The following is a 111993-nucleotide window of genomic DNA, read 5'->3' as shown; positions in this document are numbered from 1 at the left end:
CTGCGCGGTTACGCGCTGGTCTGCATCATGCTCAATCACATGCCGCATGGCGTGCTGAGGCAGGCAACGCTGACCAACTTCGCCATCTATGACTCGGCCGAACTGTTCGTGCTGCTGTCGGGCTTCCTTGTCGGCCTTGTCTGGATGAAGGTCGAGCGTGCAGAAGGCCGCCTGGCCGCGCAGTGGCGCTTTGCCCGGCGCGCGGGGCAGGTCTGGCTGGCGCTGGTCCTGGGCGGCATCATGCTGGCGCTGCTGTCGCGTGGGCTGCTGGAACTGGGCTTCGCCCACAGCGCGATCTGGAATGAATACGCGCGCTGGATCATCGACGTCCCCATGGGCTATGTCGCCACGCTGGCGCTGATGTGGATGCAGCCGAACCTGCTGGACGTGCTGGCGCTTTACGTCATCCTGCTGGCGCTCGCGCCCGTGCTGGTGCCCCTGATGCTGCGCTGGCCGGTGGCTTTCTTCGCGGGCTCGGTCGCGCTGTGGCTGGTGGCGGTTCCCCTGAACGCCGCCCTGCCGAACCAGCGGGTCGAGGGCGGGCTGCTGTTCAACCCCTTCGGCTGGCAGCTTCTGTTCCACAGCGGCGTGGCCATGGGAGCCTTCCGCCACCGCTTCATGCCGGTGCTGCGCCGGCACGGCGCCTGGATCACGCTGCTGGCCGTTGCGGTGACGCTTTATTCGCTGGGCATGGTGACCCTGTGGCGCATGGGCCCCGAGGGCAAGCGGCTGGCCGACATCATGTGGCACGCGGTCGACATCGTGGACAAATGGTCGCTTGACTGGGTGCGCTATGTGGCGATCTTGGCGGCAAGCTGGCTGGTCGCCGTGCCGCTGGCGGGCCTGTTCGCCTGGATGGCCGCGACAGGACCCGGGCGCGCGCTGGCGAGCATCGGCAAGGGGGGGCTGGTGGCCTTCGTGGCCTGCGTGCTTCTGTCGGTCCTGGGCGACGCGATGATGGTCAGCCTGCCCCAATCGACCCTCGCGCGGCTGGCGGTGGACCTGTGGACCGTCGGCGCCCTGTGGCTGACCGCCCATGCCTGGCTGACGATCAAGGCGCATCGCACGGCCAAGCACCGCACAGATAACTGAAGTTTCGGGAAACTGGTGGAGCCGAGGGGAATCGAACCCCTGGCCTCATCATTGCGAACGATGCGCTCTACCAACTGAGCTACGGCCCCACAGGCGCGGTATTTGGCGGGTCAGCGGGGGGTTGTCAAGCAGCCTTCTTCAGCTCGTCGCGATATGGCTGCGCGTCCAGTCGGCCAGTTGCCCCGCGGGGCGAGCCCCGGTCAGGCGCGCTCTCTCGCGGCCGTCCCGGAACAGGATAAAGGCGGGGATTCCCTGGATGTTGAAGCGCACGGTCGCGTCGGGATGGCTTTGCGTGTCGATCTTGGCCAGTCGGGCCGTGCCCTGCAGCATCGCAGCGGCCTTCTCGAACTCGGGTGCCATCATCCGGCAGGGGCCGCACCAGGGCGCCCAGAAATCCACCAGCAGCGGCAGCTCGTCCGTCCGGGCCGCCTTTTCAAGCGTGGCGAAGTCCAGCGCCATGGGCTTTCCCGGCAGCAGAGCCGCCCCGCAGGTGCCGCATTTCGGCCCCGCCGACAATCGGTCCTGCGGGACGCGGTTGACCTGGCCGCAGTGCAGGCATGACAGCTTGAGAGCCATTGCCGCTCAGAAGATGCCGATGAGGTAGAACAGGATGATGACGATGACGGGAACACCGAGAAGCCAGGCGATGATGCCTTTCATGGGAAATTTCCTTTCGGTTCATGACTGTGGGCCAACGCCGCCACCGGGATAGGGTTCCTGCATCATGGCGGTGCGTCGGACGGGCACCCTGCCTTCAAAGCAGAAAGCCGCGCGAGGGGCGCGGCTTTCAGGACTGGATGGCAGGGACGGATCACTCCGCCGCTTCGGCGTAGGCTTCCAGCGGCGGACAGGTGCAGATCAGGTTGCGATCGCCATAGGCGTTGTCCACCCGCCCGACCGGGGGCCAGTACTTGTCCACCCGGAAGGCGCCGGGCGGGAAACAGCCCTGTTCGCGCGAATAGGGCCGATCCCATTCGGCGACAAGATCTTCGACCGTGTGGGGCGCGTGGCGCAGGGGGCTTGCCTCGGCGGAGATACGGCCCTCGGCAACCTCGGTGATCTCGTCCCGGATCGCCAGCATGGCGGTGACGAAGCGGTCGATCTCGGCCTTGGTCTCGGATTCGGTCGGCTCCACCATCAGCGTGCCCGCCACGGGCCAGCTCATCGTCGGCGCATGGAAGCCGTTGTCGATCAGGCGCTTGGCGATGTCGTCCACGGTCACGCCATGCTCGGCAAAGACGCGGGTGTCGATGATGCATTCATGCGCGACCCGGCCACGGTTGCCCATGAACAGGATCGGATAGGCCCCGGCCAGTCGGCTGGCGATGTAGTTTGCGTTCAGGATCGCCACGCGCGTGGCTTGCGTCAGCCCCTCGCCGCCCATCATGCGGATATAGGCCCAGGAGATCAGCAGGATCGAGGCCGATCCCCAAGGCGCGGCCGAGACCGCCCCTGCCCCCTCGCGCGGGTCGGCGGGCAGGTAGGGCGCGAGATGCGCCTTGACGCCGATCGGGCCCATGCCGGGACCACCGCCGCCATGGGGAATGGCGAAGGTCTTGTGCAGGTTCAGGTGGCTGACGTCGCCGCCGATCTCGCCCGGCTTCACCAGCCCCACCAGCGCGTTCATGTTGGCGCCGTCGATGTAGACCTGCCCGCCGTGATCATGGGTAATCCGGCAGACCTCGCGCACGGTGTCCTCGAATACGCCATGCGTGGACGGATAGGTGATCATCACCGCCGCCAGCTTGTCGCCGGCCTTGGCCGCCTTGTCGGCGAAATCTTCCAAGTCGATGTCGCCGTTCGGGGCGGACTTCACCACCACGACCTTCATTCCGCACATCTGGGCGCTGGCGGGGTTGGTACCATGCGCGCTGGTCGGGATCAGGCAGATGTCGCGATCCTCGCCGCGCGCCTTGTGATAGGCGGCGATGGTCAGGAGCCCGGCATATTCCCCCTGCGCGCCCGAGTTCGGCTGCAGCGAGAAGGCGTCATAGCCCGTGATGGTGCAGAGCTTGTCAGACAGGTCCTTGAAGACGCGGTGATAGCCCGCCGCCTGCGCCTGCGGCGCGAAGGGGTGCAGCATTGCGAACTCGGGCCAGGTCAGCGGCATCATCTCGGCGGCCGCGTTCAGCTTCATCGTGCAGGACCCCAGCGGGATCATCGCACGGTCCAGCGCCAGGTCGCGGTCCGACAGGCGGCGCATGTAACGCATCATCTCGGATTCGGCCCGGTTCATGTGGAAAACCGGGTGGGTCAGATAGTCGCTTTCGCGCAGCAACTGCTCGGGGATCGCGGGCTCGGTCGCGGGCTCGGCAGGGTCGGTGATCCCGAAGGCATCCAGCACCCGTGCGATCACGCCCTCGTCGGTCGTCTCGTCCACGCTGATGCCGACGCGGTCGCGGCCCACCTTGCGCAGGTTGATCCCCCGCTGCTCGGCCGCCGCGAGGATGCCCGCCTGCCCCACGCCCACGCGCACGGTGAAGGTGTCGAACAAGGCATCCGTCTCGACCTCGGCCCCGGCGGCGCGCAGGGCATTGGCCAGCGTGACCGCGTTCAGATGCACCCGCTGGGCGATGGCACGCAGACCCACAGGCCCGTGGAAGACGGCATAGAAGGACGCCATGACCGCCAGCAGCGCCTGCGCCGTGCAGACGTTACTGGTCGCCTTTTCGCGGCGGATATGCTGTTCGCGCGTCTGCAGCGCCAGGCGATAGGCCGGGCGGCCCGCTGCGTCGATGCTGACGCCCACGATGCGGCCGGGCATGGCACGCTTCATCTCGTCGCGGCAGGACATGAAGGCCGCGTGCGGGCCGCCGTAGCCAATCGGCACGCCGAAGCGCTGGGCCGAGCCCACGCAGATGTCGGCGCCCATCGCGCCCGGTTCCTTCAGCAGGCAGAGCGCCAGAAGGTCGGTGGCGACAATGGCGACGGCCCCCGCCTTGCGCAGCGCCTCGCAATCGGCGGTCAGGTCGCGGATGTGCCCGAATGTGCCGGGATACTGGAAGATCGCGCCGAAGACCTGAGCGGGGTCGCAGTCCTCGGGACGCCCACGGATGATCTCGATCCCCAGCGGCTCGGCCCGCGTCTCGATCACGCTGATCGTCTGCGGATGCAGGTTGTCGCTGACAAAGAACGCGCGGGCCTTCGACTTCGCCACCCGCTGCGCCATGGCCATGGCCTCGGCCGCCGCCGTCGCCTCGTCCAGCAGCGAGGCGTTGGCGACCGGCAGGCCGGTCAGGTCCGCGACCATGGTCTGGTAGTTCAGCAGCGCCTCGAGCCGCCCCTGCGCGATCTCGGGCTGATAAGGGGTGTAGGCCGTGTACCAAGCCGGGTTCTCGAAGATGTTGCGCTGGATCGCGGGCGGCGTGACGGTGCCGTAATAGCCCTGCCCGATCAGGCTGGTCATGACGCGGTTCTCGCCCGCGACCTCGCGCATCAGCGACAGCATCTCGCGCTCGGACAGCGCCGGCCAGTCCAGGCTGGTGTCCTGGCGGATGGACCCGGGCACGGTCTGCTCGATCAGCTGGTCGAGGCTGCCTGCGCCCACGACCTTCAGCATCTCCTCCATCTCGGAAGGGGAAGGACCGATATGGCGGCGATTGCCGAAGTCGTCGGGGTTGTAGGAGGTCGGGTTCCAGCGGGTCATGGGATCGCTCATGTGCAAATGGCCACACCGGGCCGGATTACCTGCATCGGTAGGGCGGCCGTTCGCCAGCCGCGCCTCCTTCTTCTTCGCTCAAATATCTCGGGCTTCGGAGCGCCCGGAAAACAGTCCGGGGAACTGTTTTCAGTGCAGAAGGGGCCGCCAGGCCAAGCGGGGCAGAGCCCCGGTCCGGCGGCACAATCTCAGCCGATCAGTTCCTGATAGGCGGACTCGTCCATGAAGCCGTCCAGCGACACGCCGTCGGCGGGCTTGATGCGGAAGAACCAGGCCGACATCGCGTCCGAGTTCACGTCGCCCGGCGCGTCAGCCAGCGCCTCGTTGACGGCGGTGATCGTGCCCGCGACCGGCGCCACGATGTCCGAGGCGGCCTTGACGGACTCGATCACCACGATCTCCTCGCCCGCCTCCACCTCGCGCCCGGTTTCGGGCAGTTCGATGAAGACCACATCGCCCAGCTGCTCGCTGGCATGGGGGGTGATGCCCACGACGATCTCGTCGCCTTCGGCGCGCAGCCATTCGTGGTCAGAGGTGTATTTCAGCATGGGGCGCCTCAGCGTTTGTAGGTGGGTTTGACGAATGGCATGGGCGCGACAACGGCCGGCAGGCGCTTGCCGCGCAGCTCGGCCCAGACGGTCGCGCCTTCGGGGATGTCGGTGGGCAGGCTGGCCATGGCGACCGGGGCGCCCACCGAGGGGCCGAAGCCGCCCGAGGTCACGCGGCCGACCGGCTTGCCGCCCTCCGCCTCGGCAAAGACCGGCGTCCCTTCGCGGATAGGGGCGCGGCCCTCGGGGCGCAGACCGCGGCGCACGCGCGAGGACTTGCCGAGTTCGGGCAGGACCGCCTTGGCGCCCGGAAAGCCGCCTTCGCGCTCGCCGCCCGCGCGGCGGACCTTGGGGATCGACCAGCCGAGACCGGCCTGCGCGGGGGTGACCCCGGTATCCATGTCATGGCCGTAAAGCGGCAGCCCGGCTTCCAGCCGCAGCGAGTCGCGGGCGCCAAGACCAATGGGAGCGACGCCGTCCTGCGCCAGCAGGGCGCGGGCGAAATCAAGGGCGCGGCTCTCGTGGATGCTGATCTCGAAGCCGTCCTCGCCGGTATAGCCCGAGCGGCTGACCCACAGCGTGCCGCCCTGCCAGGTCAGATCGACAGCATCCATGAAGCGCAGGTTGGCGGCATCCGGCACCAGGGCCGCCAGCGCCGCCTCGGCGCCCGGTCCCTGCAAGGCAAGCAGCGCACGGTCGGTCACGACCTCGGGCGCCAGCCCGGCCGCGGTCATGTGGGCGATGTCCTGCTCCGCGCAGGCGGCGTTCACGACCAGCAGCAGGTGGTCGCCCTTGTTGGCCACCATCAGGTCGTCCAGAATGCCGCCCTCGTCGCTGGTGAAAAGCCCGTAGCGCTGCCGTCCCCGGGCAAGCCCCACGATGTCGGCGGGCACCAGGCGTTCAAGCGCCTGCGCCGCATCCTCGCCGCGCAGGATCACCTGCCCCATGTGGCTGACGTCGAACAGGCCCGCGGCCTTGCGGGTGTGCAGATGCTCGCCCAGCACGCCCATGGGATACTGGACCGGCATCTCCCAGCCGGCAAAGGGCACCATCCGGGCGCCGAGTTCGATATGCAGGTCGTAAAGCGGCGTGCGGCGCAGTTCGGTCATGGCATCTCCCCTGGCGGCCAGCGGCCGCGTGTAGATGCCCCCTCTGTCCCTGCCCGCGAAGGGCGCCTGAGATCGTTATCCTTCGGCGGGCCGCCCCGAGGGGCAAGCCACTCTTCAGAGTTTTATGTGGACGCGGTCTTTCTGCCTGAGAGTTTACCGGGGCGGTTGCTCCTTCGGCCCTGGCCTGCGCCAGCGTCTCCCGTCATCCACGACTTTGGTAGCAGCGCAGGTGGCGCGCTGGCAAGGGCCTTTGAGCCGGGGCCGGATCACCGGCCCCTGCCCGTCAGGGATAGATCACGACCGGCACGCCGGGGCGCACCATGGCGAAGATTTCCTCGATCTCCTCGTCGTTGACGGCGATGCAGCCTGCGGTCCAGTCGCGGTTCTTCTGCTTGTTGCCGTAGGGGCCGCGGCCGTGGATCATGATGTCGCCGCCCGGCTGCTGGCCCAGCATCATCGCCCGCGCCTTGTCGGTCGGGTCGGGATAGGAGATCCCGAGCGACAGGTGATACTGGCTGTTCGGGTTCTGCCGGTCGATGAAATAGATGCCCTCGGGCGTGCGGCCGTCGCCTTCGTAAAGCTTGTGGCCGATCGGCTGGAAGCCCAGGCCGATGTCATAGGCCTTCAGCACCGTGCGGCCGCTCAGCAGGAACATCTGCCGGTCGCCCTTTTCCACCACGATCTGCGTGACGGGCGGGCCGTTGTAGGTGCGGAACTTGCTCTTGGGCTGGCTGCTGCCACAGGCTGCCAGCAAGACAAGCGCAGTCAGCGCAAGAAGATTGCGGATGGTCGAGATCATCACTGCCCCAGAATCGCTTATTTGCGTCTTATTGATCGAGCGTTACCACAACCGGCGGTTTTCCGCCAACTCTGTCTCTCGACAATCTTAGGCAGTTCCGGCGACCCTAGTGCGTGAAAGCCGCAGTCAATTCGACATGGGGCGACCAGCGGAACTGGTCCACGACCTCGATCCGGCCCAGCGCATAGCCTCCCTCCAGCATCACCCGCGCATCCCGCGCGAAGGTCACGGGATCGCAGCTCACCCATGCCACGACCGGCACGCGCGACTGCGCAAGTGCCGCCGCCTGCGCGGGCGCCCCGGTGCGCGGCGGGTCGATCACCACCGCATCGAAGCGCGCCAGTTCATCGGGCAGCAGCGGCCTGCGCGCCAGGTCGCGGACCTCGGTCGTGACCTTCCGCAGCCCCGGCGCCCCGCGCCAGCCCGCCTGCAGCGCGGCCAAGGGCGCGGCCAGCCCCTCGACCGCGTGGACCTCGGCCCTCTCTGCCAGGGGCAGCGTGAAGGTCCCGGCGCCGGCAAAGAGATCGGCGACCCGCCCTGCCCCGCCGACCGTGCGGCGGACGAAGTCCAGCAGCGCCGCCTCGCCTTCCACCGTCGCCTGCAGGAATCCGCCGGGCGGCGGCACGACCCGCGCGCGGCCGAAAGGCACTGCGGGGGGACGGATCACCAGCGGCTCGCCATCCCAATCGAGCCTCGCCCAGCCCGCCGCCCCGGCCAGCGCCGCGAGTTTGCCCAGAAGCGCGGGCGTCATCGGCTTGCCCCCGCGCACGGCGACATCCAGCCCGGCGGACGTCTCGGTGACAACCAGCGACAGCTCGGCCGCCCGCGAGCCGCCCAAGCTCACCAGCCGCCGCAGATCCGGCAGGGCCGCCAGGATCGCGGGCCGGACCACGAGGCATTCGGCCACGTCCACGATCACGTCCGAGGCCCGCTGGTGGAAGCCCACCAGCGCCCCGGCCTTGGTCCGCCGCCCCGACAGCACCGCCCGGCGTCGCGAACGCGACGGAGAGGTATGGACCGCCCCCACCTCGACCTCGATCCCCTGCGCCGCCAGCGCCGTCCGCACCACCTGCGCCTTCCATCCGGCAACGAAACCGTCGCTTGCGTGCATCAGCGAACAGCCGCCACATTGCTTGTAGTGAGGGCACGGCGCCCGCACCCGGTCCCCCGAGGGCGTCACGATCCGCGGCTTGGCGATCCGGCCATCCTCGGCTTCGCCTTCGATCTGCTCTCCGGGTAGCGTCAAGGGCGCGAGCGCGCGTTCCTCCCCGCGCACTGCGACTCCATCGCCACGCCGGCCTAGTCGCTCGACCGTCCAGGTCATTCGGCGGCCTGCGCGTCCTCAGGCTCGGTCCCCAGGAAGCCGCCCGACTGCCGGTTCCAGTAGCGGGCGTAAAGGCCGCCCTTGGCCAGCAGCTCGGCATGGCTGCCCTGCTCGACGATCCGGCCCGCGTCCATGACGACGATGCGGTCCATCTCGGCGATGGTGGACAGGCGGTGGGCAATGGCGAGCACCGTCTTGCCCTGCATGATCCGGTGCAGCGAGTCCTGCACCTGCGCCTCGACCTCGCTGTCCAGGGCGCTGGTCGCCTCGTCCAGCACGAGGATCGGCGCGTCCTTGACGAAGGCGCGGGCCAGCGCGATCCGCTGCCGCTGCCCGCCGGACAGCTTCACGCCGCGCTCCCCCAGATGCGCGTCATAGCCCTTGCGTCCGCTCGAATCCTGCAGCCCGAGGATGAAGTCATGCGCCTCGGCGGCGCGGGCGGCGGCGATCATTTCTTCTTCTGAGGCGCCGGGGCGGCCATAAAGGAGGTTGTCGCGGGCCGAGCGGTTGAACATCGCCGTTTCCTGCGTGACCATCCCGATGTTGCGGCGCAGGGATTCCTGCGTGACACCGCGCACGTCCTTGCCGTCCACGCGGACCGCGCCCTGTTCGACGTCATGCAGCCGCAGCAGCAGCGAGACCAGCGTGGACTTGCCCGCGCCCGAGGCGCCCACGATCCCGATCCGCTCGCCCGGCGCGATCCGCAGTGACAGCCCATCGATCCCGCCGTCGCCACGGCCATAGGAGAAGCTGACGCCGTCAAAGGCGACCTCGCCCCGCAGCCGGCCGAGTTCCACCGCATCAGGCGCATCGACCAGCGTGTGCGGCGGGGACAGGGTCTGCATCCCGTCCTCGACTTCGCCGATGGATCCCCAGATGCCCATGAGCGACATGCTGACCCAGCCGGTCATCTGCGCCAGACGCATGGCGATAGCGCCCGCGGCCGCCACGTCGCCCGGCGTCGCCGCGCCCCGCTGCCACATCAGCACGGCGCCGCCGACCAGCACCACCGGCAGGATGCCCGCGACCAGCGTCAGCGACAGCCGGAACCAAGTGTTCAGGCGCCCGAAGTCGATGGCGCGGTCGCGGAAGGTTTCCATCGCGCCCAGGGCCGCCTGATCCTCGTATTCGGCGCTGGCGAACAGCTTGACGGTCTTGATGTTGGTGATGGTGTCGACCACCTGGCCCGTGATCATGGCCCGCGCGCTGGCGCGGCCCTTGGACTGGGCCCGCACGCGGGGCAGGAAGAAGCGGATCAGCGCCAGATAGACGACCAGCCAGACGATCAGCGCACCGGCAGCCCAAGCGTCGATCGTCACCAGGAACAGCGCCGATCCCAGCACTGCCGACAGGGCAAAGGTGCCGGTGTTGACCATCTCGCTCGCGACCTCGGTCACGGCGCGGGCGGTCTGCATCTGCTTCTGCGCGATGCGCCCGGCGAAGTCGTTGTCGAAGAAGGTGACGGCATGCCCCATCGTCCAGCGGTGCAGGCGCGACAGCACCAGCGGCAGGATGTTCGGCCCGATGATGACGTTGGATGAGGCGGCCGACAGCCCCATGATGGCGGGCCGCAGGACCAAAAAGAAGCCCACGAAGGCCGCCATCAGCCAGCCGTGACCGGTCAATGTCCAACCGCCCGACTGCGCCACCGCATCGACGACCCAGCCCAGCAGCGTGGCCGAGGCGACCTCGGCCGCCCCCGACAGCGCCGAGGCGAAGGCCGCGACCCCGAGCCCCCCCCAAGCCCCCGACAGCGCCCAGCGGAAGAAGGCCAAAAGCGTGCGAGGCGGCGGCCCGTCCGCCGGGCGGAAAGCGTCGATCAGCCGCTCGAAAGTCTGGTGCAGCATCATGGGCCTTCTCCCGCCAACAGGGCGATGTCCACCAGCGCGGGGGCGGGCACCAGAAAGTCGCCCTCGATCCACGCCGCTTCGGCTGCCTTGAGGCCCCGCCCCAGCGCCGGTCCCGACAGCCGGTGCGACAGGTCGGCCGCGGAGATCGGCAACACCTGCCGCGCGGCGAAGTCGATCCGCTCGCGCCAGTCCGCCCGCAGCGCCTCGCCGCGCGAGGCCCGGAGCAGGGCCAGCTGCCCCGCTCGCCCGGCCCCCAGCCGATAGGCGGCCTCGCTCAGCGTGAGACCCGAGCGCAGTTCCTCCTGCACCCGCGCCTCGGCCCGGGACAGCCGCAATGCGCCTGCCGGGTCGTCCGCCCCAAGCGCCGCAAGCCGCAGTTCCCAGTCTTTCTTCTTCGTGAAAATATGCCGGGGTCCGGGGCAGCGCCCCGGTCCGGCATCTCCAACCGGCGCCACCGCGCAAAGCGCAGCCAGACCCTCAGCCCGAGCCCCCGGCAGCACCTGCGCCAGAACGCCCGCCTCTTCCATCAGCCGCACCGCTTCCACCGGATCATCCGCCGACAGCAGCTTGCGCATTTCGGCCCCGATCCGCTCGCGCGATATGCGGGAAAGTTCTCTGGCATGGCGGGCGCAGGCGGCCAGCGCCTGCCGATCGGCCATGCCGGGACGGCCATAGCGCGCATGAAAGCGGAAGAAGCGCAGGATGCGCAGGTAATCCTCGGTGATGCGCTGGTCGGGGTCGCCGACGAAGCGCACGCGGCGGGCGGAAAGGTCAGGCAAGCCCCCCACAGGGTCCAGCACCTCGCCCGAGGGCTCGGCGTAAAGCGCGTTCATGGTGAAGTCGCGCCGCGCGGCGTCGTCCTCGATCCGGTTGGAGAAAGCCACGACGGCGCGGCGGCCATCCGTTTCCACGTCGCGGCGGAAGGTCGTGACCTCGAATCCGCGCCCGTCCGCGACCACGGTGATCGTGCCGTGCTCGATGCCGGTGGGCACCGGCTTCAGCCCTGCTGCCTGCGCCAGTTCCACAACCTCTTCGGGCGGCGCATCGGTCGCGATGTCGATGTCCTCGACCGGTTGGCCCAGCAGGGCGTTGCGGACTGCGCCGCCCACGACCAAGGCCCGGTGCGGCGCCAGCGCGGCCAGCACCCGGCGCAGTAAAGGGTCCCCCATGATCGCTTCGGGCATCCTCATTCCGACAGCCTTTTCGCAAGCGCCAGCAACACCCGCGCCGTCGCGCCCCAGATGTAATAGGGACCGAAGGGTGCCACGTGATAGGATCGCCAACCGCCGCGCCAGAGCCGCCGCTCAAGACGATAGTTCCCGGGATCGGCAATGTGAGCAAAGGGCACGGTGAAGGCCTCCTCGACCTCGCCCGCCTCGGGGACAGGGGTGAAGGGTCCGCGGATCATCGCCAGCACCGGCGTCATGGCAAAGCCGGTGACCGTACGGTGCGGCGGCAGAACGCCCAGCACCTCGACCTGCGCGGGGTCCAGCCCCACCTCCTCACGCGCTTCGCGCAGGGCGGCGGCAGTCTCGTCCGCATCGCCCGGATCGACCTTGCCGCCCGGCAGGGCGATCTGGCCCGGATGGTGGCGCAAGCCGCTCGCGCGCTTGGTCAGCAGCAGCCGCCCGTCCTCGCGGAAGGCGGCCAGCACGCCCGCCGGCCGCGCCGGAAGGTCTGCCGGAACGGGCCCGTTCTGGTCGAAGTCCGAAGTGGCCCCGGCGGGCACATCAAGCGCCCGCAAGAGCCTTTCCCGGACCTCGGCCGCCTGCAGCATCAGCCGCGCTCCTCCGCGCCGGACAGGGCGTTGCCTTCCGCGTCCACGGTCGCCTCGAAGCCCAACGAGGCCGGGTCGAACTCGTAATGGGCGCCGCAGAACTGGCAGTCGGCGGTGACGGTACCCTGGTCCGTCGTCATGTGGCGGATGTCCTTGGCCGAATAGATCGCCAGCGTCCCGCGCACCCGGTCGGCCGAGCAGGAGCAGCCGAATTCCACCCGCTGGGGGTCGAAGACGCGGGGCGTTTCCTCGTGGAACAGGCGCACCAGCAGGTCGGTCGGCGCGACCGAGGGACCGATCAGCTCCATCGGCTCGACGGTGGACAGCAGGTGGTTGGCGCGGTTCCAGTCCTCGGACTGGGCGCCCTGCAGGATGTCGGCGGCCTCGATCAGCCCGTTCTCGCCCGAGCCGCCCTTCCCCGCGTCCATCGGCTGCGCCGGCAGCGTCTGCAGCATGACGCCGCCCGCGCGCCAGCGCTCCGCATCCCCTGCCATCCGGCTTTGGCCGTAGGACAGGGTGAAGCTGGTCGGGATCTGCTCGGACTGGGCAAAGTAGGTGCCCGCGCAGGCCGACAGCGACCCGCTCGCAAGCGGCGTGATCCCCTGGTAGGGCAGGTTCCCCGCGCCCTGGTCGATCAGGATGGCGAAATAACCCTCGCCGATCTGCTCGAAGGGCGGGCGGTCGTCCAGCCGGTCGGCGTCGAAGCTGGCCCAGGCGCGGATGCGCGCGGGTCCGCCGTCCGCCGAGGGCGCATAATAGTCGGCCGCGATGGTGCGGACGGCGCCGTTGCCGCGCACCTGGATCGACAGCTTCCAGCGCAGCTTGATGGTGGGCCCGATCAGCGCTGTCAGCAGCGCGACCTCGGCCACCAGCGCCGCCACGGGGGCCGGGTAGTCGTGGCGCGACAGGATATGTTCAAGGACGCCGTCCAGCCGGGCCACGCGGCCGCGCACCCCCGAACGGTCAAGCTGGAAGGGCAGAACGGTATCGTCCCAGGCGATCTGGTTGATTGTGGTCATGGGGGCCTTTCGGAAATCTGCGCGCCCAAGGGTCGCGGCGCGGCGTCGCCTGCCAATATAGGCAGGCGCGCGCGCCAACCCAAGGTCAGGCCCAGCCAGCCAGATTCTCGGCGATCACGGCAGTCAGGACGGCGATATGCGCGTCGTCGTCGTTCAGGCAGGGGACATAGGTGAACTGCTGCCCGCCCGCGTGCTCGAAGGCTTCGCGGATCTCGCCGTTGATCTCCTCCAGCGTCTCGATGCAGTCCGCGCTGAAGGCCGGAGAGATCACCGCGATGTCGGTGATGCCGCGCTTGGCGAGGTCCGCCACATGCTCGACCGTGTAGGGCCGCAGCCATTCCTCGGAGCCGAAGACCGACTGGAAGGTCGTGTCGATCGAGTCCTCGGGCCAGCCCAGCCGCTCGCGCAGCAGGCGCGTCGTCTTCTGGCACTGGCAATGGTAGGGGTCACCTTCCATCAGGTAGCGCCTGGGCATCCCGTGATACGAGGCCACCAGCTTCTGCGGGCGGCGGCCCCCCAGCGTGCGTTCGACCGACTGCGCCAACGCCTCGATATAGTCGGGGCGGTCGAAATAGGGCGGGCAGACCCGGGCCGAGGGCTGCCATTTCTGCGTCATCAGCGCGCGGAAGAACTGGTCGTTCGCCGTGGCCCAGGTCGCGCCCGCATATTGCGGATACATCGGCAGGAAGACGATCCGGTCGCAGCCCGCCTTCACCATCCGGTCCACGACGGCCTGCGTGGAGGGATTGCCGTAGCGCATGCAGAAATCGACGATCACGCCCTCGCCCCAGCGTTCCGCGCAGGTCTGGCGCAGCTTGGCGACCTTGGCCTTGGTGATCGTCATCAGCGGGCTTTCGTTCGCCTCGTTGTTCCAGATGGAACGGTAGTTCCTGCCCGAGGTGAAGGGCCGCTTGGAAAGGATGATCCCCTGCAGCAGCGGCTGCCATTTCCATGCCGGATAGTCGATCACCCGCTTGTCCGACAGGAACTCGCTGAGATAGCGGCGCATCGACCAGTAGTCGTGCCCGTCCGGCGTGCCGAGGTTGGCGACAAGGATGCCGATCCGGCGCTGCGGCAGCGCGGGGTGGTCCGGGGCGGCGTGGCGCGGTTGGCTCAGGTCCTGCGGGCGGGCATGCTGGTTCATTGGGTCCTCTGGCTCAGCGCCGCGGCGAGGCTCGTCCTAGCCGAGCCGGGGCGCAATGGTTTCGGCTGGTTGTCGGCGGGCGCCCATCCGGTCAGGAACATCAGCTCCAGCTCGAGCCGGATGCGGTCAGGGTCCTGGGGATCGGGGGCGGTGTCGGAAAGGATCTGCGCCGCACGCAGCAGCACGTCTCGGCGCGTCGGGTGCCGCAGGCGGCGGTCGAGCGCGTTGCCCTCGCCCATCGCGCGCAGGTCGCGGGCCAGGTGGAAGAAGTCGCGATAGCTGACCTTCTGGCTGATCTGGTCGGCCACTGGCAGTGCCAGCCCCGCGCGGGCCAGCAGCGCACCGAGGTCGCGGATCTCGCCCAGGGGCACGACGCGCGGCGACAGGCCCCCCGTGACCTCGACCTCGGCCTGCGCCAGTGCGGCGCGCAGGGGGGCGAGCGTCTCGCCGCCCGGCAGGACGGCCATGAACAGTCCGTCCGGCACCAGCGCGCGTGCTCCCTGGATGATCTGTCCCACCGGGTCGTCGGCCCAGTGCAGCGCCAGCACGTGGATCACGAGGTCGTGCGCACCTCGCTCAAGGTCCAGCACGGCCTCGTCCGGCACCACCCGTGCGCCGGGCATCGCGGCGGACCAGAACGCGGGATGGCCGGTCACGACGGCGGGCGCGGTAAACCTTCTGTTAATCTCGGAAAGCCTATCCTGGATCTCGTCCAGCACCAGCGCGTGCAGCCAGTCCTCGCGCCCCGTCCGGGCGGCGCGGGCGCGGTTGCGTTGCAGCGCAGGGCGGTCGGTTAGGCGCGGCGGGGCGCTGGAGGAGGAAGCGGGCGCGGACATGGGATTGCAACTTAGGGCCTTCGGTGCGGTGATGAAAGCGGGGCGCACGATTCTGTTCCCGCCGCAATGCCTCGACTGCGGGGCGGGCGTGGCCGAGGACGGGGCGCTCTGCCCCGCCTGCTGGCGCGAGGCCGAGTTCATCGGGGCCTGCCTGTGCGACACCTGCGGCATCCCCCTTCCCGGCGACAGCGGAACCGAGGCGGGGCTTTCCTGCGACGACTGCCTCGCCCGCCCGCGCCCCTGGGCGCGCGGCCGCGCGGCGGTGGTCTATGCGGGCAGCGGGCGGCGGCTGGTGCTGGCGCTGAAGCACGGCGACCGGCCGGACCTTGCGCCCGCGCTGGGCCTTTGGCTCGCGGCGGCGGCGGCACCACTGGTCGCACCGGGCATGATGGTGGTGCCGGTGCCGCTGCATCCCCGCCGGATGCTGGCGCGGAAATACAACCAGGCCGCGCTGCTGGGCGCGGCGGTGGCGCGCGCCCACGGGTTGGGGCTCGAGGCGGCGGGGCTGCGCCGCCTGCGGCACACGCCCATGCAGGACCACGGGTCGGTGGGTGACCGCTTCGCCAATGTCGAGGGCGCGATCAGGGTCGCGGACCGCGCGCGGTCGCGGCTCGAAGGGCGACCGGTGCTGCTGGTCGATGACGTGATGGCCTCGGGGGCGACGCTGGCGGCGGCGGCACGGGCTCTGGCCGAAGAGGGCGCGGGTCCCGTCTCGGTCGCGGTGCTGGCGCGGGCCGTCAAGGAAGGCAAGCCAGGCGCCGCGGCCACCGAACCGCCGGAATGAGGCGCCGCAGCAAGGCACATCCTTGGGACCTTATTCGCCGCAGGGTCATCCAGTGCCCCCTTGCATGGCCACGGCACGCGGCGCCCTGCCGAATCGACCGCCATCCTGCCCTGCTGCCGCAGGATTTCCGGGCAGGAACGCAAGCACTCAAGATAAGTTATCCTTCGGCCTCTTTCCTTCCGTCACAGGGATTTGCATCTTTTCTCCATGCTGCGGATCAACGACACCATTGCCCTTGCGGACTGGGAACTGTCCGAGCAGTTCACGCGTGCCCAGGGGCCGGGGGGACAGAACGTCAACAAGGTCTCGACCGCCGTCGAGCTGCGCTTCGAGGCCGAGCGCTCGCCCCACCTGCCCGCGCCCGTCAAGGCGCGGCTGCGGCGGCTCGCGGGCCGGCGCTGGACCTCGGACGGCGCCATCGTGATCCAGGTCCAGGACACCCGCAGCCAGGCCCGCAACCGCGAGATCGCGCGCGAGCGGCTGGCGGACCTGATCCGCTCGGCCCTTGTCGCCCCTCGGCCCCGCATCGCCACCCGCCCTACGCTGGGCAGCCAGCGCCGCAGGCTGGCCGCCAAGGCGCAGCGCGGCACGGTCAAGGCCCTGCGCGGTTCGGTGAACACGGCGGACGAGGGATGACCGGGCTGCGCCAGCGCCTGGCCCGGCTTCTCGGCGCGCGCCGCCCCCGCCTGCAGGTGGGGGCGGTCTGCCGCGATGCCGCGACGGGCGAGGTGCTGATGATCACCAGCCGCGGCACGGGGCGCTGGATCATCCCCAAGGGCTGGCCCATGCCCGGCCGAACCCTGGCCCAGGCCGCCCTGCAGGAGGCGTGGGAAGAAGCGGGGGTGCGCGCTGCAGCGGCCCAGGAGTTGGGCGGTTACCTGTACGACAAGGCCCAGAACGAAGGCTTCGCCATCCCGGTCGAGGTGCGGGTCTTCGTGGTGCCGGTCGAAACACTGGCCGAGCAGTGGCCCGAACAGGCCCAGCGCAGCCGCCGCTGGTTTCCCCCCGCCCAGGCCGCCGCGCTGGTGGCCGAACCCGAGCTTGCCGCCCTGCTGAAGGGACTTGCGCGCGTCCCTCCGCCCGCATGCCGCCCGGCGCGCGCCTGACCGGGGAATGAGCAGCTTCCGAACCCTCGACAAGGACCTCGACCGCGTGGCCAATGCAGAAAGCGCCGGGGTCCATTCCCTGCGCGCGGTGTCGCGGCTGGGGCTCGCCCTGACCTTTGCTGCACTTGTCGCGCTTGTCGGCGCGGTCCTGACAGGCGGGACGGCCGCGCCCGGCATGATGATCGCGGGCATGCTGGTGGCGGCCTTCCTGGCGCTGACGATCGGCGCCAACGACGTGGCGAACGCCCTCGGACCCGCAGTGGGCGCGGGGGCGGTCTCGATGAAGACAGGCCTTCTCCTCGTCGCACTGGCCGAGGTCGCGGGCGCGATGCTGGCGGGCGGGCGCGTCACCGAGACGCTGACCACCGGCATCCTGCCGGCCGAACTGATGCTGCAGGGCACCGCCCCCGCCACGGTCATGCTGGCCGCGATGCTGGCCGCCGCCAGCTGGATCGCGCTGGCCACCTGGGCGGGGGCCCCCGTCAGCACGACCCATGCGGTCGTGGGCGGCATCGCGGGCGCGGGGCTTGCGGTCTTCGGACCCGGCGCACTCTACTGGAGCGGGCTCGCACGGATCGCGACGGTCTGGGTTGCCTCGCCCATCGCGGCGGCGCTGGTGGGGGCGGCGCTGCTGGCGGTGCTGCGTCACCTGATCCATCGCGCGCCCGACCGGACGGCGGCGGCCGCGCGCTGGCTGCCCTGGCTTGTGGGGATCATCGCGGCGGTGCTGGCGGTCAACGCGCTGACACTGGGCGGCGCGCGGCCTGCGCTGGTCATTGTGGCGACGCTGGCCATCAGCGCGGGCGCCGTCCTTGCCGCCCACATCCGCATGGCCGGAGAGCTTGCGGCGGGTCACCCGAGCCGACAGATGCTCGACCGCCTGCTGGGGCCGCCGCTGGTGCTGGGGGCGGTCCTGATGGGCTTCGGCCACGGCTCGAACGACGTGGCCAACATCGTGGCGCCGCTGGCGGTGCTGATGCGCGCGGCCGCGCTGTGGCCCGAGGCGGGACCCGCCTCGTTGCGGCTGCTGGCGCTGGGGGGCGCAGGGATCGCCGTGGGCGCGCTGCTGTTCGGGCGGCGGATCGTGCACATGGTCGGCAGCCGGATCACCCGGCTGAACACGGCCCGCGCGCTCTGCGTGCTGCTGGCGACCTCGCTGACGGTGCTGGTCGCGACGCGGCTGGGAATGCCGGTGTCCACCACCCATGTCGCCGTGGGCGGCGTCTTCGGCGTCGGCTTCTACCGCGAATGGGAAGAACGGCGCTTCCGCCGGGCCCGCCCCCGCAAGCCCCTGCCCCCCGAGGAACTGCACCGCCGCCGGCTGGTGCGCCGCTCGGCCGTGCTGCGGACGCTGGCCGCCTGGGTGGTGACGCTGCCCGCCGCAGGTGCGCTTGCCGCCGCCATTGCCCTGATGATCGCCTGACGCCCTCAGAAGGCGCGGAAGGTCATCGTGGTCAGCGTCCGGTTGATGCCGGGGATGTCGAACAGCCGTTCGGACAGGTAATGGCCCACGTCCTGGTCCTCGGGGACATAGACCTTGGCCAGCAGGTCGTATTCGCCCGAGGTCGAGTAAAGCTCGCTCACGACCTCGCGGTCGTAGATGGCGTCGGCGACCTCGTAGGTCTTGCCGGGGGTGCAGCGGAACTGGACAAAGACGGGACGCATGGGAACCTCGCAGGAAGGGCGCGGGCCAGTCTAACGGGCTTGCGGCGCGCGGGCCAGAGCGGCGCCCTGCGCGCCCGCCCAGCGCCAGAAGCGCGACATCAGCAGCCCGGCCGCCGCCGTCAGCCCCAGCAGCAGCCCCAGCCACAGGCCCTGCGGCCCCATGCCCAGCGGGAATGCCAGCAGCCAGCCCGCGGGCAGGCCGATCAGCCAGTAGCTGACCACCGCCAGCACCATCGGCACGCGGGTGTCCTGCACGCCCCGCAGCAGCCCCAGCGCGATGGCCTGCATCGCATCCGCCAACTGGAACAGCCCGGCGTAAAGCATCAGCGAGGCCGCCAGCGCGACGATCACCGGTGCCTTCGGATCGGCGGGGTTGAGATAAAGCCCGGTCAGCGTCTCGGGGATGGCCAGGAAGGCCGCCATCGGGATCAGGGCGAAGCCTGCCGACAGCAGGATTGCCGCAATGGCGGCCAGCCGCATCCCTTGCGCGTCGCCGGTTCCATGCGCCGTCCCCACGCGGATCGTCGCGGCGTTGGAGATGCCCAGGTGGACCATGAAGGTCAGCCCCGCGATCTGCAGGGCAATGCCATGGGCGGCCAGCGGCTCGGCCCCGAACCAGCCCATCAGGACATTGGCGCCGGTGAACATCCCCGTTTCCGCCACCAGCGTCAGCCCGATCGGCAGGCCCAGCGCGAAGACCGACCGGAAGGCCGCCCAGTCGGGTCGCCAGAGCCGCTGGAACAGGCGGTACTGCCGCCCCTCGGGCGCCCAGGCGGCGCAGGCGGCAAGCGCCGCAAGCTGCAGCCAGTTCACCGCGAGGCTGGCGATGCCAGAGCCGCGCACGCCCAGCTCCGGCAGGCCCCAGTGGCCGAAGATCAGCAGCCAGTTGAACAGCGCGTTGACCGGCAGCCCGACCACGTTGATGACAAGCGCCAGGTTCGGCCGCCCCAGCGCCGCGAGATAGCTGTTCAGCACCATCCCCGCCAGCACGGCGGGCATTGCCGGGATCATCACACGCAGCCATTCCTGCCCCAGTGCGGCGACCCGGGGTTCCTGCCCCAGGGCCGACAGGATCGGCCCCGACCACCACAGAAGCGGCACGATCAGCAGGGAATGCAGGACCGACAGCCACAGCGCCATGCGCGTCGCCCTCCGCAGTTTGGCCGCGTCGCCGCGCGCGCGGGCATTGGCGATCACCCCCATGACGCCCAGCGCATAGCCGGACCCGAGCATGGTCAGGATGAAGAAATACGAGGTCGCCAGCACCAGCGCCGCCAGCTCGTCGACGCCGTAGCGGCCGATCAGGATCGTGTCCGTCACCCCGATCAGCATCCGGCTGACATGGGTGCCGACCAGCGGCAGGCCGAGAAGGAATGTGGCGGTCAGGTGCGGGCGCAGGCTCATGCCCTGCCCGTTACTCTCAATCAGGCTGCGCGGGAAGGCCGCGTCTGGCTGCTTGTCGAGGCCCTCCCGGTCAGTCCAGCCTCGCGGGCAGTGCCATTCCCCGCAGCGCCTCGGCGGTGGGCATCGGGCGCTTGCCCTCGCGCTGCACTTCGGTGATCTCGACCGCGCCCTCGCCGCAGGCGACGACCAGCCCGCCCAGCACCTCGCCCGGCGCGCCCTGTCCCTTGGCCGGCCGCGAGCGCAGCAGCTTCAGACGCTCGCCCCCGGCCATGCACCAGGCGCCGGGAAAGGGCGACAGCCCCCTGATCAGACGGTCCACCTCGGCGGCGGGCCGGGTCCAGTCAATCCGCGCCTCGGCCTTGTCGATTTTGGCGGCATAGGTGACCCCCTCGGCCGCCTGCGGCACGGCAGGCAGCGGCAGCCGGTCCAGCACCTTCACGATCAGGTCGGCGCCCATCCCCGCCAGCCTGTCGTGCAGGTCGGCGGTGGTGTCCTCGTCTCCGATGGGGGTGCGCGCTTCGGCCAGCACCGGCCCGGTGTCCAGCCCCGCCTCCATCTGCATGATGGCGACGCCCGTCTCGGCATCCCCGGCCATCACCGCGCGATGGATCGGCGCCGCCCCCCGCCAGCGCGGCAGCAGCGAGGCATGGATGTTCAGGCACCCGAGCCTCGGCGCATCCAGCACCGGCTGCGGAAGGATCAGCCCATAGGCCACCACCACCGCGACATCCGCGCCGAGGGACGCGAACTCCGCCTGCTCCTCGGCCCCCTTCAGCCGCACCGGGGTCCGCACCGGAATCCCCAGGCTCTCGGCCGCCGCCTGCACCGGCGAGGGCCGGGGCTTCTGCCCCCGACCCGCCGCCCGCGGAGGCTGCGAGTAGACGCAGACGACCTCGTGCCGCGCCGCGATGGCCTGCAAGGCAGGAACGGAAAACTCGGGCGTTCCCATGAACACGACGCGCATCGCCTGCTCCCGTCTTTCTTCTTTGCACAAGTATCCCGGGATCGTCGTATACGACGATGGGGCAGCGCCCCGGTCCGGCGCGTCTCACCGGCGCGCCAGCTTCGCGGCCTTGGCCACCAGCATCCGCCGCTTCAGCGCCGACAGGTGGTCCACATAGACCCGGCCCTTCAGATGATCGACCTGGTGCTGCACGCTGGTCGCCCAAAGGCCCACGAAGTCCCGCTCCTCGATCTCGCCCGCCGCGTTGAGGAAGCGCACCGTCACCGCCCGCGGCCGCTCGATGACCGCCGAGACGCCGGGCAGGTTGGGCGAGGCTTCCTCGTGCGACCGCATCTTGACCGAGGCGTGCAGGACCTCGGGGTTCGCCATCCGCACCGCCTGCCCCCGCTCGGCCGAGGCATCCACGACCGCCAGCCGCAGCATCACCCCGATCTGCGGCGCGGCGAGACCCACACCGGGCATCGCCTCCATCGTGTCGATCATGTCGTCCCAGATCGCCCGGATCTCGTCCGTGACGGCCTCGACGGGCGCCGCAGGCGTGTGCAGCCGCCGGTCGGCATAGGGGATGAAGGGCCGGACCGCCATTCAGGCCCGCGCCATCTCGCGCTTCATCTTGGTCATGCGGCGCGAGATCATCTGCCGCTTCATCGGCCCGATATGGTCGATGAAGAGCTTGCCGTTCAGGTGGTCCAATTCATGCTGCGCGCAGGTGGCCCAGAGCCCGTCGAAGTCGCGCTCGTGCGTCCTGCCGTCAAGGCCGGTCCAGCGCATCCGCACCTCGGCCGGGCGCGTGACATCGGCATATTGCTCGGGGAAGGACAGGCAGCCCTCCTCATAGGTGTTCAGCGCCTCGGACGTGCCCACGATCTCGGGGTCCACCATGACCAGGGGCGCGCGGGGCGCGTCGGGGTCCTTGGTGCAGTCCATGACAAAGAGGCGTTGCAGCACGCCCACCTGCGGCGCGGCCAGGCCCACGCCCGGAGCGGCATACATGGTGGCCAGCATCTCGTCGGCCAGTGCCTCGATCTCGGGCGTGATCCGGCCCACGGGGTCGCAGACCTTCTTCAGCCGGGGATCGGGGAACAAGAGGATGGGGCGCGTCATGGCCCTCGCACATAGGACAAGCCTTCCCGCCGCGCAACAAGCCGCTATGGTCGGGGCGCGTGACAGGAGACCCCCGATGAACAGACCCGACCGCTTCGCCGCTCCCGACTTCAACCACGCCATCGAGCGCCGGGGCACGATGTGCAACAAGTGGGACGACATGGCCGGGGTCTTCGGGCTGGATGCCCCCGACGCCCTGCCGATGTGGGTCGCCGACATGGACTTCGCCGCGCCTGCCGGAGTCCGCCGCGCGCTGGAGGCGACGGTCGCTCATGGCATCTACGGCTATCCGGGCGTGAACGAGCCCTATCTCGACGCGATCCGCTGGTGGATGCAGACCCGCCACGGCTGGCAGGTCGAGCGTGATCACATCCTGTCCGTCCACGGCCTCGTCAACGGGACTGCTTTGGCGGTCGATGCCTTCACCGAAGCAGGCGATGCCGTGGTGCTGATGACGCCCGTCTATCACGCCTTCGCCCGCGTCATCAAAGCCTCTGGCCGAACGGTGACGGAATTGCCGCTGGCCGTCCGCGATGACCAGTATGCGCTGGACTGGGACAACTGGGCCGACCGCCTGACCGGCCGTGAGCGGATGCTGATCCTCTGCTCGCCCCACAACCCTGGCGGCCGGGTCTGGACGGCCGAGGAACTGCGCGAGATCGCCGCCTTCTGCCGCGCCCGCGACCTGATCCTCGTCTCGGACGAGATCCACCACGACCTCGTCCTGCCCGGAGGCCCCCGCCACACTGTCACGGCACTGGCCGCGCCCGAGATCGCGGACCGGCTGGTGACGCTGACCGCGGCGACCAAGACCTTCAACATCGCGGGCGCGCACCTCGGCAACGCGATCATTGCCGATGATACCCTGCGCGACCGGTACAAGGCGCGGATGATGGCGCTGGGCCTCTCGCCCGGTCTCTTCGGCCTGCCGATGGTCACGGCAGCCTATTCGCCCGAGGGCGCGGCCTGGGTGGATGCGCTTGTGGATTACATCGCCGGCAACGCCCGCATCTTCGACGAGGCCGTGAACGCCATCCCCGGCGCGCGGTCCATGCCCCTGCAGGCGACCTATCTCGCCTGGGTCGATTTCACCGGCACCGGGATGGAGCCCGCCGAGATCCACCACCGCGTCGAGCAGGGCGCCCGGATCGCGGCCAACCATGGCGAAAGCTTCGGCCTGGGCGGCGCGGGGCACATGCGCTTCAACCTCGCGACGCCCCGTGCGCGGGTGGCTGAGGCCGCAGCCCGCCTGCGCGAGGCCTTCGCCGACCTGCAATGAGGCCGCTGCGCATGGCCGCGCTGGGGACGGTGGCGCTGGCCGGATGGCTCGCCTGGACCGGCGGCATCCCCCTGCCGGTGCCGCTGCCGCCCACCCTGCCCCTGCCGGTGCCCCCGCCGGCGACAAACATCCCCGTCCCGCGCCCGCCGCGCCTGCCCGAGATCCGCATCCCGCAACCGGCGCCCGCGATCACCAGCCCCGTCGAGCGCATCCTGGTCGAGAAATCCGCCCGCCGCATGACCATCTTCCAGCGCGACGGCAACCCGCGCGTGATGTCCATCGCCCTGGGGTTCACGCCGGAAGGCGACAAGGTGAAACAAGGCGACGGCAAGACGCCCGAGGGCATCTTCAAGGTTGATCGCCTGAACGACCGCAGCAGCTTCACCCTGTCGCTGGGCCTCGACTACCCGCGCCCCGAGGACCGCGCCCGGGCCCGGGCGGAAGGCGTCGACCCGGGGGGCGACATCATGATCCACGGCCAGCCCAACCAGGTCGCCGAGGGCTTCCGGGTCAAGGGCGACTGGACCGCCGGCTGCATCGCCGTGACCAACCCCGAGATCCGCGAACTCTTCGCCCACACCCGGATCGGCACCGAGGTCGAGATCCGGCCCTGAGATCATCTCTTGTCCGCATATATCCCGGGGGAGCCCGAAGGGCGGGGGCAGCGCCCCCTCTTCTCACGTCCCGCGCGGCTTGGCCCGAACCGTCGGGTCGGCCGTTGTCGGGTCCTCGGGCCAGGGATGGCGCGGATAGCGCCCGCGCATGTCCTTGCGCACGTCGGCATAACCGCCCGCCCAGAAGCCGGGCAGGTCGGTCGTGACCGCAATGGGCTTGCCGCCCGGCGACAGCATCTGGATGCGCAGCGGACGACTGCCTGCCATCGGGTGCCGGGTGACCCCGAACAGCTCCTGCAGGCGCGCCTCAACCGTGGGCGTCTCGGCGTCGTAGTCGATGGGGATGCGGCGCCCCAGCGGCGAGACAAAGGCTGCCGGCGCCGCCTCGTCCAGCCGCCGCTGACTATCCCAGCCGATCAGGGCCTTCAGCGGCTCGGTCAGGTCCAGCGCCCGCAGGTCGGCGCTCGTGCGGGCCTTGCCCAGCCACGGCAGCAGCCAGCCGGGATCGGCCATCAGTGCCGCATCGCCAACATCCGGCATCCCTTCGACCAGCGCGATCCGCGCCCGCAGCCGCCGCGCCGCGGGAGTCCAGGGCAGACCGAGGTCGCGCAGCCCTTCCCAAGCCGCAAGCGCCACCGCCTGCTGGTCCGGATCGTCCAGTGCCCGGTCGGAGAGGACCAGCGCCCCCACCCGCTCCTGCCGCCGCGCCAGCACCCGGCCTTCGCGGCGGGACCACTCGACCAGTTCCACCGCCTCGATCCGGTCGGCGAAAAGCGCCCGCAGGTCCGCCTCGTCCAGCGCGGCGCCCATCCGCACCCGCGCCTCGCGGGCGTCTCCATCGAGGTCGGTCGCCACGATCAGCCTTTGCGCGCCGAGGGGGTCGCCCTCGGCCAGCACCGCGCCCTTGCCGCCCGACAGGACATAGCGCGGCGCGTCTCCCTTGCGGCGCAACCCGATGCGGTCGGGATAGGCCAGCGCGGCCATCTGGCCCGGGCTCAGGGGGGCGGCGTCGGACGCGAGGCGGCGCAGACGGCGTCCTTCCGCGCGGATGCGTTCCACCGTGCCCCGATCGGCGGGCCAGGGGTGGCGCTCGGCATAAGCGCGGGGATCGCGGATGGCCTGAAGCCGCAGCGACAGGTCGGCGGGCGCGCCGCGGATCGGGTCGCGTTCGGCCATCAGCGCGGCGAGGTCCGCCGCACCGCGCCCGGCGGTCAGCAGCATGTGCCCCAGCCGGGGGTGCAGCGGCAGCGCGGCCAGCGCCCGACCATGCGGGGTGATCCGGCTGTCCTTCAGCGCGCCCAGATCCTCCAGCAGCGCCCGCGCCTCGGCCAGCGCGGCGGCAGGCGGCCGGGTCAGGAAGGCCAGCCCCTCTTCCGATCCCCAAGCGGCCAGTTCCAGCGCAAGGCCAGCCAGATCGGCGGTGGCGATCTCGGGCGGGGCGAAGGCGGGGAGGCTTCCTTCCTCGGCCCGCGCCCACATGCGATAACAGATGCCCGGCGCGACCCGGCCCGCGCGGCCGCGCCGCTGCTCGGCCTCGGCCCGGCTCACCCGCTCGGTCACCAGCCGCGTCATGCCGGAACCCGGATCGAACCGCGCCCGCCGCGCGCGACCTGCATCCACCACCACCCGCACGCCGGGGATCGTCAGCGAGGTTTCCGCGATGGACGTCGCCAGCACGATCCGCCGCCTGTCGCCCGGGGGCGCCAGCGCCGCGCGCTGGGCCGAAAGCTCCATCGCGCCGAACAGCGGCATGACCTCGACGGGGCCGTCCAGCATAGCGGCCACGCGGCGGATCTCGCCCTCGCCCGGCAGGAAGGCCAGGATCGTGCCGCCGGTGCCGCGCGTCTCGGACTCGGCCTGCGTGATCAGCCGGGCGGCCTCGGGGACCAGCCGCGCGCCCGCAGGCAGCGGCCGATCGAGCCAGCGGGTTTCCACCGGAAAGGCCCGGCCCAGCGACCGCACCACGGGCGCGTCGTCCAGCAGCGCCGCGACGGGCTCGGCCTCCAGCGTGGCCGACATCACCAGCACCGCAAGGTCGGACCGCAGCGCCGCGCGGCTTTCCCAGACCAGCGCGAGCCCGAGGTCGGCGTTCAGGCTGCGCTCGTGGAACTCGTCGAAGATGACGCAGCCGATGCCCGGCAGGTCGGGGTCGGACTGGATCATGCGGGTCAGGATGCCCTCGGTCACGACCTCGATCCGCGCGCCCGGCACGGCCTCGCCCCGGATGCGGTAGCCGACAGTCGCGCCCAGGGGCTCGCCCAGGGTCGAGGCCATCCGCTCGGCGGCGGCGCGCGCGGCCAGCCGGCGCGGCTCCAGCATCACGATGCGGCCGGGGATCAGGTCCAAGAGCGCCAGCGGCACCCGCGTGGTCTTGCCCGCGCCGGGCGGGGCCACCAGCACCGCACGGCCATGCGCGGCCAGCGCCGCGCGCAGTTCGGGGATCGCGTCGTCGATGGGAAGGGTGTCGGGGGATCGGGCCTCGGTCATCGCCCTTGTCGTGGCCGAAAACGCGGGCGGCTGCAAACCTGCCGTCCGCCCCGGAACCGGCGCGCGCGAATGTCGTTGAAGCTGACGCAGGAAGGACCGGACACGGACCTGATTGCCCCCGGACCCGTTCCTTTGCCGAAAGCCATCATGCCCCCATCTCCCGAGAAGGCCCGGCCTGCCGGCCGCCTTGGAAATGCCGAAACCGCCGCGGCCCTCGCCGAGCAGCTGCCGCGGGGCGACATCCTCTTCGCCGCCGAGTCGGAAACCGAGGCCATGGCCGTCGCCCGCGCGCTGGCCGTCGCCGCGCCGGGGGCGCAGGTGGTCCTTCTGCCCGAAAGCGACGCGCTGCCGGGGGACAGCTCGCCCGCCTCGCCCGCCAACATCGGTCTGCGGAATGCGGGGCTCTCGCGCCTGCGTGGGCGCAAGGATGGGCCGGTCGCCCTGATCACCACGGCCGACGCCCTGGCGCTGGCCTGGCCCGCACCGTCCGAGGTTCCGGCCGAGATGCTGTCGGTGACCGTGGGCACCGAAATCGACCTGCCCGCCTTGCGCGATTCGGTCGTGGCCTTGGGCTATGCCGAGGACGACCGCGTGGACGAGCCGGGCGAGGTTGCCCTGCGCGGGCAGGTGCTGGACGTCTTTCCCGCGCAATCCGAAAACCCCGTGCGGATCGAGGTGGCGGAGGGCCGGATCGCCTGGATCAGCCTTTACGACATCCTCGACCAGCGCACCCTTTCCGAGGTCCAGTCCTGCGCCATCGCTCCCGTGACCGAGCCTGCGCTGGGCGAGACACGCTGCGCCCTGCCCGACCACCTGCCCGGCGCGCGGCTGGTCCTGTCTCCGGCGGCAGACAAGCGCCGCCGCAACGTCCTGAAGCTGGCCGTCGAGATCGGCAGCGCCGCAGCCCTTCGCCGCGTCCTGCCCGAGGAGGCCTGGGTGGCTTCCCTCAAGGGCCGCGAAACGCTGGAACTGGCGCAGGCGGGCGCCCCGCCGCCGCGCTTCGTCGAAAGCCGCGCGCCGGAACGCGCCTTCACCCGCACCGCCCGTGCCGCCTTTGACGCGGGCGAGCGGCTGGTCCTTCTGGGCAGCGAGCGCGACCTGCGCTTCCTGTCCCGCCGCGCGGCGAAGCTGCTGGAGCGCACGATCCCCGCCGCCGGCTCGTGGGAGGAGGTCGCGCAGGCCGAGCCCGGCAGCCTCCTGTCCCTACCCATGCCGGCTGAGCGCGGCTTCCAGCGCGACGGCGTCCTGGCCGTCGCCGCCGCCGATCTGCTGGGCAGCCGGGCCCTGCGCGAGGATGCTGTCGCCACGGGCCAGACGCTTCTGGACCGGGTCGGCATCCGCATCGGCGACGTGGTGGTCCACGAGGACCACGGCATCGGGGTCGTGGCGGGTGTCGAGCCCCTGCCCGACCTAGGGGAGGGCGATCCCGGCGAGGCGATCCGCCTGACCTATGCGGGCGACGGCGTGCGGCTGGTCCCGGTCCTTCAGGCCTTTCGCATCTGGCGCTATGGGGCGGAGCCCGAAGCGGTGACGCTGGACCGCCTGGACGGATCGAGCTGGCGCAAGCGCAAGGACGAGGTCGAAGCAGCCGTGGCGGAAACCGCGCAGGCGCTGGCCGAACTGGCCGAGGTGCGTAGGGGGCAGGAGGCCCCGGTGCTGGAGGGCGACCCGGCGGATTACGAACGCTTCGCCGCGGGCTTCGCCTTCACCGAAACACCCGACCAGGCCCGCGCCATCGAGGCGGTGCGCGACGACCTTGCCTCGGGGAAGCCGATGGACCGGCTGGTGATCGGCGACGTGGGCTATGGCAAGACCGAGGTCGCCCTGCGCGCCGCCGCCGTTGCCGTGCTGGAGGGCCGTCAGGTTGCCGTCGCCGCCCCAACGACCGTGCTGGCCCGCCAGCACGTCGAAACCTTCCAGCGCCGCTTCGCGCCCTTGGGCAAGACCGTCGGCGCGCTGCATCGCCTGTCCACCGCCGCCGAGAGGAAGGCGGTGAAGGAGGGGCTGGCCGACGGCACCATCGACATCGTGATCGGCACGGGCGCGGTCGCGGGCAAGGGCGTCAGCTACAAGGATCTCGGCCTTGTCATCATCGACGAGGAGCAGCGCTTCGGCACCGCCGACAAGGGGAAGCTGCGCGAGTTGTCCGCGGGCCACGTCCTGACGCTGACCGCGACCCCCATTCCGCGCACCCTGCAATCGGCGCTGGTGGGCCTGCAGCAATTGTCCGTCATCGCCACGCCCCCCGCGCGGCGCCAGCCCATCCGCACCTCGGTTGCGCCCTTTGATGCCGCCACCCTGCGCGCGGCCCTTCTGCGCGAGCGCGCGCGCCGAGGTCAAAGCTTCGTCGTCGTCCCCCGGATCGAGGACATGGAGCCGATGGCCGCCGAGTTGCGCGAACTCGTGCCCGATCTGGAAGTGCTTCAAGCCCATGGCAAGCTGCCCGCCGCCGAGATCGACGAGGCCATGATCCGCTTCGCCCGCGGCGAGGGCGACGTGCTGCTGGCCACCAACATCATCGAGGCGGGGCTGGACGTGCCGCAGGCCAACACCATGGTCGTCTGCAAGGCCGACCGCTTCGGCCTGTCGCAGCTGCACCAGCTGCGGGGCCGCGTGGGGCGCGGCAACCAGCGCGCGCACATGCTGATGTTCACGGAAGCCGGCAAGACGATCCCCGACCTGACGCTCAAGCGCCTGCAGACGCTGGAAACGCTGAACCGCCTGGGCGCGGGCTTCGAGATCAGCGCCCGCGACCTCGACCTGCGCGGGGCGGGCGACCTGCTGGGCGAGGAACAGGCCGGCCACATGAAGCTGATCGGGATCGAGCTTTACCAGCGACTGCTTGCCGATGCCCTGTCGGCGCGGGGAGGCACGGGCGAGCGCTGGATCCCCGACCTTCAGCTTGGCCTGCAGGGGAAGCTGCCCGAAAGCTGGATCGCCGATCCGGACACGCGGCTGGAAATCTACATGCGCCTTGCGCGCATGGACTCGGCCGAGGCCGTGGACCTGCTGGACGCGGAACTCGAGGACCGCTTCGGCGAGATCCCGGCCGAGGCGCGTGTGCTTTTGCAGATCGTCCGCCTGCGCGAGGCCGCCCATGCGGCAGGCATCGCCCGCGTCGTGGCTGGTCCCGCAGGCATCGTCCTTTACCCGCGCGAGGGCATCGCGCCCGACGCCAAGGCGCTGGGGCTCGAGCGCAAGGAGGACTGCCTCGTCCTGCGCGAGGCGATCGAGGACCCGCACGACAGGCTCGACCGCACCGCCGAACTGCTGGGGGCGGTGGCGGAGCGCGCCGAGGAGATGGAGCCCGCGCAGGCCGCCTGACGCAGGGGCCGCGGCGTCACGCCTGCGCCGGCCCCTGAACCCAAGGGCCCCGCTGGCCGTTGGGGCCGGGACCGCCTATGTGACAGGCCGTTCATTCATGCCGTTGATTTCACGGGGGACCGCATGGCCTTGTCCGACACTACTGGCAGTCTGATGCGCGGGCTGGGGCTGGCCGATCCGGTCATCCGGCTGGGCGTCACGGGTCTCAGCCGGGCGGGCAAGACGGTGTTCATCACCTCGCTGGTGGCGAACCTGCTGGACCGGGGCCGGATGCCGGGCCTGCGGGCGGCGGCCGACGGCACCATCCGCGCGGCCTGGCTGCAGCCCCAGCCAGACGACACCGTGCCCCGCTTCGAGTTCGAGCGTCATCTGGCCGCCCTGACCGGCCCCGATCCCCACTGGCCCGAGGGCACCCGCCATGTCAGCGAGCTGCGCCTGTCCTTGCGGGTCCAGCCGCGCGGGCTTCTGTCGGGACTGAGGGGCGTGCAGAACATCCACCTCGACATCGTGGACTATCCGGGCGAGTGGCTGCTGGACCTGCGCCTGATGGACCGCAGCTTCGCCCAATGGTCCGCCGAGACGCTGGAGCGGATGGAGGGCCGCCCCGGCGCGCAGGCCTATCTATCGGGCCTCGGCGGCATCGACGCGCAGGCGCGCCTTGCCGAGCCTCTGGCCCAGCGCATGACGGCCTCCTACACGGCGCATCTGGCCGCTGCCCGCGACGCGGGCTTTTCCGACACCACGCCGGGACGGTTCCTCTTGCCGGGGGAAATGGAGGGCTCGCCCGCGCTGACCTTCTCTCCGCTGCCCGAGACGATGGCAGGCTCGCCGCTTTACAAGGAGTTCCGGCGCCGCTTCGACGCCTACAAGTCGCGCGTGGTCCGGCCCTTCTTCCGCGACCACTTCGCCCGCATCGACCGGCAGGTGGTGCTGGTGGATGTCCTCGGCGCCATCCACGCCGGTCCCCGCGCGGTCGAGGACATGCGCCGCGCCATGGCCGACATCCTGTCGGCCTTCCGCCCCGGCCGGGTGGGCTGGCTTTCGCAGTTGCTAGGCACGCGCAGGGTGGAACGCATCCTGTTTGCCGCGACCAAGGCCGACCATCTGCACCACCTGCAGCACGCGCGGCTGACAAACATCCTGACCGCCATGCTGCGCGAGGCCCGCGACCGCGCCGACTTCCAGGGTGCGCGCACCGAGGCACTGGCCCTTGCCGCCCTGCGCACCACGACCGAGGAGATCATCCGCCAGGACGGGCTGGAACTTCCGGCGGTGCGCGGCACGCTGATGGACGGACGGCAGGCGGCCTTTTACCCGGGCGAGCTGCCCGACAACCCCGCCGACCTGCTGCGCCCGGCAGCGGAGGGCGCGACCCGCTGGCTGGATGCCGATTACGCCGTGATGAATTTCGCCCCCGCCCCGAACACCCTTCGGCCCGGCGATGGCCCACCCCATATCCGCTTGGACCGCGCCGCCGAGTTCCTGATCGGGGACCGGCTGTGAGACGCCGAGGGAACATGAAAATGGAAAACATTTCCATGCAAGACGGTCTTGCGTCGGTCCTGTTCAACGAGGGTCGTGATGCCTGACACTCCTCCGCCCCGCCGGGGGCCGGTCCTGATCGAATACGGACCCGCCGCGTCCGAGAGCGCGGCAGAGCCCGAGGCTGCTCGCCCGGCCTCGGGGCTTGGGGATGCCACGTCGCCGCCGCAGGAGACGCGTCCGGACCCGCAGGACCGTTCGGTGCCTGGTCCGGTCCCGCCCCGCGTCGAACGGACCGACACGCCCCCTCCGCGCCGGGACGCCCGCGCGCCGCGCCTGCTGGATGCGCCCGCCGGTCCCTCGCCTGCCGACGCGCCGCCCATCGACGACGGGCTGCCTTCGTCCCTGCCCCGCCCGCGCACGATGGAGATGGTGACGCGGATCGTGGGTCGCGGCCCCTCGAAGGTCACGCGATTCTTCCTGAACAGCCTCGCGGCGCTGCTGACCTTTCTGCTGTCCATGGCGGCGTTGCGGTTCTTCGACAGCCTCATGGCGCGCTCGCCGGTGCTGGGCTGGACCGGGATCGGTCTGTTTGCCGCCTTCACGCTGGCCACCCTGGCGCTGGCGGTGCGCGAATACGCCGCCTGGGCGCGATTGGGGCGCATCGACGCGATCCACCGCGAATCGGGGCTGGCCCTGTCCTCGGGCGACCTGAAGCGCGCGAACGCGGCGGTGGACCGGCTCGACGCGCTTTACGCCCGCCGCCCCGAGATGGCGCGCGCGCGCCAGAACCTTGCCCAGCGCCGGGGCGACAGCTTCGATGCCCGCGTTGTCCTGGCGATGGCCGAGGCCGAGTTGCTGGCCCCCCTCGACCAGCAGGCGCGGCGCGAGATCGAGGCTGCGGCCCGCACCGTCGCCGCCGCGACCGCCCTGATCCCGCTGGCGCTGGCCGACGTGCTGACCGCGCTGGCCGCGAACCTGCGGATGATCCGCCGCATGGCCGAGATCTACGGCGGCCGCGCGGGCGCCGTGGGCGGCTGGCGGCTGGCCCGCACCGTCGTCACCCACCTGATCGCCACGGGCGCGGTCGCGGCGGGTGACGACCTCATCCACACCGTCGCCGGCGGCGGCATCCTTGCCAAGGTCAGCCGCCGCTTCGGCGAGGGCGTGGTGAACGGGGCGCTCACTGCCCGCGTCGGCATCGCCGCGATGGAGGTCTGCCGCCCCCTGCCCTTCATCCAGGCGCCGCGCCCCAAGGTCGGCAACCTGCTGACGCGGGGCCTCAAGGGGCTGTTCGGCAACGACTGACGCCCGATCCGGGCGCCGGTCCGCCGCAGGGGGATGAAAGCTTCGTGCATCGCGCCTGCCGCCCCTTTCGCCCGCGCGCCCGAGACACTAGCCTGCGAGGCATGAGATGGAACCTGCCCAACCTGCTGACGCTTTTGCGCCTGGTCGCCGCCCCCGGTGTGCCGCTGATGTTTCTGTTCATCAGCCGCCCCTTTGCCGATTTCGCGGCGCTGGCGCTGTTCGTTCTGGCGGCAGTGACCGACTGGATCGACGGCCATCTGGCGCGCAGCTGGCAGCAGGAAAGCCGTTTCGGCGCGGCGATGGATCCGATCGCGGACAAGGCGATGGTGGTGATCGCGCTGGTCGTGATCACCGGCTATTCCGGCATGAACCCCTGGCTGATCCTGCCCGCGACCGTGATCCTCTTCCGCGAGGTCTTCGTCGCCGGGCTGCGCGAATTCCTGGGCTCGGACGCCGGGCGGCTGAAGGTCACCAGGCTTGCCAAGTGGAAGACCACCGCCCAGATGATCGCCATCGCCGTCATGTTCCTGGGCACGGGCATCGACTATTATGAAAAGGGCCTGCCGCCGCTGGTGGGCGAAGGCCGCGTCTGGCGCGGCGACTGGTCGGACCTCGCCACGCATCTGGGGCTGGTCCTGATGTGGATCGCGGCGATCCTGACCGCGATCACCGGCTGGGACTATTTCCAGAAGGCCCGGCCCTGGCTGAGGGATGTGCGATGACGCTGGATATCCTTTACTTCGCCTGGCTGCGCGAACGCATCGGCGCCCCGCGCGAGCGCGTGGACACCTCGGCCGCCACCGTGCGCGAGCTGGTGGCGGAGCTGGTCGCGCGAGGCGACCGCTATGCGGCGGCGCTGTCGGACTTGGGCGCCGTGCGGGTCGCGGTGGATCAGGCGCTGACCGACCTGGACGCCCCCTTGGGCAATGCGCGCGAGGTCGCCTTCTTTCCTCCGATGACGGGCGGCTGATGCGCGTCCTCGTCCAGCCCGAGCCCTTCGACGCTGCCGCCCTGACGCAGGGCTTCGGCGCGGGTGCGGGCGCGGTCGTGACCTTTACCGGCCTCGTACGCGCCGATGACGGCCTGACCGCGCTGGAGATCGAGCATTACCCCGGCATGACCGAACGCGCCTTGTCCGAACACGCGCAGGCGGCCGCCGAGCGCTTCGGCCTGATCGACGTGCTGGTCGTCCATCGCCACGGCCGCATCGCGGTCGGCGAGCCGATCATGATGGTCGCCACCGCCGCCCGCCACCGCCGCGCAGCCTTCGATGCCGCCGATTTCCTGATGGACTGGCTGAAGTCCCGTGCCCCGTTCTGGAAGCGCGAGATCGGCGCGCAAGGCCCGCGCGGCTGGGTCGCCGCCAAGGACGAGGACGAGGCGGCACTGAACCGTTGGTAGGTCACGACCCCGGCAGGATCAGCCCGCCCATCTGCACCGCCGTGTAGCGGAAGCCCAGGCCCGCGGTCAGCACCGGGTCGCCCTTGACCAGCCGCAGCGCGTCGGCCTCGCTGTCGGCCCAGACAAGCGCGAGGCCCCAGACCCCCTCGGGGTCCAGCACGGGGCCGACCGCGATCGCATAGCCCTCGTCGGCCATCGCCTGCCACCAGGCCGCATGGTGCGTCATCGCCTGTTCTTCGGCGGCGGTCGCGCCATCGGGAAAGTCGGGGCGGGGCGGGTGAAGGCGTAGAAGGATGGCGGGCATGGCGACCTCGGGCCTTTCTGGCACGAGACTGCGCCCCCGGACGCCTCTTGGCAAGCGGCCCTGCGCGCGCCCCCGCCGCGCGGCCTTCGTTGCAATCCGCCGCCTTGCCCCGCATATAGGCGGCGATCAGCGAAAGGCGCCCGCCCATGACCTATCTCGAGTTCGAAAAGCCGCTGTCCGACCTGGAAGGCAAGGCCGAGGAGCTGCGCGCGCTCGCCCGCCGGGGCGAGGGCGTTGATCTCGAGAAAGAGGCTGCGGCGCTGGATCGCAAGGCGCAGGACATGCTGCGCGACCTTTACCGCAACCTCGATCCGTGGCGGAAGGCGCTGGTTGCGCGCCACCCCGACCGGCCGCATTGCAAGGATTATGTCGAGACGCTGTTCACCGAATGGACGCCGCTCGCGGGCGACCGCGCCTTCGGCGACGACCACGCGGTCATGGGGGGCCTTGCGCGCTTCCGCGACCAGGCGGTGGTGGTGATCGGGCACGAGAAGGGCAACGACACCCGCTCGCGCATCCACCGCAACTTCGGCATGGCCCGCCCCGAGGGCTATCGCAAGGCGATCCGGCTGATGGACATGGCCGACCGCTTCCGCCTGCCGGTGGTGACCCTGGTGGACACGCCCGGCGCCTATCCCGGCAAGGGCGCCGAAGAGCGCGGGCAGTCCGAGGCCATCGCGCGCTCGACCGAGAAATGCCTGCAGATCGGCGTGCCGCTGGTTTCGGTCATCATCGGCGAGGGCGGCTCGGGCGGCGCGGTGGCCTTCGCCACGGCCGATCGCGTGGCGATGCTGGAGCATTCGATCTATTCGGTGATCTCGCCCGAAGGCTGCGCCTCGATCCTGTGGAAGGATGCCGAGAAGATGCGCGAGGCGGCCGAGGCGCTGAAGCTGACCGCGCAGGACCTGAAAAAGCTGGGCGTGATCGACGCGATCATCCCCGAGCCCACCGGTGGCGCCCAGCGCGAACGCGACGAGACGATCCGCTCGGTCGGCGACGAGATCGCGCGTCTGCTGGGCGAGTTGCAGGGCCGCAAGCCCGCCGACCTGATCCGCGCCCGCCGGCAGAAGTTCCTCGACATGGGCGCGCGCGGCCTGGCGGCCTGAGCGGCAGGCACCTCGGAGCGCCCGGCCTCCGAGAAGTCCTGGTGCCTTCCTGCGCAATGCACTCCTGAACTTCCGGCCCCGCTGGCGCGCAGCGTGCCGGGTCTCGGCGTCCGCCTGGCGAGGTCGGGACTTCGGCCTTTCCGCTCCATTCAAATCCGAGGATCGTTGTCACCCTGACGGCCCGGCGCTGATGAAAATGGACTCGCCCATCATGGCAAGTGCATCAATCCGTCTTTGTGGCCCCATGGCAAAGGTCGGTCGAAACCTGCAGCATGACCTTGGCCGCAGCGCCGATGGCTCCTCGCAATGAGCACTATCCGATGGGCTCACCTTGTGCCTGTCGTTCGAGCCTGCAGCCGCGATCAGCGACACCGGTCATCGTCATGGATTGGCAGGCGGTTTGACGCGCCCGCTCCCCTTGTCCATTCCGGGCGTCAGCACTGCCGCGGACCGTGGAGGCGCAGCCATGCGTCTTCAGGATGCTGCGGGACCCGAAAGATCCCTATATGGCCATGGCCAAGCAAGGCGCATGATCTCAGCTGCATGATGAGCTTCCCCGAGGTCACATTTGCCCTGGACTGCGTCACGGCGGACATTGCCGCATCATTACCACCTCTGGGTTTACCAGCACTCGAGGCGGGGGCTCATCCACCACCCTGATAGCCCCGCACCAAGGCCGCTGCAATCAGCCCCCAGCCATCGACCGTCACGAAGAAGGCCAGCTTGAAAGGTAGCGCCACGACGGTGGGCGGCACCATCATCATCCCCATCGACATCAGGATCGCGGAAACCACCAGGTCGATGATCAGGAAGGGCAGCGAGACAAGAAAACCGATGGCGAAGGCGCGTTCGATCTCGGTCAGCATGAAGGCGGGCACCAAGAGCGACAAGGGCGCTGTCTCGGGGTCCGGCACGTCACCCTGAGCCGTCTCGGGCGCGACAGGGCCGGGCTGCGACATCTCGGGGCGCGGCGCCACCTCGGCCAGGGCGGCCATCGTGTCGAGGTCGGTACGCTCGGCCATGAAGCGGCGGAAGGGCTCGATCCCGCGATCAAAGGCGGTGTCCAGTGCGATCTCGCCCCGCGTCAGCGGCGCGCCCGCGACGTCCCAGGCGTCCCGCAGCACCGGGTCCATCACGTACCAGCTGAGAAAAAGGGCAAGGCTGACGATCAGCATGTTCGGTGGCGACTGCTGCAGCCCGATCGCCTGGCGCATGATCGACAGCACCGTCACGACAAAGGGAAAGCAGGTCACCATGACCGCGAGCCCGGGCGCGAGCGACAGCAGCGTCAGCCCCACTACGAGGATCACGGCATTCTGGCTGACCCCGCCTGCAGTCTGGGCAACAAGACCCGAAAGATCCTGCGCTGCCGCGCTGTCCGGCAAGGCTGCGAGAACAGCCAAGGCAGCCCAACCAAGCGGGAAGCATATCCTACAGGCCCTGCTCTGCCTTGACGCTGCCGGACCCATTGCCGTCGCTGCCCAAGCAGGGCCGCTTGGCACGATCATTGCAGAAATCGGTGCCCCCCTGCCGCACCCATTACCGCTGCTCTTCCCCGTCATGCGGCGGACGGGCCGAGGATGCGCACGGCCAGGCGGCTCTCGCCATGTTCGACAAGCTCGCCGCGGGCCACGACCTTGTCGCCGATGCAGATCTCGACCCCCCCCGCGGCATCCTGGTCCAGCGGCAGCACGTCCTCGGCCTGAAGGCGCGCGAGGTCCGCCACCGACATCCGCGTGCGGCCAATGCGGATCGCGATCTCGACCTGGATCTGCTCGGTCGGGATCAGGCTCTGTTCCAGGTCCATGTCACTCCACCTCCATCATCTCGAGAACAAGGCCGCGCAGCTGCTCGGCCACGCGCGCAACCTCCCAGGCCGCGGTGCCGCCCAGCATCTCGGCCTCGATGCACCCCTCGGGTTCCGAGGGGTCTATCCCGATCGCCTCGATGCCGGTCATGGCGAGGCAAGCCGCCGTGAAAGCCGCCATGTCCGGCCCGCAGCGGATCTTTACGGTCAGCGGCGTGACCGAGGCCGCAAGCTGCCGCAATTCGGCCAGAAGCGCCGCTTCCAGCCGTGCCCGCGCCACAGCCGGCATGATCCCGTCCAGAAGCGCCCCGACCAAAGGCGCAAGGGCCCGGACCTGCCCCTCGCCCGCGGCAAGGCGGGCGGCGCTTTCGGCCTCGAGCCGCTCGGACAGTCCGCTCAGGGCGGCGCAAAGCTGGTCGAGCTGCAGGGCCTCCGTCTCTCTCCGACCCTGCGAAAGCCCTTCGGCAAAGGCGGCCTCCAGGTCGGACTGCGCGAAGACAGGCGGCGGCGGGGCCGTCTCGGCACCAAGGTCGAAGCGTTCCAGCTGAAGCAGAGCGCCCATCAGGCCTCCTCCTTCTGGCCGATCCAGCCCGACAGGATGCGCATGCTTTCCTCCTGCCGCTCGCGCATCAACTCGCGCAGGCGGGCCACGGGATCGGCCAGCGCGGCGGGCGGCGTCACCTCGAACTCAGGCGCGGCAGCCGACAGGCTCGGCAGTTCCGCCCCGGGGGCGGCTCCGGGCGGAGCCAAGGCAGGGGCCAGGGCAGGGGCCAGGATCCCGTCCGTGCCTGCGCCCGAGTTGTCCAGCAGCCCGGGCTCGGCCCTGGCCGAGCGTGCGCGCAGGATGGGACGCATCACGACCATCGCCACGGCGAGCGCGAAGAAGCCGATCAGCGCCAGCCGGGCGAGGTCGTTCAGCGGCAACTGCGCCAGCAGCCCGCCGGGTTCGGCCGAGCTGCCCTCGGTGCCAAGCGCCGAGAAGGGCAGCGACTTGACGGTGATGACATCGCCTCGCGCCTCGTCGAAGCCCACGGCCGAGGCCACCAACTCGCGCAATGCCTCAAGTTCGGGCTCGCTGCGAGGAACCAGCGCCTCGGTGCCGTCGGCAGCCTTTTCGACCGTGCCGTTCACCAGCACCGCCACCGTCAGCCGCCGCGTGGCACCGGGCTGGCGCAGGACCTCGCGCGTCAGGCGGCTCACCTCATAGTTCTGCCGCTGCCGCGTTTCCGAACTGGATGTCCGGCTCTGCTCGCCCTGCGCACCCGTCCCCTCGGGCAGGTTTGACGAGGCCGTGACCGCCGCCTGCTCGCCATTGGTGGACTGGTCGGTGGTTTCCTCGTTTTCCTGCGAAACCAGCGCGCGGCCGTTCGGGTCGAAGGTCTGCTCGGACAGCTGCTCGGTTTCGGTCACCAGGTCGAGGTTCAGTTCCACGATGGCGTTGCCGGGGCCGACGTGGGGTTCGAGGATGCGCTCGACGTTGCGCTTCATTTCACTCGCGCGGTCAGCGGCGACGGTTTCCTCGCCGGTCGAGACGATGCCGCGGGCGCTGTCGATCACCTTGACCCGCTCGGGGTCGAGTCCGGGCACCGCCGAGGAGACCAGAAACTGCAGCGACTGCGCTTGCCTGGCGTCCAGCGTGCCCCCGTTCATCGTGACCGTGACCGAGGCCGCCCCGCCTGCGTCACGCCGATAGCCCCGCGTAGAAGGAGGCGCGACATGCACGCGCGCCGCCTTGACACCCGGAACCGTCAGGATGGTGCGGGCAAGCTCGCCTTCCTTTGCCCGCCAATAGGCCGCGTCGAACATCTGCGAGGTCGTGCCGAAGCCCGACATCCCGTCCAGGATCTCGTAGCCTGCGCCGCCCTGCGAGGGCAGACCCATGCCCGCCAGCGTCATCCGCAGCCGGTCTCGTTCTGCCTCGGCGACCCAGATCGCGTCGCCACGGATTTCCGAAGGGATGCCGGTCTTGTCGAGCTCGGCCATCACCTCGCCCGCCCGAGCCGAATCGAGGCCGGAATAGAGCAGCGCCATGGGCGTGCGGCTGGCCAGCCAGGCAAAGCCCGCGACGGCCAGGAAGGTCAGCAGGAACGCCGCCCCGATCAGCCGCTTCTGGCTGGCACTGCGGTCGTTCCAGTACTCGGCAAGCTTCTGCATTCCGCCCTCTCGAATCGTTCTCGAATCGACAGGAACGGTGATGGCACGGGGCCGATTAAGAATTGGTTAGCCCCCTGCTGCTACTCCGGTCCCATCAGGACGGAGAATCAGATGACGGACATCAGCGAACCGCTTGACGCATCGCCCCCCCGGCCGCTGCTGAAACGGCTGCTTCCGGTGCTGCTGCCGGTCCTGACGCTGGTGGCGGGGGCAGGCTCGACAGCCACGGGGCTCTGGTCGCCGATGGCAATGCTGCGCCCCGCCGAACCTTCCCCGGCCGAGGCGCAAGCGCCCCCTGCCGCGACCTTCCTCGACGTGCCGCGCATCGTGCTGACCCTTCCCGGCGAGCGGACGCAGACGCTGGCGCTGGCCGTCACGCTTGAGGTCGCGCCCGAGGCGCTTGGTCAGGCGCGGCTGCTGATGCCGCGCATCACCGACAGCTTCAATGGCTTCCTGTCGCAGATCGACGCGGCCGCCTTCAGCCGCCGCGGCATCCTGGAAATCCTGCGGGCCGAACTGGCGACCCGCACCCGCTTCATCCTGGGTGACGCCGCCCTTCGCGACCTTCTCATCACCGAGTTCCGCATCCAATGACCCTTTCCCTCATCCTGCAAGGCGCGCTGGTGGTCGCGGGTCTGGCCGTGGCCGGTTTCTGCCACGTCCTCGCGCGGCGCCTGCGCAAGCTGAACGACCTGGAAACGGGCTTGGGGGGTGCGATCGCCGTCATGGCGGCCGAGATCGCGCGGCTGGAGGCGGCTCTGGCCGCCGCCCAGGCGGGCGCCACGACCGCAAGCGACGGCCTTGCGCGCGAGATCGAGAAGGCCAAGTCCGAACGCGCATATTGGGCGCTGCAGCAGCAGTTCCTGCCACAGGCGGCGCCCTACCGTCCACTGCGCCGCCGGCGGGTCAAGGAGGCCGGCCATGCCTGACCGCATCTTCTGGATGGGCGGCGCCATCGCCCTTGTCGCGGGGGCGGCCATCGCGCAGGGCGACCGGCTTGCGCGCTCACTGACGGCCGAGGCTGCCTCGACCGAGTTGCTCGACGGCTGCACCGACATTCCCGAGGCCGTGGCCCTGGCCGAAACGCTGCGGCTGCGGGGCATCGCCGTGGATCGCGCGCTGGCCGATCTCGAGCGCCGCAAGGGCGAGATTGCCGCCGCGGAAGCGCAGATCACAGCGCGGCTCCTGTCCCTGAAAAAGGCCAAGACCGCCCTGGGCGAAACCCGCGCGGGCCAGGAGGCGGGACGGACCGAGGGGATCGAGCGGCTGATCGCCGTCTATGACGCGATGAAGCCTGCCGAGGCCGCAACGATCATCGCGGCCCTGCCCCCCGATTTCGCGGCCGAGATCCTGACGCGCGTCCAGCCCGACGCGGGCGCGCGCATCATCGCCCAGATCGACCCGGGGCAGGCCGCGGTCCTGACCGCTCACATGGGCGCGCGCCGCCTGACCGGAGACTGAGCCATGTTCGGCATCATCGGCATCGTCCTGACCTTCGCCATGGTCTTTGGCGGCTATATCCTCGCCGGCGGCAAGATGGCGGTGATCACCCATTCGCTGCCCTTCGAGATGATGATGATCGGCGGTGCGGCGGTCGGGTCGTACCTGCTGTCGAACGACGGCGCGACCCTGAAGCACACGGTTCCGGGTATCATCCGCGCCTTCAAGGGCCCGCGCTGGCACGAGACCGACAACACGCAGATGCTGTGCCTGCTGTTCCAGTTGCTCAAGATCGCGCGCTCGAACCCCGTGGCGCTGGAAGAGCATGTCGAGAACCCGCAGGGGTCCGCGATCTTTCAGGCCTATCCCGCGATCCTCGCCGACGAGAACGCGGTGACGCTGATCACCGACACCATGCGCTCGGCCAGCCTCAACTACGACGACCCCTACCAGGTCGAGGACATGCTCGCGCGTCGCATCGCCCTGATGAAGGAAGAGGCGATGCATGTCCCGCACGCGCTGCAGAACATGGCCGACGCCCTGCCCGCGCTGGGAATCGTCGCGGCGGTCCTGGGCGTCATCAAGACCATGGGGGCGATCGACCAGCCGCCCGAGGTGCTGGGCGGCATGATCGGCGGCGCACTGGTCGGCACCTTTCTGGGCGTCTTTCTCGCCTACGGGTTGGTCGCGCCCCTGTCGCAGCGGCTGGCGGCGGTGATGAAACAGGACCTTGCCTTCTACGAGGTCATCAAGTCGGTGCTGATCGCGGGGTTGCACCAGCATGCGACGAACCTTTGCGTCGAGGTGGGCCGCCAGGCCGCACCCGAGCACCTGCGTCCGAGCTTCACCGAGGTCGAAAGCGCGCTGCGCGAGATGAAGAAGGCCGCATGATGCTGGCAGCCCTTGCTCTTGCCGCAGCCCAGGCCCTCAGCCCGGCCGCCTCTGCCTTCGTCGACGACGCGACCGCGCGGCTGCTGACCGGAGAGGAGCTTGCTCCCGACTTCCCTGTCCGGCTGCAGGCCCTGCCCCCCGACCAGCGGCTGCTGGTGATCGCCTATCTGCGCCGAGCGGGCTTTCTGGCGGACGTGGTGATGCCGGTGGACTGGGTGATCTCGCCTGCGGGCCCTGCCAGTCCAGGGGAAGATAAATGAGCGCGGTGACTCCGGCCGAGGGGCTGGGGGCCTCGGCCAAGCCGCTCGCCATCACGGGCGTGCTGGTGCTGGTGGTGATGTCGATGGTGGTCCCGATCCCGGCGGCGCTGCTGGATGCCGGGATCGCGCTGTCGATCGCCACGTCGGTGCTGATCCTGGTCATGGCAAGCGTCGTTCACAAGCCGACCGACTTCCAGGCCTTTCCAGTGATGCTGCTGCTGTCGCTGGTGATCCGGCTGTCGCTGAACGTCTCCTCGACGCGCCTGATCCTGACCGAGGGGCATACCGGCCCCGATGCAGCGGGCGAGGTCATCAACGGCTTTGCGCAGTTCGTCGCGGGCGGCTCGCTGATGGTCGGGGTCACGGTCTTCGCCGTCATCTCGATTGTGAATTTCATGGTCATCACCAAGGGCTCGGGGCGGATGGCCGAGGTTTCGGCGCGCTTTGCGCTCGATTCGCTGCCGGGCAAGCAGCTGGCCATCGACGGCGACCTGAACTCGGGCGCGATCACCCATGACGAGGCCAAGCGCCGCCGCACGCAGGACCAGCGGGAAATCAGCTTCTACGGCTCGCTCGACGGCGCGTCCAAGTTCGTCAAGGGCGACGCCATCGCCGGGCTGCTGATCACTGCCGTCAACTTCTTCGTGGGCTTGGGCGTCGGGCTGATCGCCCACGGGATGCCCGCGTCCGAGGCGCTGTCCACCTATTCGCAACTGACCATCGGCGACGGGCTGGTCACGCAGGTCCCCGCGCTCATCACATCGATGGCGGCGGCACTGCTGCTGTCACGCGGAGGCTCGACGGAATCGACGGCCGACCTGCTGTCCCAGCAACTGGCGCAGAACTGGCACGCCCCGGCGCTGGCCGCAGGCGCGATGGCCGTGCTGGGCTTCGTGCCGGGCATGCCCACGCTGATGTTCCTGGCCATCGCGGCGGTTGCGGGATGGTTCGCTTGGCGCGCCGCCACCCGGCCGGTGGCGGCGCCCGGAGATGACGAAGCGGCCGCCCTGCCCCCGCAGGAAGCCCGCCCCCGCATCGGCGACGTGCTGGACACCGACGAGATCTGCGTGGAAATCGGCGCGGACCTGATCGCCGCCGCGCTCGACCCGGCGCGGGGTCTGGGCGGGCGGATCAACAACCTGCGCATTCACATCGCCCGCAGCTACGGCATCATCCTGCCCGAGGTGCGGATCACCGACGCGATCGGCATGGGCAGCGGCGACTACGTCATCCGCATCCACGGTGTCGTGCGCGCGCGCGGGCGGCTGAACCGGCACCAGATTCTTGCGCTCGGCGCCGAGGACATCCTGGCCGATATCCCCGGCGAGCGGACGCGCGAGCCCGTCTACGACAGCCCCGCCCGCTGGATCGACCCCTCGCGCCAGGACGAGGCCGCCATCGCGGGTGCCAGCGTCGTGACGCCGATGGAGGTCCTGTCCACCCATCTCATGGAAACCGTCAAGTCGCAGATGCCCGCGCTGCTGACCCTTGGCTCGATGCAGCGGCTGATGCAGGAACTGCGCGCGCTGTCGGACGAAACGCGGGCGCAGGGGTACCAGCGCGTCTTCGACAGCCTGATCCCCGACAAGGTCGCGCCCGAGCAGCTTTTGTCCGTGCTGCGCCTGCTGCTTGAGGACCGCATCTCGATCCGGAACCTTGCGCTGATCGTGGAAGGCATCCATGAAAGCCGCTCGCCCGACCCCGAGATTGCCGCCGAGTTCGTCCGCCGGCGCCTGCGCGGCCAGATCACCGAGGCGCTGGCGGACCCCGACGGGCAACTGGACGTCCTGCAACTGCATCCGGGGTGGGAGGCCGAGTTCCTGCGCGCCGAATCCGAACCGGGCCGCGCCGCCGGCGCCGTGACCCCGCCGCTGATGCAACGCCTGACCGAAAAGCTTCGCCTGACCGCCGCCGGCCTGCCGCCCGGGTCCCAGCCCGCGCTGGTCGTCCCCGACCACCGTCGCCGGCTGGTCCGCGCGGTAGCGGCGGGCGCAGGTCTCTCCTGGCCGGTGCTCGGCCTCGAGGAGGTCGACCCGCAGGCCCGCGTCCGGCTGGTGGGCTCGGTCGAGCCATGACGCTGGGCCCGAACCTTCTTCCCTGGCTGATGCCGCTGCTGCTGGTCTACGCGCGCATCCAGGCCTGCCTGCTGGCGATGCCGGGCCTGGGCGAGCGGATGATCCCCGTTCGCATCCGCGTGGCCGCAGCCATGGCGCTGACGCCCCTTTACGCGGGCGCTGCCCGACCCGGGCCCCTGCCCGCGCCGCTGCAACTCGCGGCCTTGGTCGCGGCCGAGATCGTGGCGGGGCTGGCACTCGGCCTCATGGTGCGGGTGGTCGCCATGGCGCTCGACGTGGCCTCGACGGCGCTGGCGCAAAGCGCCTCGATGTCGGCGATGCTGGGGATATCCGAGGACATGCCGCCCCACCCTGTCGGCAACCTCATGCACATGGCAGGCATGGCGCTGCTGATGGCGCTGGGGCTGCCGATCCTGGTCTGCCAGTTGCTGACCGACAGCTTCGCGCTGAAGCCTGCGGGGCTCTGGCCCCAGATCGCGCAGCTGTGGCCCGCCTTTCTGGCGCTGGTCGTCCACGGCTTCACCCTGGCGCTGCTGATCGCCTCGCCCTTTGTCCTGGGCGGGCTTCTGTTTCAGATGCTCTCGGGCGTGGTTTCGCGGGTGATGCCCGCCATGCCCGTCGTCTTCGTGGCGGCACCCGCCGCGATCGGGCTCGCGCTGGTGGCGCTGGCCCTGCTGACGCCGGGGCTGCTGGCGATCTGGGCCGATGCCGTCCTGTCCGTCGACCTGTCGGGGCTGCGATGAGCGGCGGCGAGGACAAGGACGACCGCCAGCACGAGCCGAGCGAGCAGGGCGATATCCCGCGGTCAACCGAGGCCACGACGGCGCTGGCCTACCTGGGCATCTTTGGTGCCTTTATCATGGGCATGGCGACGATGGTGCCGGCTTGGCTGGGTATGGCCGAGCGGCTGATGGGCGCCGGGGCCCTGCCCGATGGCGCCGAGGCCGCCGCGCGGTCCTTGGGCCTTCTGTCGGGGGTCGCCGTGCTGGGCGCGGCACTGGTTTCGGCCGCAATGGTGGTGTCGGGGCTGCTGGCGCAGCGGGGGCTTGTCTTCACGCCGTCGCGCCTCGCCCCCGATCTCAAGCGGATCGACCCGTTCAGGAACGCGGGCCAGAAGTTCGGCAAGACCGGGCTGGTGAGCTTCGCCATTTCGCTGGCGAAGCTTTGCGGCGTCACGCTGGGGGGCGTGCTGCTGTTTTCCACCCTGGGCCGCAGCATCGCGCAGGCGGCGAACATGGGCGCCACGGCCTGGATCGAGGCGCTGCCCCTTTTGATCCGGCAGGTGCTGCTGCTGGCGCTGGCCGTGTCAGCGGTTTTCGCAGGCATCGATCTGCTCTGGAAGCATTTCGATCACCGCCGCCGCAACCGCATGACCCGCAAGGAGGTCGAGGACGAGCACAAGGACAGCGAGGGCGACCCCCATCTCAAGGCCGCGCGGCGGCAGAAGGCCGTCGATCTGGCCTTGGGCTCGATGCTGGCGGACGTGGAACGCGCCGACGTGGTGATCGTGAACCCGACCCATTACGCCGTTGCGCTGGAATGGAAGCGGGGCAGCGGCCGGGCGCCGGTCTGCCTCGCCAAGGGCGTGGACGAGGTCGCGGCCCGCATCCGCCAGCGCGCCCGCGACCACAGGGTGCCGATCTGGTCCGACCCGCCCTGCGCCCGTGCCCTGCACGCAACCGTCAGGATCGGCGACGAGATCCCGCGCACCGAGTTCGGTCCCGTCGCCGCCGCCATCCGCTTTGCGGAGGCGATGCGCGCCAAGGCGCGGCGAGGCTATGACGGCGCCCTCGAAGGGGCGGCGCGATGATGGGCAAGGGAAAGCCCTGCCCTGCTCCTGAACCCGGTTGGGAGAAGCAAGCCCGAAGGATGGGAAGTGGTTGCGGCGGGTGCGGCACTGCTTCCGGCGGTTGGCAGCGAGCGTGCCGGAAGATGTTCAGCCGGTGCGACCGTAGGGTTGGCCGGATGCGCTGGAACGGACCCCTGGCCTGCCTCTTGCCTTTGGGCGTGGATCGGAGGACGGGCGCAGTTGCGCGCGTCCGTTCGCCTGTCGCGGGAACCGGAAGATGAGCCGCAAGGCCGATCAGCTTGGCAAGCTGGCGCGGATCGCGCGGTTGAAGGCCGACGCGGACCTGCGGCGCTATTCGGCTTATCGCGCCCATGCCGACGCCATGCAGCGGCAGGTCGAGGGCATCCGGGCCGAACTGGCCGAGGCGATCGCCACGCCGGTTTCCGATGCATTGGACCAGTGGCGGCTCACCACTGCGCTGGTCGCCTATCGCGCCGGAGAGGCGCAGCGCGGCGAGGCGGCGTTGGTGCGGATGAAGCCGGGCCTCGACGCGGCCCATCGTGCCGCCCTTCTGGCCTTCGGGCGGGCCGAAGCGCTGCTGCAGGTGCAGCGGCAGGTCCTGGCGCAGGAGAAAACAGAGGCAGAGCGCAGGCGCTGGTGACGCGAGGGCCTGCGGACAGGCATGCGCAGGGACGGGGGCCTGTGCCAGATGATCGACCTTGCGGCCAGTGAGGTCCTGCAGGGGCACCAAGAGGATCGGAGGCAGGGCACCAGCGCCGCCTCGCCGCGCTGCACCTCGGATGGCTGATCAGGCGCGTTCCGCCCTCCAAGGCCGGAATGGACCGTCACGCGGCCGGGCCAAGCCCGTGCCGCATCACCACGGCATCGATGCCGGGGGCATAGTATCGCGGGCGGCGGCCGACTGCGGCCCATCCCGTCCGGCGGTAAAGCGCAAGTGCGGGGGCGTTGTCCGAGGCGACCTCCAGAAAGGCCGCCTCGGCGCCTTGGGCCTTGCATTGCTCGAGGAAGCTGCCGACCAGAGCCCGACCCAAGCCCGCGCAGCGCGCCTCGGGTGCAACGGCAAGGGTCAGAAGCTCGGCCTCGCCCCCCGCAACCCGGCCAAGGAGAAAGCTGCCAGCTGCCGTCAGCAGGACGCAGCCGGGCGCAGACAGCAGCCCATCGAACTCGGCGGCCGTCCAGGGCCTCGGCGTCACGAAGCACCGGTCGTGCAACGCCGCGAGTTGCACGGGCCCCATCGCGGGACCGCCGCTCATCGCAGGATCACGGGTGGGGGGTCGCGAGGCGGCGCGGCATCGGCCGGACGCAGGTAAAGGGGCGCAGGACGCGCGCCCGGAAGCGCGGCTTTGCGGGTTCCGCTGGCGGGGGCGCCCGTGTCCGCCGTCCCGGCAAGGCCCTCAGTCCTACGTTCACGGGCAACCCGCGCAATGGCGACCGCGACGGGATAGAGAGGGGCGCAGTCAGGCGGACCCGGTGGAAGATCGTCGATCATGCCCAGGCGGGGACCAGAGGCACGGGGCTGGCTCGCATCGTTCCCGTCCTGAGAAGCCGCAGCATGGGAGCGACCCATCTTGGCGTATTGGCTGGCCGGGATCCCGTCCTGCAGCCCTGCGGTATCCTGAGAACCGAAGTCCTCCCACACGACCTCGTTTCCGCGCAGCGGAACCACGGCCCGGCAGGGGCGGGGCACGCCGCAGGCGGCCGCCTCGGTCGCGCTGACACCGATCGCCGGAATGCCCAGCGACAGCGCCAGCCCCCGCGCGGCGGCGACCGAGATGCGCACGCCGGTGAAGTTGCCGGGGCCCGTGCCCACGCCGATCGCGTCGAGGTCGGACCACGCCAGGCCTGCCTCGGCCAGCAGTTCCTCCAGCAGGGGAAACAGCCGCTCGGCCTGCCCCTTGGTCATGGGCTCGGCGCGTTCGGCCAGCACGCGGTCGCCGCAAACGACAGCGGCCGCGCAATGCGCGGCCGACGTGTCGAAGCCAAGCACCCGAAGAGGGTCAGGCAACGGGGCGCACCTCGACCACCTCGGGGATGTAGTGGCGCAGCAGGTTCTCGATCCCCATCTTCAGCGTCAGGGTCGAGGACGGACAGCCCGCGCAGGCGCCCTGCATGTGCAGGTAGACCACGCCCCGGTCGAAGCCGTGGAAGGTGATGTCGCCGCCGTCCTGGGCCACGGCGGGCCGGACGCGGGTGTCCAGCAGTTCCTTGATCTGGCCCACGATCTCGGCGTCGGGGCCGTCATGGGCGGCATGCGCGCTGGCCTGGGTCGCGGCGGCCCCCGGCATCACGGGGTCGCCAGACTGGTAGTGGTCCATGATCGCGCCCAGGATCGACGGCTTGATCTGGTCCCAGATCGCCGCGTCGGACTTGGTCACGGTCACGAAGTCCGACCCCAGAAACACGGCCGCGACGCCGGGCACCGCGAAGATGCGGCGCGCAAGCGGACTGGCCGCCGCGCCCTCGGGCGTCGGGAAGTCTGCGGTGCCGCTGCCCAGCACGGTTTCGCCGGGCAGGAACTTCAGCGTGGCGGGGTTGGGGGTGGTCTCGGTCTGAATGAACATCGGGTGCTCCTCGGTCAGGTCCGATATGGTCGCGGCGGCCTCCAAGTCAAGGCTGGCGGTCCTTCGGCACCTGTCAGGTGATCTGCTCCAGCCGCTCGCGCGAGATGTCGCCGGGCACGATGGTCAGCGGACAGGGCAGCGTGGTCATCTCGCGCATCAGCCGCGTGACCAGGGGACCGGGGCCGCCGCTGTCCGAGGCGGCGGCCAGGACAACGATGGCGATCTCGGGGTCGCCGCTGATCTGGGCGATCAGCTCGCCCCCCGGGTCGCCCTCGCGCACGACCAGCTCGGGCTCGACGCCGGGGCGGTCGCGCATCCACTTGGCGAAGACCTCGAACTGCTGCTCGATCCGCTCGCGCGCCTCGGCGCGCATGACCTCGGCCACGCCGAACCCGTGCTGGATCTCGCTGGCCGGGATGACGGCCAGCACCTGCACCGCGCCGCCGGTATTGGCGGCCCTCAAGGCGGCATAGCGGATGGCGTTCAGGCACTCCTTGCTGTCGTCCAGCACGACCAGAAACTTGCGCATCGTCCCGCCCTTTCGGTGCCATCGGCCAATTCCTGCCGGTCAGAGTCGCAAAACTGCATCAGCTTCTCAACCCCCGAAGGAAAGGGGTTTGCTGCACTTGCATCGAACCCCCACTATGCTAACCGCAGGCGGTGTCCCCAGCATGACCAACCAGAGGTGGCAGGGCGAGTGACGGTCCAACACGACTGGAACAGCGAACAGATCGGTCTTGCCTCCTTCGCCGCCCCCCTGGCGCGCGACGCGGGGCTGATCGCGTCACGGCGTGCGGGCCGTGCGCCTGCCGTGGGGATGACCTTCGGCAAGCGGCTGTTCGACGTGACGCTGGCGCTTCTGCTGCTGGTGCCGCTGTCGCTTGTCATGCTGGTGGTGGCGGGACTGCTGCTGGTGGCCGAGGGGCGGCCGATCTTCTACGTTTCCGAACGGATGCGGGCGTCCGACAGGGCGTTCCGGCTGATCAAGTTCCGCACCATGACCGCCGTCGATGAAGACGCGGGCGCGACCGGCGCCCACAAGGCCTGGCGGATCACGCGGCTGGGCTGCATCCTGCGCCGCACGCGCATCGACGAGCTGCCGCAGCTGTTCAACATCCTCAAGGGCGACATGAGCTTTGTCGGCCCCCGCCCGCCCCTGCGCGAATATGTCGAGCGTTTCCCCCGCCGCTATGCCCAGGTGCTGCGGACGCGACCGGGCGTCACGGGCCTTGCCACGCTGATCTACCACGCGCATGAGGACCGGATCATGGCGCGCTGCCACTCGCCCGAGGCAACCGAGGCCGCCTACTACCGGCGCTGCCTGCCCACGAAGCTGCGGCTGGACCTGATCTACCAGCAGCGCCGGACGCTGGCGCTGGACCTGTGGATCATCTGGAACACCGTGATGACGGTGATCATCCCCGGCTGGAAGCGGCGGCGCTGAACGGGTCCGCCGGGTAGTCCGCCCCCACCAGATACAGTCCTTGCGGCGGGCAGACCGGCCCGCAGGCGGCTCGGTCGCGCGCCTCAAGCGCGTTTCGCACCCGGTCGGGCGCCCATGCCCCGGCGCCCACGCGTTCCAGCGTGCCCACGATGGACCGGACCTGGTTGTGCAGGAAGGACCGCGCGGACAGGTGGAAGCGGTATTCCGCGCCATGGGGCACCGCGATCTCCTCGATGGCGATGCGGTCCAGTGTCTTCACCGGGCTGGCCGCCTGGCACATGGTCGAGCGGAAGGTGGTGAAGTCATGCCGCCCCACCAGATGCGCCGCGCCTTCCCGCATCGCCTGAACATCCAGAGGATGAACGACCTGCCACACACGGCCGCGGTCATGGGTCGCAGGCGCCCGGCGGGACAGCAGGCGGAACAGGTAGCGCCGCCCCTGAGCCGAGAAGCGGGCATGGAAGTCATCGTCCACACGTGCGGCGGCAAGGATCGCAACGGGGGCAGGCTTGAGATGCCAGTTCAGCGCCTCGGACAGCCGGAAAGGGTCCCAGTCGCGCTCAAGGTCGGCATGGGCCACCTGCCCCGTCGCATGGACACCCGCATCGGTCCGCCCCGCCGCCGCAATCCGGGCGCCCGCGCGAAAGCCGGGGTCCAGCGCGGCCAGCGCGCGCTCGACCGCGCCTTGGACCGAGGGCAGCTCGGCCTGCGCCTGCCAGCCGGCGAAGGGGCCGCCGTCATATTCGATCTTCAGCGCAAAGCGCGGCATGGGACTAGCGGCGGCGAAGGTTCTCGGGGATGCGGAACAGCTCGTCCGCAGTCTGCTCGCTGCGATCCTCCAGCAGGGCGCCCTCGGGCGGGCGGACGCCCTCGCGGGCCAGTCGGTCGCGCAGAACCTGGATCTCGATGTCCATGTCGGTGCGCCCGCCCTGGTGCAGCCGCTGGGTCACCGCCTGGAAGCCGGCTTCCAGGTCGCCCAGCAGGGCCTCGTATTGCGCGCGCGCGCCTTCGTCGCGGGTGCGGGAGTAAAGATCGACGAACTTCACCGTCGCGTCGCGGGCGCCGATCAGGTAGACGCCCAGGTATCGGCGGGCCGCGGCCAGCGCGCCGGGGTTCTGTTCCACCCCGTCGAACAGGTGCCGCGCAGTCGCGGCGAACATCCCCACCCGCGCCTCAAGCCGCCGGTCGCCCACCCGCTTGATCGCGTCGGTGATGCCAGCCAGGTGCTTTTCCGCCTCTTCGACCATGCGGGCGGCGCGGTCCTGTTGGAAGCTGTCCACGCCCTCCATGCCCTTGTCGCTCATCGGGTCCGGGCCGAAGGTCAGCCAGTGCAGGATCGAGCCGGTGAAACCGATGGCCAGCGCGCCCCCCAGCGCCCCGGGCTCGGCCGAGCCCACGGCCAGCCCGAGGCCGGTCAACACGCCGCCGAACAGCTTGCGCGGGATCGCCGGGCGTCGGGCCACGCGGCGCGCGTCATAGGCGGCCTCGGCCTGCAGGCCTTCGCGCGTCATCCACATCGCGCCCGCAGTGATGCCGAAGCCTGCAAGGCTGGTCGCCATCACCACAGGATCGCCCTGGAAGAAGGCCGTCAGCAGGAAGGGCGAGGCCATGAAGGTGATCCACTTGGTCCGCCCTTCATGCGGGTGGCGCACCTCGCCCGGCGCGGGACGCGCGGGAGGGGCATTGTCCGCCCGGCCTGCGTTGGGGGAATACTTGCCGCCGAACCGTTTCGCCATGATCCCGCCCTCAGCCCGCGCCAAAGAGCGAGGCGTAAAGCGTCACCCCCATTAGAAGGAAGAAGGACAGGCGCTGCGCGGCGGGACGGGACATGGCATGATCTTTCGGCGGATCGGCGTTTCGGCGGTGACCGCCCTTGCGGTCGCACGGGGGCGGTCGCCCGGTCAACCCCGCAGCGGTCCGCCCGTTCCGGGGCGCGGCACGGGAAAGGTGCAGGCCTGCGTGGAAGGCAGGCCGGAATCAGGAACATCCGCCTTGCGCGTGCGCTTGTTCCGGGCGAGTTGCCTTTCGCTTCACGCAGACCGCGACCCAGAGGTGACCCGTGATCTGGCGCACAGCCGTTCTTGCCGCCATCGCCTGCCTGTTCCTGGCCGTGCCGGACGTGGATCTGATGCTTCTGTCGCTGCTGCATCACCGCTCGATCCTGACGCATTCGGCGCTGCCCGCGCTCATCCCCTTGCTTTTCCGCCGCAGGATCGGGCTGATGCCTGCGGCCGGGGCGCTGATCGGCCTGTACGTCCACCTGATCTGCGACGCGCTGTCGCCCGCAGTGGGCTTCGGGCAGGTCTGGCTGCCCGCGCCCTTCAAGATGCCGCTGGGCGGGCTCAGCCGCCTGTGGCTGGCGGGGAACGCCGCTCTCTGCTTCCTGCTGGCGCAGGGGATCTGCCGCCGCCTCTCGCCCGGCTTGGCGGGCCCGGCCGCGGTGGTGCTGGTCAGCGCCGGAGTCGGGATCTTCTATGGTCTGGTCAACGAAAGGTCGATTCTGTCCGCAGCGGTCTGCCTGATTTTCCCGGGCCTTCTCGGCCTGTCGATCCGGCGGCGCCTGCTGCGGAAGCTCCCTTCCGCCTAGAGGGTCTGCGCTTCATGGCGCCTGCCGACAAGAAAGAGGATTGGAGCGGGTGATGGGAATCGAACCCACGTATTCAGCTTGGAAGGCTGCTGCTCTACCATTGAGCTACACCCGCATGACGGGCAGCTTTACCCAAGCAGGACCCGCCGCGCAAGCGGGCCGCGCTTGACCGGCGCAAGGCGCGGGGGCAGTCAGGCGGGATGATCGACATCCGCCCCGTCGTCCAGGCGATCTCAAAGCTTTCCGTCGCCATGGGCGGGCTCATGCTGCTGCCGGCCGCCGTGGACTGGAGCGTGGGCGACCCGAACTGGCGCGCCTTCGTGGCCTCGGCCTGCGGGACGGTCGTCCTGGGCCTGATGACCATGCTGGCGACGCGGGGCGGCGGCGGGCGGCTGCAGATCGAGCAGGCCTTTCTTCTGACCACGGGTCTCTGGATGGTGCTGCCGGTGCTGGGGGCGATTCCCTTCGTGCTGGGCGCGCCGGGGGCAAGCTGGACCGACGCGATGTTCGAATCGATGTCGGGCATGACCACGACCGGGGCCACGGCCTTCCGGAAGCTTGATGGCCTGCCGCTGGGCACGCATCTGTGGCGCGGCATCCTGCAATGGGCGGGAGGCCTGGGCATCGTCGTGGTCGCCATGGTGTTCCTGCCCATCATGCGGGTCGGCGGCATGCAGTTCTTCAAGTCCGAGGGCTTCGACACCATGGGCAAGGTCATGCCGCGGGCGGGCCAGATCGCGGCCGAGATGGCGCAGCTCTACCTCGGCATCACCATTGCCTGCGCCCTGGCCTATGCCGCGCTGGGAATGGGCGGCTTCGACGCGGTGATGCACGCGCTGACGACCTGCTCGACCGGCGGCTTCGGGCGCTATGACGCGAGCTTCGTCCCTTTCATCGGCCCCATCGAATATGCGGCGTCCTTTTTCACCATTCTGGCCTCGCTTCCCTTTGTGCGGATGCTGCAACTGGCGCATGGCGACCCTGGCCCGATCTGGCGCGACAGCCAGATCCGCGCCTACCTGGGCATCATCACCGCCATCTGCGGGCTGATCATGGCCTATGAGGCGATCTGGCGCGAGGTCGCGCCCTCCTTCGACTTGCTGCGCGAGGTGATCTTCAACGTCGTCACCATCATCTCGGGCACGGGCTTCGCCTCGGCCGACGTGACCCAATGGGGTCACCTGCCCTTCGTGCTGCTGGTGCTGGCGGGGCTGATCGGGGGCTGCACGGGATCGACGGTGTGCTCGATCAAGGTCTTCCGCTATCAGGTGCTGTTCGAGGCCCTGCGCGGGCAGCTGGTGCAGATGCACTCGCCCCATCGCGTTCGGCCCTTGCGGCTGCAGGGGCGCAGGCTGGACGCCGAGGTGGTCAACTCGGTCATGGCCTTCTTCACGCTGTTCGTGCTGACCTTCGGGGTGCTGATCGTGGCGCTGGCGCTGAGCGGGCTGCATTCCCGCACCGCCCTGACCGCCGCCTGGACCGCCATCGCCAACGTGGGCCCGATCTGGGGCCCCGAGGTGACGGCGAACGGTGGCGTCGCGGCCTTCCCCGAAACCTCGAAATGGCTGATGATCCTGGGAATGTATCTCGGTCGGCTGGAACTGATCACCGTCCTGGTCGTGCTGCTGCCGCGCTTCTGGCGGCAGTAGTCAGGCGGGATCGGTTCCGGCGGGGCCTTCCGCCTGTGGCGCAGGTTCCGGCGCCGGGGTCGCCCGCAGGCTGTCGAGGATTTCCGCCGCGACATGGGGCTGGTCGGCGGCGTCCATCACCGGCCAGATCAGCACGACGCCCTGGACGCGGCCATCGACGACCCGCGCCTCGGCCTGGCCGATATGGGTGTCGTTGCGCCCGATCAGCGAGGCGCGGCCCTGTGTCACCTGCCTCTCGGGCGAGGGCACCCAGCCCAGCGCGGTGACAAGGCCGGTGAAGTCCAGCATCTCCTGCTGGCCGCCCGGCGCGCCGTACAGGATCAGCGCCGCGCCGGATTCGTCCTTCGGCCCGTAGATCGACAGCCCCTGTTCGTTGCGGTCGAACTGCAGCCGGTCCATCGGCGCCATCAGCGACAGGCCCGACTGCGGGTCGTCCAGTTGCGTCAGCTTCATGTCCGTCCGCCACGCTTCGCGCCGATCGATCAGCGCGCGCATGGTTTCGGCCGCATCGGGCGAGGCGCGCAGGGACAACACCTCGGCCGCGATGGCGGCACGGGTCTGCGGACCGTCCTTGCCGTCGATCTCGCCGCTGTAATGGCCTGCCCAGCGCAGGGCGCGCTGGACGTCCTCCAGCGGCGGCATCTCGGCGCCGGGACCCGCCTGGGGCAGTTCGATGGCGCCTGCGGGCTCCAGCGGCTCGCCCAGGTCGTCGGGCGGCAGGACGGCGGCGAAGCGGCCCACCCGCTCGGCCCGGCGGAAGGCGCCCAGCCAGGCCTCGGCCACCTCGGCGGGCATGGGGCCCAGCGCAATGGCCAGGCCCCCGTCGGGCTGCTGGAACAGCCCGGCCTCGGGGAAATCCTCGCGCCAGGTCGCCAGCGCCGCATCCGCCGCCTCGCGCGTGTCGAAGCGCTGCAGGCGCAGGTAGTCGCCGGTCGGGGGCGCAATGACAGCCTCGGCGGCGGCCGTGTCAGGCGCAGGGCCTGCGGTTGCGTCGGCCGTGCCTGCGCCTTGGGGCGCGAAGGTCGAGGCTCCTGCCGCCGGACCCGCTTCGTCGGGCCGAGCGCCGGCAGTTCCCGCCACGGCAGCCGCAACCGGCTGCGCACCCTCGGGCACCGGCACGATGAAGCTGTCACCGGGGATCTCGCCCGCCGCGCTGAGGCGGGCAAGCTCGGCCTCGGCCTCCTCGCGCTCCATCGGCCCAAGACCGATGCCGGTCCAGCCGCCGGGCAGCGGGAAGCGCATCACCTCGGGGTAGCGCCGGGCCCAGCGGGCGATCATCGCCTCGGCCGCCACCGCGCGCTGCGCCTCGACCCGCAGCACCACGGGCTCGGCCAGCACCGCCCCCGGCAGCATCGCGCAGATCAGAAAGGCCAAGCCCCGCATCGGTCACACCCCTTGCCCCTGGGCCGATTGACCCGGCCCGGACCGCACCCTATGAGCGGCCTGCATTCGCGTCAGTTATGCGAAAGGACGCCGGGATGACCAGCCCCGAACAGGCCGACCGGCCATGCTGTTTCCAGGACGTGATCCTGCGCCTGCAGAGCTATTGGGCGGCCACCGGCTGCGCCATCCTGCAGCCCTATGACATGGAGGTGGGCGCGGGCACCTTCCACCCGGCGACCACGCTGCGGTCCCTGGGCACCCGCCCCTGGGCCGCGGCCTATGTGCAGCCCTCGCGCCGCCCGACCGACGGGCGCTATGGCGAGAACCCGAACCGGCTGCAGCATTACTATCAGTATCAGGTCATCATCAAACCCTCGCCCCCGAACCTGCAGGATCTTTACCTGGGCTCGCTGAAGGCGATCGGGCTCGACCCTCTGGTCCACGACGTCCGCTTCGTCGAGGACGACTGGGAATCCCCCACCCTCGGCGCCTGGGGCCTGGGCTGGGAGGTCTGGTGCGACGGCATGGAGGTGAGCCAGTTCACCTATTTCCAGCAGGTCGGCGGGCATGACTGCCGCCCTGTCTCGGGCGAGCTGACCTATGGCCTGGAACGGCTGGCGATGTATGTGCTGGGGGTCGAGCATGTCATGGACATGCCCTTCAATGCGCCCGATGCGCCGATCCCCCTGACCTACGGCGACATCTTCCGCCAGACGGAACGCGAATATTCCCGCTGGAACTTCGAGGTCGCCGACACCGAGATGCTGTTCCAGCACTTCAAGGACGCCGAGGCCGAATGCGCCCGCATCCTCGACGCGGCGGCGGAAGACAGCGCCGGGCGGCATATCCCGATGGCGCACCCGGCCTATGACCAGGCGATCAAGGCCAGCCACATCTTCAACCTGCTCGACGCGCGCGGCGTGATCTCGGTCACGGAACGGCAGGCCTATATCGGCCGCGTCCGGGCGCTGGCCAAGGCCTGCGCCGACCTGTTCGCCACGACCGAGGCCGCGACGGGCGCCAACGCGGGGGATGCGGCGTGACCAGCGGCAAGATCATGGCCTCGATGCTGGTGCTGGTGGCGGTGCTTGCGGGCGTCGCCGTCTGGTACCTGCAGGTTTATGGCTTCTACGAGGATGTCGACGAGATCACCGGCGCCTCGGACATGAGGGTGACGCTGCCCGACGGCTCGACCCGGCCCGTCGCGGTGTCGGACTTCAAGGCCATCGACGCCCAGTCCTCGCCCATCCGCTGGCGGGCCTGCTTCACGCTGGACCCGGCCGAGGTCGCGGACGCTGCCCCCTTCCCGACGGCCACGCCCCTGAACGGGCCGAACTGGTTCCAGTGCTATTCGGCCAAGGCCCTGACCGCCGACCTTGAGGCCGGGAACGCCCGTGCCATCCTGGGCCAGTCCGAGGTCCACCCCGACGTGGACCGCATCATCGCCGTCTATCCCGACGGCCGCGCCTTCGGCTGGCACCAGTTGAACGACAAGACCCCGGAACGCGGAGTGATGGACTGATGGACCTGCTGATCGAGCTGTTTTCCGAGGAAATCCCCGCCCGGATGCAGCCCCGCGCACGCGAGGACCTGAAGCGCCTGATCACCGACGGGCTGGTGGACGCAGGCCTGACCTATGCCTCGGCCGGGGCGTTTTCCACGCCGCGCCGGCTGGCGCTGGCGGTCGAGGGGCTGACGGCGGAATCGAAACCCGTGCGCGAGGAGCGCAAGGGTCCGCGCACCGACGCGCCCGAGAAGGCCATCGAGGGCTTCCTGCGCTCGACCGGCCTGACGCTGGACCAGCTGGAACGCCGCCCCGAGAAGAAGGGCGAGGTCTTCTTCGCCGTCATCGAAAAACCCGGCCGCAAGGCCGCCGAGATCGTGGCCGCGGTTCTTGAGGCCACCATCCGCGACTTTCCCTGGCCCAAGTCGATGCGCTGGGGAAGCGGCTCGCTGCGCTGGGTCCGCCCGCTGCATTCGATCATTGCGATCCTGTCCGACGAGGCCAGCGCGCAGGTCGTGCCGCTGACCGTGGATGGGATCGAGGCCGGCGACACGACGCGCGGCCACCGCTTCATGGCCCCCGACGCCTTCCGCGTGACGGGCTTCGACGACTATGCGGCCAAGCTGCGCCGCGCCAAGGTCATGCTCGACCCCGCCGAGCGCGAATCCGCGATCCGGCAGGAGGCCGCGAACCTCGCCTTTGCCCGCGGGTGGGAGATCGTGCCCGACGAGGGCCTGATGACGGAACTGGCCGGGCTGGTCGAATGGCCAGTGCCGCTGATGGGCGTGATCGAGGAGCGGTTCCTCGACCTGCCGCCCGAGGTGCTGCAGACCTCGATGAAGGAGCACCAGAAGTTCCTGTCCGCCCGCAACCCCAGGACGGGCCGGATCGAGGGCTATGTCACCGTCGCCAACATCGAGACGCCCGACGGCGGCGCGACGATCCTGGCCGGCAACCAGCGCGTCCTGGCCGCCCGCCTGTCCGACGCGGCCTTCTTCTGGGAGAACGATCTGCGCGAGGCCCGCGCGGGGATGCAGGCCTGGGCCGAGGGGCTGAAGTCCGTGACCTTCCACGCCAAGCTGGGCAGCCAGGCCGACCGGGTGGACCGCATCGCCGCGCTGGCTCGCGAGATCGCCCCCGCCGTGGGCGCGGACCCCGATCAGGCCGAGCAGGCGGCGAAGGTCGCCAAGCTGGACCTGCGCTCGGCGATGGTCGGCGAGTTCCCCGAGTTGCAGGGCACGATGGGCCGCTATTACGCGCAGGCCGCCGGGCTGCCTCAGGCGGTCGCGGACGCCGCCCGCGACCACTATTCGCCGCTGGGGCCCTCGGACGAGGTGCCGTCGGCGCCCGTCTCGGTCGCTGTGGCGCTGGCTGACAAGCTGGACACGCTGACCGGCTTCTGGCTCTACGGAGAAAAGCCAACAGGGAGTAAAGATCCCTTTGCGCTAAGGCGGGCAGCACTGGGCGTCATTCGTTTGATCCTAGAGCATGAGTTCCGCGTTGCTCTTTTCGATACTCTCAAGAAGGGCACAACGCCGCACCTCAGAAGGCCTGTAGCTGCACATGATACCAACTCCCTATCATGGCAGGACATCGACAATCTTCTGAGCGCGTTGAATGAGCGCATAGCTGCAAACGAAAGACCGGTTGTTGAGAATCCAGAGCAGTTGAGGGCATTGCCCGACCTGATCCAACAAGCTAAAAACGCAGACATAATCAGTGTAAGCGATGCCCTCAAAGCAGCAAGAGATGCTTTGTCAGAGCTTCGAACCTCAGGTGAAAGTGAAAGCGACCTCCTCGCCTTCCTCCACGACCGCCTCAAGGTCCATCTCCGCGACCAGGGCATCCGCCATGACGTGATCGACGCGGTGCTGGCGATGCCGGGGTCGGACGACCTTACGCTGGTCGTGCGCCGCGCGACCGCTCTGAACGGGATGCTGGGGTCCGAAGACGGGCCGAACCTGCTGCAGGGGCTCAAGCGCGCGGCCAACATCCTCGCCCAGGCCGAGGAAAAGGACGGCGTCGAATACTCCTTCGGCGCGGACCCGAAATTCGCGGAAACCGACGAGGAACGCGCGCTGTTCGCCGCGCTGGACGCCGCCGAACCGAAGATCGCCGCCGCCATGCGGGCCGAGGACTTCCCCGCCGCCATGTCGGCCATCGCGGCCCTCCGCGCCCCCATCGACGCCTTCTTCGAGGCCGTGCAGGTCAACACCGACAACCCGGTCGTCCGCCGCAACCGCCTGAACCTGCTGTCCCGCATCCGCGAGGCCGGCCGCCTGATCGCCGACTTCGGCCGGATCGAGGGGTGAGGGACGTTCGCAAACGGTCCAGTGGACCGTTTGCAGTCCCGAACGCCTGGAACGCAAGTGAAGGGCTGAGCTGGGCCGGGGGAAAGGTCCAGTGGACCTTTCCCCCGGCGAACGCCCGACGCGCAAGCGGTGGCCCGCAGGACGGCTGCAAACAGTCCGGTGGACCGTTTAGTCCTGCCGCGCCTTCTTTCCGCTGGTCGACGGCTTCCGAGGTCGTGACGCAACCCTGCGGACCGGTGCTTGTGGCATCGGGCCGCAAGCCCATGCATTATCGCGAAAATGATAGCGATACCCCATCTTGCAGCCGCCGGTTGCGCTGATAGCCTCGCGCCGAGGGAGAGATCCATGACCGACTTCGCCGCCACGCGCGACGCCTTCCACCTGCCGGACGGACTCACCTATCTCGACGGCAACTCGCTGGGGCCGATGCCGCGCCATGCTGCCGACCGGGTGGCGGCGATGATGCGGGACGAATGGGCCGGGATGCTCATCAGCGGCTGGAACCGGGCGGGCTGGTATGTGCAGCCGCGCAAGGTCGGCGACCGGATCGCGCGGCTGATCGGCGCGGGCGAGGGGCAGGTCATCATGGGCGACACGCTGTCGATCAAGGTCTTCCAGGCGGTCTCGGCCGCGCTGCGCATGCGGCCGGACCGGCGGGTGATCCTGTCGGACAGCGGCAACTTCCCCTCGGACCTTTACGTCGCGCAGGGGCTGGCCGAGACGGTCGGGGCCGAGTTGCGCGTCGTCGCCCCCGAGGAGGTCGCGGCGCACATCACCCCCGACCTGGCCGTGCTGATGCTGACCGAGGTCGATTACCGCACCGGGCGGCGGCACGACATGGCCGCCCTGACGGCCGCCGCGCATGAGGCGGGGGCGCTGACCGTCTGGGATCTCGCCCATTCGGCAGGGGCGGTGGACGTGGACCTGCTGGGCGCGGGCGCGGACTTCGCAGTGGGCTGCACCTACAAGTATCTTAACGGCGGCCCCGGCGCGCCGGCCTTCATCTGGGTTCATCCCGACCATGCCGAGACCGTTCGCCCCTGCCTGCAGGGCTGGATGGGTCACGCCCAGCCCTTTGCCTTCGACCAGGGCTACGCCCCCGCGCCGGGCATCGAGCGGATGCGGGTCGGCACCCCTCCGGTCATCGCGCTGGCGGCGCTGGACGCCGCCCTGGACGTCTGGGAGGGCGTGGACATGGCCACGCTGCGCGCCCGGTCCATCGAACTCAGCGAAGCCTTCATCGCGGGTGTCGAGGCTGCCTGCCCCGAACTGGTGCTGCATTCTCCACGCGACCCGGCCCAGCGCGGCAGCCAGGTGGGTTTCCGCCACCCGCAGGCCTATGCGGTGATGCAGGCGCTGATCGCGCAAGGGGTGGTCGGCGACTTCCGTGCGCCCGACGTGCTGCGCTTCGGGTTCGCACCGCTTTACAACGACATGGAGGACGTGGCCCGCGCGGTCGAGGTGCTGGCCGGGGTCCTGCGCCAAGGCCTCTGGGACCGGCCCGAGCATCACCGCCGCGCGGCGGTAACCTGACATGGCGGCCGTGGCTTCCCGTGCGACCCGGCTGGACCCATAAGGCCTCCATGCCGCCCAAGAGTCGCCGCTTGACCCTTCCCTTGCTTCTGGCCCTTTGCACCATGATCCTGCGGGCCGAAGCCGCTTGGGCCGCCGACGCCATTGCCGTCGAGATCGTCCCTGTCGAGGAACGGCCGCTCACCTTCGACATCAAGCTGACCGGCACCATCGCCGCCCAGGACAGCATCGACCTCTCCTTTCCGGCCGGGGGCAGGATCACCAGCATCCTCGTGCAGGCGGGCGACATGGTCAGGGGAGGCTATGCGCTGGCGCGCAGCGACGATGTCCAGCAGCAGCAGGCGCTGGTGCAGGCGCTGGCCGGGGTCGAGGCCGCCCAGGCCGCCGAGCAGCAGGCTGCCCAGGCCGCGGCCCGCACGGCCGAGTTGCTGCAGCGCGGTGTGGGCACGCGCGCGGCTGCCGATGCCGCCGACCAGGCGCTGGCCGCGGCAAGGGGCCAGCTGGAAAGCGCCCGCACCAGCCTCCGGCAGGCGCGGCGCGCCGTGCTCGACGCCGTGATCCGCGCGCCGCAGGCGGCGGTGGTGACCGCGCGCTGGGCCGAGCCAGGCCAGGTCGTGGGCGCCGCCCAGCCGATCCTGAGGCTGGCGGCGCTGACGCGGCTCGAGGCTGTGTTCCAGGTGCCTGATACGCCGCAGCTTGATGGCGCGGCGGATGCGCGCATCTCGCTGGTGCCGCTGGACCGGCCGGGGACCGAACTGACCGCCCGCGTCACCGAGATCGCGCCCCTGGTCGATCCGGCCACCGGCTCGGTCACGGTGCGCGCGGCGGTCGAAGGACCCTTCGACGCCAGCCTGCTGGGGGCGGCGGTGCAGGGCACGCTGCACATGCCCGCTGGAACCGGGATCGAGGTGCCATGGTCGGCGCTGAGCGCGGCGGGCCAGTCCCCGGCGGTCTGGCGCGTGGCCCCCGACGGCACCGTCGCCCTTGCCCCCGTGGAGATCGAGCGCTTCGCCACCGGCCGCGTGGTGCTGCGGTCGGGCGTGTCGCCCGGCGATTCGGTTGTGGGCGAGGGCTCGCACCTGATGTTTCCCGGCCGCCGCGTCGTGGCCGGAAAGGGGAGCTGAGGATGCGGCTGGTGGCGACCCTGATCCTTTGCCTGCTGGCGGGTGCGCCGGCATGGTCCTTCACCCTGCCCTTCGGAGGTGGCGAGCCGCAGGCGCCACCTGCCCCGGCTCGCCCCGTGGTGTCCGAGATCCTGGAAGCCGGCACGACCATTGCCGCGGTGCGCAGCATTCCCGGCGTCATCGCGGCGGCAACCGAGGTGCAGATGGCTTTCCAGACGCTGGGGCGGATGATCGAGCGGCCGGTGGACATCGGCGACCGCGTGAAGGCTGGTGACCTGCTGGCGCGGCTCGACCCCGAGGATCTGGCCGCCTCGACCCGGGCAGCCAAGGCGGCGCTGGCCTCGGCCGAGGTGGATCTGACCACGGCCCGGAACGCCGCCGACCGGGCGCGGTCGCTGGCAGAGCGCAACGTGGCCTCGATCGCGCAGCTGGAACAGGCCGAACGGGCCTTGTCGGGGGCGCGCTCGGCGGTGGAACAGGCCCGCGCCCGGCTGAAAAGCGCACGCGATGCGGAGGGGTACGCGGTGATGAGGGCGCCTATTGGCGGCGTGGTCAGCGCCATCCGCGCCGCCCCCGGCGCGGTCGTGGCAGCGGGCGATCCGGTCCTGACGCTGTCTTCCGAGGACGAGCTTGAAGCGCGGGTGGACCTGACCGAGGCAGAGCTGTTCAGCGTCGTGCCGGGGACCGAGTTCCTCATCACGCGCGAGCAGGGGGACGCGCAGCCGATCCGCGGGCGCGTGGGCCGAATCTCTCCCGTGGCCGATCCGCAGACCCGGACGCGGCGCGTCCATATCGCCCTGCCGAAGGGCAGCGGCCTGAGGCTGGGCAGCCTGGTCCGGGCCAGCCGCCTGGCGGGGCCGGCCGTGGCCCTGACCATTCCCGCGACCGCCCTTCTGAACTCGCCCGAAGGCCCCGCCGTCTGGGTCGTCGAGCGCCAAGGGGAAACCGCCCATGTGGCGCTCAATCTCGTGGCGCCGGGCGTGCGCGTCGGCGACCGCATCGAGGTCATCAAGGGGTTGGCCCCCGGGGCCGAGATCGTCATCCGGGGCGTGCATTCCCTGACGGACGGCCAGCCCGTCGGCCGCAGGGTCGCGCCATGATCCGCCAGCGCCGCTTCAACCTGTCGGACTGGGCGCTGAAGCACCGCTCTCTGGTGTGGTTCCTGCTGATCGTGTCGATGGTCGCGGGGGTCATGGCCTACCGCAATCTCGGGCGCGAGGAAGACCCCAGTTTCACCGTCAAGGTCATGGTGGTCAGCGCCGCCATGCCCGGCGCCACCACCGACGAGATGCTGGAACAGGTCACCGACCGGATCGAGACCAAGCTGGAGGAACTCGACGAGCTGAAGATGACCCGCTCGGTCACGATGCCGGGGCAGGCGGTGGTCTACGTCGAGCTGCTGGACAGCGTGCGCGGGCAGGACGTGCGGCGCGCCTGGCAGCGCGTCCGCCACATGCTGACCGACCTGCGCCCCGAGTTCCCGCAGGAATTCGCGGGCCTTCAGTTTAACGACAGCTTCGGCGACGTTTACGGCAACATCTACGCCTTCACGGCCGACGGCTTCACCTCGCGCGAACTGCGCGACCGGATCGAGGACATCCGCAAGCAGGTCCAGGCGCTGCCGGCCTCGGGCAAGACCGGGCTGATGGGCGTGCGCGAGGAACAGATCTACATCGAGTTCTCCTCGGCCCGGCTGGCGGCCTTCGGGCTGAACGAAGCCCAGGTCCTGCAAAGCTTGGCCGCGCAGAACGCCATCGCCCAGTCGGGCATCGTGCAGGCCGGCGACGAACAGGTGCTGGTGCGCGTGGGGGGCCAGTTCGACACCGCCGAGGCCATTGCCGCCGTCAACCTGCGGATCGGCGACCGCTTCTTCAACCTGGGTGAGGTGGCCACGGTGCGCCGCGGCTATGCCGACCCGCCCGCCAGCATCTTCCGCTACAACGGAAAAGAGGCCGTCGCCCTGCGGATCGCCATGCGCCAGGGCGAGAACATCCAGACCTTCGGAGCCGAGCTTGATCTCCTGATGGAGAAGATCGCGCGGGACCTGCCCATCGGCATCGAGATGCACAAGTTCGCCGACCAGCCCCATGTCGTGGCCGAGGCTGTGGGCCATTTCGTGCAGGCGCTGGCCGAGGCCGTGGCGATCGTGCTTCTGGTCAGCTTCATCAGCCTCGGGCTGCGGGCGGGCTTCGTCGTGGCGCTGACGATCCCGCTGGTGCTGGCGATCACCTTCGTGATCCTCGACATCTGGGGGATCACGCTGCAGCGGATCTCGCTGGGGGCGCTGATCATCGCGCTGGGGCTCCTGGTCGATGACGCGATGATCGCCATCGAGACGATGATCTCGCGGCTGGAGCTTGGCGAAAGCCTGACCGAGGCTGCCAGCTACGCCTGGACCTCGATCGCCTTCCCGATGCTGACGGGGACGCTTGTCACGGTCGCGGGCTTCATCCCCATCGGGCTGAACAGCTCGGCGGCGGGCGAGTTCACCTTCTCGCTGTTTGTCGTGATCGCCGTGTCGCTGCTGGTCAGCTGGATCGTGGCGGTGCTGTTCGCGCCGCTTCTGGGCGTGACCTTCCTGCCCCGCACGCTCAGGCATCACGCCGGCCGCGCGGGTCCCCTGCGCCGGGCCTTCCATGGCATGCTGCGGACGGCCATGCGGTTCCGGTGGACAGCCGTGGCGCTGACCTTTGCGCTGTTTGCGGGCTCGGTTTGGGGAATGCGCTTCGTCGAACAGCAGTTCTTCCCGGCCTCGGACCGGCCCGAGGTGATGATCGACATCACCGAACGCCACAACGCCTCGATCGCGCGCACCGACGGCTCGGTGGCGCGACTGGACGCCTTTCTCGCGGACCAGCCCGAGGCGCTGTTCTGGACCAGCTACGTGGGCCGGGGCGCGCCGCGCTTCGTGCTGGCGATGGACGTGCCGACGCCGGGGCCCTTCATGGGGCAGATCGTGGTCCAGACACCCGACATCGAGGCCCGCGACGCGCTGAAGGAAAAGCTCGCCGCCTTCGCCGCGTCCGAGATGATCGGCACCGACATCTACCTGAAGAACCTCGAGATCGGCCCGCCCGTGGGCAAGCCCGTGCAATACCGCGTCAGCGCCGACGATCCGGCCGAGGCGCGGGACGCCGCACGCAGTCTCGCCGCCCTTCTGGCCGAAGAACCGCGCCTGCGCGACATCACCCTGGACTGGAACGAGCCCGCCCGCGTGGTCCGCGTCGAGGTGGACCAGGACCGCGCCCGCCAGCTTGGCCTGTCCAGCGCGGACATCTCGAACGCGCTGTCGGCGCTGTTCTCGGGCAAGATCGTCACGCAGCTGCGCGACGGGATCTTCCTGATCGACGTGGTGGCGCGTGGCGAGGAGGCCGACCGGCAGTCGCTGGAATCGATCCAGAACCTCGAGCTTTCCCGGCCCACGGGCACGCCCATCCCGCTCGCCGCGCTGGCACGGCTGAGCTACGACACCGAGCAGCCGGTCATCATGCAGCGCGACGGCCGACCCACGGTGACCGTCAAGGCGGCGGTTGCGACCGACGACCAGCCCGCGACGCTGGTGGCGGCGCTGGCGCCGCGCGTGGCGGATTATGCGGCCGGCCTGCCGCCCACGGTCGCCATCGCCATCGGCGGCACGGTGGAAAGCTCGGCCGAAAGCCAGCAGCCGATCGCGGCGGTGGTGCCGCTGATGCTGCTGATCATGGCGACGCTGGTGATGATCCAGACGCAGAGCTTCCGCCTGTCGCTGATCGTCTTCGCCGCCGCGCCCCTGGGCCTGATCGGCGTGGTGGCGACGCTGGTGCCTTTCCGCGTGCCGATGGGCTTTGTCGCCATCCTCGGCATCCTTGCGCTGATCGGCATCCTGATCCGCAACTCGATCATTCTGGTTCACGAAATCCAGGCGCTGCTGGCCCAGGGCCGCAGCCAATGGCAGGCGGTGTTCGAGGCCTCGGACAGCCGCGCCCGGCCGATCCTGCTGACAGCGGCGGCCGCGAGCCTCGCGCTGATCCCGATCTCAAGGCAGGTGTTCTGGGGACCGATGGCCTTCGCGATGATGGGCGGCATCATCGCGGGCACGCTGATCACGCTGCTGTTCGTGCCGGCGCTCTATTGCGTGGTGTTCCGGGTGAAGAAGCCCGAGGGAGGAGCGGACTGAGCCTCAGCCCTCGGCGATTTCCTGCGCGAAGGCCGCGCCGAAGCGGTCGAGCCGCGCGGGGTCCAGATAGCGCGACAGGTCGCGGGGCCGGTCCTCGGCGATGCGGCGCAACTGGCTGGCGGTCAGCGACAAGGGCTTTTCGGTACCGTCCTCGCCTCGGGAAAGCCGCTGCGCCGTCTCGGCCAGCCGGTCGTAAAGCGCGGCCGAGGCACGGCCCGCAAGCGCCCGGCGCGCCGGATGCATCTCTGGCACCTCGCCCCCGATGACGGACAGGAAGGCCGCGCCGTAGCTTTCCAGCTTCTTGGCGCCGACGCCGCCGATGCGGGCCATCTCGTCCAGGGTCGAGGGCCGCGCCTGCGCCATCTCGATCAGGGTGCGGTCGGGGAAGATGACATAGGCGGGCACCCGCTGCGCCTCGGCCAGCGCCCGGCGCTTGGCCTTCAGCGCCGAGAGGAGCGGCGCGTCCTCGTCGTCCACCTGCGTGCGGACCACGGTGGCGGGCTTGGCGCGCCGGATCAGGTCGTGGCGCAGGGTGACGAGGGTTTCGCCGCGCAGCACCGGATGGGCGGCGGCAGTGATGCGCAGGCCCCCGTGGCGTTCGGGGTCGGGGCGGATCAGGTCGTGGCCCAGCATCTGGCGCAGGATCGCCTGCCATTCGGCCTTGGACGTGGCCTTGCCGACACCGAAGGTCGGCAGCTTGTCATGGCCGCGCTGGGTGATCTTGTCGGTGACGTTGCCGGTCAGCACATCGATGATATGGCCCTGCCCGAACCATTCGCCCGTCCGCAGGATCGCGGACAACGCCATCCGCACCGGCTGGGTCGCGTCGAAGACCTCGGGCGGCGTATCGCAGAGGTCGCAGTTGCCGCAGGGCTCGGCGGCTTCGCCGAAGTAGGCGAGCAGGTGCTGGCGGCGGCAGCCCGTCGCCTCGGCCAGTCCCAGAAGGGCATTCAGGCGGCCGTGGTCGGCTTCCTTCCGCTCGGCCGGGGCAAGCCCTTCGTCGACCTGAGTCCGGCGCAGGCGGATGTCGTCGGGGCCGTAAAGCGTCAGGGTCTCGGCGGGCGCCCCGTCACGGCCGGCGCGGCCGATCTCCTGGTAATAGGACTCGATCGACTTCGGCAGGTCGGCGTGCGCCACCCAGCGGATGTCGGGCTTGTCGATGCCCATGCCGAAGGCGACGGTGGCGGTGACAACCAGCCCGTCCTCGCGCTGGAAGCGGGCCTCGACCTCGCGGCGGGTCTCGGCCTCCATCCCGCCGTGATAGGCGACGGCGGGGATGCCTTGGGCGTTCAGCGCGGCTTCCAGCGTTTCCGTCTTGGCGCGGGTGGCGCAGTAGATGATGCCGGACTGGCCGCGGCGGGCGGCGGCAAAGTCCATGATCTGCCGGCGCGGACTGTCCTTGGGCTGGAAGGCCAGGTGGATGTTCGGCCGGTCGAAGCCGCGCAGGAAGGTCAGGGGCGCACGGCCGTCGAACAGCCGCGCGACGATCTCGTCCCGAGTCTCGGCGTCGGCCGTGGCGGTGAAGGCGGCCAGCGGCACGCCCAACGCGCTCCTCAGGTCGCCCACGCGCAGGTAGTCGGGGCGGAAGTCGTGGCCCCACTGGCTGACGCAATGCGCCTCGTCCACGGCGATGGCCGTCACGCCCGCGCGCTTGAGCATCGGGACGGTCGCGCCCGAGGCCAGCCGTTCCGGCGCCATGTAGAGCAGCTTGAGGCTCCGCTCGGACAGCGCCCGGAAGACCTCGTCGCTTTCCTCCTCGGTATTGCCCGATGTCAGGGCGCCCGCGGCCACCCCGGCCTCGCGCAGGGACCGCACCTGGTCCCGCATCAGGGCGATCAGCGGCGAGATGACGACCGTCACGCCGTCCCGCATCAAGGCGGGCAGCTGGTAGCACAGCGACTTGCCGCCGCCTGTGGGCATGATCGCCAGCACGTCGCGGCCCTCGGCCACGGCCTCGACGATCTCCTGCTGGCCGGGGCGGAAGCCGTCGAAGCCCCAGACCTGCCGCAGCAAGTCGGTCGGCATCAGTAGCCCAGGAAGAACCCGGCGTTGTTCACCAGCGCCCGCTGCAGGATGATGATGCCGATGAAGACCACCAGCGGCGCGAGATCCAGGCCGCCGAGATCCGGCAGGATGTTGCGGATCGGGCGATACAGCGGCTCCAGCAGGCGCGACAGCCCGTCCCAGACCTGCCGCACCAGCGGCTGGCGCAGGTTCAGCACGTCGAAGTTGATCAGCCACGACATGATGATATGCGCGATCATGATGAACCACAGCACATCCAGGATCAGCATCAGCGCCTGAAACAACGTCGTCATCCGTGGTCCGTCCTTTTCCGCATCTCGGCCCGAGGTAGGCGAGCCCGCCCCCTCGCGCAAGCGCCCGCACGCAATGCCGCGCCGTCGTGATTGACGCGCGCCGCCCGCCCCCTTAGCGCAGGGGCGGAAAAGGAGCCGGCCCATGTATCCCATCCTGCGCTTCCTGGGCGAGGTCGCCTCGGCCCGCCGCGCCCCCCGGCTGGGGCCCCTGGAGCCCCACGTCTCGACACACCGCATCTCTCCGCTCGACCTCGACCCGTGGTGGGAACTGAACAACGGCCGGACGCTGACGATCTACGATCTGGGCCGGATCCCCATGGCGATCCGGCTGGGGATCACCGACACGCTGAAGGCGAACGGCTGGGGCTTCACGGTCGCCGGCAACACGGTGCGCTATCGCCGCCGGATCAAGGCCTTCCAGCGCGTCACCCAGGTCTCGCGCACGATCGGCTGGGACGACCGCTTCGTCTATATGGAGCAGTCGATGTGGGCCAGGGGCGACTGCCTGAACCACATGCTGCTGCGCGTGGCCATCGTCGGCGGCAGCGCCCGCAAGGGGCTGGTCTCGCCTGCCGAGTTCATGGCCGCCCTGGGTTATTCCGACCCCAGCCCGCCCCTGCCCGACTGGGTGACGGCCTGGATCGAGGCCGACGCCCGGCGCCCCTGGCCGCCCGTCCTGCCGGAAACGACCGAGCGCACGGACGACTTGCCAGCCTGAGCGACTTTGCGCCTTATGCGCCCGGATGAGCATGAGGGGCGCGATGGACCGCAAACGCATCTGGGGCTGGTGGTTCTTCGACTTCGCCAGCCAGCCCTATGCCACCCTTCTGCTGACCTTCATCTTCTCGATCTACTTCGCCGAGGTGGGAAGCGGGCGCTTCGTCCTGGACGGCCTGGACCCCGCGCTTGCCGGAGCGAAGGCGCAAGCTTTGTGGGGCTGGGGGCTGGCCGCCTCAGGCATGGTCATCGCGCTGCTGGCCCCGATCCTCGGCACCGTGGCCGACACCACGGGGCGACGGATGCCGTGGATCCGGCTCTTCTCTGCCTTCTATGTCGCGGGCGCGGCGGGGCTGTGGTTTCTTGCGCCCGACGGGAACGGTCTGGTGCTGGCGCTGGCCTGCTTTGGCCTCGGCCTGATCGGGATGGAATTCGCCACGATCTTCACCAACGCCCTGATGCCGACGCTGGGCAGGCGGGAGGAGATCGGCCGCATCTCGGGCTCGGGCTTCGCCTTCGGCTATGTCGGGGGCGTCCTGGCGCTGGCGCTGATGCTGGGGCTGTTCGCGGAAAGCGCCGTGACCGGGCTCACCCTGCTGGGGAACCCGCCCGCCTTGGGACTGGACGGTGCCGAGCGGGAGGGGACGCGCTTCGTCGGTCCCTTCACGGCCCTGTGGTATCTCGTCTTCATGATCCCCTTCTTCGTCTGGGTGCGTGAGCCGCGCGGCACCTCCCGGCCGCTGCAACTGGGCCGTGCGATGCGCGAGTTCGGCGCGTTGCTGCGCAGCCTGCGGCACCGGCGCTCGCTGGCGTCCTGGCTGCTGTCGTCGATGTTCTCGCGCGATGCGCTGAATGCGCTTTACGGCTTCGGGGGCGTCTATGCGGGCACGGTGCTGGGCTGGCCGGTGATCCTGTCGGGGATCTTCGGCGTCGTCAGCGCCGTGTCGGCTGCGGTCATCTGCTGGCTCGGGGGCCGCGCCGACCGGCGCTGGGGGCCGCGCCCCGTGATCGCCGCCTGCACGCTGGTGCTGATCGCCGTCTGCCTTCTGGTCGTGGGCATGGACCGGACCAGCATCTTCGGCGTCGCGCTTCCCCCCGGCTCGCGCCTGCCCGACGCGCTGTTCTTCGCCTGCGGCGTCGCCATCGGCGGCGCGGGCGGCGTGGTGCAGGCGGCCAGCCGGACCATGATGGTGCGTCACACCTCGGCCGAGCGCGCAACGGGCGCCTTCGGCCTTTATGCGCTGTCGGGCAAGGCCACGGCCTTCCTTGCGCCGACGCTGATCGCCGTTGTCACCACGGCCACAGGCAACCAGCGGCTGGGCATCTCGCCCCTGATCGTGATGTTCCTTCTGTCGCTCGCCCTGCTAAGCTGGGTCAAACCAGAGGGAGAACCCGAGCAGTGATCCGCAAGTTCAAGTCCATGCTGGCCGCGCTGGCCCTGTCGGCCCTTGCCCTGCCCGCGTCGGCGGACCCGCTGGCCAAGGACGTCTTCGGTTCGTTCCGCCAGTCGAACGGCGGCCCGGCGGGGGCCTTTGGCGGCTATTCGCGGGGCTGCGCCACCGGCAACATCCCGCTGCCCGAAACGGGCCCGACCTGGCAGGCGATGCGGCTGTCGCGCAACCGCAACTGGGGACATCCGCAACTGGTCGATTTCCTCGTTGGCCTGTCGCAGCAGGCGACCCGCTACGGCTGGGCCGGGCTTTACATCGGCGACATGAGCCAGCCGATGGGGGGGCCCATGACCTCGGGGCACGCGAGCCACCAGATCGGGCTGGATGCCGACATCTGGATGCTGCCGCCCTCGTCCCTGCGGCTGACGCCCTCGCAGCGGGAAAACCTGTCCTCGCAATCGGTGGTGGCGAAGAACGGCATCCGTCCCAGCCCGCTCTGGTCGGCCAGCCACCATGCCATCATCCGTGCCGCCGCGTCCGACCCGCGCGTGGCGCGCATCTTCGTCGATCCGGTCGCCAAGCTGGCGATGTGCCAGTCCGAGCGCGGCAACCGCGCCTATCTGCGCAAGATCCGCCCCATCAACGCGCATGACTATCACTTCCACGTCCGCCTCGCCTGCCCCAACCAGGGCTGCGAGAACCAGGCGCCCCCGCCTCCCGGAGACGGCTGCGAGGAAGCCGCGCAGTGGATCCGAAACCGCATCGACCCGCCGCCGCCCGCCCCCGCCGACCCGAACTACCGCCATCCCCGCACCTACCGGCTGAGCGAGCTTCCCCGGACATGCCAGGCCCTCGTCGCGCGCTGATCGCGGCGGCGCTGGCATGGGGGCTGTCGGCGCCCGCCCATGCCGCCGCCCTGATCGTAGATTACTTGGGCACCCATGTCTGGACAGGGAACGACGAGGATTTCGGCGGCTTCTCGGGGATCGAGATGTCGGCGGACGGGCGCAGCTACATGGCGCTGTCGGACCGGGGCACGGTCCGCTGGGGCAGCATCGAGCGCGACAACCAGGGCCGCATCCGCACGCTGTCCACCGCGGGCCGGGCACGCCTGCAGGACAGCACCGGCACCAAGCTGAAGCCGGGCTATCTGGGCGATGCCGAGGGGCTGGCGATCGACGCCGAGGGGCGGATGTATGTCAGCTTCGAGGGGCTGGACCGGATCGCCCGCTTCAACGACCCCGACGGCCCGGCCGAGCGGATCCCCCCCGCCTCCGCCTTCAAGGCGCTGGTCCGCAACGCAGGGCTCGAGGCGCTGGCGATTACGCCCGAGGGCGATCTTCTGACCATGCCGGAACGGTGGGAATCGTCGGAGCCCCTGACCCCCGTCTGGCGCTTCCGGGACGGGACCTGGTCCACCGCCTTCCATCTGCCCCGCGACGAGGTCTGGGCCCCGGTCGGCGCCGACGTCGGGCCGGACGGCAAGCTTTACGTCCTTGAACGCGACTTCCGGGGCCTGCGCGGCTTCGCCAGCCGCGTGCGCCGCTATGCGATGGAGGGCGACAAGATCGGCCCGCCCGAGCATATCCTGACCACCAGCCTGATGCAGTTCGACAACCTCGAAGGCATCGCCGTCTGGGCCGACGGCCAGGGCATCCGCATCACCATGGTCTCGGACGACAACTTCCTGTTCGTCCAGCGCACCGAACTGGTCGAATACCGGGTGCGGTGAAGCCTCCCCTTGCTCTTCTTCGCCCAAATATCCCGGGGAGCGCGTAGCGCGGGGCGAAGCCCCCTCTTTCTTGACTTCGCTCCCCTCGCGGCATAGGCGCCCCTTGTTCCGCCCTTGCGGGGCCGAGTTCTTCCGCCACCTTGTAAAACGGAAACCATCCATGCGCCCGATCCTTCCCGCCATCCTGGCGATGGCCGCGACCGTGCTCGCCTCGAACATCCTTGTGCAGTTCCGCCTGGGCGACTGGCTCACCTGGGGGGCGCTGACCTATCCGGTGGCTTTCCTCGTCACCGACATCACCAACCGCATCCACGGTCTTCAGGCCGCGCGCCGGGTGGTGGTGGCGGGCTTCGTGATCGGCGTCCTCTGCTCGCTGGCGGCGGCGGCAGGCGGCACGACGACGCTGCGCATCGCCGTGGCCTCGGGCGCCGCCTTCCTGCTGGCACAGTTGCTGGACGTGTGGATTTTCGATCGCCTGCGTCACCACACCTGGTGGCAGGCGCCGTTCCTGTCCTCGGTCGTGGGGTCGGTGCTGGACACGGTGCTGTTCTTCACCATCGCCTTTGCCGTCTTCCTGCCGGCCGACGCCAACACCGGCTGGTCGAACGAGGCCGTGCCGCTGCTGGGCACGGGCCCGCTTGCGCCGCTGTGGGTGTCTTTGGGAATTGCCGACTGGATGTGCAAGATGACCCTTGCCGTGCTGGCTCTTGTGCCCTTCCGGGTGCTGGTCCGCAAAATCTTGTCTGCGCCGGTCCGCAGCTATTGACTTGTTGCCCGCCTGTGCCAACCTCAACCCTACGAGCAACATTGAAAGGAGGTGGTCCAGTGTCGAGAGTGATGTTGGAGAGAGGTGCCGGGACAGTACGGGGGACCAGCGCCTGAGGGCAGCCCCAAGGGTGCAGAACCCGTGTCTGGGACGGATCATCCATCCCTAACCGGACCATCTTCCTGATCTCGCGGGCCGTTCCCAGGGGGCGGCCCGTTCGGTTTCCCGGGCGCTCGTCAGGCGCCCATGAAAAAACCCCGGCCGCGTATCCACGGCCGGGGTTCCTTTTTGTCGAAAGGCGTCAGACGCGCTCGATTGCCAGCGCGATGCCCTGGCCGCCGCCGATGCACATGGTGATCAGCCCGTACTTGCCGCCCGTGCGCTCAAGCTCATAGAGCGCCTTGACCGTCAGGATCGCGCCGGTGGCGCCGATCGGGTGGCCCAGCGCGATTGCGCCGCCGTTCGGGTTCACCTTGGATGCATCGAGCCCGAGCCCCTTGTTCACCGCCAGCGCCTGAGCCGCGAAAGCCTCGTTCGATTCGATCACGTCGAAGTCGTCCACGGTCAGGCCGATCTTTTCCATCAGCTTCTGGACGGCCGGGATCGGGCCGATGCCCATGACCTCGGGGCGCACGCCCGCATGGGCATAGCCCAGCAGCTTCGCGCGCGGCTTGAGGCCCGCGCGTTCGGCCGCTTCCGCGCGCGCCAGAACGATGGCGGCCGCGCCGTCGTTGATGCCGCTGGCGTTCCCGGCGGTGACGCTGCCGCCGTCCTTCTTGAAGGCAGGGCGCAGGCCCGCCAGCGCCTCGGCCGAGGTCTGCTTGGGATGCTCGTCGGTGTCGAAGCTGATCACGCCCTTGCGGGTCTTGATCTGGATCGGGACGATCTGGTCCTTGAAGCGGCCCTCGGCGATGGCCTCGGCGGCGCGCTTCTGGCTTTCCAGCGCAAAGGCATCCTGCTCGTCACGGCTGATCTGGTGCTCGGCGGCGACGTTTTCCGCCGTCACGCCCATGTGGCCCGTGCCCATCGGGTCGGTCAGCGCCCCCACCATCATGTCCAGCGCCTGCTGGTCGCCCATCTTGGCGCCGTGGCGCATGGACGGAATGATGAAGGGCCCGCGGCTCATGCTTTCGGCGCCGCCCGCCAGCGCGAAGTCCGCATCCCCCAGCATCAGCGACTGCGCGGCCGAGGCGATGGCCTGCGCGCCCGAGCCGCAAAGCCGGTTCACGTTCATCGCCGGGGTGGTTTCCGGGATGCCCGCGTTCAGCATCGCCACCCGGGACAGGTACATGTCGCGCGGCTCGGTGTTGATGACATGGCCATAGGCCACGTTGCCGATCTGGTCGGGCGTGACGCCCGCCCGGGCCATCGCCTCTTTCGCGACCGTGGTCGCAAGCTCGATCGGCGGAACGCTTGCCAGGCTGCCACCGAAACCGCCGATCGCGGTTCGCACGCCCGACAGGATCACGATGTCGCTGTCTGCCATTCTGAATCTCCCCCTCGGACAAGATTGTCGTCCGAGATTAGCGACTGCATCCCACGGGATACAAGGGAAACCCGGCAGGCTGCCGCCGCGCAGCGTTGCCCCTTCTGACGCAAAGGCGATTTTACAGGGCGACGCGAGGCCCTAAGATGCCCTCAAAAGAAAAGAACCCGAGGGCACAGGCAATGAACACCTATCTGAAGCTGGCCATCGTCATGCTGGTCGCGTCCTGCGGGGGCGGCGGCGGGAACTTCAAGGCGCCGCGCGACCTGGACAACGCCTGCTCGATCGTGGCCCAGCGCCCGGCCTACCTGCGCGCCATGAAGGCGGCGGAACGCCGCTGGGGCGTGCCGGTCGCGGTGCAGATGGCCTCGATCCACCAGGAATCGAAGTTCATCGGCGATGCCCGGACGCCGCACCAGTATGCGCTGGGGATCATCCCCATCGGCCGGCAAAGCTCGGCCTACGGCTATTCGCAGGCGCTGGACGGCACCTGGGAGGAATACCTGAAATCCACCGGCAAGCGCCGCGCGCGCCGCGACGACATCCGCGACGCCACCGATTTCATGGGATGGTACATGCACAACACCGCGCAGGCGCTGGGCGTGTCCAAGGCGGACGCGGCGAACCAGTATCTGGCCTATCACGAGGGGCGCTCGGGCTATGCGCGGGGCAGCCACTTGTCCAAGACCTGGCTGCTGGGCGTCGCGGGGCAGGTGCAGCAGCGCGCAGTCATGTACCAGGCGCAGCTTTCGGCCTGCGGCCGGGCCTGAGCCCGGCCACAGGAGCCCGGCGCCTCAGCGCCGGCGCTCGACCTCGGAGGTGATGGAAAAGCGCGAGGGCGGGATCTGCACGCCCTTCTGCATCTCGCCCAGGATCACCGTCGTCTTCTTGCCGGTGTCATCGGTCACGACCCACTGGCGCAGCTCGGTCGGATTGGCCGTGAAGACCATCTGGATGTTGCCGTATTCCGGGTGCTGGGGGTCCTGGGCGGTCACCACCGTGGTGTTCTTGCGCTCGCTGTGCCCGATGACCGAGCCGTTGCGGGCCAGGTTCACATTGTCGGCCAGGATGATGTTCAGCGGCGTGCGCGACAGCGGATACTGCTGGGCGCCGGTGTTCGACTTCCTGTCGAAGACCGCGACCTGTCCGCCCGAGGCCAGCACCAGCGTGCTGTCGCCCTTGTATTCGAAGCGCACCCGTCCGGGGCGGTGGATGAAGACGCGGCCCGGCGTGACCGAGCCATCGGCATTCACCTGGGTGAAGTCGGCCACCACCGTCTTGAGACCGTTGAGATAGCGCGAGATTTCATTGAGCGAGATCTTCTCGGCCGCCGCGGGCAGCGCGAAGACCAGGGCGAAGGCGGGCGCAAGAGCGAGAGAGCGAAGGTTCATGAGCGAAGTGATACCGCCTTTCCAAGGACTTGCACGTCACGAAACAGGGACGGCACCGCCCCGAACGCTCGCGCGCAAGTGAGGGTTCCGGTTACAGCGGGCGGCCCGTCAGCAGCCGGGGCATGGGCGCCACCGACAGCCCCGCCGCCTGCCGCATGAAGGCGCGGCGTAGGGGCGCAATGGCCGTGACAAGGCCCATCCCCAGGCCCCGCGCGCCCCGCAGGACAGGAAGGTCGTTGGAAAACAGCCGGTTTACCGTGTCCATCCCCAGCCCCAGAGCGGTCGCGTCGAATCGCCGCCAGCGCTGATAGCGGTCCAGCACGTCGGGGGCGCCGATGTCCTCGCCGCGCCGGGCGGCTTCCACCACGACCTCGGCCAGGGCGGCCACGTCCCGCAGCCCGAGGTTCAGCCCCTGCCCCGCGATCGGATGGACGCCATGCGCGGCATCGCCCACCAGCGCCACGCGCGGGGCGACGTAGGACTCAGCGAGGCTGAGGCTCAGCGGATAGGAGAATCGCGGTCCCGCCAGCCGGATCTCGCCCAGATAGTCGCCGAAGCGCGGGCGCAGGACCTCCAGGAACTCCTCGTCCGGCAGGGCGGCGATGGCACGGGCGTTCTCGTCTGTCTCGGACCAGACGATCGAGCTGCGGTTACCCGGCAGGGGCAGGATCGCCAGCGGCCCGGTCGGCATGAAATACTGCCAGGCGGTGCCGTCGTGGGGCCGTTCATGATCGACCGCGCAGACCAGCGCCGTCTGGCCGTAGCCATGCCCGCGCCGGGTGATCCCCGCCCGGCTCGCCACGCCCGAGCCGCGTCCGTCCGCGCCGACCAGCAGCCGCCCCGTCAGCTCGCGTCCGTCGTCCAGCGTGACGGCGACATGGCCGGGGCGCTCCTCCTGCCCCGTGACCTGCCGGCCGGGCAGATGGGTGACGCGCCCTTCCATCGCCTCGACCAGCGCCCCGTAAAGGAAGCGGTCCTCGAGCATGTGGCCGACCGGGCCTTCCTCGATCTCGGCCGAATCGAAGATCAGGTGGAACGGCCCCGCGCCCTCGCCCGGCTGCCCCTGTGCCGCCTCGACCCGCAGGATCGGCTGCGCCTTGTCGGCCAGCCCGCCCCACAGCCCCAGCGCCGTCAGCAGCCGCCGCGAGGCCAGGGCCAGCGCATAGGCGCGCCCGTCGAAGCCTTCCCCGGCCCGATCGCGGGCAGGACGCGCGTCGATGACGGCGACGGACAGCCCCGTCCGGGCCAGCGCAAGCGCCAGCGCGGGCCCGTTCAGCCCGCCTCCGGCAATGATGATGTCATGATCCACGGTCATGCCCGCACCCTATCCTGCGGCCCGGCCACGGTCCATGAGGCGCATGCCACCGCGCTCCATCTTCTTCGTACAGATCTCCCGTGCTTTCGATCGCCCGGATAGGAGGCGAAGAAGGAAACAGTCTTCGAGGCTGTTTCCCCGCCGAATGGGTCCGGTGGACCGTTTTCAGCAAGGAAGGCCATGGCAGTGGCGAGCGGGGCAGCGCCCAGGTCCGGCATTGCCGCCCCGGCCCGGCGCCGTTAGCGTATGGCCGACACTTTCAGGGAACACCGCATGGACTGGCTCAAGGCGTCGGCGACGGAACAGGGACGCGCGATCATGGCCGGGCTGGTCAGCCCCGTCGATCTGGCCGAGGGCTATCTGGACGCCATCGCGCGCGCGCCGCTGAGCCCTCGTATCTTCGCCCGCACCACGCCCGAACGGGCGCGGGCCGAGGCCATTGCCGCCCATGACCGCGCCAAGGCCGGCCTGCGGCGCAGCCTGCTGGACGGCGTGGCGCTGGCGTGGAAGGACAACATCGACAGCGCAGGCGTGGCGACCGAGGCCGGCTCCATGCTGCTGGAAGGCCGCGTTCCCGCCCAGGATGCAGCGGTCCTGGCGACGGCGACACTGCAGGGCGCGGTGTGCCTCGGCAAGACCCACATGACGGAACTGGCCTTTTCGGGCCTCGGGCTGAACCCCACGGTCGCCACGGTGCCCAATGCCTATGACGCGAGTCTTGTCGCGGGCGGCTCTTCGGGCGGCTCGGCGGTGGCGGTGGCGATGGGGCTGGCGGCGGCGGCCATCGGGTCGGATACCGGCGGCTCGATCCGCCTGCCTGCCGCCTGGAACGGGATCGTCGGCTTCAAGCCCAGCCCCGGCGCGGTGGACATGACCGGCACCCTGCCGCTCTGCCGGCGCTTCGACGTCGTGGGGCCCCTGGCCCGGACGGTCGAGGACTGCGCCGAGGTCTTCGCGCTGATCCAGGGCATCCCCGCCCCGGACCTGCGCGGGGCCGAGCCGCGCGGCCTGCGGCTGATGGTGCTGGACGGCCTGCCTTTCGAGGGCGCACGCGAGGAACCCGTCGCCGCCTTCGAGGAGGCGGTGGAGCGCCTTGCCGCCGCCGGTGTCTCGATCACCCGCGCCGCGCCCGCCTGTGTCACCGATGCAGCCGCGCTCTCGCCCACGCTGTTCGCCCCCGAAGCCTATGGCCTGTGGCGCGACCAGATCGAGGCCGCGCCCGAGGTGATGTATCTGCCGATTCTGGAACGCTTCCGCGGTGGCCGTGAGGTCAGCGCCGCCGATTACGTCGCGGGATGGGAACAGCTGATCCGCTTGCGCGAGGACTGGGCCGCCACCGTCGCCTCCTATGACGCGGTGATCCTGCCCACCGCGCCGATCCTGCCGCCCGAAATCGCCCGGCTGGAAGACGACGCCATCTTCTTTGCGGCCGAGAACCTGCTGGCACTTCGCAACACACGCATCGGCAATTCCATGGGTCTGCCTTCCATCAGCCTGCCCACGGCGCGGCCTGCCTGCGGGCTGATGCTGATGGGCGCGGCGGGGGGCGACCTTGCCCTGCTGCGTGTGGCGCAGTCCGTCGAGGCCGCGCTGCGGGATTGACCCCCTCCGGCCTTTGTCTGGACGCATTGGCCCTTTGCCGATAGTCTGGCGCCAAACGGGACGGCAGATCCCGTGAGAGCGAGGCAGCATGACATCCCCCCAGCGGTTTTCGAACCTGCCGGATTATGCGTTTCCGCGCCTGCGGAAGCTCTTGTCCGACCTGACCCCCGGCCCCGACCCGATCGTCATGACGATCGGCGAGCCGCGCCATGGAATCCCTGATTTCGTCGCCCCGATCCTGTCCCGGACCGTGGGCGAACTGGGAAAATACCCGCCGAACGAGGGCACGCCGGACCTGCTGGCGGCAATCTCGGGCTGGCTTCGCACGCGTCACGGGATCGAGGTTCCGCCCGAGGGCATCACGGGCGTCAACGGCACGCGCGAGGGGCTGTTCAACGCGGCCCTGGCCCTGTGTCCCGAACGCAAGAACGGCGGCACCCCGCGAATCCTCGTGCCGAATCCCTTCTATCAGGTTTACGCCGTGGCCGCCGCCGCAGTGGGCGCCGAGCCCGTCTTCGTCAACGCGACCGGGGCGACCGGCCACCTGCCCGATTTCGAATCGCTCGACCGTGCCATGCTGGACGCGGCCGCGATCTGCTATCTCTGCTCGCCCGCGAATCCCCAGGGCGCGGTCGCGGGCCGCGACTATCTGGAACGGCTGGTCGAGCTGGCCGAGCGGCATGATTTCCTGATCTTCGCCGACGAGTGCTATTCCGAGATCTGGCGCAGCGCGCCTCCGCCCGGCGCGCTGGCGGTTGCCATGGGAATGGGGCTGGGCCACCGGGTCGTGATGTTCAACTCGCTGTCGAAGCGGTCGAACCTGCCCGGCCTGCGCTCGGGCTTTGTCGCGGGCGCGGCGGAGCACATTGCGCGGCTGCGGACGCTGCGCAGCTATTCCGGCGCGCCGGTCCCCCTGCCCCACCAGCGCGTCAGCGAGGCCGCCTGGGCCGACGAGGATCACGTTGCGGCGAACCGCGCGCTGTATCAGGAAAAATACGCCATCGCCGACCGGGTCTTCGGCAATGTGCCGGGCTATGTGCCGCCCGAGGGAGGCTTCTTCCTGTGGCTGCCCGTGGAAGACGGCGAGGCCGCCGCCCGCAGGCTCTGGGCCGAGGCGGGGGTGCAGGTACTGCCCGGCGCCTACCTGTCGCGCGACACCGACGCGGGCAATCCGGGCAAGGGCTACGTCCGCGTGGCGCTGGTGGGCCCGGCCGGGGAAACCGGGGATGCGCTGACCCGCATCCGCGACACGCTGTATGGGAAAGGGTAAACGGGGCATGGCCAGCTGGCAGGCGAAACACCGCGATCCGCTGTTCGACCAGACCACGCAGGTGGCGCTGGAACGACGGGTCAAGGAACTGGTCGGCGCAGGCCTGATCGTCGCGGGCGTGCTGGTCGCCACCATGCTGTTTTCCTTCAACCCTGACGATCCGGGCGTGGGCACCGCGACCGACCAGCCGGCGCAGAACCTGCTGGGGCGGGTCGGGGCCTATATCGCCTCGGCGCTGTTCATGATCGTGGGGCACGGCAGCTGGATGCTGGCCGTCTCGGGGATCGTCTGGGGCCTGCGGCTGATGCTGCACCGGGGCGAGGACCGGCTCTTGCGCGGCGTCTTCACGCCCATCGCCATGGTCGTGGCCTCGCTGCATGCCTCGTCCATGGTGCCGCCACCCGGCTGGACGCAGAGCTTCGGGCTGGGCGGGCACCTGGGCGACATGCTGATGGGGGGGATGATCGGCATCCTGCCCTTCAGCGCCGCTGTGGGCCTGAAGATCCTGGCGCTGCTGACCGCCGCAGGGGCAGTGGCGATGGCGGCCTTCGTGCTGGGCTTCGACCGGCGCGAGCTGATGGGGATCGGCCGCTTCCTCGCCACGGGTCTGGCCACCGCTTATGACCTTGCCATGACGGCGGTGGGACACGGGGCCTCTGCTTCGGTCGCCGCCGCGCGCGAAGTCCGCCGCCGCGCCGAGGCACGCCGCCGCCGCATGGCTGGAGAGGAGGCCCCTTCCGAAGCCGAGCCCGAGGCGCAGGCCTCCGAGCAGGCCATGTTCTCGCGCCTGCGCCGCGCGGCCCCCCTGCCCCCGGCCGAGGACGCGGCTCTGCCCCCCGAGCTGGTCGAACCCGCCCCCCAGTATGACGAGGCGGCCCCCGCCCCCGACGCGCAGGTCGTGCGCGAGCGGATCACCGAGGCGATCCGCCACCATCACGAACCCGAAGCCACGCCCGAGCCTGATGGCCGCTCGGTCCTTTCCGCCGTCACCGCCCGGTTGACGGGGCGCGCGCAATCCGTCCCGCCGGTGCCTCCGGCGCCGCCCACGGACACCTCGCGCGTGGTGATGCCGCCCGCGCGGCCCCTTGCGCCCTCGCGCCAGGCGATGGCCGAGGCGCAGCCGGGCCTGTCCTATGACAGTGCCGCCGTCGCCTATGAACGTCCGCCTCTGTCGCTGCTGGCGGCCCCCGGCACGGTCGAGCGCCACACGGCAAGCCCCGAGGCCCTGGCCGAGAACGCCCGGATGCTGGAGGCCGTGCTGGACGACTACGGCGTCAAGGGTCAGATCACGGCCGTCCACCCCGGCCCGGTGGTCACGCTGTACGAACTGGAACCCGCGCCGGGGCTGAAGGCCAGCCGCGTGATCGGGCTTGCCGACGACATCGCCCGGTCGATGTCGGCGCTGTCGGCCCGCGTCTCGACCGTGCCCGGCCGCACCGTGATCGGGATCGAGCTTCCGAACCAGCGCCGCGAAAAGGTCGTGCTGCGCGAGATCCTGTCAGCCAGCGCCTTCGGCGACAGCTCGGTGCCGCTGCCGCTGGCGCTCGGCAAGGACATTGGCGGCGAGCCCGTCGTGGCGAACCTCGCCAAGATGCCGCACCTGCTGATCGCGGGGACCACCGGCTCGGGGAAGTCCGTCGCCATCAACACGATGATCCTGTCGCTTCTCTACAAGCTGACGCCCGAGGAATGCCGGCTGATCATGATCGACCCCAAGATGCTGGAACTGTCGGTCTATGACGGCATCCCGCATCTGCTGTCCCCCGTCGTGACCGACCCCAAGAAGGCCGTCGTGGCCCTCAAGTGGGTCGTCTCCGAGATGGAGGAACGCTATCGCAAGATGTCCAAGATGGGCGTCCGCAATATCGAGGGCTACAACAGCCGCGTGCGCGAGGCGCTGTCGCGAGGCGAACTGTTCCGCCGCACCATGCAGACCGGCTTCGACGAGGAAACCGGCGAGCCCGTCTTCGAGACCGAGGAGTTCCAGCCCGAAACCTTCCCCTATATCGTCGTCATCGTGGACGAGATGGCCGACCTGATGATGGTCGCGGGGAAAGAGATCGAGGCCTGCATCCAGCGCCTCGCCCAGATGGCACGGGCCTCGGGCATCCACATCGTCATGGCGACGCAGCGCCCCTCGGTCGATGTGATCACGGGCACGATCAAGGCGAACTTCCCGACCCGGATCTCCTTCCAGGTCACCTCCAAGATCGACTCGCGCACCATCCTGGGCGAGCAGGGGGCCGAGCAGCTTCTGGGCATGGGCGACATGCTCTACATGGCCGGAGGCTCGCGCATCACCCGCGTCCACGGGCCTTTCGTCTCGGATGAGGAGGTCGAGGAGGTCGTCAACCACCTCAAGTCCTTCGGACCGCCGCAATATGTGTCCAACGTGGTCGAAAGCCCCGAGGACGAGCGCGACGCCGAGATCGACGCGATCCTGGCCTCGGACGGCTCGGACGATGCGCTCTATGACCAGGCGGTGGCGATCGTGGCCAAGGACCGCAAGTGTTCCACCAGCTACATCCAGCGCAAGCTGGCGATCGGCTACAACAAGGCCGCACGGCTGGTCGAGCAGATGGAGGAGCAGGGCGTCGTGAGCCCGGCGAACCACGTCGGCAAGCGCGAGGTCCTGGTGCCCGAGGTCTGACCGCGGGAGCCGGCGCGCCATGCCCTACTGGCAGGTTCATTTCCTGAACGCCCGCCACGCGCTGACCGGCATCATGCCCGAGGTCCGCGCGGCCATCGCCGAGGCGGTGGCGCGGGTCGCGGACCACCTGGACCTGCCCGACTTCGACGTGGTGGTGCGGGCGGGCGACGGCGGCTCCGACTGGGGCGTGATGGGTGCCGCGCCTGCGCCCGGCGTCGTCGAGCTGACCCTGTCGCCCGCACGTTTTGCACATGAACTGACGGTGCGACGGATGCTGCGCGAACTGCACCACGTCGCCCGCTGGGACGGGCCAGGCTATGGCCGATCCCTGGGCGAGGTGCTGGTCAGCGAGGGGCTGGCCGGACATTTCGTCGTGCAGGTTCTGGGCGGCGTGCCCGACCCCTGGGACGCGGCCACGCCGCCCTCGGGGCTGGCGAAGCGGGCGATGACGGAATGGGCCTGGCGTGACCTCGACCGCGGGCTGTGGTTCGAGGGGAAGGGCAACATCCGGAAATGGGCGGGCTACGGGCTCGCGCACCGGCTGCTGGCCGAGCACCTGTCACGCGAGCCGGAACTTGAAGCTGCGGCCCTGGTCCACATTTCGGCCGAGGCTCTGCGCCCCGCGATGCGGCGTCTGAGCGGCGCGCCCGACAGCGAGCCGGAATCCGAGGCTTTACCGCAGGAGCCCTCGGGGGAAACGCGGGGCGAAGAGATCGTTCCGCAGCCCGGCGCCGAGGCACAAGCGCCCGCCGAGGAAACGCCGGGGACAGACGCCCTCCCGCAAGGGAAGGATTCGCCCGCAGCCTCCGGCGACGAACCTCCGCCGCAGGCCTGAATCAGCGCTGGTGGGGCCGGTAAAGCAGGCCCATGGCAAGCCCGGCCACGGCCCCGCCCAGATGGGCCTGCCAGGCGATGTTCGGCACGGCCAGCGTCAGCAGGACGTTCAGCAGGACGAACTGCAGGACCGGGCCCATGAGCGGGCGCAGGCTGCCGCCCTTGCCCAGCTGGATACGGGCGGCGATGGCGATCTCGGCCCCCGCCAGTCCGAAGATCGCGCCCGAGGCCCCCACCACCGGCAGGGGGCTGTCAGAGAGCCACAGTTGCACCGCCCCTGCCGCGACCTGTGCCACGACATACAGCGCCACCATGGCCGCCCCGGACATCGCCAGCGACAGCGAGCGGGCCAGCACGTAAAGCGCCAGCATGTTCATCCCCAGGTGCAGCAGCCCCCCGTGCAGGAAGCCGTAGGTCAGGAACATCGTCACCTGCTGGCCGGGGAACATCGGCCGGACATTCTGGAACAGCTGCGGCCACAGGGCGCCGTGCAGCATCCCCCATTCGTCCCAGGCGGGCACCAGCATCAGCAGCTGGACAGCCACACAGGCCAGGATGACGCCCATGAAGGCGCGCGGAACGGACGGACGTGGAAAGGTCTGGATCGGCTCTGTCATGGGGAGAGCATAAGCGCGGATCGGGCGGCGGAAAGCCTCATGCCGTCTGGGCGACGGCCCCGCGGTGGCCAAGGCGGCCGGACAGCGTTGCCGGCACGACCAGCCTGGTCCCCGGCGCGGCCTCGGCGGCCAGGCGGATCAGGTCGCGGCGGGCGAAGGCGATGCAGCCCGCCGTCGGATAGCGGGGCCTGCGCCATTGGTGCAGAAAGATGGCCGAGCCCTGTCCCGCCTTCGCCTCGGGCCAGTTCCAGTCGGTGACCAGCACCAGATCATACAGCGGATCGGCCCGCCGCAGGCGTTCATGGCTGGCGGCAAAGGGCGCCTGCACCCAGTGGTTATAGGCCGGATGGCCGCTTTCGTCGCACCAGAGGTGGCGTGGTCCGATCGCTTCCGCCCAAGGCGCGGGCCGCACGATGCGGTCGGGACGGTAGAGCAGCCCGACGATCCGGTGGATGCCGGCCGGGGTGGCACCGTCGCCCTCGCGCTTGGCAGCCGAGACGCCGCCCCGGCCGATACTGCAGGGAATCAGCCGGCCCGCAAAGCGCAGACCGGCAGGCGTCAGCAGCATGTCCCCGGGGCGGGGGATCACAGCAGGTGCCCCGACTTGTCGCGCTTGACGGTCAGGTAGGCGTCGTTCCAGCGGTTGCGGCCGACCTGCAGGGGCACGCGCTCGACCACGCGGATGCCGTGGCCTTCCATCATCGCCACCTTGCGCGGGTTGTTCGTCATCAGCCGCACTGACGAAAAGCCTAACCGCCGCAGCATCGCCGCGCCCAGGCGGAAGTCGCGTTCGTCATCCTCGAAGCCCAGCCGGTGATTGGCCTGCACCGTGTCGAAGCCTTGGGATTGCAGATCATAGGCGCGCATCTTGTTGGCCAGCCCGATGCCCCGCCCCTCCTGGTTCAGATACAGCAGCACGCCCGCGCCTGCCGTCCCCATGGCCGCCAAGGCCGCGTGCAACTGTGGCCCGCAGTCGCACTTGAGGCTGCCCAGCACGTCGCCGGTGAAGCAGGCCGAATGCAGCCGCGCCAGCACGGGGGCGTCACGGGACGGATCGCCGATCTCGACCGCGTAATGCTCGGACCCGCCGTCCTCGGCACGCAGGATGTGCAGGCGCGTGTGCTCGGCCGCCGCGATGGGCAGGCGCGCGGCGGCAACCGGAGCCAGCGCCGTTTCGGCCGCCAGCTGCGCCAGTACGGGACCGGCGGGCAGGATCGTCAGGCCGGGGGGCGGCGCGGTCACGGGCACCATCAGCACCGCGGGCAGAAGCTCGGCCGACTTGGCAAGTGCCAGCGCCGCACGATGGGCGCTCGCATCCCCTTCGCGCCGGGTGAACAGCGGCCCCTTCATCGGCACCCGCAGGTCGTCCGAGGGGTCGGCCACGGCCCGCAGCCAGGTGAGGTCAGCATCCCCCGGCACCTCGACGCGGGCGAGATCGCCGTCATAGGCGCGCGCCTTCAGCGTCTCGGCCCGGCGGTCGGTCAGCGCAAGCACGGGCTTGCCGAAGCCCCGCAGCGCCGCCAGCCGGGCGGGTGCCAGCGTTTCCACCGCCGCCGCCAGATGGCCGTCAATCACGACCGGCAGCCCCACCCGCAGGTCGGTGCGGGCGCGGCTGATCGTCTCGGTCAGGGTGGGCAGCAGGGTCATCGGGCCATAAATCCTGAAACATTCCGTAACATAAGGGCGCCGGGCCACAACTGCTTGTGAGAAACATTGCAACCCGCTGGACGTGGGTGCCCGCAGGGCCATCTTCGCGCAAACGTCAACCGAAGGAGGTTCCCATGGCCGGACTGAAGAAGATCCTGCTTGTCGACGATGAGGAAGACCTGCGCGAGGCGCTGGCCGAGCAGCTGGTCGCCACCGAGGATTTCGACGTCTTCGAGGCCGGCAGCGGGGCCGAGGCGATCGAGAAGACCAAGGGCGCCATCTTCGACCTGGTGGTGCTGGACGTGGGTCTGCCCGACACCGACGGGCGCGAACTCTGCAAGCGGATGCGCAAGCAGGGCGTGAAATGCCCCATCGTCATGCTGACCGGCCATGACACGGACGCCGACACGATCCTGGGGCTGGATTCCGGGGCCAACGACTACATCACCAAGCCCTTCAAGTTCCCCGTTCTTCTGGCCCGCCTGCGCGCCCAGCTTCGCACGCACGAGCAGTCCGAGGACGCGATCTTCCAACTTGGGCCCTACACCTTCAAGCCCTCGATGAAGATGCTGATCGACGGCAAGGACCGGAAGATCCGCCTGACCGAGAAGGAAACCAACATCCTCAAGTTCCTGTATCGCGCGCAGGACGGGGTGGTGCCGCGCGACGTGCTGCTGCACGAGGTCTGGGGCTACAACGCGGGCGTCACCACCCACACGCTGGAAACCCACATCTACCGCCTGCGCCAGAAGATCGAGCCCGATCCTTCCAACGCGCGGCTGCTGGTGACGGAAAGCGGCGGCTACCGGCTGGTGGCGTAATTATTTCAACCGGCGCCGGGAACCCGCCGCGCAGCCGCGGGTTGAACAGGACGAAGCCCAGTGGTCGGGGACGCGGCCACATTCCTCCCTCCCTGTCTCACTGGCCCCGGCGTTTTCGCCGGGGTTTTTTCTTGCCGGGTTTCAACCGCGGCCGTGCGGCTCGTCCCAGGCGATCACCGGGTTGATCGGGATCAGTCCGTGCGGGTTCAGGTCGGGATGGCTGCGATAGTAATGGTGGGTGATGTGGTCCTGCCGCACCGTGGGCGCGATGCCCGGCATCTGGTAAAGCTCGCGCGTCCAGGCCCAGAGATTCGGATAATCGCGCAGCCACTGACGGTTGCATTTGAAATGCGTGTGATAGACCGTGTCGAAGCGCACGGCGCTGGTGAACATCCGCCAGTCGGCCTCGGTCAGCTGGTCTCCGGTCAGGTAGCGGTTGCGGGACAGGAGGTCGTCGGCCCATTCCATTGTCTCGAAGACGGGGCCCACCGCCTCGTCATAGGCTTCCTGCCGGGCGGCGAAGCCCGCGCGATAGACCCCATTGTTGAAGTGGGGATAAACGCGCTCGTTCACCGCCTCGATGGCGTCGCGCAGGTCATCGGGCCAGAAATGGGTATCGCTGCCGGTCAGCGCGTCGAAGGCGCTGTCGAACATGCGGATGATCTCGCTCGATTCGTTCGAGGCGATGGTGTTCTGCTGCTTGTCCCACAGGACCGGCACCGTGACCTTGCCGGTCATCTTCGGATCGGCGCGCAGGTAGATTTCGCGCAGGTAGTCCGCTTCGAACAGCGTATCACCCGTGGCGCCGTCGAAACTGGTGGAAAAGGTCCAGCCCTCGTCCCCCATCACCGGATGGACCACCGAGACGTCGATATGCGGCGCCAGGCCCTTGAGTTCGCGGAAGATCAGTGTCCGGTGCGCCCAGGGGCAGGCGTAGGAGACGTAAAGGTGATAGCGCCCGCTTTCGGCGGCAAAGCCCCCCTGCCCCGAGGGTCCGGCCGCGCCGTCCGGCGTGATCCAGTTGCGGAAGCCCGCGTTCTGGCGCTTGTACGCGCCGTCCTTCTTCGACGCCCCGATGCTGCCCTTGGTCCAGACCCCGTCCACAAGCTGGTTCATCGGCTTTCCCTTTCCCGCGCTGCGCGTTAAGTCGCGCCCATGTTCACCATTGCCACCTGGAACATCAACTCGGTCCGCCTGCGGGCCGGTCTGGTCACCCGTCTGCTGGGCGAGGAAGCCCCGGACATCCTGTGCCTGCAGGAATGCAAGTCGCCGGTCGAGAAGATGCCCTTCGAGCTGTTCCACGATCTCGGCTACCGCTGGATCGTGGCGCGGGGCCAGCGCGGCTACAATGGCGTCGCCATCATGTCGCGCCTGCCGATCACCGATGCGGGCGACCGCGACCATGCGGGACTTGGCCACGCCCGCCATGTCGCGGCGCGGCTGGAAAACGGCGTCACCATCCACAACGTCTATGTGCCCGCAGGGGGCGACGTTCCGGACCGCGAGGTCAACGTCAAGTTCGGCCAGAAGCTCGACTACCTGACCGACATGCGCGACAGCTTCCACGCGGACCGGCCCGAGCGGTCCATCCTCGTGGGCGATCTCAACATCGCGCCGCTGGAGGATGATGTCTGGTCGCACAAGGCGATGCAGAAGATCGTCAGCCACACGCCCATCGAGATCGAGCATCTGGCGCAGGCCCAGGATGCGGGCGCCTGGGTGGACGTCACCCGCAAGGACATCCCCGAAGGCAAGCTTTATTCCTGGTGGAGCTATCGCGCCCGCGACTGGGACGCCGCCGACAAGGGCCGCAGGCTGGACCACATCTGGGCCACGTCCGACATCGCTCAGGCGGGTCACGCCAGCCGCATCCTGCGCCCCGTCCGCGGGTGGGAGCAGCCCAGCGACCACGTTCCCGTCTTCGCCTGCTTCGACCTGAGGGTGTAAGCAAGGCCCCTTCCGGTCCCCCGCCGCAGCGCCCATATTGCGGCCAAGCAAGGAAACAGCCGGGGATCAGGACGATGCTGCTGCAAGGCTCGGGCGAGACAGCGCCGAACACCGCCGATTTCATCAAGGACGTGACGGAGGCGGTCTTCATGGCCGAGGTCGTGGACGCATCCATGCAGGTGCCGGTGATCGTCGATTTCTGGGCGCCCTGGTGCGGCCCCTGCAAGACGCTGGGCCCGCAACTGGAAGCCGAGGTCGCCCGCCACAAGGGCCGCGTCCGCATGGCAAAGGTCAACGTGGACGAGAACCAGATGATCGCGGGCCAGTTGCGCGTGCAGTCGATCCCGACCGTTTATGCCTTCTTCCAGGGCCGCCCTGTCGATGCATTCCAGGGCGCGATCCCCCAAAGCCAGATCAAGCAGTTCGTGGAAAAGCTGGTGGCGCTGGGGGGCGATGACGGCGGCCTTGGCGCGGCGCTGGAAGCCGCCGAGGCGATGCTGGCCGAAGGCGCGGCGCTGGACGCGGCCGAAACCTTCGCCGCGATCCTGGGCGAAGAACCCGAGAACGCCGAAGCCTGGGGCGGGCTGGTCCGCGCGCATCTGGCCGCGGGCGATGTCGCATCCGCCGAGGAAGCGCTGGGGCAGGTGCCTCCTGCCGCCACCAATGCCGCCCCGGTCGAGTCTGCCCGCGCGCAGCTCGCGCTGGCGCGGCAGGCCGAGAAGGCTGGGCCACTGGCAGACCTGGAATCGCGGGTCAGCGCCGATCCCGCCGATCACCAGGCGCGCTTCGACTATGCCACCGCCCTGCACGCGGCCGGCCGAGTCGAGGAGGCGATCGACCAGCTGCTCGAATCCTTCCGCCGCGACCGCGACTGGAACGAGGGCGCGGCCAAGGCGCAGCTGCTGACGATCTTCGATTCGCTCAAGCCCACCGATCCGCTGGTGCAGAAGGGGCGCCGGCGGCTGTCGTCGCTGATCTTCGCGTGACCCCGCGCGGCGCCCTGCCCGACACGATCCCGCTGTTTCCCCTGCCGGGCGCGGTGCTGCTGCCGCGCACGCGCCTGCCGCTGCACATCTTCGAGCCGCGCTACCTGCAGATGCTGGAGGATGCGCTGAAATCCGGCCACCGGCTGATCGGCATGATCCAGCCTGTCGGCGACGGCTTGGCCGCCGTGGGCACGGCCGGCCGCGTCACGATGTTCTCGGAAATGGACGACGGGCGGCTGATGATCTCGCTTCGGGCGATCTCGCGCTTCCGGCTGGTCGAGGCGATCGAGGGCTTCACCCCCTATTTGCGCGGCCGGGTGGACTGGACGCCCTTCCGGGCCGACCGCGCCCCCTCGGTCCCGCCAGACCAGGAGTTCGACCGCCCGGCCTTTATCGAGCGGCTGCGCCGCTACATGGCCGAACGCGAGCTTTCGACCGACTGGAACGCCGCCGAGGAGGCCGACGACGAGTTGCTGGTCAACAGCCTGTCCATGCTGCTGCCCCTGGGCGTCGAGGAAAAGCAGGCCCTGCTAGAGGCCGTGGACCTGCCCGCCCGGCGCGAGATGCTGGACGGGCTGCTGGAATATGCCCTGCATGGCGGCGGCGACGACGAGGAGATGCTGCATTGACAACTCAAGCCCCCGCCCCCGCCTTCGACCGGCACATGCTGGAAGCGCTGGTCTGCCCGGTCACGCATGGTGCGCTGGATTATGACGCGGCCCGGCAGGAGTTGGTCTCGCGTCGGGCGGGGCTGGCCTTCCCGATCCGTGCCGGCATTCCGATCATGCTGGTCGGCGAAGCGCGCCAGATCAAGGCGGACTGAGCAGCCGTGCCCGTTCCGGGCCTGACGCTTCGTGACGAGACGCTCGAGGATGCAGAGGCGATCCGCAGGCTGATCACAGAGGCCTTCCGGGACGCGGCCCATTCCAGCGGGACCGAGGCGCAGATCGTGGACGATCTGCGCGCAGCGGGTGCCCTCACCCTGTCACTGCTGGCAGAGGGAGATGACGGCATCGCAGGCCATCTCGCCGCCTCGCCCGTCCGCATCGGAGAGGCGCCCGGCTGGTCCGGCATTGGCCCGGTCGCGGTCAGGCCCGACCGGCAGTCGCAGGGCGTCGCTTCGGCGCTGATGAAGGCGGCGTTGGCGCGCCTGCGGGCTGAGGGGGCGCAAGGCGCGGTGCTGGTCGGAGATCCGGCATATTACGGGCGCTTCGGCTTCGCTGCCGATCCGCGGATCGTGGTCCCCGGCATCCCGGCCGGCTATGTTCTGGCACTGCCCTTCGCCCAGCCTGCCTACGGCCGGGTTCGCTATCATCCCGCCTTCGGGCTCGAGAACTGACGGCTGGAACCGTCTTCACGGCCTCGCCCCCGGGCGCTGGCCAAAGGTCAGCCGCACACGATACCCTGGCCCGCACTCCGTACGACAGGCCGGCGCGTGGCCGAGCTTTCAAGGACGCAGTGTCCCGGCCCGCTCAGTCCCTCGGGGGCTAAGCAGCATCACGCCGGAGCCTTGACTGTCCTGCTCATGGCCAATCCCCTTTCCGTCTTCGGGATCGGGGACCGGCCGCGGCGGGACCTAGAGCCCCGCCGCCTCGTCCGCACCGATCATCAGGTTGAGGTTCTGCACCGCCGCGCCCGAGGCGCCCTTGCCGAGGTTGTCCAGCACGGCCACCAGCACCGCGCAGCCGTTCTCGTCGCTGCCATGGACCGACAGGTGCATCTCGTTGGTGTCGTTCAGCACGGTCGGGACCACGCGGGCGACGGGATCGACCACCTTGACGAAGCGCGAACCCTCATAGTGGCGGGCCAGCGCCTCGCGGAGGTCGGCCAGCTTGCGGCCCTGAAACTGCAAGGGGATCTGCACGACCATGCCCTGGGCGAACTGGCCCACGGAGGGCGCGAAGACCGGGCGGCGGGTCAGCTTCGAATGCTTGATGATCTCTGGCAGGTGCTTGTGGCCCTGGCCCAGCGCATAGACGAAATGTGCCGGGGCGCCGTCGGCCTCCATCTCGGCGATCAGTTCCTTGCCACCGCCGGTATAGCCGGACACCGCGTTGATCGAGGCGATCTCGTCGGGGGCAACCAGCCCCGCCGCAACGAGAGGCGCGGCGAGCGCGATGGCGCCGGTGGAATAGCAGCCGGGGTTCGATACCCGGGCGGAACCGGCGATGGCCTCGCGCGCGCCGGGGGCCAGTTCGGGAAAGCCGAAGGCCCAGCCATCCGCCACGCGATGCGCGGTCGAGGCGTCGATGAAGCGCACCTCCAGCCCCTCGGCCAGCGCGACCGCTTCCCTGGCGGCGGCATCGGGCAGGCAGAGGATAGCAATCTCGGCGCTTGCCAGCGCCTCGCGCCGGGCCTCGGGGTCCTTGCGGCGGGCGGGGTCGAGCTGGACCAGCTCGATGTCGGTGCGGGGCGCCAGGCGGTCGCGGATCTGCAGCCCCGTGGTCCCGGCCTCGCCGTCGATGAACACCTTGTGCGCCATGTCGCCCCCTTTCGCTTGCCCCGCGATGTGGCCCGTCCGCTCAGGCGGCGCAAGTGGGCGGGCGCAGGACGAAATGGCGGTCCATCGCGTTGTCGAGGCTGAATCCCGACCCGCGCCCCGGCACCGCGTCCACCAGCAGGTCGGTGTCGGCCCAGGCCTCGGCCTGAAGGCTGCCGGTCCAGAAGGGCGCGGTGCCCACGGTGCCAAGCTGCACGTCGTTGGATCCGATGCGGAAGTCGCCCTGCGCGTAGACCATGGGCGCGGTCCCGTCGCAGCAGCCCCCCGACAGGTGGAACATCACGGGGCCATGCGCGGCCTCGATCTCGGCCAGCAGGTCCAGCGCGGCGGGGGTCGCGGTGATGCGGTTCATGCGGCGAGCCTTTGCTTCAGGAACTCGAGCACCCGCCGCTCCTCAGGGCGCAGGGCGGGTCCGTCCAGTTCCTCGGCGATCTCCTCGCCGATTTCCAGCGCCAGATCATCGGACAGGTAGCTGTCGATCACCTGCGGGTGGACATAGCACTTGCGGCAGATCGTGGGGGTGTTGCCGAGGCGGGCCGAGACCTGCTCGATCGCCTCGCGGACGTTGCGCTTGGCGGCGGCCGCGCTGTCGGCCTTCTCGTATTCGGCCAATGCCAGCGCCGCCAGCACCGTGCCGGTCCAGGTGCGGAAGTCCTTGGCGGTGATGTCGGTGCCGGAAATCTCGCGCAAGTAAGCGTTCACGTCGCCCGAGGTGACTGTGCGCCGCTCGCCGGCGTCGTCGAGATACTGGAACAGCTGCTGGCCCGGCAGGTCCTGGCTGGCCTTGACGATCCGCGCCACCCGGCGGTCGCGGATGCCGAGGTTCCATTCCTTGCCGCTTTTCCCCTTGAAGCGGAAGCGCACCTGCGCGCCCTCGATCTTCACGTGCCGGTCGTTCAGGGTGGTCAACCCGTGCGACTTGTTCTGTTTCGCATAATCCGCGTTGCCGACCCGGATCATCGTCGTTTCCAGCAGGTGCACGACCGTCGCCAGCACCTTCTCGCGCGGCATCCCCCGGAGGCGCATGTCCTCGTCCACGCGGGCGCGCAAGGCGGGAAGGGCCGCGGCGAAGTCCAGCATCCGCTCGTATTTCGTGCTGTCGCGGACCTCGCGGAAGCGGGGGTGGTAGCGATACTGCTTGCGCCCCCGCGCGTCGCGGCCCGTGGCCTGGATATGTCCGTCGGGGTCGGCGCAGATCCAGACGTCGGTATAGGCCGGCGGGATCGCCAGCGCGCGGATGCGGGCCAGCACCTCCTTGTCCTTCACCGTCCTGCCCTGGACATCGCGGTAGCTGAAGCCCTTGCCGGCGCGGCGGCGGGTGATGCCCGGTTCGGTGTCGCTGACATAGACCAAGCCCGCGCTGACGGCGGCCTCCTGCGGATCGACGATATTTCCTGTCGCCATCATCCGCTCCCTGCGGCTGTGGCCCCGAACGCGGCAGGGGCGCGTTTGGTTCGCATGCAAGGGGCCGGAGGGCTCACTCCCACTCCAGCTCGGCATAGGCGGCGGCGGCATTGCGCGCGGTCGTCGCCTCGAAATCGGCCCAGCCGGTCGCGAGCGGCGCCATGGTCCGCCCCACGGCGGGAACAGCCTCGGACAGCCCCAAGCCCGCGTCCAGCGCCTGCCGCACGGCGTCGCGCAGCGCCGCCAGATAGCTGCCCTGCGCGGCACCGGCTTCCTTGAACGATCCCGCCACCGGTCCGTGCCCCGGGATCACCGGGACGCCGTCATGGGATCCCGCCAGCCAGTCGAGCCAGCCCTTCAGCGAGCCGTCCACCACCGGCGTCAGCCCTCGGAACACGAGGTCGCCCGTGAACAGCGCGCCGGTGGCGCTGTCGCGCACGGTCAGGTCAGTGTCGGTATGGGCAGGGGGCGCGGGCACGAGTTCCAGGCTGCGGCCGCCGAGATCCAGCGTTTCGGGGCCTTCGACGGTGCGGGTCGGCCCGATCATGACGGTGCCCGCCCATGCCGCGGCACCGATCTGGGCAGGAATGCTTTCGGCCCAGGTGTCGCGGCGCAGTTCCAGCGCCTCGGGCAGCCGGGCGTCGGCGATGATCTCGGCGCCGGCCTCGGCGAAAACCTCGGCGCCGGCGATGTGGTCGGGGTGCATGTGGGTCAGGACCACGGGGCCGATCGGCAGGTCGGTCAGGCGGCGGATGGCGGCATAAAGCGCCTCGCCCTGTTCGCGCGATCCGCCGGGGTCTATGACGGCCACGCGGTCCTGGCCCAGCACCACGCCGAGATTGGCGATCCAGCCGCGATTCCCGGGGGAAAGCGGCGCCTCGGCGCCGCGATGGACATGGACGCCGGGGGCGACCTCGGTCAGATCCAGGGCGGGGGCATCGGACAGCGGAGCGCAGCGCCAGTCCCGGCCCGACAGGTCCGTATGGGCGACCAGCCATGCGGCGGCTGCCTGCGCGGCCCGGGCTTCACAGGCGGCGGCATCCGGGGATTGCACCGCAGGCAGCAGCCGGTCCGCGCAGAGCGAGGGGTCGGCGGCAAGGCAGGCGGTCAGGATCAGGACATGCATGGACGGGCCTCCTGCGCGAAGGATGGCGTCCGACGGCGCGGCGTGCAGTAGGCAGGCAGGCTTCTACGACCTTCGTCGGGGTCGCCGCATCGGCCCCTGCCTTGTCACCATTGCCGCGCATCCGCGCCGATCCCATCGGCGCAAGGGAGATTCGCCATGTCCCCTGTCCTTGCCACCCCCATCCGGCTTGCCGTCCTTGCACTGTCGCTTGCGGCCGGACCCACGCTGGCGGCCGACAATCCCCTGCAACCCTCGCCTGCCTGGGAGGACATGCGTTCGGGCGTGATCGGCACGGATACCGAGCCTCCCATCGACCCGGCTGTCTTCGACCTCGACGCACCGATGCGGGCGGAAAACCCGGCGCTGGTCCCGATCCGCGTGACCCAGGCCCCCGGAGCCCCGCGCATCACCAAGCTGGCGCTGGTCATCGACCAGAACCCCGCCCCGGTCGCTGGAGAGTTCACCTTCGGCCCCGCCACCGCGCCCCTCGACTTCGAGGTCCGGGTGCGGGTGGACGCCTATTCCGACGTCCGCGCCATCGCCACGCTGGAGGACGGGCGGCAGGTCATGGCGGGGCGTTTCGTCAAGGCCTCGGGCGGCTGCGCGGCCCCGGCGGGCGGCGGCGCCAAGGCGCGCGAGGGGATGGGCGAGATGCGCTTCCGCAGCGAACCAGCCGACGCTCGCGCGATGGGGACGCTGATGATCCGCCATCCCAATTTCTCGGGTCTGCAGCGCGACCAGGTGACGCTGCTGAACATCCCGGCCGAGTTCGTCCAGACCATCGAACTGAAGCAGGGCGACGAGACGCTGATGACCATGGAGGGCGGCATCTCGATTTCCGAGAACCCCGTCTTCCGCTTGGGCTACAAGCCGAACGGCCAGCCGATCACGGCCCATGCCGAGGACACCGACGGCCGGGTCTTCGACGCAAGCTTCCCGGCCGCGGGCGGTTGACCGGGTTGCACGCGCCAGGCGCCGCTGTCAGGTTGCGTGCGCATCCGCGACAGGACCATCCATGATCGACACACGCAAGCTGGGCGGGCTGGCCGTCAGCGACATCTGCCTGGGCACCATGACCTTCGGCAAGGACACCCCGAAGGACGAGGCTCTGGCCCAGATGGACCGGGCGATCGGCGCCGGGATCACTTTCTGGGACACCGCCGAGATGTATCCGGTGAACCCCGCCGCGGCCGAGACCTATGGCCGGACCGAGGAGATCATCGGCGAATGGCTCGCCTCGCGCGGGGGACGCGACCGGCTGCAGATCGCCACCAAGGCCAGCGGCCCGAACGGCGGCCACACCCGTGGCGGCAAGGGGTTCGAGCCCGGCAACATCGCCCAGGCCGTGGACGATTCGCTGCGGCGGCTGCGGACCGACCACATCGACCTTTACCAGCTTCACTGGCCCAAGCGCGGCAGCTACGCCTTCCGGCAGAACTGGACCTATGACCCGAGCCGCGCCTCGAAGGCGCGCGCGCAGGACCACATGGAGGGCATCCTCGACGCCTTGCGCGACGTGGTCGCCGCCGGCAAGGTGCGCGAGTTCGGCCTGTCGAACGAGACCGCCTGGGGCACCATGTCCTGGCTGGCCGCGGCCGAGCGCACGGGCGGGCCGCGCGTGGTCTCCGTGCAGAACGAATACGGGCCGCTGCACCGGCTTTACGACACCGACATGGCCGAGGTCGGGCACAAGGAGAACGTGACGCTGCTGGCCTATTCGCCGCTGGCCGCCGGGCTGCTGACGGGCAAATACGCAGGCGGCATCCCCGAGGGCAGCCGCGCCGGGAACGAGCGGCTGCGCGGCGGCGAGGGCGACCTGCACGGCCGCGTGACCCCGCGCGGCCTGGCCGCCGCCCAAGCCTGGGGGCAGATGGCGCGCGGGCTGGGGCTGGATCCGGTCCACGCGGCCATCGCCTTCGTGCGGCAGCGGCCCTTCCCGTCGATCCCGATCGTCGGGGCCACGCGGATGACGCAGCTCGACCACCTGCTGGCCGGGCTGGACGTCCGGCTGAATGCCGAGGCCATGAAGGCCATCGACGCCTTCCACCGCGCGCACCCGCTTCCCTTCTGACGCAGCGGCGGGGGTTGCGGCCCCCGCCCTGCCCCGCATCATGACCCGCGTCCGGTCATGAGGGGGGAACCATGCTGCCGCCGATCCTGTCGAACCTGCGCGTGCCGGTGGTCGCCGCGCCCATGTTCATCGTCTCGGGTCCCGACTTGGTCATCGCCCAGTGCAAGGCAGGGATCGTGGGCTCGTTCCCGGCCCTGAACGCGCGCGAGAGGGACGGCGAGCCGCCGCTTCTGGATGCCTGGCTGACCCGCATCCAGGAAGAACTGGACCGCCACAACCAGGCCAATCCCGACAACCCTGCCGCGCCCTTCGCGGTGAACCAGATCGTCCACCGCTCGAACGCGCGTCTCGAACGCGACATCGAGATCTGCCACCGCCACCGCGTCCCGATCTGGATCACCAGCCTCGGCGCCCGCCCCGAGGTGAACGCCGCCGCCCATGACTGCGGCGGCATCGCGCTGCATGACGTCATCAACGCCACCTTCGCACGGAAGGCGCTGGAAAAGGGCGCAGACGGGCTGATCGCCGTCGCGGCAGGCGCGGGCGGTCATGCGGGACCGCAAAGCCCCTTTGCGCTGGTCCAGGAGATCCGTGGGTTCTTCGACGGCCCGCTGCTGCTGTCGGGCGCGATCGCCACGGGCCGGGCGGTACTGGCCGCGCAGGCGATGGGGGCGGACCTCGCCTATGTCGGCAGCCCCTTCATCGCCACCGAGGAAGCGAACGCCGTCACCGACTACAAGCGGATGATCGTGGAAAGTGGCGCCGAGGACATCGTCTACACGCCCGTCTTCACCGGCATCGCCGGCAACTACCTCAAGCCCTCGATCCGCAGCGCGGGCATGGACCCGGACGCGCTGGATGCCAGCCATGGCGAGGGAATGGACTTCGGCAAGTCTGCCGGGAAGGCCAAAGCCTGGAGCCAGATCTGGGGCTCGGGCCAAGGGATCGGCGCGGTGCGCGAGGTGGTGCCCGCCGCCGCGCTGGTGGAGCGGCTGGCGCGCGAATATGCCCAAGCGCGCCAAGCCCTGCTGGAACGGTAAAAGGGGGCCGAAGCCCCCCCGGTCAGTGCGCGTCGGCCTGGGCCGCGGCGCGGGACAACTCGGCCCGGTCAAGCTGGCGCGCGCCGTTGAAGAACCAGTTCAGCCCCACCGCCGAGACGGCCGCCAGCAGGATGCCCGAATGGGTCAGGACCTTGGTGGAGGCGGGCAGCCACTGGTCGAAGTTGCCCGCGATCATCGGGATCATCCCCATGCCCAGCGACACCGCCACCACGAACAGGTTGTGGCGGTTCGCCGCGAAATCGACCCGCGACAGCACACGGATACCCGTGGCCGCGACCATGCCGAACATCACCAGCCCCGCGCCGCCCAGCACGACCGTCGGCAGCGCCTCGACCAGCGCGCCCATCTTGGGGATCAGCCCCAGCACGATCATGATGATGCCGCCCGCCACGCAGACATGGCGCGACCGTACGCCCGTCACGCCCACGAGCCCGACGTTCTGGCTGAACGAGGTATAAGGGAAGGTGTTGAAGATCCCGCCCAGCAGCGTTCCCACGCCATCCGCCCGCAGGCCAGCGGCCAGTCTCGGCTGGTCGATGCGCTGGTCCACGATGTCGCTGAGCGCAAGGAACATCCCCGTTGATTCGATCATCACCACCAGCATGACCATGGTCATGGTCAGGATCATCACGGGATCGAAGGTCGGCGTGCCGAAGTGGAAGGGCTTGATCGGCGCGAACCAGGCGGCGGCCGCGACCTTCTCGAAATGCATCAGCCCCAGCGCGGCGGCGATGATGCCGCCGACCAGAATGCCGACCAGCACGGCGATATTGGCCACGAAGCCGCGGCCGAAGCGGGCGATCAGAAGGATCGTGGCCAGCACGAGAACGGCGATCAGGATGTTGCCGGGCGCGGCGTAAAGCGGGTTCGGCACGGTCGGCGCGAGCTTCAGCCCCTCGGGCACGCCCCCCGCCGCGACCTGCGCGTCCAGCCAGGCCTGCATCGCCGGATCGACCAGCGTGGGCGTGGTCGGCCCCGCCTGCAGGCCGAAGATCCAGTTGATGCCGATGGGCATCAGGCTGACCCCGATGGTCAGGATCACCGTGCCGGTCACGACCGGCGGGAAGAAGCGCAGCATCCGGCTGACAGCGGGCGCAAGAAAGATCGAGATCACCCCCGCCCCGATCACCGCGCCGAAGAGCGCGCGCGCCCCCTCCTGCCCCGGCATGGACTGGGCGATGGCGACCATCGGTCCGACGGCGGCAAAGGTCACGCCCATCATCACCGGCATCCGGACGCCCAGCCATGCCCCCATGCCCAGCGACTGGATGATCGAGGCGATGCCGCAGACGAAGAGGTCGGCCGAGATCAGGAAGGCCACCTCCTCGGGCGGCAGTTGCAGGGCGCGGCCCACGATCAGCGGCACGGCGATGGCGCCCGCATACATGACAAGGACGTGCTGCAGGCCCAGCGTGAACAGGCGCGGCGCGGGCAGCACCTCGTCCACTGGATGAACGCCTGCGCGTCGATGAGTGAGATCGGTCATGTGTCCTCCCCCCGGGCGACGTTCTCAGGCCCGGTTCTTTCCTTCAGACTGCAACAGCGTGCCGGTGCCGCAAAGCCTTTCCCCGTATTTTCCGCGATGCGGATTGCGGGCTGCCGCCAATTGCGTCAGCTTGGCGCGCGCCATGACCGACACCCGCCCGCAGAAAGGCCCTGCTCCCTCCTCTGGCCGCCCCGCGCGCGAGGGTCCGGCGGCGGGCTCCCCTGCCGTGGACCGGGCGCTGATGCTGCTGGAAACGCTGGCCGAAGGCGACGGGCTGTCGCTTTCCGAACTGGGGCGCAAGCTGGGGCTCGCCCCCTCGACGGTGCACCGGCTGCTGGGGGCGCTGGCCGCGCGGCGGCTGGCCGAGGTCGATCTCGCCACGCAGTTGTGGGGCGTCGGTCCCGGCGCCTTCCGCCTGGGCGCGGCCTTCCTGCGCCGCGGGGGCCTGGCCGAGCGCGCCCGCCCGGTGCTGGCGCAACTGGCCGAGGCCAGCGGCGAGACGGCGGTGCTGGCTGTCGCGGACGGCGATTCGGCGCTGGTCGTGGCAGAGGTGCCGGGCGCATCCAGCCTGCGCGCCGTGTTGCCCCCCGGCACCCGCCTGCCCTATCACGCGACCGCGCCCGGCAAGGCGCTGATCGCGCATCTGCCCTTGGCGCAGGTCCGGGCGCTTCTGGGGCGGGCGCCCCTGCCCGCGCTGACGGGGCGCACGCTGACGGACCAGGGCGAGCTGACCGCCGACCTCGCCACCCTGCGCCACGGCGGCTGGTTGACGGAACGGGGCGAATCCGCCTTGGGCCAGAACGGCATCGCCGCCCCTGTTTTCGGGGGTGCGGGCGACCCGGTGGCGGCGCTGGGGCTGGCGGGCCCCTCGACCCGGCTGGACGACGCGGCGCTGGCCGGGCTGGGGCCGCAACTGGCCGAGGCCGCCGCTGTTCTTGGCGCGGCGCTGGGCGGACCGGCCCGGCATCTTTCCCCGGCCGCGCAGGGGCGATAGTTTCGCGGGCATGACCACGCCCCTTCCCGCCCTCGCCGCCCTCGGCGACGCCGACGAAACGCTGACCGCGACCCTGGCGCGCGTGCTGGGGGCCGTCCTGCGCCCCGGCGACACGCTGCTGCTGGAAGGCGCCGTCGGTGCGGGCAAGACCCATTTCGCCCGCGCCCTGATCCGGTCGCGCCAGGGCGATGCGGCCGAGGACGTGCCCAGCCCCACCTTCACCCTAGTCCAGACCTATCGCGACGCGGCGGGAGTCGAGATCTGGCACGCCGACCTTTACCGCCTGACCGACCCCTCGGAACTGGTGGAACTGGGCCTGGACGAGGCGATGGAGCAGGCGGTCACCCTGATCGAATGGCCGGACCGACTGGGCGCGCCCCTGCCCGGCGCGCTGACGGTGGCGCTGACGCCAGCGGGCGAGGACCGCCGCCAGATCGTCCTGTCGGGCGATCCAGCCCGTTGGCGGGGTGTCGCGCGGCTGCTTCAGATCGCGCAATTCCTGCGCGGCACGCCCTGGGCCGAGGTGTGGGTCGAGCCGCTGGCCGGGGACGCCTCGGCCCGGCGCTATTTCCGGCTGCACGGTGACCAGGGCAGCGCCGTCCTGATGGACGACCCCACCGGCGCGATGGCCCCCTATCTCGCCATGACAGACTGGCTGCGCCAACGCGGCTTCCACGCCCCTGCCATCTTGGCCGAGGCCGAACCGCAGGGCCTGCTGATCGCCGAGGATCTGGGCGACGATCTCGTGGCCCGCGTGCTGGACCGCGCGCCCGAGACCGCGCCCGCGATCTACGACCGCATCACGGACCTGATCGTGGACCTGCACGCCCATCGCCCGCCGGAGTTCGTCCCTGCGCTCGACGGCCCCGCATTGGCGGAACAGGTGGCGCTGTTCGCAGACTATGCCGCCGCTGCAGGTGCCCCCGGTGCGGGCACAACGGTGCCGCAAGCCGTCGCCGCCCTTCATGCCGATCTTTGCGCCGACGCGCTGCCGGTCGTGTCCTTGCGCGACTTCCATGCCGAGAACCTCGTCTGGCAGGGCGAGGCGCCCCTTGGCCTTCTGGACTTCCAGGACGCCGTGGCCACGCATCCGGCTTATGAACTGGCCTCGGTCCTGCAGGACGCCCGCCGTGACGTGGCGCCCGAGATCGAGGAAGGCGCGATCGTCCGCTATCTGACCGCGACCGGCCTGAATCATGCCGCGTTCCGTGCCGCCTATGCGTTGCTGGGCGCGCAGCGGAACCTGCGGATCATGGGCATCTTCACGCGGCTCTGCCTGAGGGACGGCAAGCCGCGCTATCTGGACATGATGCCGCGCGTCTGGGCGGCGATCACCCGCAACCTGTGCCATCCGGCGCTGGCGCCGCTGGCCGCCGCGCTGGCCGACGTGCCCCCGCCCACGCCCGAGATCATCGCGGCGATCCGCGCCCGTTGCGGGACCGCGCCATGAGCGCCCCCGACAGCCTGATGCTGTTCGCCGCCGGCAAGGGGACGCGCATGGCCCCCCTGACGGATGTGACGCCGAAGCCGCTGATCCCCGTGGCCGGCCGCCCCCTGCTTGACCATGCGCTCGCGCTCGCCCGCGTGGGGGGGGCGCGGCGGATCGTGGTGAACACCCATCATCTCGGGCAGCAGATCGTCGATCACCTTGCGGGCAGCGACGTGGTCGTCTCGGACGAAAGCGGCGCGCTGCTGGAAACCGGCGGCGGGCTGAGGAAGGCCCTGCCGCTGCTGGGTCCGGGGCCGGTGCTGACGCTGAACCCCGACGTCGTCTGGACCGGGCCGAATCCCGTCGCCGCGCTGCGGGCCGCCTGGGACGACCGGATGGACGCGCTGCTGATGCTGGTCCCGGTGGACCGCGCCCAGGGCCGCATCGGCGGAGGCGATTTCGCGTTGGACGCAAGGGGTCGCATCGCGCGCGGCGGACCCTTCGTCTATACCGGTTGCCAGATCATCCGCACCGAGGGACTGGACGGGATCGACGCCGAGGTGTTCTCGCTGAACCTCCTCTGGGACCGCATGATCGCGCAGGGCCGCGCCTATGGTCTGGTCCATACGGGCGGCTGGTGCGACGTGGGCCGCCCCGACTGCATTCCGCTGGCCGAGACAATGCTGAGAGAGGCCGCATGACCGAGATGCAGGGTCTTTACGCGCTGCCCCCCGGTGTCGATTTCGCGGGCGAGGTCGTGCGCGGCCTTCTAAACCGCATGAGCCATCTTCCGCCCGAGGCGCTGGCGGGCGTCACGATCTACGGCAACTCCAGCCACACGCTGCGCGCGATCGAGGCCGCCTTCCACGAAGCAGGCCCGGTGCTGCTGCCGCGCCTGCGGCTGCTGGCCGAGATCGGCAGCGAATGCGGCTTCCCGCCCCCCGCACCCCCTCTGGCACGGCAACTGGAACTGGCGCATCTGGTCGCCCGCGCGATGGCTGGGGACGACACCGGCCAGTCGGTTGCCGCCATGACCCGCTCGCTGGCCGAACTCATGGCCGAGATGCAGGCCGAGGGCCTGGGCGCCGAGGCGCTGGACGGCATCGACGCCGAGGATCACGCCGCCCACTGGCAGCGCGCCCTGGCCTTCCTGCGTATCGCCGCGCGCTTTCACCTGGACGGCGGCCCCATCGACCGCGAGGCCCAGGCGCGCGCGGCGGCCGAACGGCTGGCCGCCGACTGGGCCGAGGGGCGCAACCTGCCGCAGGGGCCGGTGATCGTCGCGGGCTCCAGCGGCTCGCACGGGGCCACGCGGTTGTTCATGGAGGCCGTGGCGCGCCTGCCCCAAGGGGCGGTGATCCTGCCGGGCTACGACCCCGCCCTGCCCGAAGCTGTCGCCGCCATGCTGCGCGAGGGGAACGAGGATCACCCGCAAGCGCGGCTGGCGCCGCTGGCTGCCTCCTGCGGGGCACCGCGCCCCTGGACCGGTGCGGCACCTCCAGACCCGGCGCGGAACCGGCTTCTCAGCCTTGCCCTGCGCCCCGCGCCCGTGACCGACCAGTGGGTGGCCGAGGGGCCTTCGCTGGGCGATCTCGGGGTGGCCGCCGCCGGCATGACGCTGATCGAGGCCGACAGCCCCGCCGACGAGGCGGGCGCGCTGGCCGTCCTGATCCGCGACGCCATCCATCGGGGCGAAGAGGTCACGCTGATCTCGGCCGAGCGGGGCCTGACGCGCCGGGTCGCCGCCGCGCTGGACCGCTGGGGGATCATCCCCGACGACAGCGCGGGCGTGCCGCTGCCCCTGACCGCCGCCGGCCGCTTCGCCCGCCACATCGCGGAACTGCCCGGCCGCCCCTTGGGGATCGACACGGCGCTGATCCTGCTCAAGCACCCGCTGACGGCGACGGGCCGGGGCCGCTGGGCCCGCCGCGCCCACCTGCTGCGCACGCGCGAGCTGGAGCTGCACCTGCGCCGCAACGGTCCCGCCTTCCCCGACGGCGGGGCGCTGCGCAAATGGGGCGAACAGCCCCGGCGCGGCAAGCGCGACGAGGCCCGCGTCGCCTGGGCCGAGGGCATCGCCGCGCTGCTGGACGCGACCCTGCCCCTGATCGCCCACGCAGGCCCCCTGCCCTTGGCCGAACGCGCCGCGCGCCACCGGCAACTGGCCGAACTGTGGGCCGCCGGGCCCGACGGCTCGGTCGAAGCCTCGGCGCTTTACGCCGAACGGCCCGGAGAAAAGCTGCGGGCGGTCATGGACCATGTCGCGCTGCACGCCGCGCGGGGGCCCCTGATGTCGGCGCGCGACTTCGCCCGGCTGCTGTCGGACCAGCTGCAGGCCCAGGCCGTGCGCGCGGATGTCGAGGCACATCCGCTGGTCCGCATCCGCGGCCCGCGCGAGGCCCGGACCGAGGCGCGGGGCCTCGTGATCCTGGGCGGGCTGAACGAGGGCGGCTGGCCGCAGCCCTTGGACCCCGATCCTTGGCTCAGCCGTCCCATGCGGCGGCAGGCGGGGCTGTCCCTGCCCGAACGGCGCATCGGGCTGGCCGCCCACGACTTCCAGATCGCCGCCGCCGCGCCAAAGGTCGTCCTGTCTCGCGCCCATCGCAGCGACGAGGCCGAGACGATCCCCTCGCGCTGGCTGAACCGGCTGGTGAACCTGATGAACGGGCTGGGGTCGCAGAACGGGCCAGCCGCGCTGGCCGCGATGCGCGCGCGGGGCCGGCACTGGCTGGACTGCGCGGCGGCGCTGGCCGCACCCGGCCCCGCGGACATGGCGCCGCTGTCGCCCCGCCCTTCGCCGCGCCCGCCAGCGCCCGCGCTGCGCGAACTGTCGGTCACGGCCGTGTCACAGCTGATCCGCGACCCTTACGCGATCTATGCCCGCCACGTCCTGCGCCTGCGCCCGCTGGACCCGCTGCGCCCCGAACCGGACGCGGCCGAACGCGGCAACGTCCTGCACGCCATCATCCAGGCCTTCCTGTCGCCGCCGCCCGCGCCCGACCTGCCGCCTGAGGCGCTGATGGCGCGGCTGATGGAGGCGGCCGACCGCGTGCTGGCCCAGGTGCCCTGGCCCTCGGTCCGGCTGTTCTGGCGCGCCCGGATTGCTGGCATCGCCCAGCAGCTGGTGCGCGACGAGCACGAGCGGCTGCAACTGGGCACGCCCTTGGCGGTCGAAACGCGCTACCAGATCAAGGTCGCGGGGATGGAGTTCACCCTGACGGCCCGGCCCGACCGCATCGACCGTCTGGCCGACGGCACCGCCGTGATCTATGACTACAAGTCCGGCACGCCCCCCAGCCGCCCGCAGATCCTGAGCTTCGACAAGCAGCTTCCGCTGGAGGCCGCGATGGCCGAGCGCGGCGTCTTCGGTTCGCCGATGAAGGTCGCGGACCTGCGCTACATCCGCCTTGGCGGCGACGGCGAGACGACGCCGCGCGGCTGGGACGCCGAGATGCAGCAGACATGGGACCAGTTCGTGGCCCTGATCTCGGCCTATGTGCGGGGCGAGCACGGCTTCACCGCCCGCCGGGCGATGGAACGCACGGGCTTTGGCTCGGACTATGACCACCTCGCCCGCTATGGCGAATGGTCCGAGGCCGATCCGCCGCAAGCAATACGGGTGGGGCATGAATGATCTTTCGGTGAAGACGCTCGGACCGGACCCAGCGACACGCGCACAACACGTGGCGGCGGACCCCGAGCGGTCCACCTGGCTGACGGCCAACGCGGGCTCGGGCAAGACCAGCGTGCTGACCGACCGGGTGGCGCGGCTCTTGCTGGCAGGGACGCGACCCGAACGCATCCTCTGCCTGACCTACACCAAGGCCGCCGCGACCGAGATGCAGAACCGTCTGCTCAGGCGCCTGGGCGAATGGGCGATGCTGGACGACGCGGCGCTGACCCAGCGGCTGGCCCGCATGGGCGTGGGCGCGGGTGCCGACCTGAACGCGGCGCGGCGGCTGTTTGCGCAGGCCATTGAAACGCCGGGCGGGTTGAAGGTCCAGACGATCCACAGCTTCTGCGCGGGCGTCCTGCGGCGCTTTCCGCTGGAGGCCGGGGTGCCCCACGGCTTCGCGGAACTGGACGAGCGCAGCGCCGCCAACCTGCGCGCCGAGATCATCGAGGCCATGGCCCGCGACGGCGCGCCCGAGATGGCCGACCTGCTGGCGCTGCAATCCGACAGCGGGCTGGACGGCTTTCTCGGCAGCTTGCGCGACTATGACCAGCCGCCCTGCGCCCGGACGCTCTGGGGCGACTGCGGGCTGCCCGAGGGCTTCGACGACGCCGCTCTTCTGGCGCAATGCTTTGACGGGGACGAGGCGACGCTGATCCCCGCACTGATTCCGCTGCTGCGAGCGGGCGGCAAGACCGACGCCAGCGCCGCCGAGAAGCTGTGCAAGGGCGCTTGGGACCGCGCGGGCTTGGACGAGCTTGCGATCCTGGAACAGGTGCTGCTGACGGGCGAGGGCGCCAAGGCGCCCTTTGCCGCCAAGATCGGCGCCTTCCCGACCAAGGCGCTGCGAGAGGGCGCCTGTGCGGCGCTGATGGACCGGCTGGACGAGCTGATGTCCCGCGTCGAGGCTGCCCGGCCCATGCGGCTGCAACTGGCCCACGCCCAGCGCACGCTGGCCCTGCAGCGCTTCGGCCATGCCTTCTGCCGGCGCTATGCTGCGGCCAAGACGGGGGGCGGCTGGCTCGACTTCGACGACCTGATCCAGCGGACGGCAAAGCTGCTTGATCACCCGACCATGGCGCAATGGGTGCTGTTCCGTCTGGACGGGGGGATCGACCACATCCTCGTGGACGAGGCGCAGGACACCTCGCCGCTGCAATGGCAGGTGATCCAGCGCCTGACGGACGAGTTCACGGCCGGTGCGGGCGCCGCCGACCGGCCGCGCACCCTGTTTGTCGTGGGCGACCCCAAGCAGTCGATCTATTCCTTCCAGGGCGCCGACATCGCCGTCTTCGAAACGCGCCGGTCCGAGTTCTCGCGCGCCTTCCAGGCCGCGGGTCAGCCCATGCAGGACGCGGCGCTGCGCCATTCCTTCCGGTCCTCCCCCGCGATCCTGCGGCTGACCGATGCGGTCTTCCAGGGCGAGGCCGCCCAAGGGCTGGGCGACACCCCGGCGCATATCGCCTTCCACGAGGGGATGCCCGGCCGGGTGGACCTCTGGCCTCCCGTGCCCGATCCCGAAAAGCCCGCGCCCATGCCCTGGCATGCGCCGGTGGACACGGTCGCGGCCAACGCCGCCCCCCGCGTGCTGGCCGAGGCGGTGGCGAAGGCCGCCCGTGACATGATCGGCACGCCCATCACCCTGCGGAACGGGCAGGTCCGGCCGCTGCGGCCGGGCGACATCCTGATCCTCGTCCAGCGCCGCTCCGCGATCTTCCACGACATTATCCGCGCACTGAAGCAGGCCGGGCTGCCCGTGGCGGGCGCCGACCGCCTGCGGCTGGGGGGCGAGCTTGCGGTGCGCGACATCCGCGCCGTCCTGTCGGTGCTGGCCACGCCCGAGGACGACCTGTCGCTGGCCGCCGCCCTGCGCTCGCCCCTGTTCGGGCTGACGGAGGACGAGCTTTACCGCCTGGCCGCCCCGCGTCCCGGCCTGCTGATCGAGGCGCTGCGCAAATCCCCGCACGAACAGGCCCGCGCCCTGCTGGCTGACTTGCAGGGGCACGCGGATTTCCTGCGGCCCTATGACCTCATCTCGCGCCTGCTGGTGCGCCACGGTGGCCGCGCCCGGCTGATCGGGCGCCTGGGCCCCGAGGCCGAGGACGGCATTGACGAGCTTCTGTCGCAGGCGCTGACCTACGAGACGACGGAAACGCCCTCGCTGACGGGCTTCCTGGTGTGGCTGGCCGACGACGAGGCGCAGGTGAAGCGCCAGCCGGGGGCCGCGGCGGAAGGCGGCGGGCTGATCCGCGTGATGACGGTGCATGGCGCCAAGGGGCTGGAAAGCCCCGTGGTGATCCTGCCCGACTGCGCCAGGCGGAAGGGCGCAGGACGCGGCGCGCCCACGATCCTGCCCGACAGCGGCCCGCCCGCCCATTGGCGCGCGGCCAAGGCCTGGCAGACGCCGCAGGTGCAGGAATGGATCGCCCGGGACCAGCAGCGGCAGGAAGAGGAACGGCGGCGGCTTCTCTATGTGGGGCTCACCCGCGCGGAAAGCTGGCTGATCGTGGCGGCGGCGGGCGAGACCGGCACGGGCTGCGAAAGCTGGCACGCGATGGTGGCGGATGGATTCGCCCGCGCCGAAGGGATGATGCAGGCCGACCTGCCCTGCGAGTGGGGCGACTGCGGCATCCGCCGCCTGTCCTTCGGCGACTGGCCCGCCGAGGCGGCGGCCGAGGCCCCGCCCGCGCTGCTTGAAACCTCCCTGCCCGACTGGCTGCGCGAGCAGGCCCCCGCGATGCCCCGCGCGCCCGGCCCCGTGGCCGCGACCGCGCTGGGGGGCGAGAAGGTGCTGCCCCTGGACCTCGCCACCGGCAGCGTCGGCGACCGAGAAGCCGCGCTGCTGGCCGGCACCCGGCTGCACCTGCTGTTGGAGCATCTGCCCGGAATCCCCCCCGAAGAGCGCGCCGCCCGCGCCCGCGACCTTCTGGCAGGCTCCGAGGGCGGGCTGCCTACGGAAGCCGAACTGTCGGCCTTGCTGGAGGAGTTGTCGGCGCTGCTCGAGGCCGAGGAACTGGCGCCCCTTCTGTCCCCGGCAGGCGCCACGGTCCTGCGGGAGGTGGCGCTGTCGGCACCCCTGCCGAACGGGCGCCGGCTTTCGGGCACCATCGACCGGCTGGTCGTCACGCCCGACCGCGTCACCGCCATCGACTACAAGTCGAACGCCGCCGTCCCTGCCTGTCCCGAGGACGTGCCGGAGGGCTACCTGCGCCAGATGGCCGCCTATCGCCATGCCCTGCGCGGCATCTATCCGGGCCGTGCGGTGGACTGCGCGATCCTCTGGACCCGCGCGCGTTCGGCCATGACGCTGCCTGACCCCCTGCTGGACGCCGCGTGGGAGGCCGCCATGCGCGCCCTTGACCCTGCGGGGGCGGGCCCATAGCTCTGCCCTGACCTCAGATCCCCGCAAGGAGCTTTCCCATGGCCACGTCCAAAGCCACCGACGCCGATTTCGACAGCGTCGTCCGCCAGTCCGATGTCCCCGTCGTCGTGGATTTCTGGGCCGAATGGTGCGGCCCCTGCCGCCAGATCGGCCCGGCGCTGGAAGAACTGTCGGATGAATACGCCGGCCGCGTGAAGATCGTGAAGGTGAACGTGGACGAGAACCCCGACATCCCGGCGACACTGGGCGTGCGCGGCATCCCGGCCCTGTTCATGTTCAAGGACGGCGAGGTCGTGTCCAACCGCATGGGCGCCGCGCCCAAGGCCTCGCTGAAGGCCTGGATCGACGAAGCCGTCTGATCCTGAACGCCGGACGCCGCCCATCCGGGCGGCGTTCAGGCCACCGCGGCCCGGGCCGGGTAAAGCTCGGACAACCGGCGCGGGCGGTCGTAGTAATAGCCCTGCACCAGCCGCACCCCGGCCGCGCGCAGGCATTCGAGTTCCTCGTCCGTCTCAATCCCCTCGGCCACCACGGACAGTCCCAGGTCGTCGCAAAGGTTGACGACATGGCGCAGGACCATCCAGGCCCGGTCGGCGGTGCAGCAGTCGGCGATGAAGTCTCGCGACAACTTGATCCCGTCGAACAGGCCCGAGCTGACATGGGACAGGGCCGCGTATTCCGTCCCGAAGTCGTCCAGCACCAGCCGGAAGCCGTGCCGCCGCAGCGCCTCGACCTCTGATCCGGGCGCAACGGTGCTGACCGCGACGCTTTCGGTCAGCTCCAGCGTCAGCCGTGCCGGGTCCAGCCCGTGCGCGTGCACGATCCCGGCCGCTCCCTCGGCAAAGCCCGGCTCGGCCAGTTGCCGGGCCGAGACGTTGATTGCCAGCCGGAGGTCTGCGGGTGCCCGCAACAGGTCGGCACAGGCGCGGCTCAGGACCCAGCGCCCCATTTCCCCGATCATGCCGTGCTGCTCGGCCAAGGGGACGAAGACCGAGGGCTCGATGCGGCCATGGGTGGGATGCTGCCAGCGCAGCAGCGCCTCGAAGGCGACCGGGCTGTCGCTGTCCAGCGAAACGATGGGCTGGTATTCCAGGAAGAACTCGTCGTTGCGGCAGGCGGTGCCGAGGGCGTGCAGCAGCGTCTCGCGCGCATCGGCCTCGTCCTGCATCGCGGGGGTGAACTGCAGGGCCGAACCGGGCTGCGCCTTGGCGGAATACAGCGCCAGATCCGCCTGCCGCAGCACGGTCGAGACGGGATTGCGCGCAGTCCAGTCCGCATCGGCAATGCCCGCGCTGAAATCCGGCACGCAGAAGACGGGGCCGATCGTCATCCCCGCGGCGCAGGCCGACTTGAGCCGCGCGCAGAGCGCCCGCGCCTCGTCCGCGTCCGCGACCACCGCGCAGAACTCGTCCCCGCCCATGCGCGCGCAGACGGCATGGGCGGGTGCGCAGGCGACCAGCGCCTGGGCAAGACGCACTAGGAAGCGATCACCGATCTGGTGGCCGTGAAGGTCGTTGATCGCCTTGAAGCGGTCCACGTCGATCAGCACCACGGTCGCAGTGGCGTCCTTGCCGCGCAGGCGGTGAAGATGCTCGTACAGGGTGCGCCGGCTGCCCAGGCCCGTCAGCGCGTCCCGTTCCGCCAGATAGCGCGCGCGTTCCAGCGCCAGCCGCTCCTCGTGCATGTCTTCCAGCGTGCCGACCCACTCGGCCGGGCAGCCCTCGGACTCGGGGATCAGCACGCCGCGGGCCCGCACCCAGCGCCAATGGCCCTGAGCGTCCCGGACACGGCATTCCACCTGCAGGCTATCGCCATGTTCCAGACAGCGGAAATCCAGCCGCGCGCGATCCTCGGGGTGGAAGCGGTCCAAGCTGGCCCGGCCCAAGGCCAAGTGGTCGGGCTGGCCGGTCAGGGCCTCCCAGCCGAGGACGGCACGGATGCGCCCCGCCAGATCCGCCCGCCACAGCACCAGCGCCCCTGCCTTCAGCGCCGCGCGATAGCGATCGCTGCTGCGCTGAAGATCAGCCTCGGCGCGGCCCGACGCCCCGCCGTCGAAGCCGAAGTCGTCGTGGTGCGAATCCGTCATGGTTCATCCGCCAGCGGCAATTGCCCCTTTTGTATAGGTAAACGCCTGCCGGTCAAAGAAAATCCCTCGCCTTGCAGGCTTCCCGGGAAAGCCTCAACCGAAGGGATGATGCCCTGACGCCTTGCGCGCCACTGGGACCGCACCAAGGCTGCCGCATCTGGCCAAGATCAGGACGGTGCGCCTTTCAACCGCCTTTCCCTGCAGCCAAGCCGAGGCACTGCCGAAGCCAAGGTCCGGCAAGCCAGATTACTCCGCATGCAAAGGGACCCGCCGCCCGAGTCTGCGCCTCATGTCCCAACAGTGGACAGACGGTCACAGCAAAGGGTGGCCCCTGTCAGTCCTTGGCGTCAGCCCCTGCGAGTCCCCGGCAGGCAGGCGTCACCACAGGAAGTCGTCGGACCCCAGTTCGGCCAGCCTTGTCCATTCGATCCGCAGCACATCGCCGCCCTGCCGGAACTCGACATGATTGCCGGCCTGGACCAGCTGGCCGCGCACGTCGGCCCATGTGTCCAGCCCCGCGAAGCTGCGCAGATCAATGACGTCCTGCGCCTCGTCGAAGTTGCGGATCGTGTCCAGCCCGTCGTTGAAGACGAAGCGGTCCACCCCCGCGCCGCCGCGCAGAAGATCGCTTCCTGCCCCGCCGTCCAGCACGTCGCGGCCGCCCTCTGCCGCCAGATCGTCGTTGCCGGCCCCGCCCAGCAGGGTGTCGTCGCCCGCGCCGCCGATCAGGATGTCGTTCCCCCCGCCGGCCTGGATCCGGTCGGCGCCGTCCTGCCCGAACAGGCGGTCGCCGCCATCGCCGCCGTCGATCTGGTCGTTGCCGCCGTTGCCCGAGATCGTGTCGGAGCCCGCGGCCCCGAGCAGCCGGTCGGCGCCCGCGCCACCGATCAGCGCATCATTCCCGGCCCCGCCATCCAGGAGGTTCGCCCCACCCGAATCCGTCAGCCGGTCGTTGCCTGCGCCACCGTAAAGCGAGTCGTTTCCCGCACCCCCGATCAGCTGGTCATCGCCATCCTCGCCCCACAGCCGGTCATTGCCGTCGCCGCCGTTCAGCACGTCCGCTCCGCCGCGGCCATAAAGCTGGTCGGCCCCCGCGTTGCCCGTCAGCCGGTT

The 111993-nt window shown here is 70.2% G+C and carries 105 protein-coding genes, 2 tRNA genes and 1 riboswitch (2 of these 108 cut by a window edge); of the genes, 59 read left to right on the top strand and 48 right to left on the bottom strand.

The features are described 5' to 3' along the window. Positions 1-1092, top strand: the 3' portion of a protein-coding gene (locus tag ACFFII_RS09625) for an OpgC domain-containing protein (protein ID WP_377698664.1). 27 nt of this gene lie to the left of the window's left edge; 1092 of the gene's 1119 nt are visible here — the last part of the coding sequence; the start codon falls outside the window, past its left edge; it ends in the stop codon at positions 1090-1092. A gap of 13 nt (positions 1093-1105) precedes the next feature. On the opposite strand, the gene ACFFII_RS09620 is transcribed toward ACFFII_RS09625, so the two are convergent. From ACFFII_RS09620 to ACFFII_RS09560, 13 genes are all read right to left on the bottom strand, one after another. Next, positions 1106-1181, bottom strand: a tRNA-Ala gene (locus ACFFII_RS09620). A gap of 49 nt (positions 1182-1230) precedes the next feature. Continuing rightward, the gene (trxC, locus tag ACFFII_RS09615) at positions 1231-1668 is read right to left on the bottom strand and encodes a thioredoxin TrxC (protein ID WP_377698663.1); all 438 of its coding nucleotides are present in this window, start codon (positions 1666-1668) and stop codon (positions 1231-1233) included. Positions 1669-1903: 235 nt separating this feature from the next. After that, positions 1904-4738, bottom strand: coding sequence for an aminomethyl-transferring glycine dehydrogenase (gcvP, locus tag ACFFII_RS09610; RefSeq protein ID WP_377698805.1), 2835 nt, complete (start codon positions 4736-4738; stop codon positions 1904-1906). Between the two features lie 200 nt (positions 4739-4938). Then, complete coding sequence (gene gcvH / locus ACFFII_RS09605; RefSeq protein ID WP_377698804.1) at positions 4939-5295, bottom strand: glycine cleavage system protein GcvH; 357 nt, start codon at positions 5293-5295, stop codon at positions 4939-4941. Positions 5296-5306: 11 nt separating this feature from the next. Continuing rightward, a complete protein-coding gene (gene gcvT, locus ACFFII_RS09600; protein ID WP_377698662.1) occupies positions 5307-6407 on the bottom strand; it encodes a glycine cleavage system aminomethyltransferase GcvT in 1101 nt (366 codons plus the stop codon). A gap of 124 nt (positions 6408-6531) precedes the next feature. Then, positions 6532-6619: riboswitch (glycine riboswitch) on the bottom strand. A gap of 71 nt (positions 6620-6690) precedes the next feature. Continuing rightward, positions 6691-7206, bottom strand: coding sequence for a L,D-transpeptidase family protein (locus ACFFII_RS09595; protein WP_377698660.1), 516 nt, complete (start codon positions 7204-7206; stop codon positions 6691-6693). A 106-nt stretch (positions 7207-7312) separates the two neighbouring features. Next, a complete protein-coding gene (locus tag ACFFII_RS09590) occupies positions 7313-8530 on the bottom strand; it encodes a class I SAM-dependent RNA methyltransferase (RefSeq protein ID WP_377698659.1) in 1218 nt (405 codons plus the stop codon). Beyond that, entirely contained in the window at positions 8527-10380 is a 1854-nt protein-coding gene (locus ACFFII_RS09585) for an ABC transporter ATP-binding protein (protein ID WP_377698658.1), read from the bottom strand. Before ACFFII_RS09585 ends, ACFFII_RS09590 begins: the two co-directional genes overlap by 4 nt. Beyond that, the gene (locus tag ACFFII_RS09580; protein ID WP_377698657.1) at positions 10377-11570 is read right to left on the bottom strand and encodes a CCA tRNA nucleotidyltransferase; all 1194 of its coding nucleotides are present in this window, start codon (positions 11568-11570) and stop codon (positions 10377-10379) included. The genes ACFFII_RS09585 and ACFFII_RS09580 overlap by 4 nt, the downstream gene beginning before the upstream one ends. Further along, the gene (locus tag ACFFII_RS09575; protein WP_377698656.1) at positions 11567-12157 is read right to left on the bottom strand and encodes an NUDIX hydrolase; all 591 of its coding nucleotides are present in this window, start codon (positions 12155-12157) and stop codon (positions 11567-11569) included. The genes ACFFII_RS09580 and ACFFII_RS09575 overlap by 4 nt, the downstream gene beginning before the upstream one ends. Beyond that, positions 12157-13176, bottom strand: a complete 1020-nt coding sequence (hslO, locus tag ACFFII_RS09570) for an Hsp33 family molecular chaperone HslO (RefSeq protein WP_377698655.1) — start codon at positions 13174-13176, stop codon at positions 12157-12159. Before hslO ends, ACFFII_RS09575 begins: the two co-directional genes overlap by 1 nt. Before the next feature lie 85 nt (positions 13177-13261). Beyond that, positions 13262-14320, bottom strand: a complete 1059-nt coding sequence (gene hemH, locus ACFFII_RS09565; protein WP_377698654.1) for a ferrochelatase — start codon at positions 14318-14320, stop codon at positions 13262-13264. After that, positions 14317-15156, bottom strand: coding sequence for an SAM-dependent methyltransferase (locus tag ACFFII_RS09560; RefSeq protein WP_377698653.1), 840 nt, complete (start codon positions 15154-15156; stop codon positions 14317-14319). Before ACFFII_RS09560 ends, hemH begins: the two co-directional genes overlap by 4 nt. Between ACFFII_RS09560 and ACFFII_RS09555 the strand changes: the two genes are divergently transcribed. From ACFFII_RS09555 to ACFFII_RS09540, 4 genes are all read left to right on the top strand, one after another. Next, the gene (locus ACFFII_RS09555) at positions 15155-15940 is read left to right on the top strand and encodes a double zinc ribbon domain-containing protein (RefSeq protein ID WP_377698652.1); all 786 of its coding nucleotides are present in this window, start codon (positions 15155-15157) and stop codon (positions 15938-15940) included. The genes ACFFII_RS09560 and ACFFII_RS09555 overlap by 2 nt on opposite strands. 207 nt (positions 15941-16147) lie before the next feature. Further along, the gene (gene arfB, locus ACFFII_RS09550; RefSeq protein ID WP_377698651.1) at positions 16148-16576 is read left to right on the top strand and encodes an alternative ribosome rescue aminoacyl-tRNA hydrolase ArfB; all 429 of its coding nucleotides are present in this window, start codon (positions 16148-16150) and stop codon (positions 16574-16576) included. Continuing rightward, positions 16573-17046, top strand: a complete 474-nt coding sequence (locus ACFFII_RS09545; RefSeq protein ID WP_377698650.1) for an NUDIX hydrolase — start codon at positions 16573-16575, stop codon at positions 17044-17046. The genes arfB and ACFFII_RS09545 overlap by 4 nt, the downstream gene beginning before the upstream one ends. 7 nt (positions 17047-17053) lie before the next feature. Next, a complete protein-coding gene (locus tag ACFFII_RS09540) occupies positions 17054-18469 on the top strand; it encodes an inorganic phosphate transporter (RefSeq protein ID WP_377698649.1) in 1416 nt (471 codons plus the stop codon). A gap of 5 nt (positions 18470-18474) precedes the next feature. On the opposite strand, the gene ACFFII_RS09535 is transcribed toward ACFFII_RS09540, so the two are convergent. From ACFFII_RS09535 to def (ACFFII_RS09515), 5 genes are all read right to left on the bottom strand, one after another. Further along, the gene (locus tag ACFFII_RS09535; RefSeq protein WP_090751669.1) at positions 18475-18711 is read right to left on the bottom strand and encodes an Lrp/AsnC ligand binding domain-containing protein; all 237 of its coding nucleotides are present in this window, start codon (positions 18709-18711) and stop codon (positions 18475-18477) included. 30 nt (positions 18712-18741) lie between these two features. Continuing rightward, complete coding sequence (locus ACFFII_RS09530; RefSeq protein WP_377698648.1) at positions 18742-20115, bottom strand: MATE family efflux transporter; 1374 nt, start codon at positions 20113-20115, stop codon at positions 18742-18744. 70 nt (positions 20116-20185) lie between these two features. Next, complete coding sequence (gene fmt / locus ACFFII_RS09525) at positions 20186-21079, bottom strand: methionyl-tRNA formyltransferase (protein ID WP_377698647.1); 894 nt, start codon at positions 21077-21079, stop codon at positions 20186-20188. A gap of 84 nt (positions 21080-21163) precedes the next feature. Beyond that, positions 21164-21664, bottom strand: a complete 501-nt coding sequence (gene def, locus ACFFII_RS09520) for a peptide deformylase (protein ID WP_377698646.1) — start codon at positions 21662-21664, stop codon at positions 21164-21166. After that, complete coding sequence (gene def / locus ACFFII_RS09515) at positions 21665-22183, bottom strand: peptide deformylase (protein ID WP_377698645.1); 519 nt, start codon at positions 22181-22183, stop codon at positions 21665-21667. A 76-nt stretch (positions 22184-22259) separates the two neighbouring features. Here def (ACFFII_RS09515) and ACFFII_RS09510 point away from each other — a divergent pair, with 76 nt between their 5' ends. Both ACFFII_RS09510 and ACFFII_RS09505 read left to right on the top strand, forming a co-directional pair. Beyond that, positions 22260-23462 (top strand): MalY/PatB family protein, encoded by a 1203-nt coding sequence (locus ACFFII_RS09510; protein WP_377698644.1) that lies wholly within the window; start codon positions 22260-22262, stop codon positions 23460-23462. Further along, on the top strand, positions 23459-24076 hold the full coding sequence (locus ACFFII_RS09505; protein ID WP_377698643.1) for a L,D-transpeptidase family protein: 618 nt from the start codon (positions 23459-23461) through the stop codon (positions 24074-24076). Before ACFFII_RS09510 ends, ACFFII_RS09505 begins: the two co-directional genes overlap by 4 nt. A gap of 63 nt (positions 24077-24139) precedes the next feature. Here the strand turns inward: ACFFII_RS09505 and hrpB are convergent, their stop codons facing one another. Beyond that, positions 24140-26563: an ATP-dependent helicase HrpB gene (hrpB, locus tag ACFFII_RS09500; protein ID WP_377698642.1), complete on the bottom strand. Its 2424-nt coding sequence runs from the start codon at positions 26561-26563 to the stop codon at positions 24140-24142. 147 nt (positions 26564-26710) lie between these two features. On the opposite strand from hrpB, the gene ACFFII_RS09495 reads away from it, so the two are divergent. From ACFFII_RS09495 to ACFFII_RS09470, 6 genes are all read left to right on the top strand, one after another. Next, a complete protein-coding gene (locus ACFFII_RS09495; RefSeq protein ID WP_377698641.1) occupies positions 26711-29887 on the top strand; it encodes a helicase-related protein in 3177 nt (1058 codons plus the stop codon). 123 nt (positions 29888-30010) lie between these two features. Continuing rightward, complete coding sequence (locus ACFFII_RS09490) at positions 30011-31390, top strand: YcjX family GTP-binding protein (RefSeq protein WP_377698640.1); 1380 nt, start codon at positions 30011-30013, stop codon at positions 31388-31390. 78 nt (positions 31391-31468) lie between these two features. Continuing rightward, positions 31469-32677 carry a YcjF family protein gene (locus ACFFII_RS09485; protein ID WP_377698639.1) on the top strand — a complete coding sequence of 403 codons (1209 nt, stop codon included), beginning with the start codon at positions 31469-31471 and terminating at the stop codon, positions 32675-32677. Positions 32678-32778: 101 nt separating this feature from the next. Beyond that, positions 32779-33399 carry a CDP-diacylglycerol--glycerol-3-phosphate 3-phosphatidyltransferase gene (gene pgsA / locus ACFFII_RS09480; RefSeq protein WP_377698638.1) on the top strand — a complete coding sequence of 207 codons (621 nt, stop codon included), beginning with the start codon at positions 32779-32781 and terminating at the stop codon, positions 33397-33399. A gap of 2 nt (positions 33400-33401) precedes the next feature. Next, complete coding sequence (gene moaD / locus ACFFII_RS09475) at positions 33402-33647, top strand: molybdopterin converting factor subunit 1 (protein ID WP_377698803.1); 246 nt, start codon at positions 33402-33404, stop codon at positions 33645-33647. After that, positions 33647-34078, top strand: coding sequence for a molybdenum cofactor biosynthesis protein MoaE (locus tag ACFFII_RS09470; RefSeq protein ID WP_377698637.1), 432 nt, complete (start codon positions 33647-33649; stop codon positions 34076-34078). Before moaD ends, ACFFII_RS09470 begins: the two co-directional genes overlap by 1 nt. A gap of 1 nt (position 34079) precedes the next feature. On the opposite strand, the gene ACFFII_RS09465 is transcribed toward ACFFII_RS09470, so the two are convergent. Further along, entirely contained in the window at positions 34080-34382 is a 303-nt protein-coding gene (locus tag ACFFII_RS09465; protein WP_090751694.1) for a YciI family protein, read from the bottom strand. A gap of 146 nt (positions 34383-34528) precedes the next feature. On the opposite strand from ACFFII_RS09465, the gene ACFFII_RS09460 reads away from it, so the two are divergent. After that, the gene (locus tag ACFFII_RS09460; protein ID WP_377698636.1) at positions 34529-35488 is read left to right on the top strand and encodes an acetyl-CoA carboxylase carboxyltransferase subunit alpha; all 960 of its coding nucleotides are present in this window, start codon (positions 34529-34531) and stop codon (positions 35486-35488) included. Positions 35489-36132: 644 nt separating this feature from the next. On the opposite strand, the gene ACFFII_RS09455 is transcribed toward ACFFII_RS09460, so the two are convergent. From ACFFII_RS09455 to fliF, 4 genes are all read right to left on the bottom strand, one after another. Then, positions 36133-36798 carry a flagellar type III secretion system pore protein FliP gene (locus ACFFII_RS09455; protein ID WP_377698635.1) on the bottom strand — a complete coding sequence of 222 codons (666 nt, stop codon included), beginning with the start codon at positions 36796-36798 and terminating at the stop codon, positions 36133-36135. A 248-nt stretch (positions 36799-37046) separates the two neighbouring features. Then, positions 37047-37295, bottom strand: coding sequence for a FliM/FliN family flagellar motor C-terminal domain-containing protein (locus ACFFII_RS09450; protein WP_377698634.1), 249 nt, complete (start codon positions 37293-37295; stop codon positions 37047-37049). Between the two features lies 1 nt (position 37296). Beyond that, on the bottom strand, positions 37297-37857 hold the full coding sequence (locus ACFFII_RS09445) for a hypothetical protein (protein ID WP_377698633.1): 561 nt from the start codon (positions 37855-37857) through the stop codon (positions 37297-37299). Next, positions 37857-39449 carry a flagellar basal-body MS-ring/collar protein FliF gene (gene fliF / locus ACFFII_RS09440; RefSeq protein WP_377698632.1) on the bottom strand — a complete coding sequence of 531 codons (1593 nt, stop codon included), beginning with the start codon at positions 39447-39449 and terminating at the stop codon, positions 37857-37859. The genes ACFFII_RS09445 and fliF overlap by 1 nt, the downstream gene beginning before the upstream one ends. 111 nt (positions 39450-39560) lie before the next feature. Here fliF and ACFFII_RS09435 point away from each other — a divergent pair, with 111 nt between their 5' ends. The 10 genes from ACFFII_RS09435 to ACFFII_RS09390 all read left to right on the top strand — a co-directional run bounded on the left by ACFFII_RS09435 (position 39561) and on the right by ACFFII_RS09390 (position 46712). Continuing rightward, complete coding sequence (locus ACFFII_RS09435) at positions 39561-40043, top strand: flagellar basal body-associated FliL family protein (protein WP_377698631.1); 483 nt, start codon at positions 39561-39563, stop codon at positions 40041-40043. Then, positions 40040-40378: a hypothetical protein gene (locus ACFFII_RS09430; RefSeq protein ID WP_377698630.1), complete on the top strand. Its 339-nt coding sequence runs from the start codon at positions 40040-40042 to the stop codon at positions 40376-40378. Before ACFFII_RS09435 ends, ACFFII_RS09430 begins: the two co-directional genes overlap by 4 nt. Then, positions 40371-40910: a MotE family protein gene (locus ACFFII_RS09425; RefSeq protein ID WP_377698629.1), complete on the top strand. Its 540-nt coding sequence runs from the start codon at positions 40371-40373 to the stop codon at positions 40908-40910. The genes ACFFII_RS09430 and ACFFII_RS09425 overlap by 8 nt, the downstream gene beginning before the upstream one ends. Before the next feature lie 3 nt (positions 40911-40913). After that, positions 40914-41780, top strand: a complete 867-nt coding sequence (gene motA, locus ACFFII_RS09420) for a flagellar motor stator protein MotA (RefSeq protein WP_377698628.1) — start codon at positions 40914-40916, stop codon at positions 41778-41780. Then, positions 41780-42040, top strand: a complete 261-nt coding sequence (locus ACFFII_RS09415; RefSeq protein ID WP_377698627.1) for a hypothetical protein — start codon at positions 41780-41782, stop codon at positions 42038-42040. Before motA ends, ACFFII_RS09415 begins: the two co-directional genes overlap by 1 nt. Beyond that, positions 42037-44115 (top strand): flagellar biosynthesis protein FlhA, encoded by a 2079-nt coding sequence (locus tag ACFFII_RS09410; protein WP_377698626.1) that lies wholly within the window; start codon positions 42037-42039, stop codon positions 44113-44115. The genes ACFFII_RS09415 and ACFFII_RS09410 overlap by 4 nt, the downstream gene beginning before the upstream one ends. Continuing rightward, positions 44112-44858 carry a flagellar biosynthetic protein FliR gene (locus ACFFII_RS09405; RefSeq protein ID WP_377698625.1) on the top strand — a complete coding sequence of 249 codons (747 nt, stop codon included), beginning with the start codon at positions 44112-44114 and terminating at the stop codon, positions 44856-44858. Before ACFFII_RS09410 ends, ACFFII_RS09405 begins: the two co-directional genes overlap by 4 nt. After that, positions 44855-45925 (top strand): flagellar type III secretion system protein FlhB, encoded by a 1071-nt coding sequence (gene flhB / locus ACFFII_RS09400; RefSeq protein ID WP_377698624.1) that lies wholly within the window; start codon positions 44855-44857, stop codon positions 45923-45925. The genes ACFFII_RS09405 and flhB overlap by 4 nt, the downstream gene beginning before the upstream one ends. Positions 45926-46181: 256 nt before the next feature. Beyond that, positions 46182-46565, top strand: a complete 384-nt coding sequence (locus tag ACFFII_RS09395) for a hypothetical protein (RefSeq protein ID WP_377698623.1) — start codon at positions 46182-46184, stop codon at positions 46563-46565. 21 nt (positions 46566-46586) lie between these two features. Next, entirely contained in the window at positions 46587-46712 is a 126-nt protein-coding gene (locus tag ACFFII_RS09390; RefSeq protein WP_377698622.1) for a hypothetical protein, read from the top strand. A 37-nt stretch (positions 46713-46749) separates the two neighbouring features. Here ACFFII_RS09390 and ACFFII_RS09385 read toward each other — a convergent pair whose 3' ends face one another. The 4 genes from ACFFII_RS09385 to ACFFII_RS09370 all read right to left on the bottom strand — a co-directional run bounded on the left by ACFFII_RS09385 (position 46750) and on the right by ACFFII_RS09370 (position 49015). After that, a complete protein-coding gene (locus tag ACFFII_RS09385) occupies positions 46750-47178 on the bottom strand; it encodes a GNAT family N-acetyltransferase (RefSeq protein WP_377698621.1) in 429 nt (142 codons plus the stop codon). Next, positions 47175-47930, bottom strand: coding sequence for a tRNA (adenosine(37)-N6)-threonylcarbamoyltransferase complex dimerization subunit type 1 TsaB (gene tsaB / locus ACFFII_RS09380; protein ID WP_377698620.1), 756 nt, complete (start codon positions 47928-47930; stop codon positions 47175-47177). The genes ACFFII_RS09385 and tsaB overlap by 4 nt, the downstream gene beginning before the upstream one ends. After that, on the bottom strand, positions 47923-48486 hold the full coding sequence (locus tag ACFFII_RS09375; RefSeq protein WP_377698619.1) for a NifU family protein: 564 nt from the start codon (positions 48484-48486) through the stop codon (positions 47923-47925). The genes tsaB and ACFFII_RS09375 overlap by 8 nt, the downstream gene beginning before the upstream one ends. Before the next feature lie 73 nt (positions 48487-48559). Then, entirely contained in the window at positions 48560-49015 is a 456-nt protein-coding gene (locus tag ACFFII_RS09370) for a universal stress protein (RefSeq protein WP_090751729.1), read from the bottom strand. Between the two features lie 288 nt (positions 49016-49303). Between ACFFII_RS09370 and ACFFII_RS09365 the strand changes: the two genes are divergently transcribed. After that, the gene (locus ACFFII_RS09365; protein WP_377698802.1) at positions 49304-49930 is read left to right on the top strand and encodes a sugar transferase; all 627 of its coding nucleotides are present in this window, start codon (positions 49304-49306) and stop codon (positions 49928-49930) included. Here the strand turns inward: ACFFII_RS09365 and truA are convergent. Beyond that, positions 49902-50699: a tRNA pseudouridine(38-40) synthase TruA gene (gene truA, locus ACFFII_RS09360; RefSeq protein WP_377698618.1), complete on the bottom strand. Its 798-nt coding sequence runs from the start codon at positions 50697-50699 to the stop codon at positions 49902-49904. The two genes, ACFFII_RS09365 and truA, sit on opposite strands and share 29 nt — an antisense overlap. 4 nt (positions 50700-50703) lie before the next feature. Then, positions 50704-51666, bottom strand: a complete 963-nt coding sequence (locus tag ACFFII_RS09355) for a 5-bromo-4-chloroindolyl phosphate hydrolysis family protein (protein WP_377698617.1) — start codon at positions 51664-51666, stop codon at positions 50704-50706. A gap of 323 nt (positions 51667-51989) precedes the next feature. Here ACFFII_RS09355 and ACFFII_RS09350 point away from each other — a divergent pair, with 323 nt between their 5' ends. Next, positions 51990-52517, top strand: coding sequence for a hypothetical protein (locus ACFFII_RS09350; protein ID WP_377698616.1), 528 nt, complete (start codon positions 51990-51992; stop codon positions 52515-52517). A 41-nt stretch (positions 52518-52558) separates the two neighbouring features. Here the strand turns inward: ACFFII_RS09350 and ACFFII_RS09345 are convergent. Next, a tRNA-Gly gene (locus ACFFII_RS09345) sits at positions 52559-52632 on the bottom strand. Between the two features lie 85 nt (positions 52633-52717). Between ACFFII_RS09345 and ACFFII_RS09340 the strand changes: the two genes are divergently transcribed. After that, positions 52718-54166, top strand: a complete 1449-nt coding sequence (locus ACFFII_RS09340) for a TrkH family potassium uptake protein (protein ID WP_377698615.1) — start codon at positions 52718-52720, stop codon at positions 54164-54166. On the opposite strand, the gene ACFFII_RS09335 is transcribed toward ACFFII_RS09340, so the two are convergent. Further along, complete coding sequence (locus ACFFII_RS09335) at positions 54167-55549, bottom strand: peptidoglycan-binding domain-containing protein (protein ID WP_377698614.1); 1383 nt, start codon at positions 55547-55549, stop codon at positions 54167-54169. Between the two features lie 95 nt (positions 55550-55644). Here ACFFII_RS09335 and ACFFII_RS09330 point away from each other — a divergent pair, with 95 nt between their 5' ends. From ACFFII_RS09330 to ACFFII_RS09300, 7 genes are all read left to right on the top strand, one after another. Beyond that, on the top strand, positions 55645-56592 hold the full coding sequence (locus ACFFII_RS09330; RefSeq protein ID WP_377698613.1) for a glycine--tRNA ligase subunit alpha: 948 nt from the start codon (positions 55645-55647) through the stop codon (positions 56590-56592). Beyond that, entirely contained in the window at positions 56589-57071 is a 483-nt protein-coding gene (locus ACFFII_RS09325; protein ID WP_377698612.1) for a DUF6446 family protein, read from the top strand. The genes ACFFII_RS09330 and ACFFII_RS09325 overlap by 4 nt, the downstream gene beginning before the upstream one ends. Continuing rightward, the gene (glyS, locus tag ACFFII_RS09320) at positions 57068-59365 is read left to right on the top strand and encodes a glycine--tRNA ligase subunit beta (RefSeq protein ID WP_377698801.1); all 2298 of its coding nucleotides are present in this window, start codon (positions 57068-57070) and stop codon (positions 59363-59365) included. The genes ACFFII_RS09325 and glyS overlap by 4 nt, the downstream gene beginning before the upstream one ends. A 345-nt stretch (positions 59366-59710) precedes the next feature. Then, a complete protein-coding gene (gene kynU, locus ACFFII_RS09315; RefSeq protein WP_377698611.1) occupies positions 59711-60898 on the top strand; it encodes a kynureninase in 1188 nt (395 codons plus the stop codon). Positions 60899-60969: 71 nt separating this feature from the next. Then, positions 60970-62022, top strand: a complete 1053-nt coding sequence (locus ACFFII_RS09310) for an efflux RND transporter periplasmic adaptor subunit (RefSeq protein ID WP_377698610.1) — start codon at positions 60970-60972, stop codon at positions 62020-62022. Positions 62023-62033: 11 nt separating this feature from the next. After that, on the top strand, positions 62034-63122 hold the full coding sequence (locus tag ACFFII_RS09305) for an efflux RND transporter periplasmic adaptor subunit (protein ID WP_377698609.1): 1089 nt from the start codon (positions 62034-62036) through the stop codon (positions 63120-63122). Beyond that, positions 63119-66178, top strand: coding sequence for an efflux RND transporter permease subunit (locus ACFFII_RS09300; RefSeq protein ID WP_377698608.1), 3060 nt, complete (start codon positions 63119-63121; stop codon positions 66176-66178). Before ACFFII_RS09305 ends, ACFFII_RS09300 begins: the two co-directional genes overlap by 4 nt. Positions 66179-66181: 3 nt before the next feature. Here the strand turns inward: ACFFII_RS09300 and recQ are convergent, their stop codons facing one another. Both recQ and ACFFII_RS09290 read right to left on the bottom strand, forming a co-directional pair. Then, a complete protein-coding gene (recQ, locus tag ACFFII_RS09295; RefSeq protein WP_377698607.1) occupies positions 66182-68203 on the bottom strand; it encodes a DNA helicase RecQ in 2022 nt (673 codons plus the stop codon). Then, positions 68203-68496 (bottom strand): YggT family protein, encoded by a 294-nt coding sequence (locus ACFFII_RS09290; RefSeq protein WP_090751758.1) that lies wholly within the window; start codon positions 68494-68496, stop codon positions 68203-68205. The genes recQ and ACFFII_RS09290 overlap by 1 nt, the downstream gene beginning before the upstream one ends. Before the next feature lie 142 nt (positions 68497-68638). Here ACFFII_RS09290 and ACFFII_RS09285 point away from each other — a divergent pair, with 142 nt between their 5' ends. The 5 genes from ACFFII_RS09285 to ACFFII_RS09265 all read left to right on the top strand — a co-directional run bounded on the left by ACFFII_RS09285 (position 68639) and on the right by ACFFII_RS09265 (position 73102). Next, positions 68639-69214 carry an acyl-CoA thioesterase gene (locus tag ACFFII_RS09285; RefSeq protein ID WP_377698606.1) on the top strand — a complete coding sequence of 192 codons (576 nt, stop codon included), beginning with the start codon at positions 68639-68641 and terminating at the stop codon, positions 69212-69214. A 43-nt stretch (positions 69215-69257) separates the two neighbouring features. Then, on the top strand, positions 69258-70616 hold the full coding sequence (locus ACFFII_RS09280; RefSeq protein ID WP_377698605.1) for an MFS transporter: 1359 nt from the start codon (positions 69258-69260) through the stop codon (positions 70614-70616). Beyond that, entirely contained in the window at positions 70613-71470 is an 858-nt protein-coding gene (mepA, locus tag ACFFII_RS09275) for a penicillin-insensitive murein endopeptidase (protein WP_377698604.1), read from the top strand. The genes ACFFII_RS09280 and mepA overlap by 4 nt, the downstream gene beginning before the upstream one ends. Further along, a complete protein-coding gene (locus ACFFII_RS09270; protein ID WP_377698603.1) occupies positions 71446-72336 on the top strand; it encodes an esterase-like activity of phytase family protein in 891 nt (296 codons plus the stop codon). The genes mepA and ACFFII_RS09270 overlap by 25 nt, the downstream gene beginning before the upstream one ends. A gap of 160 nt (positions 72337-72496) precedes the next feature. Further along, positions 72497-73102, top strand: coding sequence for a queuosine precursor transporter (locus tag ACFFII_RS09265; RefSeq protein WP_377698602.1), 606 nt, complete (start codon positions 72497-72499; stop codon positions 73100-73102). Positions 73103-73403: 301 nt separating this feature from the next. Here ACFFII_RS09265 and ACFFII_RS09260 read toward each other — a convergent pair whose 3' ends face one another. Further along, positions 73404-74588, bottom strand: a complete 1185-nt coding sequence (locus ACFFII_RS09260; protein ID WP_377698600.1) for an acetyl-CoA C-acyltransferase family protein — start codon at positions 74586-74588, stop codon at positions 73404-73406. A gap of 182 nt (positions 74589-74770) precedes the next feature. Here ACFFII_RS09260 and ACFFII_RS09255 point away from each other — a divergent pair, with 182 nt between their 5' ends. Continuing rightward, the gene (locus ACFFII_RS09255; RefSeq protein ID WP_377698599.1) at positions 74771-75358 is read left to right on the top strand and encodes a transglycosylase SLT domain-containing protein; all 588 of its coding nucleotides are present in this window, start codon (positions 74771-74773) and stop codon (positions 75356-75358) included. A gap of 24 nt (positions 75359-75382) precedes the next feature. On the opposite strand, the gene ACFFII_RS09250 is transcribed toward ACFFII_RS09255, so the two are convergent. Further along, the gene (locus ACFFII_RS09250; protein ID WP_377698598.1) at positions 75383-75979 is read right to left on the bottom strand and encodes a LolA family protein; all 597 of its coding nucleotides are present in this window, start codon (positions 75977-75979) and stop codon (positions 75383-75385) included. A gap of 91 nt (positions 75980-76070) precedes the next feature. After that, positions 76071-77294, bottom strand: coding sequence for an FAD-dependent monooxygenase (locus ACFFII_RS09245; protein WP_377698597.1), 1224 nt, complete (start codon positions 77292-77294; stop codon positions 76071-76073). Between the two features lie 273 nt (positions 77295-77567). Here ACFFII_RS09245 and ACFFII_RS09240 point away from each other — a divergent pair, with 273 nt between their 5' ends. From ACFFII_RS09240 to ACFFII_RS09225, 4 genes are all read left to right on the top strand, one after another. Beyond that, complete coding sequence (locus ACFFII_RS09240; protein WP_377698800.1) at positions 77568-78896, top strand: amidase; 1329 nt, start codon at positions 77568-77570, stop codon at positions 78894-78896. Between the two features lie 88 nt (positions 78897-78984). Beyond that, positions 78985-80166: an aminotransferase class I/II-fold pyridoxal phosphate-dependent enzyme gene (locus tag ACFFII_RS09235; protein WP_377698596.1), complete on the top strand. Its 1182-nt coding sequence runs from the start codon at positions 78985-78987 to the stop codon at positions 80164-80166. A 7-nt stretch (positions 80167-80173) separates the two neighbouring features. Beyond that, entirely contained in the window at positions 80174-82816 is a 2643-nt protein-coding gene (locus ACFFII_RS09230; RefSeq protein WP_377698595.1) for a DNA translocase FtsK, read from the top strand. 19 nt (positions 82817-82835) lie between these two features. Next, the gene (locus ACFFII_RS09225; protein WP_377698594.1) at positions 82836-83651 is read left to right on the top strand and encodes a DUF2268 domain-containing putative Zn-dependent protease; all 816 of its coding nucleotides are present in this window, start codon (positions 82836-82838) and stop codon (positions 83649-83651) included. A gap of 1 nt (position 83652) precedes the next feature. Here ACFFII_RS09225 and ACFFII_RS09220 read toward each other — a convergent pair whose 3' ends face one another. The 3 genes from ACFFII_RS09220 to ribA are packed head-to-tail and all read right to left on the bottom strand — an operon-like array spanning position 83653 to position 85914. After that, on the bottom strand, positions 83653-84267 hold the full coding sequence (locus ACFFII_RS09220) for a rhomboid family intramembrane serine protease (protein ID WP_377698593.1): 615 nt from the start codon (positions 84265-84267) through the stop codon (positions 83653-83655). Positions 84268-84304: 37 nt separating this feature from the next. Further along, the gene (locus tag ACFFII_RS09215) at positions 84305-84835 is read right to left on the bottom strand and encodes a L,D-transpeptidase family protein (protein WP_377698799.1); all 531 of its coding nucleotides are present in this window, start codon (positions 84833-84835) and stop codon (positions 84305-84307) included. A gap of 17 nt (positions 84836-84852) precedes the next feature. Continuing rightward, positions 84853-85914, bottom strand: coding sequence for a GTP cyclohydrolase II (gene ribA / locus ACFFII_RS09210; protein WP_377698592.1), 1062 nt, complete (start codon positions 85912-85914; stop codon positions 84853-84855). Positions 85915-86048: 134 nt separating this feature from the next. Between ribA and ACFFII_RS09205 the strand changes: the two genes are divergently transcribed. Further along, positions 86049-86735, top strand: a complete 687-nt coding sequence (locus tag ACFFII_RS09205; RefSeq protein ID WP_095639686.1) for a response regulator transcription factor — start codon at positions 86049-86051, stop codon at positions 86733-86735. A 141-nt stretch (positions 86736-86876) separates the two neighbouring features. Here ACFFII_RS09205 and ACFFII_RS09200 read toward each other — a convergent pair whose 3' ends face one another. Next, positions 86877-87851, bottom strand: coding sequence for a glutathione S-transferase family protein (locus ACFFII_RS09200; RefSeq protein ID WP_377698591.1), 975 nt, complete (start codon positions 87849-87851; stop codon positions 86877-86879). A 39-nt stretch (positions 87852-87890) separates the two neighbouring features. Between ACFFII_RS09200 and ACFFII_RS09195 the strand changes: the two genes are divergently transcribed. The 5 genes from ACFFII_RS09195 (at position 87891) to ACFFII_RS09175 (ending at position 91007) form a co-directional block, all read left to right on the top strand. Next, a complete protein-coding gene (locus ACFFII_RS09195) occupies positions 87891-88682 on the top strand; it encodes an exodeoxyribonuclease III (protein WP_377698590.1) in 792 nt (263 codons plus the stop codon). A gap of 74 nt (positions 88683-88756) precedes the next feature. Next, positions 88757-89668 carry a tetratricopeptide repeat protein gene (locus ACFFII_RS09190; RefSeq protein WP_377698589.1) on the top strand — a complete coding sequence of 304 codons (912 nt, stop codon included), beginning with the start codon at positions 88757-88759 and terminating at the stop codon, positions 89666-89668. Then, positions 89665-90297: an LON peptidase substrate-binding domain-containing protein gene (locus ACFFII_RS09185; RefSeq protein ID WP_377698588.1), complete on the top strand. Its 633-nt coding sequence runs from the start codon at positions 89665-89667 to the stop codon at positions 90295-90297. The genes ACFFII_RS09190 and ACFFII_RS09185 overlap by 4 nt, the downstream gene beginning before the upstream one ends. Positions 90298-90332: 35 nt before the next feature. Continuing rightward, positions 90333-90491 (top strand): Trm112 family protein, encoded by a 159-nt coding sequence (locus ACFFII_RS09180; protein WP_377698797.1) that lies wholly within the window; start codon positions 90333-90335, stop codon positions 90489-90491. A gap of 6 nt (positions 90492-90497) precedes the next feature. After that, positions 90498-91007 (top strand): GNAT family N-acetyltransferase, encoded by a 510-nt coding sequence (locus tag ACFFII_RS09175; protein ID WP_377698587.1) that lies wholly within the window; start codon positions 90498-90500, stop codon positions 91005-91007. Positions 91008-91244: 237 nt separating this feature from the next. Here ACFFII_RS09175 and argC read toward each other — a convergent pair whose 3' ends face one another. From argC to ACFFII_RS09155, 4 genes are all read right to left on the bottom strand, one after another. Further along, positions 91245-92150: an N-acetyl-gamma-glutamyl-phosphate reductase gene (argC, locus tag ACFFII_RS09170; RefSeq protein WP_377698586.1), complete on the bottom strand. Its 906-nt coding sequence runs from the start codon at positions 92148-92150 to the stop codon at positions 91245-91247. 40 nt (positions 92151-92190) lie between these two features. Continuing rightward, entirely contained in the window at positions 92191-92520 is a 330-nt protein-coding gene (locus ACFFII_RS09165) for a DUF779 domain-containing protein (protein WP_377698585.1), read from the bottom strand. Next, complete coding sequence (locus ACFFII_RS09160; protein WP_377698584.1) at positions 92517-93572, bottom strand: DNA topoisomerase IB; 1056 nt, start codon at positions 93570-93572, stop codon at positions 92517-92519. The genes ACFFII_RS09165 and ACFFII_RS09160 overlap by 4 nt, the downstream gene beginning before the upstream one ends. A gap of 73 nt (positions 93573-93645) precedes the next feature. After that, positions 93646-94698, bottom strand: coding sequence for a quinoprotein relay system zinc metallohydrolase 2 (locus ACFFII_RS09155; RefSeq protein ID WP_377698583.1), 1053 nt, complete (start codon positions 94696-94698; stop codon positions 93646-93648). 156 nt (positions 94699-94854) lie between these two features. Between ACFFII_RS09155 and ACFFII_RS09150 the strand changes: the two genes are divergently transcribed. From ACFFII_RS09150 to ACFFII_RS09140, 3 genes are all read left to right on the top strand, one after another. Beyond that, on the top strand, positions 94855-95652 hold the full coding sequence (locus ACFFII_RS09150) for a quinoprotein dehydrogenase-associated SoxYZ-like carrier (RefSeq protein ID WP_377698582.1): 798 nt from the start codon (positions 94855-94857) through the stop codon (positions 95650-95652). A 64-nt stretch (positions 95653-95716) separates the two neighbouring features. Beyond that, on the top strand, positions 95717-96769 hold the full coding sequence (locus ACFFII_RS09145) for an aldo/keto reductase (protein ID WP_377698796.1): 1053 nt from the start codon (positions 95717-95719) through the stop codon (positions 96767-96769). Between the two features lie 71 nt (positions 96770-96840). Continuing rightward, positions 96841-97809, top strand: coding sequence for an NAD(P)H-dependent flavin oxidoreductase (locus ACFFII_RS09140; RefSeq protein WP_377698581.1), 969 nt, complete (start codon positions 96841-96843; stop codon positions 97807-97809). Between the two features lie 22 nt (positions 97810-97831). On the opposite strand, the gene ACFFII_RS09135 is transcribed toward ACFFII_RS09140, so the two are convergent. Further along, entirely contained in the window at positions 97832-99316 is a 1485-nt protein-coding gene (locus tag ACFFII_RS09135) for a nucleobase:cation symporter-2 family protein (protein ID WP_377698580.1), read from the bottom strand. 142 nt (positions 99317-99458) lie between these two features. Between ACFFII_RS09135 and ACFFII_RS09130 the strand changes: the two genes are divergently transcribed. The 6 genes from ACFFII_RS09130 to trxA are packed head-to-tail and all read left to right on the top strand — an operon-like array spanning position 99459 to position 109153. After that, complete coding sequence (locus ACFFII_RS09130) at positions 99459-100310, top strand: IclR family transcriptional regulator (protein ID WP_377698579.1); 852 nt, start codon at positions 99459-99461, stop codon at positions 100308-100310. Positions 100311-100320: 10 nt separating this feature from the next. Beyond that, the gene (gene tsaE / locus ACFFII_RS09125; protein WP_377698578.1) at positions 100321-101760 is read left to right on the top strand and encodes a tRNA (adenosine(37)-N6)-threonylcarbamoyltransferase complex ATPase subunit type 1 TsaE; all 1440 of its coding nucleotides are present in this window, start codon (positions 100321-100323) and stop codon (positions 101758-101760) included. Further along, positions 101757-102440 (top strand): nucleotidyltransferase family protein, encoded by a 684-nt coding sequence (locus tag ACFFII_RS09120; RefSeq protein WP_377698577.1) that lies wholly within the window; start codon positions 101757-101759, stop codon positions 102438-102440. The genes tsaE and ACFFII_RS09120 overlap by 4 nt, the downstream gene beginning before the upstream one ends. Beyond that, positions 102437-105373 carry a double-strand break repair protein AddB gene (gene addB / locus ACFFII_RS09115; protein ID WP_377698575.1) on the top strand — a complete coding sequence of 979 codons (2937 nt, stop codon included), beginning with the start codon at positions 102437-102439 and terminating at the stop codon, positions 105371-105373. Before ACFFII_RS09120 ends, addB begins: the two co-directional genes overlap by 4 nt. Continuing rightward, positions 105366-108794: a double-strand break repair helicase AddA gene (gene addA / locus ACFFII_RS09110; protein ID WP_377698574.1), complete on the top strand. Its 3429-nt coding sequence runs from the start codon at positions 105366-105368 to the stop codon at positions 108792-108794. The genes addB and addA overlap by 8 nt, the downstream gene beginning before the upstream one ends. Before the next feature lie 38 nt (positions 108795-108832). Beyond that, positions 108833-109153 (top strand): thioredoxin, encoded by a 321-nt coding sequence (gene trxA, locus ACFFII_RS09105; RefSeq protein ID WP_377698573.1) that lies wholly within the window; start codon positions 108833-108835, stop codon positions 109151-109153. Positions 109154-109188: 35 nt separating this feature from the next. Here trxA and ACFFII_RS09100 read toward each other — a convergent pair whose 3' ends face one another. Continuing rightward, positions 109189-110880: a putative bifunctional diguanylate cyclase/phosphodiesterase gene (locus ACFFII_RS09100; RefSeq protein WP_377698572.1), complete on the bottom strand. Its 1692-nt coding sequence runs from the start codon at positions 110878-110880 to the stop codon at positions 109189-109191. A gap of 378 nt (positions 110881-111258) precedes the next feature. Continuing rightward, on the bottom strand, positions 111259-111993 hold the final stretch of the coding sequence (locus tag ACFFII_RS09095) for a M10 family metallopeptidase (protein WP_377698571.1). The gene runs 864 nt beyond the window's last position; 735 of the gene's 1599 nt are visible here — the last part of the coding sequence; the start codon falls outside the window, past its right edge — the gene reads right to left on this strand; it ends in the stop codon at positions 111259-111261.

Origin of the sequence: Paracoccus niistensis (assembly GCF_042432925.1) — a bacterium.
GTDB lineage: Bacteria > Pseudomonadota > Alphaproteobacteria > Rhodobacterales > Rhodobacteraceae > Paracoccus > Paracoccus niistensis.
Note: the sequence above shows the minus strand (reverse complement) of the source record. Positions and strands in the feature narration are given on the sequence as shown.

Bases quoted from the DNA above. Each gene is read 5' to 3' on its own strand.
- ACFFII_RS09230 (WP_377698595.1), top strand. From the start codon at position 80,174: ATGGCCAGCTGGCAGGCGAAACACCGCGATCCGCTGTTCGACCAGACC.
- ACFFII_RS09140 (WP_377698581.1), top strand. From the start codon at position 96,841: ATGCTGCCGCCGATCCTGTCGAACCTGCGCGTGCCGGTGGTCGCCGCG.
- ACFFII_RS09160 (WP_377698584.1), bottom strand. From the start codon at position 93,572: ATGGCGACAGGAAATATCGTCGATCCGCAGGAGGCCGCCGTCAGCGCG.
- gcvP (WP_377698805.1), bottom strand. From the start codon at position 4,738: ATGACCCGCTGGAACCCGACCTCCTACAACCCCGACGACTTCGGCAAT.
- ACFFII_RS09190 (WP_377698589.1), top strand. From the start codon at position 88,757: ATGCTGCTGCAAGGCTCGGGCGAGACAGCGCCGAACACCGCCGATTTC.
- truA (WP_377698618.1), bottom strand. From the start codon at position 50,699: ATGCCGCGCTTTGCGCTGAAGATCGAATATGACGGCGGCCCCTTCGCC.
- ACFFII_RS09545 (WP_377698650.1), top strand. From the start codon at position 16,573: ATGACCGGGCTGCGCCAGCGCCTGGCCCGGCTTCTCGGCGCGCGCCGC.
- ACFFII_RS09245 (WP_377698597.1), bottom strand. From the start codon at position 77,294: ATGACCGTGGATCATGACATCATCATTGCCGGAGGCGGGCTGAACGGG.
- ACFFII_RS09355 (WP_377698617.1), bottom strand. From the start codon at position 51,666: ATGGCGAAACGGTTCGGCGGCAAGTATTCCCCCAACGCAGGCCGGGCG.
- ACFFII_RS09540 (WP_377698649.1), top strand. From the start codon at position 17,054: ATGAGCAGCTTCCGAACCCTCGACAAGGACCTCGACCGCGTGGCCAAT.
- ACFFII_RS09270 (WP_377698603.1), top strand. From the start codon at position 71,446: ATGCCAGGCCCTCGTCGCGCGCTGATCGCGGCGGCGCTGGCATGGGGG.
- ACFFII_RS09395 (WP_377698623.1), top strand. From the start codon at position 46,182: ATGAGCCGCAAGGCCGATCAGCTTGGCAAGCTGGCGCGGATCGCGCGG.
- arfB (WP_377698651.1), top strand. From the start codon at position 16,148: ATGCTGCGGATCAACGACACCATTGCCCTTGCGGACTGGGAACTGTCC.
- ACFFII_RS09530 (WP_377698648.1), bottom strand. From the start codon at position 20,115: ATGAGCCTGCGCCCGCACCTGACCGCCACATTCCTTCTCGGCCTGCCG.
- ACFFII_RS09430 (WP_377698630.1), top strand. From the start codon at position 40,040: ATGACCCTTTCCCTCATCCTGCAAGGCGCGCTGGTGGTCGCGGGTCTG.
- ACFFII_RS09415 (WP_377698627.1), top strand. From the start codon at position 41,780: ATGCTGGCAGCCCTTGCTCTTGCCGCAGCCCAGGCCCTCAGCCCGGCC.
- flhB (WP_377698624.1), top strand. From the start codon at position 44,855: ATGAGCGGCGGCGAGGACAAGGACGACCGCCAGCACGAGCCGAGCGAG.
- hrpB (WP_377698642.1), bottom strand. From the start codon at position 26,563: ATGACCGAGGCCCGATCCCCCGACACCCTTCCCATCGACGACGCGATC.
- ACFFII_RS09405 (WP_377698625.1), top strand. From the start codon at position 44,112: ATGACGCTGGGCCCGAACCTTCTTCCCTGGCTGATGCCGCTGCTGCTG.
- ACFFII_RS09260 (WP_377698600.1), bottom strand. From the start codon at position 74,588: ATGGCAGACAGCGACATCGTGATCCTGTCGGGCGTGCGAACCGCGATC.
- ACFFII_RS09585 (WP_377698658.1), bottom strand. From the start codon at position 10,380: ATGATGCTGCACCAGACTTTCGAGCGGCTGATCGACGCTTTCCGCCCG.
- ACFFII_RS09180 (WP_377698797.1), top strand. From the start codon at position 90,333: ATGCTGGAAGCGCTGGTCTGCCCGGTCACGCATGGTGCGCTGGATTAT.
- ACFFII_RS09560 (WP_377698653.1), bottom strand. From the start codon at position 15,156: ATGTCCGCGCCCGCTTCCTCCTCCAGCGCCCCGCCGCGCCTAACCGAC.
- ACFFII_RS09435 (WP_377698631.1), top strand. From the start codon at position 39,561: ATGACGGACATCAGCGAACCGCTTGACGCATCGCCCCCCCGGCCGCTG.
- ACFFII_RS09485 (WP_377698639.1), top strand. From the start codon at position 31,469: ATGCCTGACACTCCTCCGCCCCGCCGGGGGCCGGTCCTGATCGAATAC.
- ACFFII_RS09265 (WP_377698602.1), top strand. From the start codon at position 72,497: ATGCGCCCGATCCTTCCCGCCATCCTGGCGATGGCCGCGACCGTGCTC.
- ACFFII_RS09365 (WP_377698802.1), top strand. From the start codon at position 49,304: ATGACCTTCGGCAAGCGGCTGTTCGACGTGACGCTGGCGCTTCTGCTG.
- ACFFII_RS09535 (WP_090751669.1), bottom strand. From the start codon at position 18,711: ATGCGTCCCGTCTTTGTCCAGTTCCGCTGCACCCCCGGCAAGACCTAC.
- ACFFII_RS09425 (WP_377698629.1), top strand. From the start codon at position 40,371: ATGCCTGACCGCATCTTCTGGATGGGCGGCGCCATCGCCCTTGTCGCG.
- ACFFII_RS09100 (WP_377698572.1), bottom strand. From the start codon at position 110,880: ATGACGGATTCGCACCACGACGACTTCGGCTTCGACGGCGGGGCGTCG.
- recQ (WP_377698607.1), bottom strand. From the start codon at position 68,203: ATGCCGACCGACTTGCTGCGGCAGGTCTGGGGCTTCGACGGCTTCCGC.
- ACFFII_RS09250 (WP_377698598.1), bottom strand. From the start codon at position 75,979: ATGAACCTTCGCTCTCTCGCTCTTGCGCCCGCCTTCGCCCTGGTCTTC.
- ACFFII_RS09390 (WP_377698622.1), top strand. From the start codon at position 46,587: ATGCGCAGGGACGGGGGCCTGTGCCAGATGATCGACCTTGCGGCCAGT.
- ACFFII_RS09460 (WP_377698636.1), top strand. From the start codon at position 34,529: ATGACCTATCTCGAGTTCGAAAAGCCGCTGTCCGACCTGGAAGGCAAG.
- ACFFII_RS09120 (WP_377698577.1), top strand. From the start codon at position 101,757: ATGAGCGCCCCCGACAGCCTGATGCTGTTCGCCGCCGGCAAGGGGACG.
- hslO (WP_377698655.1), bottom strand. From the start codon at position 13,176: ATGACCACAATCAACCAGATCGCCTGGGACGATACCGTTCTGCCCTTC.
- ACFFII_RS09590 (WP_377698659.1), bottom strand. From the start codon at position 8,530: ATGACCTGGACGGTCGAGCGACTAGGCCGGCGTGGCGATGGAGTCGCA.
- ACFFII_RS09410 (WP_377698626.1), top strand. From the start codon at position 42,037: ATGAGCGCGGTGACTCCGGCCGAGGGGCTGGGGGCCTCGGCCAAGCCG.
- pgsA (WP_377698638.1), top strand. From the start codon at position 32,779: ATGAGATGGAACCTGCCCAACCTGCTGACGCTTTTGCGCCTGGTCGCC.
- ACFFII_RS09280 (WP_377698605.1), top strand. From the start codon at position 69,258: ATGGACCGCAAACGCATCTGGGGCTGGTGGTTCTTCGACTTCGCCAGC.
- ACFFII_RS09335 (WP_377698614.1), bottom strand. From the start codon at position 55,549: ATGCGGGGCTTGGCCTTTCTGATCTGCGCGATGCTGCCGGGGGCGGTG.
- motA (WP_377698628.1), top strand. From the start codon at position 40,914: ATGTTCGGCATCATCGGCATCGTCCTGACCTTCGCCATGGTCTTTGGC.
- argC (WP_377698586.1), bottom strand. From the start codon at position 92,150: ATGGCGCACAAGGTGTTCATCGACGGCGAGGCCGGGACCACGGGGCTG.
- ACFFII_RS09465 (WP_090751694.1), bottom strand. From the start codon at position 34,382: ATGCCCGCCATCCTTCTACGCCTTCACCCGCCCCGCCCCGACTTTCCC.
- ACFFII_RS09220 (WP_377698593.1), bottom strand. From the start codon at position 84,267: ATGACAGAGCCGATCCAGACCTTTCCACGTCCGTCCGTTCCGCGCGCC.
- ACFFII_RS09205 (WP_095639686.1), top strand. From the start codon at position 86,049: ATGGCCGGACTGAAGAAGATCCTGCTTGTCGACGATGAGGAAGACCTG.
- ACFFII_RS09195 (WP_377698590.1), top strand. From the start codon at position 87,891: ATGTTCACCATTGCCACCTGGAACATCAACTCGGTCCGCCTGCGGGCC.
- ACFFII_RS09510 (WP_377698644.1), top strand. From the start codon at position 22,260: ATGAACAGACCCGACCGCTTCGCCGCTCCCGACTTCAACCACGCCATC.
- addB (WP_377698575.1), top strand. From the start codon at position 102,437: ATGACCGAGATGCAGGGTCTTTACGCGCTGCCCCCCGGTGTCGATTTC.
- ACFFII_RS09200 (WP_377698591.1), bottom strand. From the start codon at position 87,851: ATGAACCAGCTTGTGGACGGGGTCTGGACCAAGGGCAGCATCGGGGCG.
- def (WP_377698646.1), bottom strand. From the start codon at position 21,664: ATGGCGGTCCGGCCCTTCATCCCCTATGCCGACCGGCGGCTGCACACG.
- ACFFII_RS09495 (WP_377698641.1), top strand. From the start codon at position 26,711: ATGCCCCCATCTCCCGAGAAGGCCCGGCCTGCCGGCCGCCTTGGAAAT.
- ACFFII_RS09215 (WP_377698799.1), bottom strand. From the start codon at position 84,835: ATGCTGCTGACGCCTGCCGGTCTGCGCTTTGCGGGCCGGCTGATTCCC.
- ACFFII_RS09235 (WP_377698596.1), top strand. From the start codon at position 78,985: ATGACATCCCCCCAGCGGTTTTCGAACCTGCCGGATTATGCGTTTCCG.
- ACFFII_RS09385 (WP_377698621.1), bottom strand. From the start codon at position 47,178: ATGAGCGGCGGTCCCGCGATGGGGCCCGTGCAACTCGCGGCGTTGCAC.
- ACFFII_RS09370 (WP_090751729.1), bottom strand. From the start codon at position 49,015: ATGCGCAAGTTTCTGGTCGTGCTGGACGACAGCAAGGAGTGCCTGAAC.
- ACFFII_RS09285 (WP_377698606.1), top strand. From the start codon at position 68,639: ATGTATCCCATCCTGCGCTTCCTGGGCGAGGTCGCCTCGGCCCGCCGC.
- ACFFII_RS09290 (WP_090751758.1), bottom strand. From the start codon at position 68,496: ATGACGACGTTGTTTCAGGCGCTGATGCTGATCCTGGATGTGCTGTGG.
- ACFFII_RS09505 (WP_377698643.1), top strand. From the start codon at position 23,459: ATGAGGCCGCTGCGCATGGCCGCGCTGGGGACGGTGGCGCTGGCCGGA.
- ACFFII_RS09240 (WP_377698800.1), top strand. From the start codon at position 77,568: ATGGACTGGCTCAAGGCGTCGGCGACGGAACAGGGACGCGCGATCATG.
- ACFFII_RS09450 (WP_377698634.1), bottom strand. From the start codon at position 37,295: ATGGACCTGGAACAGAGCCTGATCCCGACCGAGCAGATCCAGGTCGAG.
- trxA (WP_377698573.1), top strand. From the start codon at position 108,833: ATGGCCACGTCCAAAGCCACCGACGCCGATTTCGACAGCGTCGTCCGC.
- ACFFII_RS09580 (WP_377698657.1), bottom strand. From the start codon at position 11,570: ATGAGGATGCCCGAAGCGATCATGGGGGACCCTTTACTGCGCCGGGTG.
- ACFFII_RS09340 (WP_377698615.1), top strand. From the start codon at position 52,718: ATGATCGACATCCGCCCCGTCGTCCAGGCGATCTCAAAGCTTTCCGTC.
- ACFFII_RS09445 (WP_377698633.1), bottom strand. From the start codon at position 37,857: ATGGGCGCTCTGCTTCAGCTGGAACGCTTCGACCTTGGTGCCGAGACG.
- ACFFII_RS09225 (WP_377698594.1), top strand. From the start codon at position 82,836: ATGCCCTACTGGCAGGTTCATTTCCTGAACGCCCGCCACGCGCTGACC.
- ribA (WP_377698592.1), bottom strand. From the start codon at position 85,914: ATGACCCTGCTGCCCACCCTGACCGAGACGATCAGCCGCGCCCGCACC.
- ACFFII_RS09150 (WP_377698582.1), top strand. From the start codon at position 94,855: ATGTCCCCTGTCCTTGCCACCCCCATCCGGCTTGCCGTCCTTGCACTG.
- ACFFII_RS09490 (WP_377698640.1), top strand. From the start codon at position 30,011: ATGGCCTTGTCCGACACTACTGGCAGTCTGATGCGCGGGCTGGGGCTG.
- ACFFII_RS09575 (WP_377698656.1), bottom strand. From the start codon at position 12,157: ATGCTGCAGGCGGCCGAGGTCCGGGAAAGGCTCTTGCGGGCGCTTGAT.
- ACFFII_RS09330 (WP_377698613.1), top strand. From the start codon at position 55,645: ATGACCAGCCCCGAACAGGCCGACCGGCCATGCTGTTTCCAGGACGTG.
- ACFFII_RS09470 (WP_377698637.1), top strand. From the start codon at position 33,647: ATGCGCGTCCTCGTCCAGCCCGAGCCCTTCGACGCTGCCGCCCTGACG.
- ACFFII_RS09165 (WP_377698585.1), bottom strand. From the start codon at position 92,520: ATGAACCGCATCACCGCGACCCCCGCCGCGCTGGACCTGCTGGCCGAG.
- ACFFII_RS09555 (WP_377698652.1), top strand. From the start codon at position 15,155: ATGGGATTGCAACTTAGGGCCTTCGGTGCGGTGATGAAAGCGGGGCGC.
- ACFFII_RS09130 (WP_377698579.1), top strand. From the start codon at position 99,459: ATGACCGACACCCGCCCGCAGAAAGGCCCTGCTCCCTCCTCTGGCCGC.
- trxC (WP_377698663.1), bottom strand. From the start codon at position 1,668: ATGGCTCTCAAGCTGTCATGCCTGCACTGCGGCCAGGTCAACCGCGTC.
- ACFFII_RS09375 (WP_377698619.1), bottom strand. From the start codon at position 48,486: ATGTTCATTCAGACCGAGACCACCCCCAACCCCGCCACGCTGAAGTTC.
- hemH (WP_377698654.1), bottom strand. From the start codon at position 14,320: ATGAACCAGCATGCCCGCCCGCAGGACCTGAGCCAACCGCGCCACGCC.
- tsaE (WP_377698578.1), top strand. From the start codon at position 100,321: ATGACCACGCCCCTTCCCGCCCTCGCCGCCCTCGGCGACGCCGACGAA.
- kynU (WP_377698611.1), top strand. From the start codon at position 59,711: ATGACCGACTTCGCCGCCACGCGCGACGCCTTCCACCTGCCGGACGGA.
- def (WP_377698645.1), bottom strand. From the start codon at position 22,183: ATGACGCGCCCCATCCTCTTGTTCCCCGATCCCCGGCTGAAGAAGGTC.
- ACFFII_RS09135 (WP_377698580.1), bottom strand. From the start codon at position 99,316: ATGACCGATCTCACTCATCGACGCGCAGGCGTTCATCCAGTGGACGAG.
- fmt (WP_377698647.1), bottom strand. From the start codon at position 21,079: ATGCGCGTCGTGTTCATGGGAACGCCCGAGTTTTCCGTTCCTGCCTTG.
- ACFFII_RS09155 (WP_377698583.1), bottom strand. From the start codon at position 94,698: ATGCATGTCCTGATCCTGACCGCCTGCCTTGCCGCCGACCCCTCGCTC.
- ACFFII_RS09595 (WP_377698660.1), bottom strand. From the start codon at position 7,206: ATGATCTCGACCATCCGCAATCTTCTTGCGCTGACTGCGCTTGTCTTG.
- ACFFII_RS09300 (WP_377698608.1), top strand. From the start codon at position 63,119: ATGATCCGCCAGCGCCGCTTCAACCTGTCGGACTGGGCGCTGAAGCAC.
- gcvT (WP_377698662.1), bottom strand. From the start codon at position 6,407: ATGACCGAACTGCGCCGCACGCCGCTTTACGACCTGCATATCGAACTC.
- ACFFII_RS09255 (WP_377698599.1), top strand. From the start codon at position 74,771: ATGAACACCTATCTGAAGCTGGCCATCGTCATGCTGGTCGCGTCCTGC.
- fliF (WP_377698632.1), bottom strand. From the start codon at position 39,449: ATGCAGAAGCTTGCCGAGTACTGGAACGACCGCAGTGCCAGCCAGAAG.
- addA (WP_377698574.1), top strand. From the start codon at position 105,366: ATGAATGATCTTTCGGTGAAGACGCTCGGACCGGACCCAGCGACACGC.